The 115,343-nt window shown below is 64.8% G+C and carries 97 protein-coding genes and 1 tRNA gene (2 of these 98 only partly in view); 46 read left to right on the top strand and 52 right to left on the bottom strand.

What is annotated here, in order from left to right:
• The 3 genes from ACE103_RS05140 to ACE103_RS05130 all read left to right on the top strand — a co-directional run.
• Positions 1-277 carry the final stretch of an amidase family protein gene (locus tag ACE103_RS05140; RefSeq protein ID WP_375778557.1) on the top strand. Its footprint begins 1,187 nt before the window's first position, so the window shows 277 of its 1,464 coding nt (coding positions 1,188-1,464); its start codon lies beyond the left edge, outside the window; its stop codon occupies positions 275-277.
• Positions 278-311: 34 nt separating this feature from the next.
• Positions 312-890 (top strand): TetR/AcrR family transcriptional regulator, encoded by a 579-nt coding sequence (locus ACE103_RS05135; RefSeq protein WP_223975982.1) that lies wholly within the window; start codon positions 312-314, stop codon positions 888-890.
• Positions 891-1,173: 283 nt separating this feature from the next.
• On the top strand, positions 1,174-2,403 hold the full coding sequence (locus ACE103_RS05130) for a tetratricopeptide repeat protein (RefSeq protein WP_375781011.1): 1,230 nt from the start codon (positions 1,174-1,176) through the stop codon (positions 2,401-2,403).
• A 7-nt stretch (positions 2,404-2,410) separates the two neighbouring features.
• Here the strand turns inward: ACE103_RS05130 and ACE103_RS05125 are convergent, their stop codons facing one another.
• The 3 genes from ACE103_RS05125 to ACE103_RS05115 all read right to left on the bottom strand — a co-directional run bounded on the left by ACE103_RS05125 (position 2,411) and on the right by ACE103_RS05115 (position 8,736).
• Complete coding sequence (locus tag ACE103_RS05125; protein WP_375778556.1) at positions 2,411-3,877, bottom strand: glycerol-3-phosphate dehydrogenase; 1,467 nt, start codon at positions 3,875-3,877, stop codon at positions 2,411-2,413.
• Between the two features lie 291 nt (positions 3,878-4,168).
• Positions 4,169-5,692 carry an ABC-F family ATP-binding cassette domain-containing protein gene (locus ACE103_RS05120; protein WP_375778555.1) on the bottom strand — a complete coding sequence of 508 codons (1,524 nt, stop codon included), beginning with the start codon at positions 5,690-5,692 and terminating at the stop codon, positions 4,169-4,171.
• Positions 5,693-6,048: 356 nt separating this feature from the next.
• Complete coding sequence (locus ACE103_RS05115) at positions 6,049-8,736, bottom strand: EAL domain-containing protein (RefSeq protein WP_375778554.1); 2,688 nt, start codon at positions 8,734-8,736, stop codon at positions 6,049-6,051.
• A 267-nt stretch (positions 8,737-9,003) separates the two neighbouring features.
• Between ACE103_RS05115 and ACE103_RS05110 the strand changes: the two genes are divergently transcribed.
• Complete coding sequence (locus ACE103_RS05110; protein WP_375778553.1) at positions 9,004-10,107, top strand: NAD(P)/FAD-dependent oxidoreductase; 1,104 nt, start codon at positions 9,004-9,006, stop codon at positions 10,105-10,107.
• A gap of 94 nt (positions 10,108-10,201) precedes the next feature.
• On the opposite strand, the gene ACE103_RS05105 is transcribed toward ACE103_RS05110, so the two are convergent.
• A complete protein-coding gene (locus tag ACE103_RS05105) occupies positions 10,202-10,387 on the bottom strand; it encodes a YdcH family protein (protein WP_050422666.1) in 186 nt (61 codons plus the stop codon).
• 240 nt (positions 10,388-10,627) lie between these two features.
• On the opposite strand from ACE103_RS05105, the gene ACE103_RS05100 reads away from it, so the two are divergent.
• The 3 genes from ACE103_RS05100 (at position 10,628) to ACE103_RS05090 (ending at position 11,500) form a co-directional block, all read left to right on the top strand.
• On the top strand, positions 10,628-10,834 hold the full coding sequence (locus tag ACE103_RS05100) for a YdcH family protein (protein ID WP_024583705.1): 207 nt from the start codon (positions 10,628-10,630) through the stop codon (positions 10,832-10,834).
• Positions 10,835-11,020: 186 nt separating this feature from the next.
• The gene (locus tag ACE103_RS05095) at positions 11,021-11,230 is read left to right on the top strand and encodes a hypothetical protein (RefSeq protein WP_050401735.1); all 210 of its coding nucleotides are present in this window, start codon (positions 11,021-11,023) and stop codon (positions 11,228-11,230) included.
• An 18-nt stretch (positions 11,231-11,248) separates the two neighbouring features.
• The gene (locus ACE103_RS05090) at positions 11,249-11,500 is read left to right on the top strand and encodes a hypothetical protein (RefSeq protein ID WP_212316296.1); all 252 of its coding nucleotides are present in this window, start codon (positions 11,249-11,251) and stop codon (positions 11,498-11,500) included.
• 6 nt (positions 11,501-11,506) lie between these two features.
• Here ACE103_RS05090 and ACE103_RS05085 read toward each other — a convergent pair whose 3' ends face one another.
• Positions 11,507-12,229 carry a GGDEF domain-containing protein gene (locus ACE103_RS05085; RefSeq protein WP_375778552.1) on the bottom strand — a complete coding sequence of 241 codons (723 nt, stop codon included), beginning with the start codon at positions 12,227-12,229 and terminating at the stop codon, positions 11,507-11,509.
• Between the two features lie 146 nt (positions 12,230-12,375).
• Between ACE103_RS05085 and purE the strand changes: the two genes are divergently transcribed.
• Together purE and ACE103_RS05075 are read left to right on the top strand one after the other, a co-directional pair.
• Positions 12,376-12,864, top strand: a complete 489-nt coding sequence (purE, locus tag ACE103_RS05080; RefSeq protein ID WP_223975967.1) for a 5-(carboxyamino)imidazole ribonucleotide mutase — start codon at positions 12,376-12,378, stop codon at positions 12,862-12,864.
• Positions 12,861-13,964, top strand: coding sequence for a 5-(carboxyamino)imidazole ribonucleotide synthase (locus tag ACE103_RS05075; protein ID WP_375778551.1), 1,104 nt, complete (start codon positions 12,861-12,863; stop codon positions 13,962-13,964). The genes purE and ACE103_RS05075 overlap by 4 nt, the downstream gene beginning before the upstream one ends.
• 85 nt (positions 13,965-14,049) lie before the next feature.
• Here the strand turns inward: ACE103_RS05075 and aqpZ are convergent, their stop codons facing one another.
• Positions 14,050-14,772 carry an aquaporin Z gene (aqpZ, locus tag ACE103_RS05070; protein WP_223975961.1) on the bottom strand — a complete coding sequence of 241 codons (723 nt, stop codon included), beginning with the start codon at positions 14,770-14,772 and terminating at the stop codon, positions 14,050-14,052.
• 264 nt (positions 14,773-15,036) lie between these two features.
• On the opposite strand from aqpZ, the gene rpsU reads away from it, so the two are divergent.
• Both rpsU and ACE103_RS05060 read left to right on the top strand, forming a co-directional pair.
• Positions 15,037-15,333, top strand: coding sequence for a 30S ribosomal protein S21 (rpsU, locus tag ACE103_RS05065; RefSeq protein ID WP_021078544.1), 297 nt, complete (start codon positions 15,037-15,039; stop codon positions 15,331-15,333).
• Positions 15,334-15,521: 188 nt separating this feature from the next.
• Entirely contained in the window at positions 15,522-16,106 is a 585-nt protein-coding gene (locus ACE103_RS05060; RefSeq protein ID WP_223975959.1) for a tetratricopeptide repeat protein, read from the top strand.
• A 9-nt stretch (positions 16,107-16,115) separates the two neighbouring features.
• Here the strand turns inward: ACE103_RS05060 and ACE103_RS05055 are convergent, their stop codons facing one another.
• The 9 genes from ACE103_RS05055 to ACE103_RS05015 all read right to left on the bottom strand — a co-directional run bounded on the left by ACE103_RS05055 (position 16,116) and on the right by ACE103_RS05015 (position 25,119).
• A complete protein-coding gene (locus ACE103_RS05055; RefSeq protein WP_375778550.1) occupies positions 16,116-17,024 on the bottom strand; it encodes a hypothetical protein in 909 nt (302 codons plus the stop codon).
• Between the two features lie 250 nt (positions 17,025-17,274).
• Entirely contained in the window at positions 17,275-17,559 is a 285-nt protein-coding gene (locus ACE103_RS05050) for a cupin domain-containing protein (protein WP_028340624.1), read from the bottom strand.
• 19 nt (positions 17,560-17,578) lie between these two features.
• Entirely contained in the window at positions 17,579-18,676 is a 1,098-nt protein-coding gene (locus tag ACE103_RS05045; protein ID WP_375778549.1) for a calcium:proton antiporter, read from the bottom strand.
• Between the two features lie 54 nt (positions 18,677-18,730).
• Entirely contained in the window at positions 18,731-19,549 is an 819-nt protein-coding gene (locus ACE103_RS05040; protein ID WP_375778548.1) for an alpha/beta hydrolase, read from the bottom strand.
• Between the two features lie 197 nt (positions 19,550-19,746).
• On the bottom strand, positions 19,747-21,144 hold the full coding sequence (locus ACE103_RS05035) for an NAD(P)(+) transhydrogenase (Re/Si-specific) subunit beta (RefSeq protein WP_375776357.1): 1,398 nt from the start codon (positions 21,142-21,144) through the stop codon (positions 19,747-19,749).
• A gap of 43 nt (positions 21,145-21,187) precedes the next feature.
• Positions 21,188-21,505 (bottom strand): proton-translocating transhydrogenase family protein, encoded by a 318-nt coding sequence (locus tag ACE103_RS05030; protein ID WP_016841609.1) that lies wholly within the window; start codon positions 21,503-21,505, stop codon positions 21,188-21,190.
• Between the two features lie 11 nt (positions 21,506-21,516).
• Complete coding sequence (locus ACE103_RS05025) at positions 21,517-22,641, bottom strand: Re/Si-specific NAD(P)(+) transhydrogenase subunit alpha (RefSeq protein WP_375778547.1); 1,125 nt, start codon at positions 22,639-22,641, stop codon at positions 21,517-21,519.
• A gap of 143 nt (positions 22,642-22,784) precedes the next feature.
• The gene (locus ACE103_RS05020) at positions 22,785-22,937 is read right to left on the bottom strand and encodes an aa3-type cytochrome c oxidase subunit IV (RefSeq protein WP_163159659.1); all 153 of its coding nucleotides are present in this window, start codon (positions 22,935-22,937) and stop codon (positions 22,785-22,787) included.
• Positions 22,938-23,187: 250 nt separating this feature from the next.
• A complete protein-coding gene (locus tag ACE103_RS05015; protein WP_375778546.1) occupies positions 23,188-25,119 on the bottom strand; it encodes a M3 family oligoendopeptidase in 1,932 nt (643 codons plus the stop codon).
• 142 nt (positions 25,120-25,261) lie between these two features.
• Between ACE103_RS05015 and ACE103_RS05010 the strand changes: the two genes are divergently transcribed.
• The 3 genes from ACE103_RS05010 to ACE103_RS05000 all read left to right on the top strand — a co-directional run bounded on the left by ACE103_RS05010 (position 25,262) and on the right by ACE103_RS05000 (position 31,193).
• Positions 25,262-26,749, top strand: coding sequence for a sigma-54-dependent transcriptional regulator (locus ACE103_RS05010; RefSeq protein ID WP_375778545.1), 1,488 nt, complete (start codon positions 25,262-25,264; stop codon positions 26,747-26,749).
• A gap of 305 nt (positions 26,750-27,054) precedes the next feature.
• Positions 27,055-29,334, top strand: a complete 2,280-nt coding sequence (locus ACE103_RS05005) for a L,D-transpeptidase family protein (protein WP_375778544.1) — start codon at positions 27,055-27,057, stop codon at positions 29,332-29,334.
• 260 nt (positions 29,335-29,594) lie between these two features.
• On the top strand, positions 29,595-31,193 hold the full coding sequence (locus ACE103_RS05000) for a DUF882 domain-containing protein (RefSeq protein WP_375781010.1): 1,599 nt from the start codon (positions 29,595-29,597) through the stop codon (positions 31,191-31,193).
• A 32-nt stretch (positions 31,194-31,225) separates the two neighbouring features.
• On the opposite strand, the gene ACE103_RS04995 is transcribed toward ACE103_RS05000, so the two are convergent.
• The 3 genes from ACE103_RS04995 to ACE103_RS04985 all read right to left on the bottom strand — a co-directional run bounded on the left by ACE103_RS04995 (position 31,226) and on the right by ACE103_RS04985 (position 33,956).
• On the bottom strand, positions 31,226-32,989 hold the full coding sequence (locus tag ACE103_RS04995) for an adenylate/guanylate cyclase domain-containing protein (protein WP_223975931.1): 1,764 nt from the start codon (positions 32,987-32,989) through the stop codon (positions 31,226-31,228).
• A 131-nt stretch (positions 32,990-33,120) separates the two neighbouring features.
• Positions 33,121-33,393 carry a DUF2312 domain-containing protein gene (locus ACE103_RS04990; RefSeq protein WP_029085502.1) on the bottom strand — a complete coding sequence of 91 codons (273 nt, stop codon included), beginning with the start codon at positions 33,391-33,393 and terminating at the stop codon, positions 33,121-33,123.
• 260 nt (positions 33,394-33,653) lie between these two features.
• Positions 33,654-33,956, bottom strand: a complete 303-nt coding sequence (locus ACE103_RS04985; protein WP_176533687.1) for a DUF1244 domain-containing protein — start codon at positions 33,954-33,956, stop codon at positions 33,654-33,656.
• A 197-nt stretch (positions 33,957-34,153) separates the two neighbouring features.
• Between ACE103_RS04985 and ACE103_RS04980 the strand changes: the two genes are divergently transcribed.
• Both ACE103_RS04980 and pyk read left to right on the top strand, forming a co-directional pair.
• Entirely contained in the window at positions 34,154-34,762 is a 609-nt protein-coding gene (locus ACE103_RS04980; protein ID WP_375778543.1) for a DUF1036 domain-containing protein, read from the top strand.
• Entirely contained in the window at positions 34,759-36,195 is a 1,437-nt protein-coding gene (pyk, locus tag ACE103_RS04975; RefSeq protein ID WP_223975925.1) for a pyruvate kinase, read from the top strand. Before ACE103_RS04980 ends, pyk begins: the two co-directional genes overlap by 4 nt.
• 105 nt (positions 36,196-36,300) lie before the next feature.
• Here pyk and ACE103_RS04970 read toward each other — a convergent pair whose 3' ends face one another.
• Positions 36,301-36,729, bottom strand: coding sequence for an OsmC family protein (locus ACE103_RS04970; RefSeq protein WP_016841620.1), 429 nt, complete (start codon positions 36,727-36,729; stop codon positions 36,301-36,303).
• Between the two features lie 81 nt (positions 36,730-36,810).
• Complete coding sequence (locus tag ACE103_RS04965; RefSeq protein WP_375778542.1) at positions 36,811-37,485, bottom strand: TetR/AcrR family transcriptional regulator; 675 nt, start codon at positions 37,483-37,485, stop codon at positions 36,811-36,813.
• A 443-nt stretch (positions 37,486-37,928) separates the two neighbouring features.
• On the opposite strand from ACE103_RS04965, the gene ACE103_RS04960 reads away from it, so the two are divergent.
• Positions 37,929-39,428 carry a hypothetical protein gene (locus ACE103_RS04960; RefSeq protein WP_375778541.1) on the top strand — a complete coding sequence of 500 codons (1,500 nt, stop codon included), beginning with the start codon at positions 37,929-37,931 and terminating at the stop codon, positions 39,426-39,428.
• Between the two features lie 198 nt (positions 39,429-39,626).
• Here the strand turns inward: ACE103_RS04960 and ACE103_RS04955 are convergent, their stop codons facing one another.
• The 14 genes from ACE103_RS04955 to ACE103_RS04890 form a co-directional block, all read right to left on the bottom strand.
• On the bottom strand, positions 39,627-40,826 hold the full coding sequence (locus ACE103_RS04955) for an ABC transporter substrate-binding protein (RefSeq protein ID WP_375778540.1): 1,200 nt from the start codon (positions 40,824-40,826) through the stop codon (positions 39,627-39,629).
• 121 nt (positions 40,827-40,947) lie between these two features.
• The gene (locus ACE103_RS04950) at positions 40,948-41,361 is read right to left on the bottom strand and encodes a DUF3052 domain-containing protein (RefSeq protein WP_375778539.1); all 414 of its coding nucleotides are present in this window, start codon (positions 41,359-41,361) and stop codon (positions 40,948-40,950) included.
• Positions 41,362-41,373: 12 nt separating this feature from the next.
• Positions 41,374-43,296: an ATP-dependent zinc metalloprotease FtsH gene (ftsH, locus tag ACE103_RS04945; RefSeq protein ID WP_092123466.1), complete on the bottom strand. Its 1,923-nt coding sequence runs from the start codon at positions 43,294-43,296 to the stop codon at positions 41,374-41,376.
• Between the two features lie 259 nt (positions 43,297-43,555).
• On the bottom strand, positions 43,556-44,593 hold the full coding sequence (gene tilS / locus ACE103_RS04940) for a tRNA lysidine(34) synthetase TilS (protein WP_375778538.1): 1,038 nt from the start codon (positions 44,591-44,593) through the stop codon (positions 43,556-43,558).
• A 48-nt stretch (positions 44,594-44,641) separates the two neighbouring features.
• Positions 44,642-45,667, bottom strand: coding sequence for a tol-pal system protein YbgF (gene ybgF, locus ACE103_RS04935; protein WP_375778537.1), 1,026 nt, complete (start codon positions 45,665-45,667; stop codon positions 44,642-44,644).
• Between the two features lie 249 nt (positions 45,668-45,916).
• Positions 45,917-46,411: a peptidoglycan-associated lipoprotein Pal gene (pal, locus tag ACE103_RS04930; RefSeq protein ID WP_375778536.1), complete on the bottom strand. Its 495-nt coding sequence runs from the start codon at positions 46,409-46,411 to the stop codon at positions 45,917-45,919.
• Between the two features lie 269 nt (positions 46,412-46,680).
• A complete protein-coding gene (locus ACE103_RS04925; RefSeq protein WP_223975907.1) occupies positions 46,681-47,415 on the bottom strand; it encodes a hypothetical protein in 735 nt (244 codons plus the stop codon).
• Between the two features lie 174 nt (positions 47,416-47,589).
• Entirely contained in the window at positions 47,590-49,914 is a 2,325-nt protein-coding gene (locus ACE103_RS04920; protein ID WP_375778535.1) for a putative bifunctional diguanylate cyclase/phosphodiesterase, read from the bottom strand.
• Between the two features lie 182 nt (positions 49,915-50,096).
• Positions 50,097-51,431 (bottom strand): Tol-Pal system beta propeller repeat protein TolB, encoded by a 1,335-nt coding sequence (gene tolB, locus ACE103_RS04915; protein WP_223975900.1) that lies wholly within the window; start codon positions 51,429-51,431, stop codon positions 50,097-50,099.
• 72 nt (positions 51,432-51,503) lie between these two features.
• Positions 51,504-52,430, bottom strand: coding sequence for a protein TolA (locus tag ACE103_RS04910; protein ID WP_375781009.1), 927 nt, complete (start codon positions 52,428-52,430; stop codon positions 51,504-51,506).
• Positions 52,431-52,469: 39 nt separating this feature from the next.
• Positions 52,470-52,937 (bottom strand): biopolymer transporter ExbD, encoded by a 468-nt coding sequence (locus ACE103_RS04905; RefSeq protein ID WP_092123450.1) that lies wholly within the window; start codon positions 52,935-52,937, stop codon positions 52,470-52,472.
• Between the two features lie 43 nt (positions 52,938-52,980).
• A complete protein-coding gene (tolQ, locus tag ACE103_RS04900) occupies positions 52,981-53,694 on the bottom strand; it encodes a protein TolQ (RefSeq protein ID WP_016846954.1) in 714 nt (237 codons plus the stop codon).
• A 494-nt stretch (positions 53,695-54,188) separates the two neighbouring features.
• The gene (gene crcB / locus ACE103_RS04895) at positions 54,189-54,575 is read right to left on the bottom strand and encodes a fluoride efflux transporter CrcB (RefSeq protein ID WP_375778534.1); all 387 of its coding nucleotides are present in this window, start codon (positions 54,573-54,575) and stop codon (positions 54,189-54,191) included.
• Positions 54,576-54,820: 245 nt separating this feature from the next.
• A complete protein-coding gene (locus ACE103_RS04890; RefSeq protein ID WP_375778533.1) occupies positions 54,821-55,420 on the bottom strand; it encodes a superoxide dismutase in 600 nt (199 codons plus the stop codon).
• A 141-nt stretch (positions 55,421-55,561) separates the two neighbouring features.
• Between ACE103_RS04890 and ACE103_RS04885 the strand changes: the two genes are divergently transcribed.
• The 3 genes from ACE103_RS04885 (at position 55,562) to ACE103_RS04875 (ending at position 58,248) form a co-directional block, all read left to right on the top strand.
• Complete coding sequence (locus tag ACE103_RS04885; protein ID WP_375778532.1) at positions 55,562-56,092, top strand: GNAT family N-acetyltransferase; 531 nt, start codon at positions 55,562-55,564, stop codon at positions 56,090-56,092.
• A 134-nt stretch (positions 56,093-56,226) separates the two neighbouring features.
• Positions 56,227-57,612, top strand: a complete 1,386-nt coding sequence (locus ACE103_RS04880) for an MATE family efflux transporter (RefSeq protein WP_375778531.1) — start codon at positions 56,227-56,229, stop codon at positions 57,610-57,612.
• Between the two features lie 192 nt (positions 57,613-57,804).
• A complete protein-coding gene (locus ACE103_RS04875; RefSeq protein ID WP_173638929.1) occupies positions 57,805-58,248 on the top strand; it encodes a DUF2147 domain-containing protein in 444 nt (147 codons plus the stop codon).
• A gap of 72 nt (positions 58,249-58,320) precedes the next feature.
• Here the strand turns inward: ACE103_RS04875 and ACE103_RS04870 are convergent, their stop codons facing one another.
• Both ACE103_RS04870 and zigA read right to left on the bottom strand, forming a co-directional pair.
• On the bottom strand, positions 58,321-59,469 hold the full coding sequence (locus tag ACE103_RS04870; protein ID WP_375778530.1) for a DUF3095 domain-containing protein: 1,149 nt from the start codon (positions 59,467-59,469) through the stop codon (positions 58,321-58,323).
• A gap of 306 nt (positions 59,470-59,775) precedes the next feature.
• Positions 59,776-60,981 carry a zinc metallochaperone GTPase ZigA gene (zigA, locus tag ACE103_RS04865; protein ID WP_375778529.1) on the bottom strand — a complete coding sequence of 402 codons (1,206 nt, stop codon included), beginning with the start codon at positions 60,979-60,981 and terminating at the stop codon, positions 59,776-59,778.
• Between the two features lie 244 nt (positions 60,982-61,225).
• Here zigA and ACE103_RS04860 point away from each other — a divergent pair, with 244 nt between their 5' ends.
• On the top strand, positions 61,226-61,891 hold the full coding sequence (locus tag ACE103_RS04860) for a DUF2278 family protein (protein WP_375778528.1): 666 nt from the start codon (positions 61,226-61,228) through the stop codon (positions 61,889-61,891).
• Between the two features lie 51 nt (positions 61,892-61,942).
• On the opposite strand, the gene htpG is transcribed toward ACE103_RS04860, so the two are convergent.
• The 3 genes from htpG to ACE103_RS04845 all read right to left on the bottom strand — a co-directional run bounded on the left by htpG (position 61,943) and on the right by ACE103_RS04845 (position 65,739).
• A complete protein-coding gene (htpG, locus tag ACE103_RS04855) occupies positions 61,943-63,805 on the bottom strand; it encodes a molecular chaperone HtpG (protein WP_375778527.1) in 1,863 nt (620 codons plus the stop codon).
• A gap of 86 nt (positions 63,806-63,891) precedes the next feature.
• A complete protein-coding gene (locus ACE103_RS04850; protein ID WP_375778526.1) occupies positions 63,892-64,698 on the bottom strand; it encodes an MBL fold metallo-hydrolase in 807 nt (268 codons plus the stop codon).
• 60 nt (positions 64,699-64,758) lie between these two features.
• Positions 64,759-65,739, bottom strand: a complete 981-nt coding sequence (locus ACE103_RS04845; RefSeq protein ID WP_375778525.1) for a helix-turn-helix domain-containing protein — start codon at positions 65,737-65,739, stop codon at positions 64,759-64,761.
• Positions 65,740-65,913: 174 nt separating this feature from the next.
• Between ACE103_RS04845 and ACE103_RS04840 the strand changes: the two genes are divergently transcribed.
• Entirely contained in the window at positions 65,914-66,471 is a 558-nt protein-coding gene (locus tag ACE103_RS04840; RefSeq protein WP_375778524.1) for a sigma factor-like helix-turn-helix DNA-binding protein, read from the top strand.
• Here ACE103_RS04840 and ACE103_RS04835 read toward each other — a convergent pair.
• Positions 66,450-67,550, bottom strand: coding sequence for an asparaginase (locus tag ACE103_RS04835; protein ID WP_375778523.1), 1,101 nt, complete (start codon positions 67,548-67,550; stop codon positions 66,450-66,452). The genes ACE103_RS04840 and ACE103_RS04835 overlap by 22 nt on opposite strands.
• A 227-nt stretch (positions 67,551-67,777) precedes the next feature.
• On the opposite strand from ACE103_RS04835, the gene ACE103_RS04830 reads away from it, so the two are divergent.
• The 4 genes from ACE103_RS04830 to ACE103_RS04815 all read left to right on the top strand — a co-directional run bounded on the left by ACE103_RS04830 (position 67,778) and on the right by ACE103_RS04815 (position 71,729).
• A complete protein-coding gene (locus tag ACE103_RS04830; protein WP_375778522.1) occupies positions 67,778-68,950 on the top strand; it encodes an acyl-CoA dehydrogenase family protein in 1,173 nt (390 codons plus the stop codon).
• A gap of 85 nt (positions 68,951-69,035) precedes the next feature.
• Complete coding sequence (locus ACE103_RS04825; protein ID WP_223974029.1) at positions 69,036-69,650, top strand: TetR/AcrR family transcriptional regulator; 615 nt, start codon at positions 69,036-69,038, stop codon at positions 69,648-69,650.
• A gap of 187 nt (positions 69,651-69,837) precedes the next feature.
• On the top strand, positions 69,838-71,007 hold the full coding sequence (locus tag ACE103_RS04820; RefSeq protein WP_375778521.1) for an OpgC domain-containing protein: 1,170 nt from the start codon (positions 69,838-69,840) through the stop codon (positions 71,005-71,007).
• A gap of 11 nt (positions 71,008-71,018) precedes the next feature.
• Positions 71,019-71,729, top strand: coding sequence for an alanyl-tRNA editing protein (locus ACE103_RS04815; protein WP_375778520.1), 711 nt, complete (start codon positions 71,019-71,021; stop codon positions 71,727-71,729).
• Between the two features lie 27 nt (positions 71,730-71,756).
• Here the strand turns inward: ACE103_RS04815 and ACE103_RS04810 are convergent, their stop codons facing one another.
• From ACE103_RS04810 to ACE103_RS04800, 3 genes are all read right to left on the bottom strand, one after another.
• Entirely contained in the window at positions 71,757-73,046 is a 1,290-nt protein-coding gene (locus ACE103_RS04810) for an MFS transporter (RefSeq protein ID WP_375778519.1), read from the bottom strand.
• A 231-nt stretch (positions 73,047-73,277) separates the two neighbouring features.
• Positions 73,278-74,942, bottom strand: coding sequence for an amidohydrolase (locus tag ACE103_RS04805; protein WP_375778518.1), 1,665 nt, complete (start codon positions 74,940-74,942; stop codon positions 73,278-73,280).
• A 12-nt stretch (positions 74,943-74,954) separates the two neighbouring features.
• Positions 74,955-75,350 (bottom strand): hypothetical protein, encoded by a 396-nt coding sequence (locus tag ACE103_RS04800; protein ID WP_223974038.1) that lies wholly within the window; start codon positions 75,348-75,350, stop codon positions 74,955-74,957.
• 127 nt (positions 75,351-75,477) lie between these two features.
• Here ACE103_RS04800 and ACE103_RS04795 point away from each other — a divergent pair, with 127 nt between their 5' ends.
• Together ACE103_RS04795 and ACE103_RS04790 are read left to right on the top strand one after the other, a co-directional pair.
• On the top strand, positions 75,478-75,909 hold the full coding sequence (locus ACE103_RS04795) for a winged helix-turn-helix transcriptional regulator (protein WP_375778517.1): 432 nt from the start codon (positions 75,478-75,480) through the stop codon (positions 75,907-75,909).
• Positions 75,910-76,111: 202 nt separating this feature from the next.
• Positions 76,112-77,629 carry a helicase HerA domain-containing protein gene (locus tag ACE103_RS04790; RefSeq protein ID WP_375778516.1) on the top strand — a complete coding sequence of 506 codons (1,518 nt, stop codon included), beginning with the start codon at positions 76,112-76,114 and terminating at the stop codon, positions 77,627-77,629.
• Between the two features lie 164 nt (positions 77,630-77,793).
• Here the strand turns inward: ACE103_RS04790 and ACE103_RS04785 are convergent, their stop codons facing one another.
• Together ACE103_RS04785 and ACE103_RS04780 are read right to left on the bottom strand one after the other, a co-directional pair.
• Positions 77,794-84,798: a hypothetical protein gene (locus ACE103_RS04785; protein WP_375778515.1), complete on the bottom strand. Its 7,005-nt coding sequence runs from the start codon at positions 84,796-84,798 to the stop codon at positions 77,794-77,796.
• 43 nt (positions 84,799-84,841) lie between these two features.
• Positions 84,842-86,152: an autotransporter strand-loop-strand O-heptosyltransferase gene (locus ACE103_RS04780; RefSeq protein ID WP_223974046.1), complete on the bottom strand. Its 1,311-nt coding sequence runs from the start codon at positions 86,150-86,152 to the stop codon at positions 84,842-84,844.
• A gap of 147 nt (positions 86,153-86,299) precedes the next feature.
• Between ACE103_RS04780 and ACE103_RS04775 the strand changes: the two genes are divergently transcribed.
• Entirely contained in the window at positions 86,300-87,103 is an 804-nt protein-coding gene (locus ACE103_RS04775; protein ID WP_223974048.1) for an FkbM family methyltransferase, read from the top strand.
• Between the two features lie 21 nt (positions 87,104-87,124).
• On the opposite strand, the gene ACE103_RS04770 is transcribed toward ACE103_RS04775, so the two are convergent.
• Positions 87,125-88,537, bottom strand: a complete 1,413-nt coding sequence (locus ACE103_RS04770; protein ID WP_223974050.1) for an HlyD family type I secretion periplasmic adaptor subunit — start codon at positions 88,535-88,537, stop codon at positions 87,125-87,127.
• The gene (locus ACE103_RS04765; RefSeq protein ID WP_375778514.1) at positions 88,521-90,662 is read right to left on the bottom strand and encodes a type I secretion system permease/ATPase; all 2,142 of its coding nucleotides are present in this window, start codon (positions 90,660-90,662) and stop codon (positions 88,521-88,523) included. Before ACE103_RS04765 ends, ACE103_RS04770 begins: the two co-directional genes overlap by 17 nt.
• A 600-nt stretch (positions 90,663-91,262) precedes the next feature.
• Here ACE103_RS04765 and ACE103_RS04760 point away from each other — a divergent pair.
• Entirely contained in the window at positions 91,263-94,259 is a 2,997-nt protein-coding gene (locus ACE103_RS04760; protein WP_375778513.1) for a hypothetical protein, read from the top strand.
• Positions 94,260-94,394: 135 nt separating this feature from the next.
• Here the strand turns inward: ACE103_RS04760 and ACE103_RS04755 are convergent.
• Positions 94,395-94,471 (bottom strand) — tRNA-Met (locus tag ACE103_RS04755).
• 314 nt (positions 94,472-94,785) lie between these two features.
• Here ACE103_RS04755 and ACE103_RS04750 point away from each other — a divergent pair.
• Complete coding sequence (locus ACE103_RS04750; RefSeq protein WP_375778512.1) at positions 94,786-96,219, top strand: coniferyl aldehyde dehydrogenase; 1,434 nt, start codon at positions 94,786-94,788, stop codon at positions 96,217-96,219.
• Positions 96,220-96,353: 134 nt separating this feature from the next.
• Positions 96,354-97,955 (top strand): GMC family oxidoreductase, encoded by a 1,602-nt coding sequence (locus ACE103_RS04745; RefSeq protein ID WP_375778511.1) that lies wholly within the window; start codon positions 96,354-96,356, stop codon positions 97,953-97,955.
• A gap of 333 nt (positions 97,956-98,288) precedes the next feature.
• Here ACE103_RS04745 and ACE103_RS04740 read toward each other — a convergent pair whose 3' ends face one another.
• Positions 98,289-99,050: an SDR family NAD(P)-dependent oxidoreductase gene (locus tag ACE103_RS04740; RefSeq protein WP_223974098.1), complete on the bottom strand. Its 762-nt coding sequence runs from the start codon at positions 99,048-99,050 to the stop codon at positions 98,289-98,291.
• A gap of 110 nt (positions 99,051-99,160) precedes the next feature.
• On the opposite strand from ACE103_RS04740, the gene ACE103_RS04735 reads away from it, so the two are divergent.
• From ACE103_RS04735 to ACE103_RS04705, 7 genes are all read left to right on the top strand, one after another.
• Positions 99,161-99,676, top strand: coding sequence for a CvpA family protein (locus ACE103_RS04735; protein WP_375778510.1), 516 nt, complete (start codon positions 99,161-99,163; stop codon positions 99,674-99,676).
• A 136-nt stretch (positions 99,677-99,812) separates the two neighbouring features.
• Positions 99,813-100,595, top strand: coding sequence for an SDR family oxidoreductase (locus tag ACE103_RS04730; RefSeq protein ID WP_223974102.1), 783 nt, complete (start codon positions 99,813-99,815; stop codon positions 100,593-100,595).
• Complete coding sequence (locus tag ACE103_RS04725) at positions 100,592-101,581, top strand: NADPH:quinone reductase (protein ID WP_375778509.1); 990 nt, start codon at positions 100,592-100,594, stop codon at positions 101,579-101,581. Before ACE103_RS04730 ends, ACE103_RS04725 begins: the two co-directional genes overlap by 4 nt.
• Before the next feature lie 134 nt (positions 101,582-101,715).
• Positions 101,716-102,564, top strand: coding sequence for an MBL fold metallo-hydrolase (locus ACE103_RS04720; RefSeq protein ID WP_375778508.1), 849 nt, complete (start codon positions 101,716-101,718; stop codon positions 102,562-102,564).
• 140 nt (positions 102,565-102,704) lie between these two features.
• Positions 102,705-103,547: a fumarylacetoacetate hydrolase family protein gene (locus tag ACE103_RS04715; RefSeq protein ID WP_223974108.1), complete on the top strand. Its 843-nt coding sequence runs from the start codon at positions 102,705-102,707 to the stop codon at positions 103,545-103,547.
• 146 nt (positions 103,548-103,693) lie between these two features.
• A complete protein-coding gene (locus ACE103_RS04710) occupies positions 103,694-104,308 on the top strand; it encodes a glutathione S-transferase family protein (protein ID WP_375778507.1) in 615 nt (204 codons plus the stop codon).
• 264 nt (positions 104,309-104,572) lie between these two features.
• Positions 104,573-105,445: an MBL fold metallo-hydrolase gene (locus ACE103_RS04705; RefSeq protein ID WP_375781008.1), complete on the top strand. Its 873-nt coding sequence runs from the start codon at positions 104,573-104,575 to the stop codon at positions 105,443-105,445.
• A gap of 206 nt (positions 105,446-105,651) precedes the next feature.
• Here the strand turns inward: ACE103_RS04705 and ACE103_RS04700 are convergent, their stop codons facing one another.
• On the bottom strand, positions 105,652-106,194 hold the full coding sequence (locus tag ACE103_RS04700; RefSeq protein WP_223974113.1) for a methylated-DNA--[protein]-cysteine S-methyltransferase: 543 nt from the start codon (positions 106,192-106,194) through the stop codon (positions 105,652-105,654).
• 146 nt (positions 106,195-106,340) lie between these two features.
• Here ACE103_RS04700 and ACE103_RS04695 point away from each other — a divergent pair, with 146 nt between their 5' ends.
• The gene (locus ACE103_RS04695; RefSeq protein ID WP_375778506.1) at positions 106,341-107,150 is read left to right on the top strand and encodes an alpha/beta fold hydrolase; all 810 of its coding nucleotides are present in this window, start codon (positions 106,341-106,343) and stop codon (positions 107,148-107,150) included.
• Between the two features lie 186 nt (positions 107,151-107,336).
• Here the strand turns inward: ACE103_RS04695 and ACE103_RS04690 are convergent, their stop codons facing one another.
• Positions 107,337-107,792, bottom strand: a complete 456-nt coding sequence (locus tag ACE103_RS04690; protein WP_097677257.1) for a carboxymuconolactone decarboxylase family protein — start codon at positions 107,790-107,792, stop codon at positions 107,337-107,339.
• Between the two features lie 110 nt (positions 107,793-107,902).
• Here ACE103_RS04690 and ACE103_RS04685 point away from each other — a divergent pair, with 110 nt between their 5' ends.
• The 5 genes from ACE103_RS04685 (at position 107,903) to ACE103_RS04665 (ending at position 113,560) form a co-directional block, all read left to right on the top strand.
• Complete coding sequence (locus ACE103_RS04685) at positions 107,903-108,769, top strand: sigma-70 family RNA polymerase sigma factor (protein ID WP_375778505.1); 867 nt, start codon at positions 107,903-107,905, stop codon at positions 108,767-108,769.
• 64 nt (positions 108,770-108,833) lie between these two features.
• Positions 108,834-110,090 (top strand): M20/M25/M40 family metallo-hydrolase, encoded by a 1,257-nt coding sequence (locus tag ACE103_RS04680; protein ID WP_375778504.1) that lies wholly within the window; start codon positions 108,834-108,836, stop codon positions 110,088-110,090.
• A 432-nt stretch (positions 110,091-110,522) separates the two neighbouring features.
• On the top strand, positions 110,523-111,197 hold the full coding sequence (locus ACE103_RS04675) for a GntR family transcriptional regulator (protein WP_375778503.1): 675 nt from the start codon (positions 110,523-110,525) through the stop codon (positions 111,195-111,197).
• 123 nt (positions 111,198-111,320) lie between these two features.
• The gene (locus ACE103_RS04670; RefSeq protein WP_375778502.1) at positions 111,321-112,121 is read left to right on the top strand and encodes a phytanoyl-CoA dioxygenase family protein; all 801 of its coding nucleotides are present in this window, start codon (positions 111,321-111,323) and stop codon (positions 112,119-112,121) included.
• A gap of 131 nt (positions 112,122-112,252) precedes the next feature.
• A complete protein-coding gene (locus tag ACE103_RS04665; RefSeq protein WP_375778501.1) occupies positions 112,253-113,560 on the top strand; it encodes an NAD(P)H-dependent oxidoreductase in 1,308 nt (435 codons plus the stop codon).
• A gap of 185 nt (positions 113,561-113,745) precedes the next feature.
• Here ACE103_RS04665 and ACE103_RS04660 read toward each other — a convergent pair whose 3' ends face one another.
• Entirely contained in the window at positions 113,746-114,831 is a 1,086-nt protein-coding gene (locus ACE103_RS04660; protein WP_375778500.1) for an NAD-dependent epimerase/dehydratase family protein, read from the bottom strand.
• Between the two features lie 296 nt (positions 114,832-115,127).
• Here ACE103_RS04660 and ACE103_RS04655 point away from each other — a divergent pair, with 296 nt between their 5' ends.
• Positions 115,128-115,343, top strand: the start of a protein-coding gene (locus tag ACE103_RS04655) for a TRAP transporter substrate-binding protein (RefSeq protein WP_375778499.1). The gene runs 873 nt beyond the window's last position; only the first 216 of its 1,089 coding nucleotides appear in the window; its start codon is at positions 115,128-115,130; the stop codon falls past the right edge of the window.

Raw genomic sequence — 115,343 nt, 5'->3', positions numbered from 1 at the left:
CATTCTGCAACCGACCACGCCGTGCACGGCGCCTTTGATCGAAGAGCAGGCGACCGTCCACATCGCGGGGCAGGACATCAGCTACCTCGCTTTGGCGAACCACACCGTGTCTGCGAGCAGCGTGGGGATGCCGGGAATCAATCTTCCTGTCGGCTCGTCCCGCGCTGGCCTGCCGATTGGCCTTGAGCTTGACGCCCCGCTCGGGAGCGACCGGACGCTCTTGGTCCTTGCCCGCAGGGTCGAAGGTATCCTGGGCTACAAGTCGACTGCGATCTAACGCGACCAGGCTGCGGGCAGTTTGTGGAGCGAAGATGCGATTCGAGAAGGGTCACAAGGCGGCGACACGACGGCACATCGTTGATGTGGCATCGAAGTGCATGCGCCGGGACGGCATCTCTGCGGCCGGCATTGCGGGGATTATGGGCGAGGCCGGCCTGACCAAAGGGGCCTTTTCTCCGCACTTCGAGTCCAAGGACGAGCTTGTTCGCGAGGCGCTGGCGAGCGCGCTGGGGGGCCAGCAGCATTGCCTTGAAGATCAGCTCAAGGGCCTCGACCTTGAAGGCGCGATCCGTAAATACCTCAACCGCGCCCACCTCAAAGACCGGGCAGACGGGTGTCCCTCAGCGGCCTTACTACCGGAAATCGCCCGCCAGCCCCTGTCTACCAGGCAAGATTACGAGAAAGCGTTGCGAAGGTACGTTGCGACTTTGGCCGCGCTGCTTCCGGGTGCAGATTCCAAGGCGAACCACCGCCGTGCGACGGCGATCTTCGGGCTCATGGTCGGCACCCTGCAGTTCGCGCGGGCCGTGCCCGACGCGAGAGAGGCGCAGCAGATCCTGGATGGCGGCGTTGAAGCCGCGATGCACTTGGCGCGAGCCCCATCAGCCTAGTTCAGCAAGGACGGTGAGTCTCAAGATCGGACATGCCTGCGTGCTGAAATTGCCGATGTCCGCTGCTGGCCCAACTCGGACCTCCGGCGAGGTCCGCTCTTGCGGTGCTGTCGAGGGCTAAGCAGACGTGAGCCCCGAAGGGGCTCGTTGCCTTTATGAGTACATGCCCTAGACTTCGCAGCCAAATTCGGGAGGACAACCGATGATTCACGATCGCTACGGCCTGCCGCTGACCACCAATTCGGACCGCGCCGCCGCCTACTATGTCGACGGCGTCGATCGCATGCTGGCGGCGCTGCACGGCGCGGATGCCGCGTTCGAGGCGGCGATCGCCGAGGACCCCGATTTCGCGTTGGCCCATCTCGGGCGTGCCCGCGTCCACCAGCTCAACATGGAAGGCGCCATGGCCCGCGCCAAGGCAACCGATGCGCGGCAGCTCGCCGCGGCCGCGACCCCACGCGAGCGCCAGCACATCGAGATCATCGCGTCCGTGATCGAGGGCCAGGGCAAGAAGGCGATGACAGCGGCCGAACAGCATCTGACCGAATATCCGCGCGATGCGCAGATACTCTCGCTGTTGCTCGGTGCCTTCGGCCTCTACGCCTTCTCCGGCCGGTCCGACCATGACGCCGCCCGGCTCGCGATCTCCGAACGTTATACCAGCGACTATGGCGACGACTGGTGGTTCCTCACCTATCTCGGCTGGTCGAAGACCGAGGCCGGCGACCTCGTCTCGGGCCGCGCCGTCACCGAGCGCGGCTATGCGCTGAAGCCGGAGAACGCCGGCGCCGCACACGCGGTGGCGCATGCGCTGTTCGAGCAGGGCGACGCGGCGGAAGGCCGCAGCTTCCTCTCCGCCTGGCTGCCGGCGCATGATCGCACCAGCTTCCTGCAGGGCCATCTCGCCTGGCACCTCGCCTTGATCGCGATCGAGGAAGGCGACGCCGACAGCGCGCTCGGCATCTACGAGCAGCACATCAAGCCGGCGAACCGGCCCTATCCGCCGCTCAACATCTATACCGATACGGCCTCGCTGCTGTGGCGGCTGTCGGTCGCCGGCAAGACCGGCCTCGAATCACACTGGAGGGATGTCGCCGCCTATGGCGACGGATACTTCCCCAAGGCCGGCGCGCATTTCGCCGACGTGCATCACGCGCTGGTCGCAGCCACGACGAACAACGACGCGCTTGAGGCGCGGCTGACCGAGATGGCGGCGCGCGACGTCGACGGCAAGCTGGCGCCCGGCCCCGCCGCGATCGGGCTCGGCCGCGGCGTCGCCGCCTTCGCCGCCGGCGACCATGACAGCGCCGTGCGTATCCTGGCGCCGCTGATGCCCGAGCTGGTGCGGATCGGCGGCAGCCATGCGCAACGCGAATTGTGGGAGGACACCTTCATCGTCGCATGCTTGCGCGCGGGTCAAGGCCGGCAAGCGACGAACCTGATTTCGGAGCGGCTGCATCGCCGTCCATCCAAGCGTGATCTCGCCTGGTCGCAGGAGGCAGCGCGGCAATAGCCGAACCTCAATCCGGCTTCGCCATGAATGCCGCAAGCGCATCCTGATCGGCTTGCGGCATGGTCAGGCCGAGCTTGGAGCGCCGCCAAAGGATATCGTCGGGAAAGCGCGCCCATTCCTTGCGCATGAGGTAGCGCACCTCAGCGCCGGTCAATTCCGGGCCGAAGGCCGGACCGAGATCGGCCTTCTGCTTTGCCTCGCCCAGGATATCCTTCACGTTCAGCCCGTAGGCGGCCAGCAGCCGCCGCGCCTCGTCCTCTCCCAGGAAGCGCCAGCGATCGCGCGCGATGTCGACCTCGGTCTCGAAGCGCTGCCAGGCGAATTCGCCGCCCGGCAGCGGCACGGTTGCGGTCCAGCGCGGCGTCATCGGATAGAACCGCGTGAACTCCGACACCGCCCGCTCGGCACGACGCCGCGAGGTGGTGACGTCACCGCCGAAGATGGTGAGCAGCGGCGCCTTGCCGCGCCGGAAATCGAGCGATGCGGCGCCATCGCTGCTGCGCCGGCGCGCGGGCGCGATGACGGAATTGGCGCCGGAGATCGTGCGCAGCACGTCGGCCGGGGTGATCTGCTCGCGAAAATAGCGATTGGCTGCGTCGCAGAGATAGGCCACCTCACGCACATCCATCGCGACAATGGCCGGATCGCCCTTGAACGCATGACCGGCGCTGCCGATCAGGGTGAAGTCGCGCGCGTAGGGACTGGCGAAGATCAATTGTCCGTCGGAGTTCTGGAACGCATAGACGCTGTCGCAGTCGAACAGGCGGCGCACCACGATCTGGCTGATCTGCACGGTCGCGAGCCGTGGCGCCGGCACGCGCAACACGGTGTCGGCGACGGAGGCGGCCCATGCGCCGGTCGCATTGACCAGCGACTGCGCCGTGATCACCCGCCGATAGCCGCGGTCGATCGTGACCAGCCGCCAGGTCTCGCCGCGCTCGGCCCGGATCACGCGCGCGCCGGTGCGGATATCGGCGCCGCGTGTCGCGGCATCGACGGCGTTGAGCACGACGAGCCGGGAATCGTCGACCACGCAGTCGGAATATTCGAACGCGGTTCCGAACGGCCGCTTCAGCGCATTGCCGACCGGATGATGGGTGACATCCAGCGTCGTCGAGCGCGGCAGGCCGCTGCGCGAGGCCAACCGTTCGTAGAGCAGCAGCAACGACCGCAATTGCCACGGCGGCCGTTCCTCGGCATGCGCCGGGATCGCAAAGCGCGCCGGCCGCACCAGATGCGGCGCGATGCGCAGCAACACATCGCGTTCCCTGAGCGCCCTGCGGACGCGGAAGAACTCGCGCCGCTCCAGCCCGGCCAGATCGCCGTGGACCAGCCGCGGCGAGGCCCCCGACGCGCCGGAGCCGAGATCGCCCTGCTCCAGCAGGATCACACGCAGGCCACGGCCGGCAGCATCGCGCGCAATGCTCGTGCCGTTCAGGCCACCGCCGATGATCGCGAGATCATAATCCGCCATGGGCAACGGCTATCGCATTTCAATGCGAACGAAGTACGTGTTCGCACGAAAAATGCGCCAAGGTGCGGCGCTTGACGACATGATGCCTGGGTGAGGTGGTCTCACGGCACACTCCACCTCTCCCGCCTGCGGGGGCGAGCGTACGCTTGCATGATTTCGGAATATTGGAAGAATGCCCCTGAGTTGCCCGACGTGTCAAGTCACCTGCTCGAACGCCGGCCGCACCGGCTACTTTGCATGGGGTTGTTTTCGATATTTCGCGACGGCTATCCAATCTGACGCCATCACCCGCTAGTCCACACCGACCGAGGCAAAGAAGTGTTCAGGGCCATCGACCTCGATCAGCTTCTTGCCTTCGATCACCCAGAACCGGTTGGCCACTGTCCGCACGAACTGGCGGTCGTGCGACACCAGCAGGCAGCTGGCCTGCTGCTCCATCAGTTCCTCCTCCAGCGTCTCCTGGCCCTCGATGTCGAGGTGGTTGGTCGGCTCGTCGAGCAGATAGAAGTTCGGCTGGGTGAGCCGCAGCACCAGCATGCCGAGACGGGCCTTCTGCCCGCCCGACAGCCGCCCGATCGGACGGCCCTGCATCTCGATCGAGAGCCCGGCACCGGCGAGCAGGCCGCGCGCTCGCTGGTCGCCGACCGCAAAGCGCCGCGTCAGCATGCGCATCGGCGTATCGCTGTCGGCGAGATCGGCCAGCGCCTGATCGCAATAGCCAAGCACCAGCGACTCGGTGGCCCTGATCTCGGCGGCTGCCGCCTCCGCGTCCTCGATCGCCAGCCGCAGCGCCGCGACGAACCGGGTCTTGCCCGCGCCGTTCGGCCCGAGCAGCGCGATCCGGTCGCCTTTGCAGATGAACTGCTGGCCGGTCCTGAACAGCGGCCTGCCGTCCGGTGTGGCGATCGCGGCGTTGTTCAGCCTGATCAGCACCTTGGCATGGGTGTCGCGGTTGGCGAGCCGGATCGTGCCCGCCGAGCGTTCCACATGGGCCGGCTTCGCCGTCTCCTCGAGCTTCTCGGCGCGCTGCTTCAACTGCTTGGTCTTCGACAGCAGAAGGTCGCTGCCGGAGTTGATGCCGAGGTTGTTGAGCTTGGCGGCCTGCTGCCGCAGCTGGCGGACGGCCTTCATGTCGCGCTGAAAGCGCCGCTCGTCCGAGGCATCGAATTCGTCGAGCGCCGCGCGCGCCGCGGTGTAGGGCAACGAGAACAGCTGCGACCGTTCCGGGCGCAGGAACAGCGTCCGGTTGGTGGTCGCGTCAAGGAAGGCGCGATCGTGGCTTGCGATCACCACCGGCATTTCGCGCGGCAGCGAATTCAGCCAGGCCTCGAGCCGGCCGATCTTGGCGAGGTCGAGATGGTTGGTCGGCTCGTCCAGCAGCAGCACGTCGGGCTCGGTCACCAGCACGCGGGCGAGCAGCGCAAGCCGCAGCCAGCCGCCGCTCAATTGCTTCAGCGGTCGCGCCCACAGCTCCTCGGGCACCTCGAGCGATTGCAAGGCGACCTCGACCCGCCAGCTCTCGCCGGCGCGTTGCTCGCTGGGTAACGCCTCGAGCACGGCGGCATGGAACGGGGTGTCCAGCAGTTCTGACGGTGCATCCTGCTCGACATGGCCGACGGTCAGGCCGCGCGCGCGGGTGATGTCGCCTTCGTTGGGCTCCATCGCGCCTGCGATGCAGCGCAGCAGCGTGGATTTGCCGCGGCCGTTGGCGGCAACGAGGCCGATCCGGTCGCCGGCATTGACGACAACATTCAGTTCGGAAAACAGCGGCGCGTTCAGCGTCACGCCGAGATTACGTACATTGATGAGGGTCACGATCAATTCTCTGGTCTTGCCGGCGATCACGACATCATCCAGAGGCGTCCAGCCATCATCGGATGTGCGCGTCGGTGCGCGGCGAGGGATTCAAATGCAGGCGCGAACGCTCAAACGTTCGACGCCGCACGGCCACGAAGGGCAGACCAGGAAGAGATTTTGTCCGAGTTTCCGGTCAGCCCTGCAAACGCATTTGCAGGGCGTTGACGGGGCCACGCTTGAGGTGGGGATCGTTGAATCTCGCCACGACGCAGCCCTCCTTTCTCGGCCGAAATGATGTGGTGATTCGACGGTAACCGGACGTGCAAGGGATGGCAAGCGCAGCCGGCGGCCCCGACCTGACGGTTCAGGCCGATTTACCCGGCCCTGCGCACGGTCTCGGCCAGCCGGTCGCCGCCGACCAGCGCGGCAAATTGACCGATCGGCGCCGGCCGGCCGATCAGATAGCCCTGCACCGCGTCGCAGCCTTCCTCGGAGAGGAAACTGAGCTGCGCCTCGGTCTCGACGCCTTCGGCGACGATCGACATTTCAAGGCCGTGGCCGAGATCGATGACCGCGCGTACGATCGCGGCCGATTGCGGATTGCGGCCGAGATTGATGACGAAGGCGCGGTCGATCTTGATCTTGTCGAACGGAAACGCCTGCAGGTAGCTCAGCGAGGAATAGCCGCTGCCGAAATCATCCATCGAGATGCGCACGCCGAGCGTCTTCAGCCGACGCAGCAGCGACAGGCCGCGGTCGAAATCCTCGATCAGCACGCCCTCGGTGATTTCGAGCTCGAGCCGGTCAGGCGTCAGCCCGGTCTCGAGCAGGATCGAATGGACGAGGCCGACGAGGTCGCCATGGGTGAATTGCGCCGGCGACAGGTTCACGGCGACCTGCATCGGCATCGCCCACGAGGCGGCCTCCCGGCAGGCTTCGCGCAAGATCCATTCGCCCATCTCGACGATCAGGCCGCTTTCTTCCGCGAGCGGAATGAAGTCACTGGGTGGCACGAAGCCGCGCAGCGGATGGTGCCAGCGCGCCAGCGCCTCGAAGCCGATGATCTGGCTGCCCGCAACGCTCGCGCCGGTGGCGGCCTGCGGCTGGTAGTAAAGCGACAATTCGCCGTTCTTGATCGCGACCGACAGTTCCTGGTGCAGCACGCGGCGATCGCGGATCTGCTGATCCATCTCCGGCTCGAAGATCGAGATCGTGCCGCGCGACTTGGCTTTGGCGCGGAACAGCGCCGCGCCGGAATTGGCCAGCAGCGAGGCCGCGTCGGATCCGTTGTGCGGGAACACCGCGATCCCGGCGGTGAGGCCGGTGCGCACCGACTTGCCGTCGATCGCGAAATCCTCACCCAGCGCCTCGGCGGCCTGCTCGGCCAGCGCAATGCCGGCGGCCGGCTGCTGGCCGTCGATGATGAGGCCGAATTCGTCGCCGGATAGCCGCGCAACCACGCCGCCGCGCGCCACGTTCTGCAAGCGCTGCGCGACTTCGATCAGCACCTTGTCGCCCATCGCATGGCCGTAGACGTCGTTGATCTCCTTCAGCCCGTCGAGGTCGACGCAGAGCACGGCGAACTCCTCGTCGGTGCCGTCGCAGGCCTCGATCATCTGGGTCAGCGCCTGCAGGAACGCGGCGCGGTTCGGCAGATCGGTCAGGCCGTCGTGATAAGCCATATGCGCCATGCGCGACTCGGTCTGGCGCCGGTCGGTGACGTCCTCATGGGTCTTGATCAGATATTGCGGCTCGCCATGGTCGTCGAGCACGGTCATGCGGCGGGTCAGGAACAGCCGCAGGCCGTCCTTGGTCGAGATCGGGTGCTCCTCGGCGATCATGCTGCGCTTCCGGATCGCAGCCTCGTCGCGGGCGACGATCAGCTTGGCTTCGCGCGCATTGAAGATGTCGGACGCGGTGAGGCCGGCGGCGTCTTCGCGGCGGCGGTTGAGGATCGTCTCGGCGCTGCGGTTGGCCAGCAGATAGCGGCCGTCGCTGACGCGCTGCACGATCAGCGAGACCGGGATGTTGTCGACCACGAGCTCGAGGAATTTCTTGTTGTTCTCGAGCTCGCGCGACAGCGAACGGCGGTCGGTGACGTCCTCGAACAGCGCGATCAGGAATTCCGGATCGCCGGCCTCGTTGCGGGCGATTACGCGGTTCGATGCCAGGATGCGCTTCTCCGAGCCGCGTTCGACGAAGAATTCGCTGCGGTGATAGCCTTCGGGCGCGTCCAGCGCCGCGCGGTCGGCAGTGTCGATGCTGACGGCGGTCTCGGGACGGAAGATCTCGTCGGCGCGCTTGCCCACGATGTGATCGCGCGAGAAGCGCGAGAAGCGCTCGAACGCGCGATTGGCGAAGATGTAGCGGCCGTCCTCGATGTTCTTGGCCGCGACGCAGACCGGGACGTTGTCGAGCACCGATTCGAGGAATTGCGTGGTCGAGGCGAGCTTGCGCGACAGCTTGCGCTGGTCGGTGCAATCGAGATGGGTCGCGACCGAGCCGCCGTTCGGCAGCGGAAAATATTTCACCAGCACCGCCCTGCCGCCGGGCAGTTCGGTGACCAGCCCTTCGGGCGCTGCGGCCTTGGCGAAGAAATCCTCGGCGCTGATGTCGAGCACGCCGCGGTCGCGGCGCAGCTCCAATAGCTCGGTGCCGGTCATGTTGCGCCTAATGTCGGCGCGCGACAGGCCGTAGATGTCGAGATAGCGGTCGTTGCAGAACACGATGCGCTCGCGCGCATCGGTCATCACCACACCCTGGTTCAGATGGTTGAGGGCGGACGACACGAAGGCGTTGCGCCGCAGTTGCGCGCGCTTGGCCTTGCGCAGGGCCGAAAGGATCCACAGCCCGACCGCACCGAGGAAGGAGGCAACCACCACGCTGCCGATCAGCAGCTCCCAGACCACTCCGGGATCGAGGTCACCAAGATAGGTCGACGGTGCGAAGGCTTCCGAGGCGGCCCGGGCAACACCGACCGGCACGACGGCGGCGATCAGGCAAAGGACGGCCCTTGCCGGAATCGAATTCTTCCCGCCCGCCTGCCACTTCCTGCCAGCCATCAATCACCCGCGGATTTCCGGGGCGAGTGTCCGGCTCCGGCGGTTTGGATCGGGTAAACGCGTAGGGATGCAACTGGAAAATGCCACTTAATGTACGGCAATTGCCCTGACATGATTAATGCTCCACTAACAGGGCATGGCTCCCCAACTATTTGAGATGGCCCAAGCACTTGCCTAATAAGCACTTGCCGAAAACGATCGGATCGGCTGAACGATGTTGGCGGCAACGGCGTGGCTGCGCGGAAATGTTCGGACCTGAAGGACGAGATGGACAGGGTTGATTGCGTGATCGTCGGAGCGGGGGTGATCGGCCTCGCCGTGGCGCGGAGGCTGGCACAGGCCGGCCGCGAAGTGATTGTGATCGAGGAGGCCGAGGGGATCGGCACCGTCACCTCGTCGCGAAACAGCGAGGTGATCCACGCCGGCATCTACTACCGGGCCGGCAGCCTGATGGCGCGGATGTGCGTCAGCGGCAAGCAGGCACTTTATCGTTACTGTGCCGAGCACGGCATCCCGCACAAGAATTGCGGCAAGCTGATCGTCGCCACCACCGCCAAAGAAACCGAAAAACTGCAGTCGATCCGGGCTCATGCCGAGGCGAACGGCGTCGACGACATGCAGCTTCTGTCCGGCGAGGCGGCACGCGCGCTGGAACCGGCGCTGAACTGCGACGCGGCGCTGCTGTCGCCCTCCACCGGGATCATCGACAGCCATGCCTACATGCTGGCGCTGCGCGGCGACGCCGAGGCGGCCGGAGCGGCATTCGCCTTCCATACGCCGCTGCTCCACGCCAGGGCAACCGCCAACGGGTTCGAGATCGAGGCCGGCGGCGCGGCGCCGATGACGCTGGCCTGCGACCTTCTGGTCAATGCCGCCGGCCTCGGCGCAACGGCGGTCGCGCGCAGCGTCGAGGGCATGCCGATCGCGTTGATTCCAACGGCCTATCTGGCCAAGGGCAATTACTTCAGCTGCAGCGCCAAGGCGCCGTTCTCGCACCTGATCTATCCGGTGCCGGAGCCCGGCGGGCTCGGCGTGCACCTGACGCTCGACATGGCCGGACAGGCGAGGTTCGGCCCCGACGTCGAATGGATCGATCACATCGATTACGCCGTCGACCCCGATCGGGCCGAGCGGTTCTATCCGGCGATCCGCAAATACTGGCCGACCCTGCCGGACGGAGCGCTGATGCCGAGCTATTCCGGAATCCGGCCCAAGATCGTGCCGCCGGCGGTCGCGACCCAGGATTTCCTGATCCAGGGACCGGCCGATCACGGCGTCGCCGGCCTGATCAACCTGTTCGGAATTGAATCGCCTGGACTCACGTCATCGCTCGCGGTCGCCGACCACGTCGGCGAGCTGGCGAAGCTCTGAGCAAATGCAGCATGGCCTCCCGAGGGATGCGCGCCGCGGCGTTCATCCCTCGGTGAAAGGCCAGACTATTTGCCAAATTTGCGGAGGAACCGGCTTAGTGGACCGTGTCGTCGGCGGAAAGTCTCAACCGCTCGATTTGGTCCTTGACCATCAACTTGCGGCGCTTGAGCTCGCAAATGTGGAGATCGTCTACGGAGGGGTGAACGAGTGCTTCGTGCAGTTCGTTCTCGAGTATTTTGTGCTTACGCTCCAGCTCAACGAGATGGGCCTGTATTGCCATTGCGAACACTCCTCGGTGCGTTAAACCTCAGGTTCGATCCGGACCAATAAGTCTACACGAGTGGGCCGCGCTGTCGATAGGGGACGCGAAATGCCGCACGCACTCATTTCGGTTTATCTGTAACTAATCGTGACTATGGAACCGGTTCGGCTTGCGCGGCGCGCGCACAGGGAGGATATTCCGGCGAGCGGCTGCTTCGGCCGCAACAACCTCTTCGTGCTTACCAGTCAATACACAACCATGAACGATCAGGATGAGCGCGAACTCCTCGCCGAGCTTGCGCGTCTGCAGCAAGAGCACCGCGACCTCGATGCCGCGATCGACGCGCTGCATCAATCGCCGGCGCCGGATCTCTTGATGCTGCAACGCTTGAAGAAGCGGAAGCTGCAATTGCGCGACCGCATCGCCTTCATCGAAGATCAGATCACGCCCGACATCATCGCCTGACGCCTGTCGCTGCGGTTCGGCGGTCGGCCGGTTCAGATCCGGCGCCGGTTTTCCCCGTCATCCACAGCGCCTCACTGGCTTCACGTTCGCGGCAACGGACACGGGCGTGCTCTTCGGCGCTTGACTCCAAAAGAACAAAATAAGAACATGCTGATCCAGCCGCCAGCCATCAGAGGGAGTTTCGCCATGTCCGCACCGCCTTCCCTGCCCGACAACAGCCGCTACGAGAAGGCCTGCGATCAGGCGATCGCGATGTGCGACGGCAACCTGCGCAGCACCATCAAGGCGCTGATCATGGCCAACGAATATCTGGAAGCCGAACTCGAGGAACTGCAGGCCGCGATCGCGGCCGGCTGCGTGCCGGCGCGAACCCATGCGGCAAGCGATGCCGCCTGATCTCTGGGGAGCACAGCAATGGCTGACGTAACCTACTACGTGGCGCTGCCCTTCATGCAGGACGACGACGGCACGCCGGTCGCCGGCAGTGCAGAAGAATGCCAGAGCTCGGCGATCGCGCTACGCCGGGCGGAGACGATGTCGCGGATGCCCGGCAGCATCGGCGCCGTCGCGTTCAGCCGCACCGGCGATCCCGCGATCGGCGAATTCGGCGATGCCAAGCTGCTGCGGGCCTACGGCGATGTGCCGGAGGATCTGAGCGCGCTTTAGGCCTCACTAGCCGCTGGATTCATGGCGCCGCTGCGCCTTGCGCACATACATCGCACGATCGGCCTCATCGAGAACGCGATCGGCATCCGAGTGCGCGGTGAGGATCGCAACGCCCGCGGAGGCGCCCGCGGAGACCCGGCTGCCACGAAACACGAAGGTCAGGCGGTCGATCGCCTCCTCCAGCGCAGCGGCCTTGGCGCAGGCATCGGTCTCGCTGAGATTCCACAGCAGCACCGCAAACTCGTCGCCACCGAGACGGCCGATCACGTCGGAGGCGCGCACCTGGTCCGATATCGCGGCGACGATCGTCTTCAGCACCTCGTCACCTGCCGCGTGCCCGAAGGCATCGTTGATCGGCTTGAGGCGGTCGACGTCGAGCACGATCAGCGCGCCGGAGGCCTGATAGCGCTTGATGAAGGAGAGCGAGCGGACGAGCTCGCGCTCGAAGCCGCGGCGGTTCAGGATGTCGAGCAGGAAGTCGGTCTCGGCGGAGGCCTGCAGCTCCTCGATCCGGGCCTGGGCCCGCGCCAGCTGCGCCCGCAACCTGCGGATCGTGGATTTGTCGCCGGACGCAACCGCGCCTCGCGTGGAAGCTTTGGTTCCAGCCGCTTTGGTTCCAGTCCCCTTTGCGCCAGTCCTGCCGGGTGCGGATTTGCGCGCGGCGGGCGCGCCTTTTCGTCGTTTTGCCGCCCCGGAGGTCGCCGCCGTCGTCTTCTTCTTCATGCGCATCCTTGTTGAGGCCTGCTTATGAAGGCTTGCCGGGATTCACCAAGACAGGATAGTCCATTCTAACTCCCTTGCCACGCCTTGGATGACGCCCGGGCCGCCCCTATAATCCGGCCTATGCTTTTGGATTCCTGCACAGAATTGAAGAGATGACCGCTCCGATCGCCATCATCATGGGAAGCCAGTCCGACTGGGAGACCATGCGTCACGCCGCCGAGACCCTGGCCGCGCTGGGCGTTGCCTGCGAAACGCGCATCGTTTCGGCGCACCGCACCCCCGACCGGCTCTATGCCTTTGCCAAGGGCGCCAAGGCGGCCGGGCACAAGGTGATCATTGCCGGCGCCGGCGGTGCCGCGCATCTGCCGGGCATGACGGCGGCGTTGACGGAGCTGCCGGTGTTCGGGGTTCCCGTCGAGTCGAAGGCGCTGTCCGGCGTCGATTCGCTGTACTCGATCGTGCAGATGCCGGCAGGCATCCCGGTCGGGACGCTGGCGATCGGCAAGGCCGGTGCGATCAATGCCGCGTTGCTCGCGGCAAGCGTGCTCGCGCTCAACGATCCCGCACTGTCGGTCCGTCTTGCGGCCTGGCGCCAGCAGCAGACCGATGCGGTCAAGGACCATCCGGAGGGCGCGGCGTGACGGCTTCGAACCTCGTGAAGCTGAAGCCGGGCGACACCATTGGAATCCTCGGCGGCGGACAATTGGGCCGGATGCTGGCGATGTCCGCAGCGCGCCTCGGGCTGCGCTGCCAGGTCTTTTCGCCGGATCCGGACTCGCCGGCCTTCGACGTGGTGCAGCACGCGACCTGCGCGGAATATGCCGACGTCGAGGCGCTCGAACTGTTCGCCAACGACGTCGACGTCGTCACCTATGAATTCGAGAATGTGCCGGCCGCGACCGCGATGGTGCTCGCCGCGCGCCGTCCGGTGCTGCCTGCGTACAAGATCCTCGAGACCACGCAGGACCGGCTGATCGAGAAGGACTTCGTCAGCAAGCTCGGGATCGGCACCGCCGATTATGCGGACGTCACCTCGGTCGCAACACTCCGCGCAGCGATCGAACGGATCGGCCTGCCTGCCGTGATCAAGACCCGCCGCTTCGGCTATGACGGCAAGGGCCAGGCGATCATCCGCGCCGGCGACGACCTCGAGCAGGTCTGGCAGGACCTCGGCACCAAGTCGGCCATCCTTGAGGCCTTCGTGCCGTTCGAGCGCGAGATCTCGGTGATCGCCGCGCGCTCGGCTTCCGGCGAAGTCGAGTGCTTCGACGTTACCGAGAACGAGCACCGCGACCACATTTTGAAATTTTCCCGCGCGCCCGCCGCGATTCCCGAACAGCTTGCCGCGCAGGCGCGGGCGATCGCCGAAAAGATCGCCACGGCGCTCGACTATGTCGGCGTGCTCGCGGTGGAGCTGTTCGTGGTGCCCGGGAACGGCGCAGCGACCGTGCTGGTCAACGAGATCGCGCCGCGCGTGCATAACTCCGGCCACTGGACGCTCGACGGCGCCTCGATCTCACAATTCGAGCAGCACATCCGTGCAATCGCCGGCTGGCCGCTGGGCAAGCCGGTGCGCCACGGCGAGGTCACCATGACCAATCTGATCGGCGACGACATCCTGAGCTACGAGCAGTGGCTCACTGTTCCCGGCGCCACCGTGCATCTGTACGGCAAGGGCACGCCGCGCCCCGGCCGCAAGATGGGGCACGTCACCGAAGTGACGCCGGCCCGCAAGCCGTAACTCCACACCAGCGGCCGCGGCCGCCTTCGCGTCATCGACGGAAATGGGATCGTGGCAGCCACGATCCCATTAACGCTCTAGCCGATCATGCAGTCTTGACGCCGGCGACTATGCCGGTCGGCTCGTCGCTGAGCCAGCGATAGATCACGCCGCCGAGCGCGCCGCCGATCAGAGGCGCGACCCAGAACATCCAGAGCTGCCCCAGCGCCCAGCCGCCGACGAACAGAGCCGGCCCGGTGCTGCGCGCCGGATTCACCGAGGTGTTGGTGACGGGAATGCTGACGAGATGGATCATCACCAGCGCGAGGCCGATGGCGAGCGGTGCGAAGCCGGCGGGCGCCTTGCCGTGGGTCGATCCCATGATGATGAACAGGAACATCATGGTCATCACCACCTCGGTGATGAAGCACACCACCATGCTGTAGTGGCCCGGTGAGTGCGCGTCATAGCCGTTGGAGGCGAAGCCCTTGCTGACATCGAAGCCGGGCGCGCCGCTGGCGATCACATAGAGCAGCCAGGCCGCGATGATCGCACCGGCGACCTGCGCGATGATGTAGGGCAGCACCTGGCCGCCGGGGAAACGCCCGCCCGCGGCGAGCCCGACCGTCACGGCCGGGTTGAGGTGGCAACCCGAGATATGGCCGATCGCATAGGCCATGGTCACCACACTGAGCCCGAACGCCAACGACACCCCGACGAGGCCGATCCCGACCTGCGGAAAGCCGGCCGCGATCACCGCGCTGCCGCAGCCCGCGAATGTGAGCCAGAACGTACCGATCAGTTCGGCCGCGTATTTCTTCATGTCCATGAGGCATCTCCCCTATTTCCAATGTCCGGGTTATCGAAAACTCCGGGAGCGGCCCCGATCCTGGCGTCAAACCACCCAAATCAGGGCCGCACAAAGGCATTTTCGCCCCATTTCGTGGCTTTACTAGGCCCGAAAGTCACTCGACCGGTGGACATCTGCGCGTTTGTCTGTTACATGCGCGCGCCTAGGGTTAAGAGGCAGGCCTTTTGCCGCCCCTTCACCTTGCCAGAATTCCGAACCGATCAATTCAAAAGAGGATGCCGCGTGCAGGTTCTCGTCCGCGATAACAATGTCGACCAAGCCCTGAAGGCGCTGAAGAAGAAGATGCAGCGCGAGGGCATTTTCCGCGAGATGAAGCTCCGCGGTCACTACGAAAAGCCCTCTGAGAAGAAGGCTCGCGAAAAGGCTGAAGCCGTGCGCCGCGCACGCAAGCTGGCACGCAAGAAGCTGCAGCGCGAAGGCCTGCTGCCGATGAAGCCGAAGCCGGTGTTCGGCGCTGGTCCCGGTGGCGACCGCGGCGGCCGTCCCGGTGGTGCAGGTGCCGGTCGCGGACCGCGCTGAACCATTTTGCCGATCTGGAAGTCTAACAGCGCGGGCCACGGGCCCGCGTTGTCGTTTTGAAGCCAGCCGTGTTCCGGGGTACTCATGCAAAACGACCGGCAAGAGCATTTTGCATGATGGCCGTTCCGGCGCCCCGCTCCACGCTCCCAGAATCCGCGCACCGCCGTCGTGCTGCGCACTTCGTCATCATGGCCGTGGTTCTCGGCTTGCCGCTCGGGGGCTGCTCCTTCGACTTGGGATCATGGGGCTCGGACGACAAGCCGAAACAGGCTGCCGCTGCCGACAAGCCCGCTGCCGACATCATCACCCCACAGGACATCAACAGCGCCAAGGATCACGCCACACGCGGCCAGGCGCTGGCGCATTCCGGCAAGGTCGACGAGGCGCAGGCGGAGTTCGAGCAAGCGCTGACCGCCGACCCTTACAACATCCAGGCGCTGTACGGCCGCGGCCTGATCTATCAGGGCCGCGGAAAACATCAGCAGGCGATCGACGATTTCACGGCGGCGAGCGGGCTGTCGCCGCAGAAGGCCGAGCCGCTGATCGGCCGCGCCACCAGTTACCTCGCCCTCGACAAGGCCAAGCAGGCCGCCTCCGACCTCGACGAGGCCGTGCAGGCCGATCCCAGCAATGTTGCGGCGTGGAGCGCCCGCGGCCAGGCCTATGAGCGGCTCGGCGACAAGGCCAAGGCGGCGGCGTCCTACAATCGCGCGCTCGCGCTGCGGCCAAATGACGGAAGCGCGCGCAGCGGGCTGGCGCGCACCGGCGGCTAGAGCTTCGGGTTACTTCGGCAGGACGGCGTGAAACATCGACTTCATGCCGGAGAACATGTCGTCGGTCACCGACGTGCGCTCGTTCTTTGGCGCCGGCATGGCGGCGTCGGCGCGCAGGTCGAGCGGAGCCTGCAGCACCGGGACCGGAATGTCGGCCGGCGGCGTCAGCCGATTCGCATCCTGGGCATTGGCGGCATAGGGCGGACGCGGCTGCGCGGCTTGATCGGCATTGTCGGTGGACGGGTTCGACACCATGATCGGCGGCGGCAACGGCCGGATCGCCGGGGCTGCCGCCGGACGCTGCTGGTCAGGCAAGCGGGCGAGATCAGTGCTGCGAGCGTCCTGGGATCGCACAGCGTCCTGAGACCGCGCAGCCTCCTGCGGACGCTCCTTGCGCAGCCGCTCGATGGCGGCACGCGCAAGATCGTTGGCATCGCGGGCTTCCTCCGGCGTGACGGCGGACTCGACCGGCGCGGCGGCGGGCGCAGCCTTCGCGACCGCCTTCGGCGCCGCCGGATGATGGCGCGAGTCGGCGGGGATGCTGGCCGTCTCGGCCGGCGTATCAGCCTTTGCGTCGGCAGGCTTGGTGTCGGCGGATTTGGGATCAGCCGATTTGGGATCAGCGGGCTTCTCGGTGACGGTGGCCTTCTCCGACGCCGATCGCTCGATCAGGGTGCGCTCGGACATGCCCTTGGCCTTCACGCCGGCTTCCGGGAGGCTGCTGACCACGGTGGACTTTTCGGCGGGCTTGGCTGCGGCTTTCGGATCTGCCTTGGGATCCACAGCGGCGGTCACGGCTGCGGCATCCGGCCCTTGCGGCTTGGCCACGATGTAGTGATTGACGATGTACGCCCCGATGATGGTCGCTGCCACCGAGGGTAAGATGTCCATCACGAATTTCTTCAGGTAACTCAGCATGACCTGCCACTCCCCACCCCGTTATTTCATGCTGGAACTTTGAGGCACATTCAGGGATCAACTGCGACGGATCGGTGGCAAACCCCCGTTCCGACGTCACCTTTGGTGTCACTTTGGTTTCAGCGGAGGCGCCCCCTGCGCAGGCCGCATCCACCTCTTAATTCATCGTGCAGCCGTTAACGGGTTATGAATTTCCACAGCCGCGCCTGCTCGGAGCTGCCATTCTCCCCGCGCAGGGTTACCGCCCGCGTCAGGGCTTGAGTTCGACCTCGAGGAACACGATCTCGCTGGCCGTCTCGTTAAGCACGTCGTGCTGGACCCCGGCCTTGCGGAAATAGGACTTGCCGGCCCCGAGCTGCGCCTTCGAGCGCTCGCCGTTCGGCGCCACGATGGTCATCTCGCCTGCTGTGATCGGAACGATGACGTAGTCCATCTCATGGGTGTGGTGGCCGGTGGCGCTGCCCGGCGCGAGCCGCCATTCGGTCACGCGGACCTCCGCGGTATCCACCTGCACATCCGATTTGGCGCTGAGCATCGTCACTTCATCTCTCCAACTAAGGCACGAATACCATGAACACGAACACCGCGAACACCACCATGTGAACGAGCCCGAACAGGATGTTGGTGCGGCCGGTTCCAAAGGTGAGCATGCTGACCATGAAGGTGAGCAGCAGGATCAGCATATGCTGGTTGCTGAGCCCGAGCACCAGTTCCTTGTCGAGCACATGGGCGGCAAGGGCCACGGCGGGAACCGTGAGCCCGATGGTGGCTATCGAGGAGCCGAGCGCGAGGTTGATGCTCTTCTGCAGGTCGTTCTTGCGCGCCGCCGAGACCGCCGCAACGCTCTCCGGCAACAGGATCAGGGCCGCCACCACCAGACCGGCAAAGGCCGGCGGTGCGCCGATCTTGACGGTGACGACATCGACCACCAGCGAGAATTTCTTGGCCAGCAGCACCACCGCCAGCAGCGAAACCAGCAGCAGGGCGACGCTGATCGCCGTCTCACGGTCCGACATCACCTCCCCATGCGCCGCCGCCTCATTGGCGCCGCTGACGAAATAATCGCGGTGGCGAATGGTCTGGGTGTAGAGGAACACCGCATAGAGCAGCAGGGTCACGACGCTGATCACGGCGAGCTGGGCCGTGGAGTAGATCGGGCCCGGCGCGGTGAGCGTGAAATTCGGCATGTCGAGCGTGATGGTCGCGAGCACGAACAGCACGCTGAGATAAAGGTTGGCGCCGGTGATCTGAAAGTCCTGCTCACGGTAGCGGATGCCGCCGATGAAGATGCAGAGCCCGACCAGGCCGTTGCAGACGATCATCACCACCGCAAACACGGTGTCACGCGCCAGCGTCGGGGCCGGCGTGTCGCCCAGCATGATGGTCGAGATCAGCGCCACCTCGATGATCGTCACCGCCAGCGTCAGCAGCAGCGTGCCGAACGGCTCGCCGATCCGCTCGGCAATCATCTCGGCATGGTGGACGGCCGCAAACACGGTGCCGAACAGAATCACCAGCAGCACGGCCGCGAACACCCAGCCCCCGGCCGATGGCGCGAAGCTGTAGCCGGAGGCCGAGACCGCGGCAAACAACAGCACCGCCAGAACGGGATACAGCCAGGCCGATCGTGGCATCGGTCCGTGTGCGCTCATCGTGGGGTCCCCTCACGTCATTGGCCCCGATTATGCGACAGACAATCGCCGCCGTCAGCCTCTCGCGGCGTCGATAAACCGTCTCGCGAGATCCATCGCACCGAAATTATCGAGATCGTCGTGCCCGCCGCCGGGCAGACGCACGAACTGCTTGGGTTCATGGGCGAGGCCGAACAGTTGCTCGCCTAAGCGGATCGGGATCGCCGGATCGTCGCTGCCTTGGACGATCAGGAGCGGCGCCGTGACGCCAGCGATTCGCTGGTCCGAATGGAATTGATCCCGCATCAGCAGGCTGACTGGCACAAACCAGAAGTGCTCAGCGGCGACGTCGGCCGTCGAGGTATAGGGTGCCTCCAGGATCAGCTTGCCGATGGGGTGTTCGGCGGCGAGCGCGACCGCAACGCCGGTGCCGAGGGAGAATCCCCAGGCCACGATCTGCTCGGCACGGTAGCGCGCGGTGGTGAACGCGTAAGCGGCCGCAGCGTCCAGCAGCAGGCCCTGCTCGCTCGGAGACCCGCTCGAGCCGGCGTAGCCTCGATAGGACAGCGCCACCAACCCGGTACCGTCGGCCGTGATGCCCTCGAAGTGCGCCACGCGGCCGGCCAGGAAATCGCCATTGCCGGGAAAGAACAGCACGACCGGCCGGCCCGGCTTCGCCGGCACATGCCAGACGATGACCTTCTCGCCGTCGGCCGTGGTGAGGACATGCTCTTCCGCGTCGGGAAGGCCGGCGGCTGCGGGCGCCGTCCGCCCGACCGGCGGGATCGGAAACAGCAACTCGCGCTGCTTGACGTACAGCACCGCGAGCCCGCCGAGATAGATGACGACCGCGGCGATCACGAGCCATTTCAGGATTGCGAGTGCCAGCCCCATGATCGGTACCGCAGCTATGTCTTGCCGCGGAGCTTCCGCTGCTTCTCGACCTCAACCTTGATGCTGTCGGGGACCGGCCGGCACGCGCACGCCGACGCGTGCGCGACATGCCATTTGATGCGCTGCTCGCGCGCGGCCCGAGGCGGCATGCGATGGTCTCGATGCCACTCCCGGTTCAGCGCCATTCGCCGCCAGCCCTACATCGCCTTGACGATGTTCTCGGTGACCTTCTTGGCGTCGCCGAGCAGCATCATGGTGTTGTCGCGGTAGAACAGCGGGTTGTCGATGCCGGCATAGCCCGAGGCCAGCGAGCGCTTGATGAACATCACGGTGCCGGCCTTCCAGACCTGCAGCACCGGCATGCCGTAGATCGGCGAGGTCTTGTCCTCCTCCGCCGCCGGGTTGGTGACGTCGTTGGCGCCGATCACAAACGCGATGTCGGCCTGGGCAAACTCCGAGTTGATGTCCTCGAGCTCGAACACCTCGTCGTAGGGTACGTTGGCCTCGGCCAGCAGCACGTTCATGTGGCCGGGCATGCGGCCCGCCACTGGGTGAATGGCGTATTTCACCTCGACGCCTTCCTTCTTCAGGATGTCGCCCATCTCGCGCAGCGCGTGCTGGGCCTGCGCCACCGCCATGCCGTAGCCGGGCACGATGATGACCTTGGAGGCGTTCTTCATGATGAACGCCGCATCATCCGCCGAGCCGAGTTTTGCCGGCTTCTGCTCGCCCGAGCCGCCGCCGGCCGCCGCGGTCTCGCCGCCGAAGCCGCCGAGGATCACCGAGATGAACGAGCGGTTCATCGCATGGCACATGATGTAGGACAGGATCGCACCCGACGAGCCGACCAGTGCGCCGGTGATGATCAGCGCCGAGTTGCCGAGCGTGAAGCCGATGCCGGCCGCGGCCCAGCCGGAGTACGAGTTCAGCATCGAGATCACGACCGGCATGTCGGCGCCGCCGATCGGGATGATCATCAGGACGCCGAGCGCCAGCGCCAGGATGACGATCAGCCAGAAGTCGAGCGCGCTGCCCGACATCACCAGGCCGACGATGAAGAACACCAACGCCAGCGCCAGCGCGATGTTGATGACGTGACGGAACGGCAGGATGATCGGCGCGCCGCTCATCCGCGCCGACAGCTTCAGGAACGCGATCACCGAGCCGGTGAAGGTCAGGGCGCCGATCGCAACGCCGAGCGACATCTCGACCAGGCTCTGCGGATGGATGTTGCCGGGCGTGCCGATGTCGAAGGCTTCCGGCGCATAGAACGCGCCGGCGGCGACCAGCACCGCGGCCATGCCGACCAGCGAGTGGAACGCGGCGACGAGCTCCGGCATCGAGGTCATCGGCACCCGACGCGCGATCACGGCACCGACGCCGCCGCCGATCGCGACCGCGAGGATCACCAGCAGCCAGGCCACGCCGTCGGCCGGCGGATGGCTCGCCAGCGTGGTGGCGACCGCGATCGCCATGCCGATCATGCCGAACATGTTGCCCTGGCGCGACGATGCCGGGCTCGACAGGCCGCGCAGCGACAGGATGAACAGCACCCCCGCCACGAGGTACAGAACAGCAGCCAGATTGGCGTTCATCTCAGGTCCCCCTTTGTCTTCGTCACCCCGAGGTGCACGCCGCTCACTTGGCTTTCTTCTTGTACATCGCCAGCATGCGCTGGGTGACCAGGAAGCCGCCGAAGATGTTCACGCAGGCGAAGATCAGCGCCACGAAGCCGAAGCCGCGGGCCCAGCCCGAGCCGCTCGACACCATGCCGACCCCGACCGCGAGCAGCGCGCCGACCACGATCACCGAGGAGATCGCGTTGGTCACGCTCATCAGCGGGGTATGCAGCGCGGGGGTCACCGACCACACCACGAAATAGCCGACGAACACCGCAAGAACGAAGATCGACAGCCGGAACACGAACGGATCGACGGCCTGCGCGAGATGCTCCATGGCTTCTCTCCTTACTTCGGCTGGAAGTTGGGATGGATGACGGCGCCGTCTTTGGTCAGCGCGGTGGCCTTCACCAGCTCGTCGTCCCAATTGACCGCGAGCGCCTTGCTGGCCTTGTCGACCATCGTCTCGATGAACGAGAACAGGTTGCGCGCGTAGAGGCTGGAGGCCGAGGCGGCGACGCGGCCGGCGACGTTGGTGTAGCCGACGATCTTGATGCCGTCGGTCTCGACCACCTCGCCGGGCCTCGCGCCCTCGACATTGCCGCCGCGCTCGACCGCAAGGTCGACCAGCACGGAGCCGGGCTTCATCGACTTCACCATCTCGCCGCTGACGAGCTTCGGCGCCGGACGGCCCGGGATCAGCGCGGTGGTGATCACGATGTCCTGCTTCTTGATGTGCTCGACGGTCAGCGCGGCCTGCTTGGCCTGATACTCCTTGGACATCTCCTTGGCGTAGCCGCCGGCGGTCTGCGCGTTCTTGAACTCCTCGTCCTCGACGGCGAGGAACTTGGCGCCGAGGCTCTCCACCTGCTCCTTGGTGGCGGGCCGCACGTCGGTCGCGGTGACCACGGCGCCCAACCGCCGCGCGGTCGCGATCGCCTGCAGGCCGGCGACGCCGACGCCCATCACAAACACCTTGGCGGCCGGAATGGTGCCGGCGGCGGTCATCATCATCGGAAAGGCGCGGCCGAAGGCCTCGGCGCCCTCGATCACCGCCCGGTAGCCGGCCAGATTGGCCTGCGAGGACAACACGTCCATCACCTGGGCGCGGGTGATGCGCGGCATCAGCTCCATCGCGAACGCCGACACGCCGGCATCGGCCATCGTCTTCAACGCGGCCTCGTTGCCGTAGGGGTCCATGATCGCGATCACCAGCGCGCCGCGCTTGTACTTCGCAAGCTCCGAGGCCTCGGGCCGCTTCACCTTGATGATGATGTCGGCATCCCTGAGCGCATCGGCGCTGACGGTGGCGCCGGCGGCCGTGAGCTCCGAATCGGGCAGCCCCGACTTGATGCCCGCGCCCGGCTCGACCGCGACCTCGGCGCCCAGCGCCTTGAACTTCTTGATGGTATCGGGCGAGACCGCAACCCGCGGCTCGGACGCATCGATTTCCTTGGCAACGGCGATCTTCATGGGCCCTCCGGCGGCGCGAGCGGCGCACGCGTCATCAAACTAGCGTTATTTTCGCCAGATTGGATACCCGGTTTTTCCATCCGGGTTTCGACAGGAATTCCGGCATCGCCGCGGGACGGCGATGCCGCTAGCCGATCAGAGGATCAGACCAGGAAATAGGCCATCAAGGCGAGGAGGATGGCGACGCTGATGGTGCCGTATTTGACCAGTATGAGAAACCCTTCATAGGTCTGCTCATGCGCCACGTAATCGTTGCCGTCGGCGGTCGTATAGGCCACTTCGCTATGGTCTGCCATCGCTGTCCCCAGTCAGAAATTCGCGTTCTGCGAGCCATTACCGCAAACAGGTTGGCAGGGCAACGGCGTGGTCCCGATCGAGCGATTTGAACCGCAAATCGTCCCCGATTCACCCGATCGAGCGGCGGCCTGCTGCCGCCCCTCGAGCAGGATTGATCTCCCAAACCCGGGCGTCATGGGACAATCATGCCGTGAGGCGCAAAAAACGCCGAACGAATCTGATGCTGGGCCAGCCGGAGGGCCGATGTCGTCAGCCCATCGTCTCCAGCTCGTCGATCATGCCGGCGATGACGGACAGGCCGCCGTCCCAGAATTTCGGGTCCTTGGCGTCGAGCCCGAACGGCCGCAGCAGCTCGGAGTAATGCTTGGTGCCGCCGGCCGCGAGCATGTCGAGATAGCGCTCCGCAAACCCCTCGGATGCGTGCTCGTAGACCGCATAGAGCGAGTTCACCAGGCAATCGCCAAACGCATAGGCGTAGACGTAGAACGGCGAGTGGATGAAATGCGGGATGTACATCCAGAACGTCTCGTAGCCCGGCTTGATCTCGATCGCGGGCCCGAGGCTCTCGCCCTGCACGCTGAGCCACAGCTCGCCGATCCGCTCGGCGGTGAGTTCGCCGTTCTTGCGCTCGGTATGAACCGCGCGCTCGAACGAATAGAACGCGATCTGCCGCACCACGGTGTTGATCATGTCCTCGACCTTGCCCGCGAGCAGCGCCTGGCGCTGCTTGGCGTTTTTGGTCTGCGACAGCAGCCGCTTGAAGGTCAGCATCTCGCCGAACACGCTCGCGGTCTCCGCCAGCGTCAGCGGCGTCGGCGCCATCAACGCGCCGTTCTTCGCTGCCAGCACCTGATGGACGCCGTGGCCGAGCTCATGCGCCAGGGTCATCACATCGCGCGGCTTGCCCTGATAGTTCATCAGCACATAGGGGTGCGCCGACGGCGTGGTCGGATGCGAGAACGCACCGGGCGCCTTGCCGGGACGCACCGGCGCATCAATCCAGCGATCGCTGAAGAAGCGCTCCGCGATCTCGGCCATTTTCGGCGAGAAGCCGTTATAGGCCGACAGCACCATGTTGCGCGCCTCGGGCCAGGCGATGGTGCCGGTCGCCGCGAACGGCAGCGGCGCGTTGCGGTCCCAATGCGGCAGCTTCTTCTTTTTGAACCAGCCGGCCTTCAACGCGTAGTAGCGGTGCGACAGCTTCGGATAGGCCGCGCGCACCGAGGCGACCAGCGCGTCGACCACCTCGCGCTCGACGCGGTTGTTGAGGTGGCGGGAATCCGCGACGTCCTGGAAGCCCCGCCAGCGGTCGGAGATTTCCTTGTCCTTGGCCAGCGTATTGGTGATCAGCGCGAAGGTGCGCTCATTGTCCTTGAAGGTTTTGGCGAGCGCCTGCGCGGCCGCCTTGCGCTTGTCGCCGGCCTTGTCCTGCAACAGGTTCAGCGTCGGCTCGATCGCGAGCTCCTTGCCGCTGATCTTGAAGCGCAGGCCGGAGATGGTCTGGTCGAACAGCCGGTTCCAGGCCGCGTAGCCGCTCTGCGCCTTCTCGTGGAAGAGCTGCTCGACGCGATCCTCGAGCTGGTACGGCTTGTCCTTGCGCAGATCCTCGATCCACGGCCGGTAGTGCCCCAGCGTGGGTTCGGCCATCGCGCGCTCGATCACGTCATCGTCAACCCGATTGAGCTCGAGCGCGAAGAACAGGAGATGCACCGAGGCGGCCGTCAGCCGTTCGGAGACGTCGCCGTAGAATTTCGAGATCGCGGGATCGACGCTGTCGCCGGCGTGGACCAGGCCGGCATAAGAGCCGAGACGGCCAGCCAGATCGTCGATCGCCTCGTAGCGGCGGATCGCCCCGGCCAGCCACTTTCCGCCGCCCTCCTTGCCGGTATTTTCGGCAAGCTTGCCCTTGTAGTCGGTCTCAAACGCGACGCAATCTGCATCCATTTTCTGCAAATCGCGTGCGACTTCCGGCGCGTCGATACCGGAGTAGAGATCTGCCAGATTCCATTCCGGAAGCTTGCCGGTCTTGCCGGCTGCCGGTTTCGCCGCCGGGCCGGCTGCGGCCGGTTTGCGTTGCGCGGCCGTCTTGCGCAGCGCGGCTTCCTTGCGGAGAGCGGCCTTGCTGAGAGCAGACTTGCCGGGAGCAGACTTCGAGGAGGCAGTTTTGGAGCGCGAGGTCATCTTGTTCGTAACCTTACTTCAGTCGGAAAGATGTCGGCGGCGGCGGAATGAAGGCGGGTTTGCAAGGTTTAAGAGTGCGTTAATCGGCATCGGCGACATTGCCCCGATTCGAGACAGATAAACGTAGCGTGCGGGGAAAACCATGGCTGCCACCATTTTGATCGCCGATGATGACGCCGTACAGCGTCGTTTGGTTGAAAACATGGTGCAGAAGTGCGGCTATGAGCCCCTCGTCGTGGACAGTGGCGACGCGGCGATAGCGGCCCTGACCGCATCCGAGACGCAGGCGATCGATGCCGTCGTGCTCGACCTCGTGATGCCAGGCCTCGACGGTCTCGGAGTCCTCGCAAAAATTCGTGAAGCTGGTTTGAACATCCCGGTCATCGTGCAGACCGCGCATGGCGGCATCGACAATGTGGTGTCGGCGATGCGCGCCGGTGCCCAGGATTTCGTCGTCAAGCCGGTCGGCTTCGAGCGACTGCAGGTCTGCCTGCGCAATGCCCTCAACGCGTCGGCGCTGAAGGGCGAATTGCAGCGCATCCGCCACAGCCGCGAGGGCCGGCTGACCTTCACCGACATCATCACCCGCAGCGAGGCGATGGCAGGGGTGCTGCGCACGGCGCAGAAAGCCGCATCCTCGACCATCCCGGTGCTGATCGAGGGCGAGTCCGGCGTCGGCAAGGAACTGTTCGCGCGCGCCATCCACGGCAGCAGCGAGCGCAAGGCCAAGCCGTTTGTTGCGGTGAACTGCGGCGCGATCCCGGACAATCTTGTTGAATCGATCCTGTTCGGCCACGAGAAGGGCGCCTTCACCGGCGCCACCGAGCGCCACCAGGGCAAGTTTGTCGAGGCCCATGGCGGCACGCTGTTCCTCGACGAGGTCGGCGAATTGCCGCTGGCCACGCAGGTGAAGCTGCTGCGCGCGCTCCAGGAAGGCACCGTCGAGGCGGTCGGCGGCCGCAAGCCGGTCAAGGTCGATGTCCGCATCATCTCGGCGACCAACCGCAAGCTGCTCGATCTCGTGAAGGGCGGCCAGTTCCGCGAGGACCTGTTCTATCGCCTGCATGTGCTGCCGCTGACCATTCCGGCGCTGCGGCAGCGGCGCGAAGACATCCCGCATCTGCTGCGGCATTTCCTGGCGCGATTCTGCGCCGAGGAGAACCGCAACATCACCGGCATCAGCGGCGATGCGATGGCGCATCTGGCGCAGCTCGATTGGCCCGGCAACATCCGCCAGCTCGAGAATACGGTGTATCGCGCCGTGGTGATGAGCGACGGCGACCAGCTCGGGCTCGCCGACTTCCCGCAGGGAACGACGCCGGTGCCGGAGGGCAAATCGTTGCAGGGCGAGCCGCTGGTGGTGTCGCCGTCCACGGCACCTGCCATGATTTCCGGTAATGACATACCGGCAACCTCTGCCCTGCCCACGGCGGGGGGCCTCTCGATGCTCAATGCCGCGGGCGAGATGCGCCCGCTAGAAGATCTCGAGAACGAGATCATCCGGTTCGCGATTTCGCACTATCGCGGCCAGATGTCGGAGGTCGCGCGCCGCCTCAAGATCGGCCGCTCGACCCTCTACCGCAAGCTCGACGAAGCCGCGGCCGGCACGCGCACAAGCGACGCCAGCTAAACTTGAGGCTGACAGGACAATACCAGGGAACCTTTTGAACCGTGTCCCGTCGGTGACAGACAAAGGCTGTGCCGCGTGGCAAAAACGCACGGCCCGAGCGAAATCAGCTGCTTCGAGGTCAGTTTGTCGTGAGTTGCCCCGCAAGGCGCTGGCTGCATAAGAGGGGCAAATGTATCGTCTGCGTTGATTGCGTGCAGGCATACGAGTCGCTTGAGAGGCCGGCGCTTCCGCGCAAGCTATGAAACCGAATACCGATTTGAACTGCTCCAGACTCTGAGGGGCAGTTCCACCCAGGGGGTGCGAAAATGCGTGACTGTTCGAACAACCGTCGAGGATTTGACCGCGTCTTGATGACCGTCGCGGCGACCTTCCTCACGGTGTCCGCGAGCTCGGCCTTCGCGCAGGACACGCCTCGCTCCAGCGCCTCGGAACTGGCGATCGACGCCGCGATCCCGCGCCCCGAACCGGCCAATGTGCCGCCGCCCACCGCAAGCGATTTCAAGGCCGACACCACCGCCGCGCTGCCCGACGCCGCCAAGCCGGCGGACGCGAAGCCCGCCGAGGTGCAGGCCACCGAAGCTAAGCCCGTCGATGCAAAGCCTGTCGATGCAAAGCCGGCAGAGCCGAGCGCAACCGCAAAGGCCGTCGAGCCGAAGCCTGCCGATGTCGCCACCGCGCCGGCGACCAAGCCCGCCGATGCGCCCAAGATCGATACACCGAAGACCGATACCGCGGTCGCGCCGGCTGCGGCCACACCCGCCCCTGCAACGGCCACAGCCCCCGCCGCAACTCCGGCTCCCGCGACTGCCGCAGCTCCGGCTGCTGAGCCTGCGAAGGCTGCGAGCAACCTTGCCGCCGAGGATCAGCCGGTCGCCGACAAGCTGCGTGAGCAGCTCGCCAGCAAGTCGCTGCGCACCTTCGATCGCAAGAACGAGCGCGCCGCGGCCGAGAAGTTCTACTCGACGCGCGAATATGCGCCCGTCTTCACCAAGGCCGGCAAGTTGACCGACGCCGGCAAGGGCGTCGTCGCCCGCCTGAAGGATGCGGCCGCCGACGGCCTCGATGCATCAGACTATCCGGTGCCGGATTTCACTGCGGCAACGACGCCCGATGCGCTGGCCGACGCCGAGCTGAAGCTCGCGGCCAGCATGCTGGACTATGCCCGCCAGGCCCAGAGCGGGCGGATGCACTGGTCGCAGGTGTCGGCGGATATCCTCTATCCCGAGCATCCGATCGATCCGGCCGAAGTGTTCACGAATGTGACCTCAGCCAAGGACGCCTCCGCCGCGCTCGACGGCTACAACCCGCCGCAGAAGCTCTACAAGGAGCTGAAGAAGAAACTCGCCGAGCTGCGCGGCCAGGGCGACGGCCCGGTGATCACGATCGCCGACGGCCCGGCGTTGAAATACGCCCCCGCGCGCAAGAAGCAGGCCGCAGTCGAGATGGACGATCCGCGCGTGCCGGAGCTGCGCAACAAGCTCGGCATCACCGAGGATGCCGACAGCACCAAGTATGACGCGACGGTGGCGCGGGCGGTGGAGAAATTCCAGAGCAGCGTCGACCTCAAGGCGACCGGCGTGCTCGACGAGCGCACGGTCAAGGCGCTGAACAATCCGAAGCGCGACCGCCAGATCGACACCGTGCTCGTCAACATGGAGCGCTGGCGCTGGCTGCCCCGCCAGCTCGGCGCCGCCAATGTCGGCAATGCCTATGTGATCCTCAACATCCCCGACTATACGCTGAAGGTGATGCAGAACGGCGCACAGGTCTGGACCACGCGCGTCGTCACCGGCAAGCCCGGCCAGCACGCCACGCCGCTTCTGACCGAGACGATGAAATACATCACGGTCAACCCGACCTGGAACGTGCCGCCGTCGATCATCTACAACGAGTATCTGCCGGCCCTGCAGCAGGATCCGACGGTGCTGCAACGCATGGGCCTCAAGCTCGAGCGCAACCGCGACGGCTCGATCCACGTCTCGCAGCCGCCCGGTGAAGCCAACGCGCTCGGCCGCATCCGCTTCAATTTCCCGAACAAGTTCCTGGTCTATCAGCACGACACGCCGGACAAGTATCTGTTCGCGAAGGATGAGCGCGCCTTCAGCCACGGCTGCATGCGCGTGCAGAATCCGGATCAGTACGCGTCCGTGCTGCTCAACATCACCGAGCCGAACCAGCACTACACGCCGGAGCGAATCCGCAGCATGTACGGCTCGAGCGAAGTCGATCTGAAATTCCCGACGCCGATCCCGGTCAACATCACCTACCAGACCGCGTTCGTGGACGACGGCGGCAAGCTGCAAATCCGCAGGGACATATACGGCCGCGACGCCGCCATGCTGTCGCTGCTCAAGAACAGCCGCGGCAAGGATCTCGAAACGGTGGTTGCGCACGCCCAGCCGAGCTACGCGCGGCCGCCGAGCAGCAGCCTGCCTCCGGGCGTCAACGTCGCCGGCGACAACAGCGGCTTTGGCTCCTCCGGACCGAACTTCTTCGAGCGCCTGTTCGGTGGATTCGGCCAGCCGGAGCCGCAGCCGGTCCGCCGTGGCCAGGCCCAGCAGCAGCGCCGGGTGATTACCCGCTGATCTGCCTCTTGGCCCGATTACGATAAATTTTGAAGCAAAATCAACGATCTCGCTCAAAAAGCGAGATCGTTTACGTTAACCATTTACCGTGGGTCCGGGGAACAGGGCTATCTTTTGCCACACTCCCCCAGTTAGTTAAGCCCAACTTGGGGGCGGGTCGGTAAACCTCGGTTAACCCTCCCGCTTTAAGAAAGCGTTCACCGTCTTCCGCAGGGGGTCTGCGAAGATGCCGACCGAACGCTCGTCGACTGGGTGGGCTCATAGTGCTGGCTTTCGCACGCCGCTACAAACCGCTGTCGCTGCCTAAGGCCGGATACCACGTCGGCCTGAGCGCGCTATTGCTGTTGGCGGGCGCCGGCTCGGTGCACGATGCGACTGCGCTGAACCAGACCCGCACCCTCTCCTTCCATCACACCCATTCCGGCGAAGACCTCACAGTCACCTTCAAGCGCGATGGCCGCTACGATGAAGCCGCGCTGAAGCAGCTCAATCACTTCCTGCGCGACTGGCGCTCCCAGGATGAGACGGTGATGGACCGTCACCTCTTCGACATCCTCTGGGAAGTGTACGGCGACGTCGGCGGCAAGCAGCCGATCCAGATCATCTCCGCCTATCGCGCCCCTGCCACCAACGCCATGCTCCGCCGCCGCTCCTCGGGCGTTGCGCGCCACAGCCAGCACATGCTGGGGCATGCGATGGACTTCTTCATTCCGGGCGTGCCGCTGGAGCAGATCCGCTTCGCCGGCCTGCGCTTGCAGCGCGGCGGCGTCGGCTTCTATCCGACCTCGGGCTCGCCCTTCGTCCATCTCGACACCGGCGGCATTCGCCACTGGCCGCGGATGACCCGCGAGCAGCTGGTCCGGGTGTTCCCGGACGGCCGCACCGTCCATGTCCCGACCGACGGCACGCCGCTGAAGGGCTATGAACTCGCCAAGGCCGACATCGAGCGCCGCGGCAATGGCGACGATGCTGCTGTTATCAGCAAGCCGACCCTGTTCGCGAAGCTGTTCGGTGGCGGCAAGTCGGGCGACGATGAAGACGAAGGCGCGGCCGCCGTGAACGACAAGCCCGCCGCCCCGACCGTGGTTGCGGCCGCAGCGCCCGCCAAATCCGCCGACCCCGTTCCGCTGCCGCGCGCCAAGCCGCAGCAATTCGCCGCCGCCATCCAACTCGCCGCCGCCGACGCGCAGTTCGTCCCGATGCCGAAGGCGAAGCCGGCGGTGCAGGTGGTGCAGACCGCCGAGAACACAGCACCGCAATCGCCCGCCGACATCATCAATGCCCGCGGTTTCTGGGGTGACGACTCCGCGGCGCCGAAGCAGGCATCGGCGGCGCAGATCGCCGCGCTGAAGGCGCGTGAGGCGGTCGGCGGCTCCGATCCGCAGACCACCGCCAGCACGACGGACAACTTCAACAAAGCGCTCGCTTATGCGCCGGCTGCATCCTCACCGGTCGATCGCGCCAATATCGTCGCGGCGACCGCGCCGATCCCGCGCAATGTGCGCCCGGCGCGCAATACGGCAGCGCCGGCCACCGAAATCAACACCGTCGTTGCGAAGGGCACCGCTAGCCAGGGCGTGATCACGACGTCGGCGCGGATCTCGGCCGCCAAGGGCAACGACATCTGGATGCGCGTCGTGATGCTGGCGCCGAGCGCGAGCAGCGGCATGCTGACCACGGTGCTTGGCGACACCGACATGAACATGATGCGGGCGCACTTCGTGAAGCCGCAGGCCGCCGTCGCCATGACCTTCTCAGAAGATCCGATGATGGGCATGACCTGCGATCGCTTCTCCGGCTCGGCGACCGCCCTCCTGACCACCCAATCCTTCGTGCTGCGCACCGCCTCGCTGCGCTAGGCTTCTGCCGACAACATCACTTCATCAGCGGTTCAAGCCGGCAGCCCCGCCTTGAGCAGGCCGGTCTCGTAACGCGCCCGGTCGGGCTCGCGCTTGTAGTGCTGGGTTGCCAAATGCCCGGCGACCGAGAAGGCCGGCTCGCGCTTCAGCACCTCGGCTGCATGGGCTGAGGCCGCCACCGAATTGCCCATCTGCGCCAATGTCGCGGCAAGGAAGGCGTGATGGGTATGATCGGGCCGCGTGATCCGCGAGAACGCCTCGGCGGCGTCGGCGTATTTCTCGGCGCAATAGCAGGCGCGGCCGAGATGACTCCAGAACCGCTCCGGATGGAACGGATTGAGGCGCATCGCCCGCTTGATCCAGTCGATGCCCTCCTCCGGCCGCCCGAGCCAGGTCAGGAGCTCGCCCTGCTGCACGACGACGAGATCGTAGTTGGGGTTGAGCGCGAGCGCGCGCTCCTGGTGGAAGGCCGCCTTGTCGTGGTCGTCGCGGTTGAGGTTCAGCGCCGCGAGGATCCGGTGTACGTCGCTGTCATTGTCGTCGAGCTTGAGCGCGATCTCGAGCTCGGCCGCCACCTGCGCGAAGGTCGCATCGCGGTCGTCGCACCAACTGTAGACCCAGGTCTGGCCCAGCACGCAGGCCCGCCAGGCGTGCGCATGAGCGTAGTTGGGATCGAGCACGATGGCCCGCTCGAGCAAACGCTGCGCTTCCGCATTGTCGTCGCGCGCCGAGCGATGATGCAGCACCTTGGCGGCGAGCACGCACTCATAGGCCGCCATGTTGTCGGTCGGCTTGCGCTTGACGCGGTCATGGGCGGCCGCCTCGACGCGCCCCGGCAAGGTCGACACGATCGCGCGCGTCATCTCGTCCTGGATCGCGAAGATGTCGGCAAGCTCGCGGTCGTAGCGTTCGGCCCAGACGTGCCGGTCGGCCTCGGCATCGATCAGCTGCACGGTGACGCGGATCCGGCCGCCTGCCTTGCGCACGCTGCCTTCCAGCACATAGTCGACCGCGAATTCCTTCGCGACGTCCTGCACCTTCACGGCCTTGCCCTTGTACACGAAGGTCGAGTTGCGTGAGATCACGAGCAGATCGTGGAACCGCGACAGCTCGGTGATGATATCCTCGGTAAGACCGTCGGCGAAGAATTCCTGCTCGGGATCGCCGCTCATATTGACGAGCGGCAACACGGCGATCGAAGGCTTTTTGGCGACGACAGGCGCGGCCGCCGCACTCGGATGGTCGGTTGCTGATCTGGCGCTCGATTCGAGATGGATGCGGAAGACCCGGATCGGGCGCGCGATGTTCTTGACGGTCTGGTCGCCGAGATCCTCGAAGCTCAGATCTTCCAGGCGATCGCCGACCTGATCGCGGACCGCGCCGGAAATGCAGATGCCGCCGGGTTCGGCCAGCACCTCGAGCCGGGACGCGACATTGACGCCGTCGCCGAAGATGTCGGCGCCGTCGACGATCACATCGCCGAGATTGATGCCGATGCGAAACTGCATCCACCGCGCCGGCGCGACGTCGGTGTTGCGCTTGGCCATCCGGCGCTGCACCTCGGCCGCGCACAGCACCGCATCGACGACGCTGTGGAATTCGACCAGCAGGCCGTCGCCGGTGGTCTTGATGATGCGGCCGCGATTCTTGGTGATGGCCGGATCGATCAGTTCGATCCGATGGGTCTTGAGGCGCGCAAGGGTGCCCGTCTCGTCAGCCTCCATCAGGCGGCTAAAGCCGACCATGTCGGCGGCGAGGACCGCAGCGAGCCGACGCTCTGGTCCTGGCACGTCCATCTGAACGCTCTGCCCGGTTACCTCACCGGCAGTCTAGCAAATCCCGGGATATCACCCAAGCCTCGCCGAGAGGATTGGGCGAGTTACCTCGGGCGGGCCCTTGACGACGCCAGAGCGGCCCGCCTGCCGCCTCAGAGCATCCCGAGCGCCTGCATATAGGTCTCCAGGATGGTTTCCTGCTCCTGGCGCTCGTTGGCATCCTGCTTGCGCAGACGCACGATGGTGCGCAGCGCCTTGACGTCGAAGCCGTTGCCTTTGGCCTCGGCATAGACGTCGCGGATATCGTCCGAGATGGTCTTCTTTTCCTCTTCCAGTCGCTCGATGCGCTCGATGATGGATTTGAGCTGGTCCTTGGCAAATCGCGTTGCGGGTTCATCCTGAACGGCGGCAGACGTGGTGGCCATCGCGTACTCCTGAAATGGCAATGAAATGTCGCGCGAATACGCGCCACGCGCACCGCTTGCTGCGGGCGACCCTCGATTTTGGAGCACGTCCCGTCAAGGAAACATCGCGCTCATCCACAGCGCGCCCACAGGAGATGCAAACGAGGATGGAACAACGTCATTCCGGGGCGTCCGAACGACGAACCTCAGGTGCGCAATTGCGCACCGGGGAATCCCGAGATTCCGGGTTCGATGCTGTCGCATCGCCCCGGAATGACGTTTTAGTGCCCGCTTTGGGCCTTCTTCATCGCCGCGAGCTGCTCCGGCGTCGCGCCGCCCTGATACTTCGCCTTCCACTCCTCATAGGGCATGCCGTAGACCGCCTCGCGGCTCTCGTCCTTGCTCACCGCAAGGCCCTTGGCGTCGGCCTCTTCCTTCATCCAGTTGGACAGGCAATTGCGGCAGAAGCCGGCAAGGTTCATCAGATCGATGTTCTGCACATCGGTCCGGTTGCGCAGATGATCGACGAGGCGCCGGAACACCGCGGCCTCAAGTTCTGTTCTGGTTTTGTCGTCAATACTCATGATCGTGATCCCGGTGTGATGCGCTCACCATATTGATATCAGGTGGGAATTGTCACAGATTTTGCCATATCGACGCGCAATACGGACCTAGCCGGCCACACTGGCCACGGTCCGGCGGCGTGGGGGACGGGCGCCCGCCCGTTGACAGTGCCAGCCGGGCACGCGAAATCGACAATGATTTGATATAGCTTCGCCGCATGAGCCCAATAGATTCTCTCGCCTCAGCTCCCCGCACCATCCGCCTGATCCTGGCCTGCATCCTGCCGGTGCTGGCGCTTGTGGCGGCATGCCTGTGGACGAGCCCGGCGGCCGCCGATTTCCGGCTCTGCAACAACACCTCGAGCCGGGTCGGGATCGCGCTCGGCTACAAGGATGCCGAGGGCTGGACCACGGAGGGCTGGTGGAATGTGTCGTCGCGGACCTGCGAGACCCTGCTGCGCGGCAATCTTGTGGCGCGCTACTACTACATCTACGCTCTCGACTACGATCGCGGCGGCGAATGGTCCGGTCAGGCCTTCATGTGCTCGCGCGACAAGGAATTCACCATCAAGGGCACCGAGAATTGCCTGGCGCGGGGCTTCGACCGCACCGGCTTCTTCGAGGTCGACACCGGCGAGCAGCGTGCATGGACCGTCCAGCTGACCGAAACCAACGAACAACAGCCGCAGAAAGTACCGGGAATGCCGGGCGGCGTGGCCCCGGGAAGCCCCGGGGCGATGCCGGGCCTGCCCAACCCGCCGCCGGGCGCAGCGCCTCCGGGCGCGTCGGGTCTGCCGCCAGCCGCACCACCCGGAAACAAACAATGAGACGACTGCGCCGAATCAAGATCCTCGCAACGCTTGGCCCGGCCTCCTCAGACAGCGCGATGATCCGCAAGCTGTTCGAGGCGGGTGCCGACGTATTCCGCATCAACATGAGCCATACCCCGCATGACAAGATGCGGGAGTTGGTCAAGACCATCCGCAATGTCGAATCGGGCTACGGTCGGCCGATCGGCATCCTGGTTGACCTGCAAGGGCCGAAGCTGCGGGTCGGCGCCTTCGCGGAAGGGTCGACCCAGCTCAAGAACGGCCAGAGCTTCATTCTGGATTCCGACAAGACGCCGGGCGACAACAGCCGCGTCCAGCTTCCGCATCCGGAAATCCTCGCCGCGCTCCGGCCCGGCCACGCGCTGTTGCTCGACGACGGCAAGGTGCGGCTGATCGCCGAGGAAACCTCGCCCGACCGCGCGGTCACGCGCGTCGTGATCGGCGGCAAGATGTCGGACCGCAAGGGCGTCAGCCTGCCCGACACCGATCTGCCGGTCTCCGCGATGACCCCAAAGGACCGCGCCGATCTCGAAGCCGCGCTGCCGGAGGGTATCGACTGGGTCGCGCTGTCCTTCGTGCAGCGTGCCGAGGACGTGATCGAGGCCAAGAAGATGATCCGCGGCCGCGCCGCCGTGATGGCCAAGATCGAGAAACCGCAGGCGATCGACCGCCTCGCCGACATCATCGAGGTGGCGGACGCACTGATGGTGGCGCGCGGCGATCTCGGCGTCGAGCTGCCGCTGGAGCGGGTGCCTAGCCTGCAGAAGCAGATGATCCGGATGGCGCGCCGCGCCGGCCGGCCGGTGGTGGTCGCGACCCAGATGCTGGAATCGATGATCCAGTCACCGGTACCGACGCGCGCCGAGGTCTCCGACGTCGCCACCGCCGTCTACGAGGGCGCCGACGCTATCATGCTGTCGGCGGAATCCGCCGCCGGCAAATTCCCGGTCGAAGCGGTCTCGACCATGAACCGGATCGGCGAGGAGGTGGAGCGCGACCCGACCTATCGCAGCGTGATCAACGCACAGCGCGTCGATCCCGAGGCGACGGTGGGCGATGCCATTGCCGACGCCGCGCGGCAGATCGCCGAGACGCTCGATCTGTCGGCGATCATCTGCTGGACGTCGTCAGGCTCGACCGCAATCCGGGTGGCGCGCGAGCGCCCCAAGGTGCCGGTGGTCGCGATCACGCCGAACCTCGTGACCGGCCGCAAGCTGTCGGTGGTGTGGGGCGTGCATTGCGTGGTTGCCGAGGACGCCCACGATCTCGACGACATGGTCGAACGCGCCGGCTCGATTGCATTCCGGGACGGTTTTGCCAAGGCCGGTCAGCGCGTCATCATCGTCGCCGGCGTGCCGCTCCGCGCGCCCGGCACCACCAACATGCTGCGCATCGCCTCGGTCGGACCGAACGGCGACGCGCAGCTGTAGATTCTTGTTTGACGCGTTTTCTTCACGCGAGCCGTTGCCCACCCCACATCAAGTGCGGGGCAGGCTTCACTCGAAAACGCTCTAGCCCGCGGCGCTAGGCTACCGTCAGCCCTGCAACGACGCGTCGAGCGTGATCTTGGTGTTGAGCAGCTTCGACACCGGACATCCGGCTTTGGCCTTGCCCGCCAATTCCTGGAACGTTGCGTTATCGGCGCCGGGGATCTTCGCCGACAGCGTCAGGTGCACGGCGGTGATGGCAAAGCCGTCGGCGACCTTCTCCAGCGTCACGTCGGCCTTGGTCTCCATGTGCTCGGCCGTCAGCTTGGCTTCGCCCAGGATCAACGACAGCGCCATCGTGAAGCAGGCGGCATGCGCCGCGCCGATCAGCTCTTCGGGGTTCGAGCCGGGCTTGCCCTCGAAGCGGCTGGCGAAGCCATAGGGGTAATCCGAGAGCGCGCCGCTCTTGGTCGAGATCGCGCCCTTGCCGTCCTTGATGCCGCCCTGCCATTTGGCCGAACCATGGGTCGTCGTCATGCGTTGCTCCGTGAGGTTGTTGAACCCAGCCTCAACCTACAACGCCAATGCGACGGAAGTGTTCGCCGCGCAGCCGCGATCTCAGGCCCCGACCAGGGCCTTCGCCGGGGTCGTCGCCTGCACGACGAGTCCACGAGCACGCGCGTCCATCACGCCGACCGCGCGCAGCGCGAGCAGCGTCACGGTCTGCACCGTATCGCGCAGCTTGATCGGATCGTCGAGATTTGACGGCGCCAGCGGACCGACCAGCGCTTCATGCAGCGCGCCGAGCAGGGCAGTGGCGGCCAGCGCCGTATCCTGCGCCGGCAGATGTCCGGCGCGCACGGCAGCGTCGATGCGCATGGCAAGCTCGCCGGAAATATCGCGGCGGCTGGCGAGGCGCGAGGCGGTGACGTCGACATCGACCGGCTCGGCCAGGATGCCCCACGCCAGCTTGCGCTGCGACAGCACGTGGACCGCAATCGTCGTCACCGCGGCGGCCAGCGCCGATGAGGGTCCGGGCGCGGCCTCTGCGGCGCGCCGGATCGCGGACAGTTCGTCGCGCGAGACCTCCGTGATCAATTCCGAGATCAGCTCGGCCTTCGACGGGAAATAGCGGTAGACGGTGCCTGCCGCGACATTGGCCCGCACCGCGACCGGTGCGATCTGGACCGCCGCCATGCCGCCCGCCGCCGCCGCATCCCGCGCAGCCGACAGGATGGCGCTGCGCCGGGCAGCCAGCCGCTTCACGACCTGATGAGTTCGCCGGTAGACCATGGCGTTCCGCCCCCCACCGCATGCCCTGACCGGCGCCCACCGGCAGAACACACGCGTCTTCAATGTTTTGAACGGTTGATCCCGCAACCGTCTGAAGAAGTGAACACCTATTCAGACTGAATGACAAGCTGGAATTGTAAGGATTTTGCGACGGCCGCAGGTGCCACCTCTGATTGAATCGGCAGCGTTACGGGTGCCGGCAAGCGCCGACCACAGGGTTCGGTGGCCCACTGCCCGCGCGCGGCAGCTTGCGATCGGATCCGAGCATGATCGAGATGGTAAATCGCGCGCTAAGATGATTGCTCGAAATCGAGACATCCGATCTCGCGCAGACCCGCGACATCGCGATCGCATTTACCCGAATTTATCGGAAGCCATGGTCGAGTGCGCCCGACGTCACGCGTGGCGTTGTCTCGATATCCCAGGCCGAACCAAGAAAGCGCATGTCACTCTCCATCACCAGCAGCGTGAGCAGCCGTAGCGCGGTGCGAGGATTGCTGCCGCTGTGCGCCGCCGTGGGCGCCTATCTGTTCTATCTCTCCGCTGGTGAGATCCTGCTGCGCGATTCCGACACCGAGTGGCAGATCAGGGTCGGACAGTGGATCCTCGAACACGGCGCGATGCCGACATCAGACGTGTTCTCGTTCACCCGTTTCGGCGAGCCCTGGATCTCGAGCTCGTGGCTGTCGCAGGTGGCGTACGCCCTGGTGTACGGCGGCGATTGGGCCGGGCCGGTGATCCTGACGTCGGTCGCGATCGGCGCGACGGTCGCGATCTTCCTGCATCTGTTGAGCCCGTATTTCGATCCGGCGCGTGCACTCCTGATCGCGGCGCTGGCGCTGCTGCTGTCGACGATCCACTTCTTCGCGCGGCCGCATGTGCTGGCGCTGCCGGTGTTGCTGGCGTTCATCGGCGGCCTGATGGCGGCCGCGGATCGCCGCACTTATCCATCATGGTGGCTGCTGCCGCTGATGGCGCTGTGGGCCAATCTGCATGGCGGCTTCGTGCTCGGCCTGGCGCTGATCGGGCCGATCGGACTGGAGGCGGTGTGGAGCGCGGAGCCCGGCCGCCGCCGTCAGCTCATCGTGCGCTGGGGATTGTTCGGCGTCGCTGCGCTGGCCGCGAGCTGCGTGACGCCCTATGGCTGGAATAGCCTGCTGGGCGCGACCAAGATCCTGAGCCTCGGCAAGCTTCTGTCAATGATCGGCGAATGGCTGCCCGCGGATTTCAGCAAGCCTAGCTTCTTCGAAGCCACGCTGCTCGGCCTGATCGGCCTTATCTGCTATCGCGGGCTGACGCTATCGGTGCCGCGCATCCTGCTGCTGCTCGGGCTGATCTGGATGGCGCTGAGTCATATCCGCAACATCGAGGTGTTCGCGTTCATCGCGCCGCTGGTACTCGCCAAGCCGATCGCCGAACAATGGGGAATGGCAGGCGTCCGCGCCGCCCGCTTCGAGCAAGGACGCTCCATCCCCGTCGTCACGATCGCGGCTCTCATCGCGATGGTGATCGGAGCGTGGGTGACGACGACGATGTTCGTCGCGCGGCACGAGTTCAAATTCCTGCCGGAATTCTCGCCCGTTGCCGCGGTCGACGTCCTTCAGCAGCACAAGGCGCAGCGCATGTTCAGCACCGCGCCGTTCGGCGGCTACATGGTCATCCGCGACATGAAGGTGTTCATCGACGGCCGCGCCGAGCTCTATGGCGAGCAATTCGTGCTCGACTATTACGCCGCGCTCGATGCCCGCGACGTCGGCCAGCTGCTGGACCTGCTCGACAAATACCGGATCGACGCCACGCTGCTGAGCTCGGACTCCCCGGCCGGAAACGCGCTGGACCATCTCAAGGGCTGGAAGCGGCTCTACAAGGACGACATCGCCGTCATCCACGTGCGGTCGGACGAGAGGGCCGGCGCGGTGCCGGCCGCCCCAAGTTCGAACTAGCCTGCTGCGCTGCTTCGTTGTCCAGAGCGGCAACGCCGCCTATCCTGTCATCCTGAGGTGCGAGCGGAGCGAGCCTCGAAGGATGCACGGCCCTGATCTCGCAGCCGGGCCGTCGATCCTTCGCGACGGCGCTGCGCGCCTCCTCAGGATGACGGGTCTAGTGCGGAGCGCGAGTACAGACGTGCATTCGATCTCAACCTAATTCCCCGTCTGGAGCTCGCCGAAGCGATCCCAGGTCTTGCCGTTGAAGCGCATCAGCTGCATCTGGTCGACCGGCACATGGTCGGCCGGCGACGTGTTGACCTTGATGCCGGGCAGTAGCATCGGCAATTCCAGCTGCTTGATCGCGAACGCCTGCCGCAGGATGTTCTCGGTCGAGAGATCGTCGCCGCAGGCCTTCAGCACTGCCTCGAGCGCCATCGCGCTGTTGTAGGCGTTGACGTAGTTGGTGTCGTGCTGATCGCCTTCAGGCACGTATCTCGTCATGAAGTCGCGCCAGCCCTTCATGCCGGGATCGTCCTTCCAGGCCGGATCGTCCGGATCCTTCACATAGGCCGTGGAGATGATGCCGGTGCCGGCTTCGACGCCGGCCGGCTGCATCACGGTCGAAATCCACACCGCGGTGTTGGACAGGAACGTCATCGGCCGCCAACCGATCTCGAAGGCCTTGCGGATCGACTGCGCCGCGAATTTCGGCGTCGCAGCGATCACGAAGACGTCGGCATTGGTCGCCTTCAGCTTGACGATCTGCGAGTCGATGGTCGGGTCCGTGATCTCATAGGTCGCGACGGTCACGAGCGAATCAAACTTCTCGCCGAGCACGTCCTTGAGGCCCGCGAGATAGTCGCGGCCGTAATCGTCGTTCTGCGAGATCACAGCGAATCTCGCGTTCGGATTCTTCGCCAGTGCATAGCGCGCGTAGAGCCGGGCCTCGTAGCGGAATGGTGCCTGCACGCCCATCGTCGCTTGCGGGAATTGCGCGATGTCGCCGAACTTCGAGGCGCCGGAGGCCAGGAACAGCTGCGGGATGTTCTTACCCTGCAGGTATTTCGCGATCGCCGTGTTGTGCGCGGTGCCGATCGAGGAGAAGATCAGCGCGACCTCGTCGCTCTCGATGAGCCGGCGCGTCTGCTCCACCGTCTTCGGCGGCGCGTAGGAATCGTCCAGCGAGATGAAGTTGATCTTGCGGCCGTTGATGCCGCCGCGCGCGTTCAGCATCCTGAAATAGCCCGCCTCGCCCTTGCCCAGCGCGCCGAACGCCGACACCGGCCCGCTATAGGGCATGGTCTGGCCGATTCTGATTTCAGTTGCTGTGACGCCGCGCATCTCGGCGGCAAATGAAGCGGTGGGCAGCAGCAGGAATGAAATGGCGCCGAGCGCGCCGAATGCCTTGCGCATCGGCCTCCCCTCCCCTTTTTCTTGCCGCGTCCTCAGAGAGCGCGGCCGTGCCGTTTGTCGGCTTGGCCTTAAGGATGCCACGGCCCCCCAACGGAGGCCAAGCCCATTCGCCGCGGCGATCTCAGCGCTTGCCGCGCTCCTTGACCGGGATCACGAATTTCAGCCCCGACCACACCGCATCGACGGCGCAGACCTTGATGTCGACCAGGCCGGACGCGAGCCCGATCTCGCGCACCGCCCTGTCGTCAAGATCGGTCGCGACGCCTGAGCTCTTCTTCGGCCACGACACCCAGATCATGCCGTCGGGCGCGATCGCCTCCCGGTAGCGCTGCAGCTTGGCGGCGAGCCCCTTGGCCTCGGCGGCGAACAGATGCACGGCATCGAGCGGCGCCCGCGCGGTCTTCGCGATCCGCAGATCGGCAGGCAGCTCGCCGACGATGTCGGCATAGGGAACGGACAACCCGTCGACAAAAATACAAAAGCCCGGCTTGAGGCCGAGCTTTTGCACAATCGGTTTGCCGGAAATGCCGGCCATGGCGGGCGAGGCTTACGCCTGCGGTTGCGGCTCCATGCCGGTGTCCGGATCGGGACGCGGGCGCGGCTTGCCGGCCGGCGGCACGGCGGAGGCGCGCGGCGTCGACGGCTCCAGCACCGACTCGCGGTTGGGCTTCTTGCCCTTCAGCAGGTCGATGATCTCGTCGCCGGTCAGCGTCTCGAACTCGAGCAGGCCCTTGGCCAGCGCCTCGAGGTCTTGGCGCTTCTCGGTGAGGATCTTGGTCGCCTCGTTGTAGCCTTCCTCGACCAGACGCCGGATCTCGGAGTCGATCTTCTGGACCGTCGCCTCGGACGCATTCTGGGTGCGCGAGACCGACATGCCCAGGAACACCTCGTCCTGGTTCTCGCCATAAGAGACGGTGCCGAGTTCTTCCGAGAGGCCCCAGCGCGTCACCATCATCCGGGCCAGGCGGGTCGCCTGCTCGATGTCGGAGGCGGCGCCCGAGGTCACCTTCTCGCGGCCGAAGATCAGCTCTTCCGCGACACGGCCACCCATCATGATGGCGAGGCGTGAAGTCATCTGCTCGAGCGACATCGACAGCTTGTCGCGCTCCGGCAGCTGCATCACCATGCCCAGCGCACGGCCGCGCGGAATGATGGTCGCCTTGTGGATCGGATCGGTCGCGACGACGTTGAGGCCGACGATGGCGTGGCCGCCTTCGTGATAGGCCGTCAGCAACTTCTCTTCCTCGGTCATGACGAGCGACTTGCGCTCGGCGCCCATCATCACCTTGTCCTTGGCCTCTTCGAACTCGGCCTGCGTCACCATCCGCTTGTTGCGGCGGGCGGCGGTCAGTGCGGCCTCGTTGACGAGGTTCATCAGGTCGGCGCCCGAGAAGCCCGGGGTGCCGCGCGCGATGGTCTTGAGGTTGATATCCGGCGCCAACGGCACCTTGCGGACGTGGACCTTGAGGATCTGCTCGCGGCCGACGACGTCCGGATTCGGCACCACGACCTGACGGTCGAAGCGGCCCGGACGCAGCAGCGCGGGATCAAGCACGTCGGGACGGTTGGTCGCCGCGATCAGGATCACGCCTTCATTGGCCTCGAAGCCGTCCATCTCGACCAGCAACTGGTTCAGCGTCTGCTCGCGCTCGTCATTGCCGCCGCCGAGGCCGGCGCCGCGATGACGACCGACCGCGTCGATTTCGTCGATGAAGATGATGCAGGGCGCGTTCTTCTTGGCCTGCTCGAACATGTCGCGGACACGGCTCGCACCGACGCCGACGAACATTTCGACGAAGTCAGAACCGGAGATCGTGAAGAACGGCACGTTGGCTTCGCCCGCCACCGCGCGCGCGATCAGCGTCTTGCCGGTGCCGGGAGGGCCGACCAGCAGCACGCCGCGCGGAATGCGTCCGCCAAGCCGCTGGAACTTGCCGGGGTCGCGGAGGAATTCGACGATCTCCTGCAGATCCTGCTTGGCTTCGTCGACGCCAGCGACGTCCTCGAAGGTGACGCGACCATGCGCCTCGGTCAGCATCTTGGCGCGCGACTTGCCAAAGCCCATCGCCTTGCCGGCGCCGCCCTGCATCTGCCGCGACAAGAAGATCCAGACGCCGATCAGCGCGATGAACGGCAACCAGGAGACGAGCAGCGAGACGAACCACGGCACGTTGTCGCCGGGCGCCTTCGCGGTGATCTGCACCTTGGCGTCATAGAGGCGCTTCACGAGCGACGGGTCGCTCGGCGCGTAGGTCTGGAAGCTGGTGCCGTTGTTGAAGGTGCCGTGAATCTCGGGCCCCTGAATCACGACGTCGCGGACATGGCCCTGATCGACCTCAGTGAGAAGCTGCGAGAACGAGATGTCCGAGGACGACGAGCGCTGGCCAGGATTCTGGAAAAGCGTGAACAACGCCAGCAACAGCAGGACAATGATGACCCAGAGGGCGAAATTCCGCAGATTGGCGTTCATGGTCTTCCTTCGTGGTCGCGCGGATCGCGGCCTCTCTCTAATCCTTGGGCAGGCTCTGTGGGAATCCCCAGGGAATCCATCCCGTCGATGCCCTACAATCTAGGTGCCGCTGGGGTCGATGCCAAGGGAACCACGCACGACTATTTACCGCATCCTAGCCCGATTCCCGGTCAAAAAATGACGCGGAATCCGGTGTTTTTCCGGGGTGGTTAAGCCTCCTTGGCGGATTATGGCAGCGCTTGAAACAATCGAACCCGGCTCAGCGGGAACGGGCCCGGCGAGGCGGCGCCGGGCTGATCCTGATGCGGCCGGAGGCGACGCTGATGACCGCTCCGGCAAGCGTCTGTTTCAGCTTGGATTCGCGCTTTCCCAAGGGCTGATTGACGACCTCATCGACCGCGGCGAGCAGGGTTTCGACCTTGCCGAGTTCGGCCGGCCCCTCATGTCCGGTGCGGTCGATGGCGCGCTTGAGCAGACGGAGGCGGATCTCCTCCGGCATCATCGCGAACAGCGCCGCGTCGAAGCCCGCATCGAGGTTATCCTCGCTTTTCAACGCAAGATCGCGCTCGGCGCCGTCGACCAGCACCTCGAGCGCGGCGTTGGCGCGCGCGATCCGCGCGGCGAGCCGTGCCAGATTCCGCGCATTGCCGCCCTCCTCGGCGAGCAGCGGCATCAGCGCGCGCAGCCGCGGCCGCGTGAAGGACGGATCGCGGTTGGTCGGATCGTCGGCAAAGCTGATGCGCGCCTTCTTCAGCGTCGCGATCAACCGCGCCTTCGAGATATCGAGCAACGGTCGCGTCAGCATGATGCCGTCGCGCTCGGTCTCGCGCGCCATCGCCGAGAGCCCCGCGACGCCGCTGCCGCGCAGCATCCGCATCAACAGCGTCTCGGCCTGGTCGTCACGGGTGTGCGCGGTCAGGATATGCGTCGCGCCGTGCTTGCGCGCGGCTTGCGCGAGCAGGCCATAGCGCGCCGTACGCGCGGCTGCCGGCAGGCCAGCGTTGGGCTTGGTCCCGCTCCAGCGCAGCGTGTGATGTGGCAGCTCGAGGCTGCGCGCCAGCCGCTTGACGTCGCGCGCCTCGCGGGCCGCTTCAGGACGCAGGCCATGATCGACCGTGACCGCCACCAGCCGCGGTCCCTGCGCGAGCGCGCGGCGCCAGCGCGCGACCAGCCACATCAGCGCGACTGAATCGGGACCGCCCGACACCGCGAGCACGATCGCCGGCGCGCGCGCCAGGCCTGCGAACAGGCGCTTGGCGTCGCTTGCCGGGATGGCGGATTGGTCGTCGGGCATCATAGAACCAGCAGGTCGCGGCAAGGCCGGAAGCGGCCTCCCCTTGCTGGTTTAGCACTTCACGCGCTTCTGCTCGCGGTCAACCGCAGCCTTGACGCCGCCGGACGCGCGCGGGTACTTCCGCGAAATCTCGCCGAACGCGGCGCAGGCGGCTTCCTTTTCCTTCAGCGCCGCCAGCGACTGGCCGAGCCGCAGCAGCGCGTCGGGCGCCTTCGCGGCCTTGTCGAACTTGGTGGTCACACCGAGGAAGGTTTCCGCAGCATCGCGATATTGCTGGCGCTGGAAATAGCTTTCGCCGAGCCAGTACTGCGAATCCGCCACCAACGGATCGCTCGGATACTTGGTGGCGAAGTTCTTCATGGTCTCTTCGGCGAGCGCATAGTCCTTGCGCTGCATGTAGCCGATGCCGAGGTCGAACTCGTCCTTTGGCGTCGCCGACGGCGGCAACGTGGTCAGGGCCGCGCTCGCTCCGGGCGGGCGCTGCGGGCTGGTGTTGCCGAGCTCGAGCGGCTCGCCCGCTCCGCGGCCGCCGGGCGCTCCGACCGCCGCATCGCTCTGCATCGGCATCTGGCCGCCGCCACCGAGCACGCGTGGAGCGCCGGGGGCATTCGGATTCTGGGTCGGATCGAAGGCGTCGCCGCGGCCGCGGCGGCCCGGAGCTGCAGCCGGCGCCGGCTCCTGCACGATCGGTGCGGGCGCGGCGATCTGCTGCTGGTCATAGCCGCCCTGCGGCTGCCGGCCATATCCCTGCTGCGGCTGGGCGTAGCCCGGCTGAGCCTGCGGGTAGCCCTGCGGTTGCTGCGCCGGCGGCATCGCCGCGACACCGGGCTGGGCCGCCGGCGGCTGGCCATTGGGGCCGGGCGGCTGGCCGCCGAGCTGGCGCAGGCGCTCCTCGAGCTGGCGGTTGCGGTACTGCAGCTCCTCGTTCTGCCCGGTCAGCTGCCGCAGCTGGTTCTCCAGCCGCTCGATCCGCATCTCGGCATCGGAATCGTCGGATTGGGCAAACGCTGGTGCGGAAACGGCGAACAGCGCCGCGATCGCCGCGGCGGAGGAAAGAAAATGAAGCCTGGATGACATTTTGCCCTGACGACGAGATCGACGTGAAAAGCGAGCGACATTGAAAGACGGAGTACGCCAGAATTGTGACTTGCAGTTCAAATCCGGGACAGCGTCGCGGATACCGGTTTAGTACGGACGGTGGAACAAGCAAGCGGCCAATTGCACGCAGCTTCGTTCATCTTGATGAAGCCGGGGTCGGGCTCTCACACGGCCAAAACAAAACCGGCGCCCGAAGGCGCCGGCTTGGAAAACGAATCCAGGATCGCGTCAGGAGCTGGCGTTCAGCACGGTGACGGCGCGGCGGTTCTGCGACCAGCACGAAATGTCGTTACAGACCGCGACCGGGCGCTCCTTGCCGTAGGAGATGGTGCGCATGCGGCTCGGGTCGATGCCGCGCGAAGCGAGATAGGAGCGAACCGACTGGGCACGGCGAGCACCGAGCGCGATGTTGTATTCGCGCGTGCCGCGCTCGTCGGCATGACCTTCGATGGTGAAGGAATAACGGTTGTAGGTCTGCAGCCACTGCGCCTGCTTGTCGAGGGTCGCCGTCGCCTGCGGGCTGAGATCAGTTTGATCGCTCTCAAAAAACACGCGGTCGCCGACATTGACCACGAAATCCTGCTGGCTGCCCGGGGTCGCGCCGCCTCCGATGGCGCCATTCGCGTCCAGCGGGTTCTTGTTGGCGCAGGCACCCATCGACAACGCCACCGCCAGAACCGCAGCCAGCTTCATACCCTGGAGGATACGCATCTGATGTTTCATTCCGGAGCCTCCACGCTCACGCTCTTCGTACTGTCCATTGGGTCTACAGGGCGATGGTTAAGCGAACGTTCCGTCAACCTTGACGAGACCTTGCTCGACCCGATCAAATGCCAGGCAATGGCGAAAAGCGCCCCCGATGGTTAATGGGTGGCAAATGTGGCGCGATGGTGAAGGGAAGGCAAGGTTCGCGGGAACCGGCGGCCTTTGCAGGACAATTTGGCTCGCACGCAACAGTCGATCGATGTCGGATTGATCAGAACGCCGGTTGCTTAGGGATTCGGCACGATCGAGGCGCGCTCGAACGGCCGGACGATACCGTCGGGCTGCAACAGGCCTTCCCGCTCAAACAGCATCCGCCGTTCGAAGGCGCTCGAGCGCAGGAACGGATAGCGGGCGAGCACGCGTTCCCGCACGGTCGGCAGATGCGACGCCATTAACCCGACCGGCTTCACTAGCCCCGGGTAGAGCCGCGGCTCCGACCAGGTCTCATGCAGGAACACACGCCGGTAGAACGCCATGTGCTCGGGCCGGACCGGCGCCAGGCCGTAATCGGCGTTGAAATGCACGCCCGCGGTCGAGCCGAGGCGCACCGTGACATAGGGCAGTTCCGGATTGTTCCGCGCCTTGTCGGGGTCCGCAACGAAGCGTGTCGAATCGATGAAGACCAAACCCTGATCGAGTTTCGGCAGCAGCACATCGCCGAATACGTCGAGCGTCGGCGAGGAGCGCCACTCCGGTGTCGCCACGGTGATGCGGATCGAGCTGCAGAGCTCGCCTTGCAGATAGACGCCGAACACCCAGGCGTTCGGCGCATCGTCGAACTGATCGACGACGCGCTCGTCCGCCGAGGGCCGGATCGCGCCTTCGCGCAGATAGGCACGGTAACGCAACCGGTAGATTTCGTCTTTCTGTTCGGGGGTCTGAGCGAGACGGTAGTCGACTTGATCGAGAGGGTCCGCAAGCCTTCCTGTCGCGGGCTTGATGGCTTCGGCCGCGGACCTCATGTGGTAATCCCCTCAACAACCCAACAACTTCAACGCGCGAGCCAAAAGATTAACAGCTTCTTAATTTTCGTCAAAGCAATCGAGGCAATACGGTTAACCTCCGACCGCAAGCGTGCAATTCGAATCGCGCAGTCGAAAGGTTCCACAACTATCGGTTGAGGATATTGCGCTGGATCAAGCGATCGAGCGCGAGGGAACCACGTGCAATTGCTCGTCGGCCCGACGGCCGTGCGAGGCATTGAGCAATTGGCGGATGCGGACGGAGGGAACCGGCCGGCTGAACAGGTATCCCTGGGCTTCGGTGACAGCGCCGTCGGCGCTGATCAGTTCGAGCTGCTCGTTGGTCTCGATCCCCTCGACCACGACCGACATGCCGAGATCCGCGGACAGCCGCGCCACGCCGCGCAGCAAGGTCAGCGGACGATCGCTGTCGATGCCTTCGAGGAAGGAGCGGTCGATCTTGACCTTCTGCAGCGGGAAATTGTGCAGATAGCTGAGCGACGAGTAGCCGGTGCCGAAATCATCCAGCGAGATCCGCACGCCGAGCGAACGCAGCTGCGACAGCACGTCGTGGGTCAGTTCGGTGTTGTGCAGCAGCGAGGATTCGGTGATCTCGATCTCGAGGCGGTGCGCCGGCAGACCGGAGACCTCGAGCGCGTAGCGGACCTCGCTCAGGACGTCGCGCTGGTGGAACTGCTGCGGCGAGAAATTGACCGCGACGCTGACCGCCTCGGGCCACTTCATGCATTCCATGCAGGCCTTGCGCAGGATCCAGCGGCCGAGATCGACGATCAGGCCCATGTCCTCGGCGACCGGAATGATGTCGACCGGTGAGACCGTGCCGCGCGCCGGATGGTTCCAGCGCAGCAGCGCCTCGCAGGTCGAGACCTTGCCGGACTTCAGGTTAATCAGCGGCTGGTAGAACAGCTCGAATTCCTCGTTGGCGAGCGCCTTGCGCAGATCGAGCTCGAGAATGCGGCGGGCCTCGACGGTCTGCGCCATCTCGTCGCGGAAGAAGCAGAAGGTGCCGCGGCCGTCGGCCTTGGCGCGGTAGAGCGCCATATCGGCGTTCTTCAGCAGCGTGTCGGCGCCGACCCCCGGCGCGGTCATCGCGATGCCGACGCTGGCACCGATCTCGACCAGATGGTTGTCGATCTTGTAGCGCTCGCTGAGGCGGTCGACGATGCGCCGCGCCAGGGCGGCGGCGTCCTCATGCGAATGGATGTTCTGCTGGAACACAACGAACTCGTCGCCGCCGAATCGGGCCACGAAATCCTCCGGGCGCAGCATCTCGCGCAGCCGTTCGGCGACCGCGCAAAGCAGCTGGTCTCCGCAGGGATGGCCGAGCGTATCGTTGACCTGCTTGAACTGGTCGAGGTCGACGAACAGCAACGCGGAGCGATGGTCGCCGTGCTGCATGGCGAGCAGCCGGCCGATCTCGTCGCGGAAATTGACGCGGTTGGGCAGCGCGGTCAGCTCGTCGTAGCGCGCGAGATGGCTGATCCTGGCCTCGGCGTCCTTGCGCTCGGTGATGTCCTCGACCAGCAAGACCGTGCCGCCGCCTGCCATCGGCTGGAACGTCCAGTCCAGCGAACGGTTCTGGGCCGGATCGGGGTCGCTGGTGACGATGTCGCCGCGCTGCGAGCTTTCGATCTCGTAGAGAATCTGTTGTGCAGCCGCGGCCGAGATCGCGCCGGACAGCACGCAGGCATTGCAGATGTCGGTCGCGCTGGCGCCGCGCTGCACGAAATCGTCGGACAGCTCCATCATCTCGATGAAGCGGTGGTTCATCACCGCAAGGCGTCCGTCGCCGCGGAACATGCACAGGCCGTGCGGCATGTTGTTCAGAGCGGTATCGAACTGGCCTGCCAGCGCCGCCTCGCGCTCCTTGGCGATCCAGGCGTTGACGTAGATGCGCTGCAGGCTGGAGGTGAGGTGCCGGATGGCGCTGAAGAACACCAGGCTGAGCAGCGCAAGGGCGATGTGATAGGGACCGCCGACATACATCAGCGCCGCGATCAGGGGACCGATCGACATCAACAGATGCTGGTGGAAGATTTGCGGCCGGCCGAAGGTCCGCCCTACCCCCGCTGAGGTGTAGGCGACCACCGTGGTCACGCAAAGCATGTGCGCGGCGGCATCGCTGGTCGTGAGCAGCACGGCTGCGCCCCATAGGCCGAGCGCGATGCCGTAGGCGAGACTGCCGATCCGGTAGCGCTTTTCCCACGTCACGGACTCTTCGACGGTGAGACCGGAACTGCGCTGCTGATACCGGTACATCTGCAGCGCGCGCGCCAGACCCACCACGATGAACAGCGGCACGCACAGCCAGGACAGCAGATTGCCAGTGACGAACGCAATCACGGCGCCCGCAATGGCGGGGCCGAAGGCGCCGAAGATCATGGGCGCGGGGTTCATGAACAGGGAATCGACCAGCGCCGCCGAAATCGTCGGCGACATCGACCGGTCCGGTTCTCCCGTCTGACTTGCAAACTGCATTGAGAGCGCGCGTCCTTTTCAGCTCGCACTCTTACTGATCTCAGGTGAAGTCTTTCTGAGGGAACATCGTTAGCGAGTCGTTGCCGCGATCCATTGATAGCCGAAATTCGGCATAAGTTTCAGTGCGCTAGGTAAGAAGTGCCGGCCGCCCCAGGGTTCCCTGGAGCAGCTCTGCGCGAGCCTCACGACAACAGCGGGGACCAGGCGGGGTCGGAGGCAAAACCAGGGGTCGGCACCCGCAGTTCGTTGCGCCCGGAAACGTCGATGGTGAACAGCGACGGACCGCTGTTGCCGCCGGGATCGCGGAAGAACATCACGACGCGCCCGTTCGGCGCAAAGGTCGGGCCTTCATTGTGGAAGCCCGAGGTCAGAATGCGCTCGCCGGAGCCGTCCGGCTTCATGATGCCGATCGCGAACTGCCCGCCGCCCTGCTTGGTGAAGGCGATGTAGTCGCCGCGCGGCGACCATACCGGTGTCGAGTAGGTGCCGTCGCCGAACGAGATGCGCTGGGCCGCGCCGCCGGTTGCCGGCATCACATAGATCTGCGGCTTGCCGCCGCGATCGGATTCGAAGCAGAGCCGCGTGCCATCCGGCGCGTAGGACGGCGAGGTGTCGATCGCCGGCGTGTCGGTCAGCCGCGTCATCGACTTCGAGCGCAGATCCATCACGAACAGGTTCGAGTTGCCGCCCTGCTGCAGGCTCATGATGACGCGCTGGCCGTCGGGCGAGAAGCGCGGCGAGAACGACATGCCCGGGAAGTTGCCGACGATCTCGCGCTGGCCGGTCTCGATGTTGAGCAGATAGACGCGCGGGTCGCCCTGCCCGAACTCCATGTAGGTGATTTCCTGGGTCGACGGCGAGAAGCGCGGCGTCAGCACAAGATCCGAGCCGCGGGTCAGATAGCGCACATTGGCGCCGTCCTGGTCCATCAGCGCGAGGCGCTTGACGCGACGATCCGCAGCGCCGCTCTCGTCGACGAACACGACGCGGGTATCGAAATAACCCTTCTCGCCGGTCATGCGCTCGTAGATCTGGTCGGAAATGATGTGTGCGATCCGCCGCCAGTATTCGGCCGAGGTGTCGTACTGCTGGCCCGCGAGCTGCTGGCCGGTGTTGACGTCCCAGAGCCGGAATTCCGCCTTCACGCGGCCGTTGCCCTGGCGCGTCATGCGGCCGGTCACCAGCGCCTGCGCGTTGATGCTCTTCCAGTTGTTGAAGTTCGGCGCCGCGTCGATGTTGATCTGCTTCTCGAGATAGGCGGCCTGATCGATCGGCGCGAACAAGCCGCTGCGCTTCAGGTTGTTGGTGATCACCTGCGTGACGCCGACGCCGACTTCGGCGTCGCCGGGCGTGCCGGCGGCGAAGTTCGGGATCGCGATCGGCACCGGCGCGAACTCGCCTTCCGGAATCGGAATTCGCTTCGGGCCAGCCTGCCCGAACGCGCTCCGGCTTCCGGCAAGGGCGCCGAGGGCGGCGATTCCGGAGATCATCTGTCGACGGTCGAGGCGAAATTTCATGGTCCGCAAATCATTCGTGTTGGTCATTGTCGGTGACTTTTGCTTGCCGTTGGCCAGGCGACGCGGCTGTCCTCAGGTCTTCCGTTCTGTGAACACCGGCGCGAAATACTTCCATTCCTCGAAGAATGCCGCCGGCAGTCTGTACGGCTGGCATTCGATAATCGCCCGCAGCGCGCTCTCCTGATAGACGCGCAAATAGGGCGTTCCCGGCGTGCCTTCCGGCACCGGCGGCGCTTCGAGCTTGCCCTCACGGTTCAGCTTGATCTCGAAAACGGCCTCGGTCTGCTGCGCCTCGATGCCGCCATAGGGCTTCTTCCAGCAGCGCTCGACCTGCTGCTTGAACATCGCGCCCCAGGTCGCGGAGTTGTCGGCGGCCTTGCCCTTTGCCGTGCCGAGCGAGGCATTGGCGTTGAGCGTATCGCCGGTCGCCGAGGCACGAGTCGGATCGCGCTTGTCGAGCAGCGCTGCGATCTTGCTCTGGTCGAAGGTGCGCTCTTTCGGCTTCTGCTCCGGCGGCGGCTTGGCGGCCTGCTGGACCGGCTTCGGCGGCGGCTTCTTCTCTTCCTTCTTGATCGCTTCCGCGATCGGGTCGGGCTTCTCCGGATCGGGCTTCTTCTCGACCGGCTTCGGCTCTTCCTTCGGCTTGTTCTCGACCTTCTTCGGCGGATCCGGCTTCTTGTCTTCCGGCTTCTCGACCTTCGGCGTCGGTGCCGGCGCGGTTTCGGTCACCACCGGCGGCTTCTTTTCCTCAACCTTGCCGACCATGTCGTCGACCGGCTTGGCTTCGGCGACCTTGTCGACCAGCGGCTTGGGATTTTCCTTCTTGCCGTCCTTCTGGCCGGTCATGACATGGGAGAGCTGATCGGCGGAGACCACATCAACCGCGACGGACTCTTCTTCCGGCATCACGTAGGCCCTTGTCGAAAACGACACGAGGCCCCACCCGATCACGAGGACGTGCAGGACAATCGACGCCGCCAGAGTCTTGTCGACCTTGATCTTCAAATCAGGCTCCCCGTGCCTTGCCGCACATTGGCCCTATCCACCTTCCGGAATGATGACGATGTTCGCCTTGAATCCCGCGGCCCGGACCTCCCCGAGCAATTTCATCATATCCGTGTAACAGACATCCTTGTCGCCACGCAGATAGACCACCTTTTCGGCATCCGACCGGGCGTCCCCGATCGCCTTGATCTTGGCCGGAAAATCGGCGGCCGTGATCGGCGCGTCGCCGAGATAGAGCTCGACATTCGAGTTGCAGCCACCGCCGGTGCGCTTGACCGACAGCGTCAGTGGCGGCTGGTTCGACGAGATCGACTTGCCGCCACTCGCGACCGGCAGGTCGATGTCGATGTTCGACGTCATCAGCGGCGCCGCGACCATGAAGATGATCAGCAACACCAGCATCACGTCGACCATCGGCGTGACGTTGATCTCGGCCATGACCGGCTTGCGCCCGCGGCGGCGTCTGCCGCTACCGCCGGACCCTGCCATGCTCATCGCCATGATCGTGCGCTCACAAGGGTGACCATCGTGACCATCATAAGTCTCAGCCCCGCTCGTCGATCTGACGCGACAGGATGGCGGAGAACTCGTCGGCGAACCCCTCCAGGCGCGCGGCCTGCCGGTTCACCTCCGAGGTGAACTTATTGTAGAAAATAGTCGCCGGAATTGCGGCAATCAGGCCGATTGCGGTGGCAAACAGCGCTTCCGCGATACCGGGCGCCACCACCGCCAGGGAGGTGTTTTTGGAGGCCGCGATCGACTGGAAGCTCGACATGATGCCCCAGACGGTGCCGAACAGGCCGACAAAGGGGCCGGCCGAGCCGACGGTGGCCAGCACCAGCAGCCGCCGTTCCAGCCGTTCCACCTCCCGGGCGATCGAGACGTTCATGACCTTCTCGATTCTAGCCTGCAGGCCGGCAAAGGACCGCGACTGGCTCTCGAAGGAGCGCTTCCACTCCCGCATCGCCGCCACGAAACAGGCCGCCATCGACTGGGTCGGCTTGGCCGAAAGCGCCCGGTAGAGTTCCTCGATCGACTGGCCGGACCAGAACGCCTGCTCGAACTTGTCCATCGCCCGCTTGGTGCGGGCGTAGAGCAGGATCTTGTCGATCGCGATCGCCCAGACCCACACCGAGCAGGACAAAAGTCCCAACATCACGCATTTGACGACCCAATGGGCCTGCCAAAACAGCGCGATCAGCGACACATCGCTCGATGCCAGTGGCAGCGTGGACTGAGCCACGTCGGCGGGGTTCATCGGCAATATCCTCTCAACGCAAGTGTCCTTAATCAGGCGGGCCGCCAATCGGCACCGATTCCACGGCCGCATCAGGCGCGGCGAAACTGCGCGAAAGCCTCTTGCATCTGTCGCATGGGGGGCCCGTCCAAAGCCGGGCCCTGCTTCCCCTGCCAACATGTCAAAACGAGGGCTTTTCACGCTTCATTCCGCCCCTAACCAAACGCTAATCATGGTTAAGGCGAGGTTACCAAAGGGAAATTTGGAGGCGGGAAATGCCGGCGCGGGAGGCGGTTGGCGGGTTCCGGAGATGAATTGGCTGCGCCGGATGGAGGGGTGCGGGTGCCCCCTCTCGTTGCGTCGTCCTGGCGAAAGCCAGGACCCCTAACCACCACGCTCGGTGATGAACGCGATCGCGCCCCAGCCGTGCACATTGAGACCTGGGGTATTGAGACTTGGGGTAATGGGTCCTGGCTTTCGTCAGGACGACGATAGGGATAGGGCGCGCTTCAAGCTCAGGCCAGATGCCGCACGACCGCAAGCCCGGCGAACAGACCTGCGATCGACAACGCCACCGAGCCCGCGACATACAGCGCGGCAAGGCCGAGCTCGCCGCGCTCATAGAGCAGCGCGGTGTCGAGCGAGAAGGCGGAGAAAGTGGTGTAGCCGCCGAGGATGCCGGTCATCAGGAACAGCCGCCAGGGCTGCGAGGCCTCGCCCTTGAAGGCGAGATAGCCGGCGATCAGGCCCATCACGGTCGAGCCCGTGATGTTGATGATGAAGGTGCCGTATGGAAACGCGGTGCCGATGCAGCGCGCGCAGGTGACGTTGATCAGGTGCCGCAACGTTGCGCCGAGACCGCCGCCGAAAAAGACGATGAGATAGCTTGCCGCGTTACCCACCAATGCCCCCGCTGGCGTGTGGAGAAGCTCAGTCCGCGCCCTTCAAAAGCTCACCCTCCCCTGGAGGGGGAGGGTCGGTTCGCATGAAGCGAAGCGGAATGCGAAACGGGGTGGGGTGATCTCTCAACACGGACAGTGTCGCGCGTGGATAGACCGTCACCCCACCCCGCCGCTCATTTCACTCGCGTCGACCCTCCCCGTCCAGGGGAGGGATAAGAGGGTCGACGCCGAATTGCGATATGCGCTTAGCCGGCCTTGCCGAACAGCTCGTCGACGTAATCCCAGTTGACGAGGCTGTCGACGAACGCCTTCAGATAGTCCGGACGGCGGTTGCGGTAGTCGATGTAGTAGGAGTGCTCCCACACGTCGACGCCGAGGATCGGCACCGCGCCATGGACCAGCGGGTTCTCGCCGTTCGGGGTCTTCGCGATCTCGAGCTTGCCGCCCTTGACCTGAAGCCAGGCCCAGCCGGAGCCGAACTGGCCGACGCCGGCGGCGGCGAAGTCGGTCTTGAACTTCTCGGCGCCGCCGAGGTCCTCGTTGATCTTCTTCTCCAGCCGACCGGGCAGCTTGCTGCCGCCGCCATTCGGCTTCATCCACTTCCAGAAGTGGATGTGGTTGTAGTGCTGACCGGCATTGTTGAAGACGGCCGCGTTCTTGCCGAACGAGCCCTTCACGATCTCCTCGAGGGACTTGCCTTCGAATTCGGTCCCCTTGATCGCGTTGTTGCCGTTGGTGACGTAGGCCTGGTGATGCTTGTCGTGGTGAAACTCCAGCGTTTCCTTGGACATGTAGGGCGCAAGGGCGTCGTGGGCGTAGGGCAGATCGGGTAGCGTGAAGGTCATGGGGTAATGTCCAACAGAGGGTGGGAGACTACACTTAACGGGTCCCCCTTATAGAAGGTTCCACGGCGGAGAAACACCGCATTTTCGGATCGTGTATGACAGATCGGCGCAGCCGAGGACCAAGACCCAGGACCTGAGACGATGAGCATCGAAATCGACATTCTCAACGGAGATGCGTCGTGGCGGCGCGCCGAGCCACTGCTCCGGGCGGTCTGGAGCCCGGATATCATGGAGAACAAGCAGTGGGCGGACATCAAATGGGCTCACGCGGATTTGCGCGTGTTTCTCGATGCGCCTGACGACGGCGGGCTCGCCTGCCACGTCGGTATCTACTTCCGGACCATCACCTGGAATGGCCACAAGGTGCATGTCGGCGGCATTGGCGGGGTTGCGACCCGCGAGGACTGCCGGCACCGCGGCTATGCGTCGCTCGCGTTGGATGCAGCCGTGCACACCATTCGTGCCAATGACGCGGTGAAGTTTGCAATCTTATTCTGCGAGCCGCACAATTTCGCATTCTACCAGGCCCGCGGCTGGCATCCCTTCGCCGGCGAAGTCACCTGTGAACAGCCTTCCGGGCAGATTCGCTTCGAGGCGATGGCGCCGTTCGTCAACGACATCGTTCGCGCGCCGCGCCAGGGCAAGATCGACCTATGCGGCCTGCCGTGGTGACCCCTGCGCGGGCGCGGGTGGCGAGCATTAGCTTGAACACGTAACATGTCGATCATCATTTATTGATTGCGAGCCTGGTTCACTGGCGTCGAATTGCAGTGCGCCCTCCCGCCTCCGAAGTGAGCCGCCGACGCATGACCATCGATGCCTCGATCGACGACATCAACTCCGCCGCGGCCACGCCTGCGGTACCGGTCGATCATCTGCTGACGGCGCCGATCCTGCCGACGCTGCTCAAGCTCGCCGTCCCCAACACGATCGCGATGTTCGGTTCGACGCTGGTCGCGGTCGCCGAGACGTCCTATATCGGCCGGCTCGGCACCGAGCCGCTGGCGGGCATCGCGCTGGTGTTTCCGTTCGCGATGCTGACGCAGATGATGTCGGCCGGCGCGATGGGCGGTGGCGTATCGTCGGCGATCAGCCGCGCGCTCGGCGCCGGCGACCGCGACCGCGCTGCCGACCTGGCGTTGCATGCAGCGATCATCGGTGGGTGTGCCGGATTGTTCTTCACCGTGATGATGCTCGGCTTCGGCCGCGACTTCTATGCGCTGCTCGGCGGACGCGGCGGCGTGCTCGAGCAGTCGATGCATTACTCACAGGTGCTGTTCTCCGGCGCGATCTCGATCTGGCTGGTCAACACGCTCGCCTCCGTCGTGCGCGGCACCGGCGACATGCGCGTCCCATCGATGACGCTGATCACCGTGTCGATGATCCAGATCGCGGTCGGCGGCGTGTTCGGTCTCGGGCTGTTCGGCATGCCGAGCCTCGGCATGCGCGGCGTCGCCGCAGGCCAGCTCACCGCCTTCACGTGTGGTGCGATCTTCCTCGCCTGGTATCTCGCCTCTGGCCGCAGCCGGCTGAAGCTCGACTTCGCCGCCTTCAGCTTTCAGCGCGCGATGTTCCTCGACATCCTGAAAGTGGGTGCGATCTCCTGCCTGTCGCCGCTGCAGAGCGTGCTGACCATCCTGATCTTCACCAAGATTTTGGCGGGCTTCGGCACCGAAACCCTGGCCGGATACGGCATGGGCTCGCGGCTGGAATTCCTGCTGATCCCGATCGCATTCGCGGTCGGCGTCGCCTCGGTGCCGATGGTCGGCATGGCAATCGGCGCCGGCCTCGTCACGCGGGCCCGCAAGGTGGCGTGGACCGCCGGCACGGTCGCCGGGCTTGTCGTCGGATTGGTCGGATTCGTGGTCGCACTGAAGCCAACGCTGTGGATTGCGCTGTTCACCACCGATCCCGGCGTGACTGCCGCGGCCTCGTCCTATTTCGCACTGGCCGGTCCGGGCTTCGGCTTCTTCGGCGTCGGCGTCTGCCTGTATTTTTCCTCGCAAGGCGCGGCCAAGGTCGGCGGGCCGGTGCTGGCCGGCACCATCCGCCTGCTGCTGGTCGGCATCGGCGGCTGGTGGCTCGCCGCCGCGAGCGCCCCGGCATGGACGCTGTTTGCGCTGGTCGGCAGTGCGATGGTGGCATTCGGCCTCGCGACCATCGTGTCGATCAAGCTGACCCGTTGGGGATAGACCCGGAGGGCCGGGGCTACGTTGCGCTTTCGGTCGCGACAAGGCAGCGCCACCCTTCCGAGCCTTGCCGCAGCATGGCGGCCTCGGAAAAAGGCTAGAAAATTTTTCGGATCGCGCCCGCCTGATCGCGCGATTATTACATTGCAGAAATCTTTCGACTTGTTATGCAGGCGACCTCTTGGGGAATACGTCATGGCCTGCAAATTCGGATTCGTGATCGCAATCATTGCGACGGCACTTGCCGTGCCTGCCGCGCATGCGCAGGGCGCGCCTGAGCCCTTCGGCGTCTGGCAGACCCAGGCCGGCGATGCCCGCGTCAAGGTCAGCAAATGCGGCGGCGGCATCTGCGGCGTGGTGGTGAGCCTGCGCGACCCGATCGATCCGATGACCGGCAAGCCGCAGGTCGACAACAAGAATCCCAATCCGTCGCTGGCCAACCGGCCGATCATCGGGCTGCCGCTGTTCTCCGGCATGCAGCCGGTTGCCGCGGGCAAATGGTCGGGCCAGATCTACAATGCCGATGATGGCGGCACCTATGCCAGCAGCATCTCGGTCACCGGCGAGAGCACGCTGCGCGTCGAAGGCTGCGTCGGCGCGCTATGCGGCGGCGAGACCTGGACGCGGGTCGGGCGGTAAACGCGAGGCGGGATTTTTCCTTCACCTCTCCCGCTTGCGGGGGAGAGAGCAGAATCCCGATATTGCAACAACTCACCCCGCGCGCGTCTTCAGCACGGTGGCGGCGGAGGCGTAGCCGCCGCGGGCGCCGTCGATGAAGTGGACGTGGTCGGCGCGCATCACCGACGGCGTGAAGCAGGTCATCATCGCGGCATCCTGCGCGTGCAGGCCGTAGCGCACGATGCCCTGTGCGGCGGCGGCGACCAGGCGCTGATCGAGCTCGGCGGCGAGCTCCGGCGTGCAATCCAGGATCATGCGCAGGCCGTCATCGAACTTGCGGAAGTCGGAATTCTCCACGAGCTGCCGCACATAGTTCTTCGGCACGAACTTGCCGACCGGGATATTGAACCGCATCAACGTATAGGCCCATAGCGTGAACGCGAGCACCGTGGCACGGCGCAGCGCGAGCGAGCCGCCACGCCGCGCACGCGCCTCGTATTCCATCCCCTGCGGCGGCCAGCGCAGCGGCGGCCCGCCTGGCGGCACCGGCCTCCCGGCGTCGGGGCTTTTCTCGATCCGCACCACGAGGTCTTCGATCACCTTGCGGAAGGACGCGGGATCGGCGTCCTTCGCCGGGAGCACCAAGACCGAGAGGATGACGCCACGCACTGAGGGCATCACCTCGAAACGGCAGGACAGGCCGGACAGATCGGGCTGCGTGCCCTCAGGCGCCGGATCGACCGCAAACTCGCCGCGCTTCATCGCGGCATCGGCGAATGCAAGACCTCCACCGGAGAACATCGCATAGGACAGATTGGCCGACGGCCCGAAGCGCGCGACGCGCACGTCGGCGCCCGCCGCGCGGATCGCGGACATCGGCACCAGCGCCACCCGCAGCACCAGATCGAGATCATCGCGCACCCAGCGCGCGGTCGCAGCCAGCGCCTCGCGCGCTCTGTCGAGATCGGCGGGCGCGACCGCGAAGCTCGCGCCGTCACCGCCGAACACGAACGGGAATTCGCGGCCGTCAAGCGCGTTGGTGACGGAAGCGACCACGGCGGCGCCAGCCATGTTGACCGCCTTGTAGCGCTGCGCCGCGATCGCCTTGGTGGACTCCACGATATCGGCGACGCCGACCGTCCAGTCATCAGGCAGCGGCGCATACAGCGCCGGATCCATCAGGCGCGCGAAGCCGCGAAACACCGGAATGCCGCCGTAGAAGATCTCGCTGCCGCCAGCCATTGCAACGCCGTGTTGTTTCTGCCTGTTACGAAACTCTCTAGCAGATACGCAGCGGATTGGGATCGGGTTTTCCCTCGGAGCCCGCGCCCTCTGTCACCGTCACCCTGAGGAGCGCGCCTTGGCGCGCGTCTCGAAGGGTCGACGGCCACCAGCCGGGCCGTGCATCCTTCGAGACGCGCTTCGCGCTCCTCAGGATGAGGGAGCAGCGTATCCTGGATGGAGCGCAGCGAAATCCGGGGACCTCGCGCGCGGTAGAAGACCCGGATTGCGCTGCGCTCCATCCGGGCTACAACATTCCGCCAGTGATTACGCCGCCTCGTCCGTTCTCCTCCACGGCGGAAACGGATCGCGAAGTTTTGCCCAGGCCTGCGGGTCCATGCCCGGCTTGCCCGCGACGAGGCAGGCATCGAGACGGCGGCGGATGTCGTCCTCGTTCATGCCGGAGCCGATGAAGACCAGCTCCTGCCGGCGATCGCCGTAGAGATCGTTCCAGCTTCGCTGCATCATCAGCCGCCAGTCCGGATGATCCGGCCAGCGCTCGCGCGGGATCGCGGCCCACCACGAGCCGAGGCCTTCGGTCCGCACGATCGCGCCGGCCTGGCTCATCTCACCGCACCAGTCCGGCCGCGTCGCGATCCAGAAATGGCCCTTGGCGCGGATCACACCTTGCCAGCTCTCGCGCAGGAAGCCGTGAAACCGCACCGGATCGAACGGCCGCCGCGCGCGATAGACGAAGCTTGTGATGCCGTATTCCTCGGTCTCCGGCACGTGCTCGGCAAAGCCGTAGAGCTCCTTGTGCCAGAGCGGATGCTGCTGCGCGCGTTCATGGTCGAAGCGGCCGGTGTCGAGCACGCGGTCGAACGGCACATTTGCAAAGTTCGCCTCGACGAGGTCAGCGTCGGGATTGAGCGCACGCACGATGGTGCGGGCAGCTTCGCACTGTGCCAGCGTCGCGGCATCGACCTTGTTCAACACGACGACGTCGGCGAACTCGATCTGCTCGACCAACAAATCGACCAGCGTGCGCTTGTCGCCGTCGAGCGCCTCGCCGCGCTGGCTGAGGAAATCGGTCGAGGCATAGTCCTTCAGGAGATTGGCGGCGTCGACCACCGTGACCATGGTGTCGAGGCGCGCAACATCGGAGAGGCTGTTGCCGTCCTCGTCGCGAAACTCGAAGGTCGCGGCGACCGGCCGCGGTTCGGAGATGCCGGTCGATTCGATCAGCAGATAATCGAAGCGGCCACTCTCGGCGAGCGCGCGCACCTCTTTCAGCAGATCGTCGCGCAGGGTGCAGCAGATGCAGCCATTGCTCATCTCGACCAGTTTTTCGTCAGTCCGGGATAGGTTCGCACCGCCATCGCGGACGAGGTCGGCGTCGATGTTCACCTCGCTCATGTCGTTCACAATCACCGCAACCTTCAGGCCGTGGCGGTTCTTCAGGACGTGGTTCAGCAAAGTGGTCTTTCCAGCCCCGAGGAAGCCGGACAAGATGGTGACGGGGAGTTTTTGCATCGAGATCAAACAGTTGCTTGAGGGATGGGCGGCGGGGCATGCGGCATTCGGTTTTTTGTAATGTTATAACATAACATCAAGAGCCATGGTGCTTGTCAAGCCGTCACGTGCGCCGAACGCAACCAGCGCCTGCCGTTCGGCGGTGATGCCAAACAAGCCGGCGATTGTGTCCTGCTTCACGCGCCTGTCTCATCCAGGGTTGTAGTTTGGACGAGACACCCGCCCGAACCGAAAGGACCGCGCCTTGACCCTCGTCTACGGATTCGTGAAGACCAAGATCACCTCCGAACCCAAAATGAAGGCGTCCCACCACGGGCACGAGACGCAGTACCACCTGCACTGCAATCTCGATGTCGATGGCGGCCAATGGGACGTCGCGATCAATGTCGGCACCAACGACGCGGACGACCTGCTGAAATACAAGCTGGTGTTCGATTTCCGCCATCCGGTGATCCAGACTCTGGCGGCGGCCGACAACGGCTCGCGCGAGCTGACCGGACAGAAGGCGCTGCCCGCGCTGGACTTCATGCGCAGCGATCTGCTCGCCAACACCGGCAAGTGGCGTGACAGCGACGTGATGGACGGCTCCGAGGATGTCGAGCCGGCGGCGTCACTGGCGCGGCTGTTGTCGCGCGCGCATCAGCAGGGTCGTGATGTCTACATCTTCGGCCGCTTCTACGAGCAGGGCAACGGCCTGCACGACGTCCATCTCAACCAGGGCTCGACCAAGGGCTTCATCCATCGCCCGGGTGACGATTCCAACGACCACAACGATATCTGGCAGGACGGCGCCGTGATGGTCGATCTCGGCGAGCCGGAATGGGCCGCATATTTCGCGGCCTTCAATCAGCAGCTGGTGCCGACCGATGAGCTCGGCAATCCAAAACCCGACGCCGCCACGATCGGCTGAGCAGCGTTCGAAGCCAGGCGGCATGGCCGGCGCTGACGCCGGCCATCACGGCTATCTTGCGAGGCCGCGCAGCACGAGCTGGTTCATCCGGCTGGCAAACGCGGCGGGATCGTCGGGCATCTCGCCGTCGAGGATCTGCGCCTGCTCGAACAGCAACAGCGACAGATCCTTCGCCTGCGCGGTGTCGGTCGCAAGCGCTGCGACCAGCGGATGACGCAAATTGATCTCGAGGATCGGCTTGGTGATCTCGCCGCGGTTCTGCTGAGCGAGCAGCCGCTCCAGCGCGCGGTCGCGCGCGTCGCCGCCGGCGACCAGGCACGACGCGCTCGCGGTCAGCCGCTGCGAGGCGCGGACATCCGAGACGCGCTCGCCGAGCGCATCCTTGATCACGGCGATCGTGGTCGCGGCATCGGCAGCAGGCTCGTCCTTCTTGTCCTGCTTGTCGTCGACGAGCGGGATCAGGCCGAAATCGACGTCGCCCTGGCTCAGCGACTTCAGCGGCTTGCCGCCGAACTCGAGCGGCGCCGAGGTCCAGAACGCGTCGACCGGATCGGTGAGCAGCAACACCTCGATGCCGCGGGCGCGCGCCGATTCCAGCTTCGGGTTCGACTTCAGCCGCTCGACGCTGTCGCCGACCAGATAATAAATCTCGGTCTGGTTCGGCTTGAAGTCGTCGACAATTTGCTTCAGCGAGCGCTTCTCGCCCGATGTCGTGGTGAAGCGCGCCAGCGCCAGCAGCTTCTCGCGGCGCTCGAAGTCCTCCCACAAGCCTTCCTTGATGACCGGGCCGAACGCGTCCCAGATCTTTGTGAAGGTCTCCGGCTCCTTCTCGCCGAGCGTTTCCAGCTCGCCGATGACGCGGCTGGTAACCGCCTTGCGGATCTGTGCGAGTTGCGGATTGTTCTGCAACATCTCGCGCGAGATGTTGAGCGGCAGGTCCTCGCTGTCGATCACGCCGCGGATGAAGCGGAGGTACGCGGGCAGCAGCTCGGCGTCGTCAGCAATGAAGACGCGGCGGACATAGAGCTTCACCCTGCCCTTGCGCTCGACCTGGAACAGGTCGAACGGCTTCTCGGACGGCGCGAACAGCAGCACGGCGTAGGACTGCCGGCCCTCGGCGCGGTAGTGCAGCGTCATCGCCGGCTCGTCGAACGCACCCGCGATCTGCTTGTAGGCCTGCGCGTAGTCTTCCGGTGTCAGTTCGGATTTGGAGCGCTGCCACAGCGCGCTCGCCGAATTGATCTGGCGCGGCTCACCCTCCTCCGGCACCAGCAAGATCGGAAACTGGATGTTGTCGGAATACTCGCGGACGATGCGCTCGATCTCGTAAGCCTCGAGATATTTGGCGGCCTCCGGTTTCAGATGCAGCACGATCTCGGTGCCGCGCGCGACGCGGCTTGCGGCCTCCTCGCTTGCCGGCGCGATCTCGAAGCCGCTGCCGCCTTCCGACGACCACACCCAGACCTCGTCCGACCCGGCGCGGCGGCTGGTCACGACGATCTTCTCGGCGACCATGAAGGCGGCATAGAAGCCGACACCGAACTGGCCGATCAGGTTGGCGCCGTCCTTGGCCTCGGTCAGCTTCGAGAGGAACGATTTGGTGCCGGAGCGCGCGATGGTGCCGAGATTGTCGATCAGCTCGGCCCGCTCCATGCCGATGCCGGTATCGACCACGGACAGCGTGTTGGCCGCCTTGTTCGGGACGATCCTGATCTCCGGCGGCATGCCCTCGGTGATCAGGCCGGGGTTGGCGATCGCCTCATAGCGCAACTTGTCGCAGGCATCGGATGCGTTCGAGATCAGCTCGCGCAGGAAGATATCGGTCTCGGAATAGACCGAATGCACCATCAGGTGCAGCAATTCGGCAACCTCGGCCTGAAATGGCTGGGATTCGGCGGCAGCAGTTGTGGTCATGCAGAAACTCGGACAAACGGTAAGGGGCGGGAAAGCCCTGATATAGCGTGATCGCGCCGCCTGGCAAGACGAGCGGGGGGAACCCGTCAGTCCGAGATCGCCGCGAGATAGCGCTCGACCGAACGGTCGAACGCCGCCCTGGCATCGGTTGCGATGTTCTTGCCCCACCAAGCGCCGTAGATCCGATCATAGGCCAGCGGCGCGACCGTGCGCGCGATGCGGCGGACCGCGGATGCATTGAGCGGGATGTAGTTCGGGTAGGAGTACATGAAGCTGACCGAGCGGCGGTCCATCGCGACCATCGCGATGTCGCCGGTCAGCAGCGCACCGCGCCCGTCGGCCCCCTTGCGCCAATGCAGCATGGTGGCGCCCGCGAAATGCCCGCCGCCGCGCACCAGGAGGATGTCGTCGGAGATGCGATGGCTGTCGCCTTGCCACGGCACGATCGACGCGTAAGGCCGGGTCACCCATTGCGCGTCGTCGCCGTGCAGATAGACCGGCGCGTCGTCGAACGCCGCGCTCCAGTCGGCGACCGCGCCATAATAATGCGGATGCGAGATCGCGATCGCCTTCAATCCGCCGAGCGACCTGACATGCGCGATCGCCTCGGGCGTAGCCAGCGGCACACAGTCCCACATCACGCAGCCGCCGCGATCCGGCACAAGCAGCGCGCGCTGCCCGATCGCAAAGGACGGCTCGAGCGCCAATCCAACCAGGCCGAGATCGTCGCGCCAGACCAGCCGATGCCGCTCGGCGAGTTCCTCGCGCGTCAGCCAGACCTGTCCCTTCCGGTTCACATATTGCCGCTCGTCCTCGCAGATCGGACAGGACGACGGCGGTGCGGCGGTTTCAGGAAATTGCGCGCCGCATTGTTCGCAGGTCCAGAGAGGCATTGAGACCACAGGTGTAGGGGTGAAGCTGATCCCCTGATCTACGTCAGCGGCGCAATGCGTTCAATGCCGGCGCCCCAGTTCCATCTGCATCTCCGCTGGAGCTGCGCCGAACTTGCGGCGGAACGCGCGGTGAAAATAGGACAGGTCGTTGAAGCCGACCGTATAGGCGATGTCGCTGACCTTGCGGCCGGCGCTCTGCGCGTGCAGCAGCAGCCGGCGCGCCAGCAGCAGGCGCTGCTCAAGGACATATTCCGAGAACGTGGTCCCTTCGGAGGCGAACAGGCGTTGCGCCTGGCGTGTGCTCAGCGCATTCGCCCTTGCTATGGCCTCGATCGTGAGCTTGCCGTTGTCGAGGTTCTTCAGGACATCGGCCTTCATCAGATCGAGCCGCGCCTTCGCCACGCCATCGCGCGCGGCGAGCTCCTTCTGCTCGGCACTGCTGCCGAGCACGAGGCCGACCAGATCGGCCAGATGATGCGCCGCCGCCTGCTGGCCCGGCACATCGAGATCGCCGGCAAGCTCGGTGCAGAGCGTTGAATAGCGCTCGATCATCGAACTCAAGGCCAGATCGCGGCCGAGCGCCCGCGCCAGCTGCGTTTCCGCCATGGGGGCGACCTGGAGCAAAAGGCGCCGCGGAAACCGCGTCGTCGTGAAGCTGCCGGACTGGGTGAGATCTGCCGTGCCGACGACGTTCATTTCGGTGAGGCACATCTGGCCGCGCTTGAGCTCGATCGCCGCGCTGCCTTGTGTGACCTGCACCGTACCGCGTGTCGCTGATATCAGCACCAAATCGTCGCAGCCGTCGCTCAGAAGCGCGCGGGTGCGGGCGAAGCGGGCCGAGCCGCCGCGGGGTGTCGCGATCGCGACCGTATGCAGCAGCGTGAATTCGTTATGGCAATCGATGCTGACGTCGTCGGTCGGTCCGACGTCGAGCCGGCAGAAGCCGCGGCAAATGCCCTCGCGCCACGCCTCATAGGCCGGCCCCTTCGCCAGCCCGCGATGGGAGATCGAGAACCGGTTGGGCACCTGTGTCTCGGACATGATCCGTGCTCCGAAAGCGCGATCGATCGAAACGAGGCGACGAACGATCGCGTTCTTCCCGGCGTGCGCATGTCGTTCCTGTCCCTACGCTTGGCGCGACGGTCCACGACTCCGGCGGGGAGCCTGATACCACTCCGCCGATTGACGGTAAAGCTATTCACGAGATGCAACCCTATGATGCGTAGTGCGAAGGCCGGGAATAAAACGGCGCAGCAGTTTCGTGACGCCGCCCTGCCATGGCTCGATGATGCCTATGCATTCGCCCAGGTGCTGATGCGAACCGAGGCGGACGCCGAACAGGCCGTGCAGGACTGCTATCTGCGCGCACAGCGCCAGTTCGACGGCTTTCGTGGCACCGCGATCAGGCCGTGGCTGCTCGCGATCCTCAAAACCGTCTGCCAGGAGAAGCCGTCCCGCCGCGGCTCAGCCCCGGATGCCGGCGCGAGCGGGACGCTTGAGCGGCGCGGCCCCCCGACCATCCGGCAACTCGTCGACGAGCTGCCCGCACCACTCGGCGAGGTTATCGCACTGCGCGAATATCTCGATCTCACCTACAAGGAGATCGCCGAGGTCACCGGCGTTCCCGTCGCCACCGTGATGTCGCGTATCGCGGAAGCCCGCGGCCTGCTGCTCGCGGCGCGGCGAGCAGCGCAAGCGCACCAGGAACCAGCCGCTGCGAGGCCCGCGGGCGGCACGATAAAACCTACGATCTACCGCGCGAACGCCTGTTGAACCGCCGAGGACTCGGTGACGCCGTTGGCGATCAGGAGCTGAAGCAGCAAGCGTGCCTTCTGCGGATTGAGATCGAGCGAGACTGCAAAGCCGAGCTTATCGTCCTCGACCTCGACGTTGCGGTTGACATAGCCCGAGCCGACCCGAGTGGAACGCACCACGATGACACCCTGCTTCGCCGCAGCCGCCAGCGCGTCGATCGCGCCCTTCGATGAATTGCCGTCACCGACGCCGGCCAGCACGATGCCCTTGGCGCCGCGCTTGACCGCATCCTCGACCTCCGCGGCGTCCATGTTGGCGTGCGAATAGACGATGTCGACCCGCGGCAAGGGCGGCGCATCCGGCAGCTTCAGCCCGGCACGTTTGGGCGGTGCGGCCGGCTGCAGGTAGCGGAGCGAGCCGGTGTCGACATAACCGACCGGACCGGCATCGGGCGAGCGGAACGTCTCCACGCTGGTGGTATTGGTCTTCTGCACCCAGCGCGCGGCATGGATGGTGTCGTCAAGCACCACCAGCACGCCGCGGCCACGGGATTCCGGCGCCGATGCGACCCGCATCGCCTCGTAGAGATTGGCCGGGCCATCGGCGCCGATCGCGGTCGAGGGCCGCATCGATCCGACCAGCACGACCGGCATGTCGGTGTCCAGCACGCTTTGCAGGAAGAACGCCGTCTCCTCCATCGTGTCGGTGCCGTGCGTGATGACGATGCCGTCGACCTCCTTGTTGTCGATCGCGGTACGGATGCGCTTGACGAGGTCGAACCAGACCTTGTCGTTCATGTCCTGCAAGACGATCGACGAGATCTGCTCGGCCGAGATCTGGGCGAGCTTGTCGATCCCCGGAATGGCCGCGATCAGGTTCGCTGCGCTGACCTTGCCCGAATCATAGGCATTGCCGGCGCGTGCATTGGCCTGGCCCGCGATGGTGCCGCCGGTGCCGAGCACGAGCACACGGGCCAGCGCGGTCCCGGCGGGGGACTGCTGAGCGATGGCCGGCGACGCAAGCCCGATGACGAGGGCTGCGGCAAGGCCGACGATGGTGCGTGCAGAACGAGCCGATCGGAACAAGTGCAGCGTCATTTCTTCCCCCAGCGACAGATTTCCTGCTTACAACTCGTGGTTTTATCGCGCAAGAAATGGACAAACTTGCGGCGGAAACCATCGGGGACAGAATTCCGACCTTCCCGGCCGCTCTCACCCGGTACCCTGCTCACACCGCCTTGCTCGCCGGCGAGCCTGCAAAATGTTGACACCGCAGGAATGGCGTCGCACATTTTTCGAAGATTATTCGAAATATGGGGCGCGCCATGCACTTCGAGCTTCCCGACGATCTCCGCACGCTGCAAGGCCGGATCCGCGAATTCGTGCGCAGCGAGCTCAAGCCCCACGATGCCGCGATCGAGGCAACGGGCGAGGTGCCGGAGAGCGCGATGGCCGGCCTGCGCAGGATGGGATTGTTCGGCACCAACACGCCCAAGCAATTCGGCGGTCTCGGCCTCTCGATGCTCGGCAGCTGCCTCGCGATCGAGGAACTCGCGAAGGCGCACACGGCGTTCTACTATCTGAGCGGGGTGAACGTTCACATCGGATCGAAGGCGATCGAGTTCTTCGCGCAGCCTTCGGTTCGCGACCGGTATCTGCTCGAGCTCGCCAGCGGACGCATGATCGGCGCGTTCGCGCTGACCGAGCCGAACGCCGGATCGGATGCCGCCGGCATCCAGACCACGGCGCGGCGTGACGGCGATCATTACGTGCTCGACGGCCGCAAGACCTACATCACCAATGCGCCGGTCGCCGGCGTCTTCACGGTGTTCGCGACGCTCGATCCGTCCGCGGGCGCGAAGGGCATCGCGGCGTTTGTCGTGGACGCGAAGACGCCGGGCCTCGCCATCGGCCGCCTGGTCGAGATGGCCGCCGGTCGCGGCTCTGATCATGCCGAGGTGATCTTCGAAGACTGCCGCATTCCCTGCGAGAACCTGCTCGGCCAGGAGGGCGACGGATTTGCCATCGCGATGCGGTGCCTGGATGCCGGACGCACGCATTGGGGCGCCTATTGCGTCGGCGCAGCGAGCCAGCTGCTGGACTACGCGCTCGAGCATGTCTCGGAGCGCGAGACGTTCGGACGCAAGCTGCGCGACCATCAGGGCATCGAGTGGCAGATCGCCGACATGGCGAGCGCGCTGCATGCCGCACGCCTGGTCGCCTATGAGGCGGCCTGGCGCTACGACCAAAGCGACGCCGCCGCCCGCACCGCCGCGGCGGCACTGTCCAAATATACCGGCGCCGACATGGTGCAGCGGGTGGCCGACATGACCATGCAGCTGTTCGGTGGTGCCGGTTATTCCAGGGACCTGCCGATCGAACGCATCTGGCGGGAAACGCGGGTGGTCCGCATTCTGGATGGCACATCCGAGATCATGCGGCAGATCATCGCCCGCAACGCGTTCCGCAACCATCAACGACGGAACGCGCCAATCTGACAACGGCCTCTTCCACTTTATGTTGCAATAGTTCTTGGTGATCCACTTCCGCTGTCTTACTGTTTTTGCGGGATGGGAGAAGGAAGTGGCTTCGGGGACGACGCTCAAGCTCAAGCAACAACGCAGCCGCGATCGGCGCGAACAGATCCTCTCGGCGGCGACCAAGCTGTTCGGCCAGAGGGGCATCGACGGCACCTCGCTCACCGAGGTCGCTGCGGTGGCGAAAGTACCGCTCTCCAGCATCTACGATTATTTCGAGGACAAGCGCGCGCTGGTGCTGGATGTGCCCGAGGGCAATTTCGAGGCGCTGTATCAGCAGACCGAGCCGCTGCTGGTGAAGGGCGGCGACCCCGTCGAGCAGCTTCGCATCATCTTCCTGACCAACTTCCAGTACATCAAGGACAACCCGAGCTGGGGCCGCGTGTTCTTCCTGGAGATATGGCCGAGCGTCCTTGCCGCCGAGCCGCGGGTCAAGAAGGCGGTCGACAAATACGCGCTGCGCTACGTGCAGCTGATCAAGCAGGCGATTCGCGCCGGCACCTATCGCCGCAATCTCGATCCTTACACCGCGATGTCGCTGATGATGGGCGGCATGTGCCACTTGACCGCGGTCTGGCTGCTCTATGGCCGCAAATACGATCTGGTGAAGAAGGGCAAGACGCTGTTCACCACACTGCACAACGGGTTCGTTCAGCGTTAGCTGCGCCTGTGCGCAGCCCCGGCTTCGGCGGCGCGAATGATTTGATCCAAAATCAGCGCTGTTTGGCCTGCCGTTGAGACGATCCTTTCCCAGAAAGCCAATACACAACCGTCGAAATCCTGTTCTAGTATGATGCCATGGGCGACCCGCAGATGGACGCGCGGGCACTGGGGATGGGAGCGAACCGATGGACGTCAAGGCTGTTCTGCCGCCGCGTGGCCGCGACTATCGCCTCGACCTGCTGCGCGGCTTCGCCAACTGGGCGATCTATCTCGATCACATCCCGAACAACGCGGTGAACTGGATCACGCAGAAGAATTTCGGCTTCAGCGATGCGGCCGATCTGTTCGTCTTCATCTCCGGCTACACCGCGTCCTTTGTCTATGCGCGGATGATGCTGGAGCGCGGCACCGTGATCGGCGCCACCCGGCTGATCAAGCGGGCCTGGCAGATCTATGTCGCGCATGTCCTGCTGTTCGTGATCTACATCGCCGAGATCGGCTATCTCTCCCAGCGCTATCACGACCCCAATCTGCAGAATGAATTCAACGTCGCAGGCTTCATGCAGAACCCGGCTGAGACGCTCTATCAGGGCCTGATCCTGGCGTTCAAGCCGGTCAACATGGACGTGCTGCCGCTCTACATCGCGCTGATGCTGGTCTATCCGCTGGTGCTGTGGGCGATGCTGCGCAAGCTCAATTTGACGCTGCTGGCCTCGTTCCTGCTCTATCTCGCCGCACGGCATTTCGACTGGAATCTGCCGGCCTATCCGGGGGGCTCATGGTATTTCAACCCGTTCTGCTGGCAGTTCCTGTTCGTGTTCGGCGGCTGGTTCGCGCTCGGCGGCGCCAGCGAATCGATCACGTTCATCCGCTCGCGCGCCTTTCTCTGGCTCGGCGGCGCCTACCTTTTGTTCGCGCTGGTCATGACGCTGGCGGGCCGCTTTCCGGAACTGGGTCAGGCGATGCCGCCCTGGCTCTATGACGCCTTCAACCCGAACGACAAGACCAACCTCGCGCCCTATCGCGTGCTGCACTTTGTGGTGCTGGCCTTCTTCGTCACGCGCTTCCTGCCGCGCGAGTGGGCCGGATATGAATGGCCGATATTCCAGCCGATCATCAAATGCGGCCAGCAGTCGCTCGAGGTGTTCTGCTCGGGCGTCTTCCTTGCCGTGGTCGCGCATGTGGTGCTGGTCGAGGTCTCCGGCAGCCTCTGGATGCAGATCGTTGTCAGCGCGATCGGCATCGTGCTGATGACCGTGCTCGCCTATTATCGCTCCTGGTCGAAGAAGGTCGACAAGGCGCCGAAGCCGCCTGTGGCTGCGCAAGCGCCGGCGGCCGCGAAGCCGGCGGAATAGGCGCGTCATCGATGTCACGTGCCTTCTATCACGATCATCCCGAAATCCTGCAGCTCGAAGCCGAGGTGCGCGACGCCAGGCCCGGCGCCGTCCTCGTCGAGCGCTCGCCATTCTTTCCCGGAGGAGGCGGGCAGCTTCCGGACCAGGGTGTCCTGAGATGGTCCGGCGGCGTGCTGCCCATCACCGGACTTGAGCGCGACGAACGCGGCCTGTGGCATCTGTTTGCCGGCGAAGCTTTGCCCTCCGGCAACGTGACGCTCGAAGTCGAGCCGGCATTTCGCGCGTCGATGTGCGAGCTGCACACGCTCGCCCACGTCGTCAACGCGCTGGTCTATACCCAGTTCGGCGGCGCGCTTCTGACCGGGGCGCAACTCAATGCCGACGGCACCTTCCGGGTCGACTTCGATCTGCCCGGCGCCGACAATGACACGCTGCGGGCGCTCGAGGCGCCGCTGAACGAGATCATCCGGCGGGATCTTCCGGTGAGCAGCGTCTTCATGCCACACCACGAAGCGCAGGCCGTGCCCGGCCTGTTTCGCAGCAAGGCCGTCGCTCCGCCGGTCGGGGAGGATGGCCTTGTCCGGATCGTCGAGATCCTCGGTCTCGACCGGCAAGCCTGCGGCGGCACCCATCTGGCGTCGACGGGGCGCGCGCGACCCGCACGGATCGTCAAGATCGACAACAAGGGCCGCCAGAACCGCAGGATCAAGGTTGCGGTCTGACCGGCTCTCGCAAACCGCCTGCGCTTGCTATTTCGCAAGCGGCTTGCCGGCCGTCTCCGGCGCCAGGGCGATCAGCGGCAGGCCGATCAGATAGATCAGCGACAGCATCGAAATCGCCAGCGGAAAACTTCCGGTGCGCGCGGCGAGCGCGCCGATCAGCGTCGGGCCGGCAGCGCCGAGCACGCGGCCCATGCTGAAGGCGAAGCCGGAGCCCGAGCCGCGCAGCGCGGATGGAAACATCTCCGGCAGCCAGATCGTGAACAAGCCAAACACGCCATTGGTGAAGAAGCCGAGCACCGGCAGCAGAGCCATGAACAGCACCAGGCTGTCGAGCCATTCGATCGCGACTTCATAGCAGACCACAACGGAAATCAGTCCGCCGATGAAGAACAGCACCGCGGTGCGCCGCCGGCTGCCGAGCCAGGTGGTGAGCGATGGCACGAGGAAGCAACCAATCAGCGTGCCGACATTGGTGATCAGCCCAGCCACCGCGCCCATCTCCTGCGCATGCGCCGGCGTCGCCCCCGCCGCGACCAGCTTGGTCGAAATCACGGTCGGCGCCCAGAAGTTCGACGACCACAGGCCGAAGATGATGCAGGCCATCATCAGCGCCGCCGCCCAGGTGGTGCGCGCCTGATCCCCGGTGAACAACGCCGCGACAGACGGCCGCTCGCGCGACGCGCTGCCCTCGGGTTCGGGAATGTTGCTGCGCAGATACGCAATCAGCAGCGCCGGCAGGATGCCGAGCAGGAACATGCCGCGCCAGCCGAGCGTGCTGCCGATCAGGAGTGTCACGGCGGCGGCGAGGAACAATCCGGTCGGCGTGGCCGTATGCAGCCAGCCAGCGAGTCGGACCCGCGTATTCTCCGGCACGGATTCCTGCAGCAGCGGCGTGCCCGCGGCCCATTCGCCGCCGATGCCGAAGCCGGCAACGAAGCGAAACAATGCGAACATCACGATACCGGTCGCAAGCCCGCATAGCGCCGTGAACAGCGAGTAGACCAGCACCGTCCAGCACATGATCCTGACGCGCCCGTAACGGTCCGCGGCCCAGCCCCAGACCATCGAGCAGGCCCAGCCCAGCATGAAGATCGAGAACAGCAGGCCGCCATAGATGCCGATATTGGCCTTGCTCGGCTCGATGCCGCTGGCGGGCAACAGTTCGCTCAGCGCGCTGACCAGGATGTAGCCGTACATCGAGGAATCGAAGCCATCCAACATCCAGCCGAACCAGGTCGCCCAAAACACTTTTCGCGGCGACGCCGCGCCAGTCGCCGCGACCGACGGTGCAACGGCATCAACGATGCTCTCAGTCATGTTTCCTCGCACGTTTCTTTTGTGCTGCGGACTATGACGAGGTTTGCGCGACGAGACACCTCCGCCAAACGGGACGGAGGTATCCGGCATCAGAATGGCGGCGCCGCTCGGGGACAGTGCCTTCTCGCCAAATTCGAACGGCGGCTGGAATTTCTCAAGCGGTAATCCCGAAAGTCGGGAAGGGCATGTCATCTTGCAAGAGGCACTTTCGAGCCAGCTGCGCGCGAGTTTTCATCCGGCCTCGTGAACCTGACGGCCCTCGAACCATGTCGAAAGCACCCTGGTCTGCGATAGAAGCTCCGGCGCGGTCGCGAACAGGTCGCGATCGACCAGGATGAAATCTGCCGACTTTCCGGCTTCGATCGATCCGGTGAGATCGGACAAGCCCATCGCCTGCGCCGCGTTGACGGTGTAGATACGCAGCACCGTCTCGAGATCGAGGGCCTGCTCCGGCCAAAGCGCGCCATCATATCCGCCCCGCGGATTGCGGCGCGTGATCATCCCTTCGATCCCGAGCCAAGGGTCCGGATTGGCCACAACCGGCCAGTCCGATCCGGCCGCCATCAACGCGCCGGCGGCGTGGAGATCGCGAAGCGGCCAATAGCAATCGGCGCGATCCTCGGGCATCGCCGCGCGGATGGCTTCCTGGATCGGGCCGGGATACCAGATGATCGGCGACAGGTCGGCCGCAACATCGAGCGCGCGGAAGCGCGGGATATCGGCGGGGGCAACGAAGCCCGCATGCGCGATCTGGTGCGTAGCACCAGCGCCGTTTCCGGGTCCGTTGAAGCTACGCACGGCGTCGATGGCATCGAGCGTATCGCGAACCGCGGCATCGCCGGTGCAATGCACCTTGACCCGCATCCGATGTTTCTCGGCCTTTGCGATCCACCGCACCAGATCGGGAATCGAGATCAAGGGATCGCCGCAAAAGCAGCAGCCTTGCAAGCGCGTGGCGCGGTATGGCGTGAGCATGGCGGCGGTACGCGTCGTCGGCACTCCGTCCATGAACAGCTTGATGAAATCGGGGCGGACGTGGCGGGTGCGATAGGCCTCGCGGCGCACGATCAGCGCGTCGCCGACGAGATCGGCACCCGACAGCGTCCGCTGCGCGGGCAGCGAGGCGACGCACCAGCCATTGAGCTCATTCGCACGATCGAGCGCGGCCAACGCTTCCAGGAACGGGAGCGTCGTGGTCGCATCCTGAAATGCGGTGACGCCGAAGCCATTGAGAATCTCAACCGCGCGGCGGCACGAAGCCTTGTTGCGCTCCGCAAGATCCGGGATGCTTCGCTCGACCGCCTGCTCGGCAAGCCCCGAGGCTCGCTCCAGCAGCAGCCCGGTCGCAGCCCCGGTCTCCGCATCGCGCAGGATTTGACCGTCTTGCGGATCGGGCGTGCCGGCGTCGATCCCGATCAGCTCCAACGCACGAGAATTGACCCACCGGTTGTGCTGGCTGTCGTCGCGCAGCATCACCGGATGCGCCTCGGAAACCGCATCGAGTGCCGCCAGCGAACTTGCACGGCCGATCACCTCGACCAGTTGACTTCCCCAGATGCCGCCAAAGACCCACTCGCCCGGTTTCGTCGTCGCGCATCGCGCGCGCACGGCTTCAAGCACCGCATCGAACGACATCGTCGGCAAGAGTTTCAATTCATAGAGGTCGGCTTGCCCGCCACGGAGATGGTGGTTGTGCACGTCGACGATACCGGGCAACAGCATGCTGCCGCCAAGGTCCACCATCCTGGTTCCGGGACCGGCCAGACTTTTGATGTCGAGATCGTGACCGACGGCAACGATGGTGCCGCCGGCCACCGCAATCGCCTCGGCGCGGCTCGCAGCGGCATCCGCCGTGAACACGTTTCCATTATGGAAGATCAATTCCGGCCGCATCATCGTGCTTGGCCCTCAGTGCGCCGACAAGGCTCGCGGCTGCCGCGAGAAAATAGTGAGGCACAGAGCGTAAGCCGCGATTGCGGCGGTCTGCAGCCAGTAAGGTAGTGTGGACCTGCCGTCGAGAACGACGTGCAGCGCGTCGGAAAGATTGACGGCGCAAAGACCGAGAACCGTGACCCAGATCGCGACCAAGGCGAAGACGACCTCACCCGAATGCGCGGCGGAGACAAACAGGCAGATATAGGCCACCACTGCGAACGAGATGATCTTGTCCTGATAGGCGTAGTAGGGTGTATCGTAGTAGACAAAGAGGATCGGCACCTTGATCCCGAAGAAGTGCGCCACCGCCATGCAGCAGAAATAGGCTACGCCGGCCCAAAGAAGCAGACTGAGAATTCGACCGCTCATCGAGTCACCCCATAAAGGACCCTGCGAGATATTCCTGTCGGCGAGCTGGTTACATCGCTCGCGTCGTTTCACGGTCCCACATCAATCATGGACAAGCCAGACACATTAATTTCTGACCGAGGAAACCATGGCCTACCATCGCAAGCGCCCCGCCCAGGATCCCTGCCCCGTCGAGACGGTCCTCAAGATCGTCTCGGGCAAGTGGAAGGTTCGGGTGCTTCATCTCCTTTCGCTAGGCGAACTCAGCTTCGGCGAACTGCGCAACTCGATCGTGGGCGTTCGCCAGCAAGTCTTGTCCAGCCTGCTGCGGGACCTGATCGCCGACGGCGCGGTCCGGCAGCGCAAGATTTCATCCGAACGATCGATCTACGCACTGACGGAGCGTGGATTCGATCTTGTTGCGCTGCTGACCCCGCTGGCCGAGTGGGGAAACAATCTGCTCGCCGAACAGGGCGTTACGTGGCGACCGCCCGAGCCGCGGCGAAGTGCTCAGCACGGCGGCGGTGACGAGACCTACCGGACATCGGGGCACCCGTCCGCGCAGAGCGTGCAACGATAACTACGTTCGACCGGTTTGCTTACCGATTGCCGCGCCGGCTGGCGTAGAACACGTTGTAGTGGCTCGATCAATCATCATCTCGTCAGACGAGCATCGCGCTTGTCCAGGTCCCGGTCGCGCCTGGGGATCATGCCGCGGTTCGCTCGACGGGGAGCGATCGGCTTGTTAAGCCGCGTCCCGCAAGGACAATTTGAGTCGGGACATGACCGTAGCGATCGAGATGGGACAAACGACGGCCGGCCCTTCGGCGGCCATCGACCTCGAGGAGCTATTGGCCACGCGCCTCCTGGTGCAGGGCAATTCGGGTTCCGGCAAATCCCATCTGCTGCGCCGGCTGCTGGAACAGAGCGCGCCATGGGTGCAGCAGACCATCATCGATCCCGAGGGTGACTTCGTGACCCTGGCCGAGCGATTCGGCCACCTCGTCATCGATGCCGAGGACCATACCGAGCGCAGCCTGCAGGTCGCCGGCGAGCGCGTGCGCATCCATCGCGTCTCGACCGTGCTCAATCTCGAGGGGCTCGACGCCGAGAACCAGATGCGGCGCGCCGCGGCCTTCCTCGGCGGCATGTTCGAGGTTGCCCGCGACCACTGGTATCCGATGCTGGTGGTGGTGGACGAGGCGCAGCTGTTCGCGCCGGCGAGCGCGGGCGAAGTTTCCGACGAGGCGCGCAAGCTCTCGCTCGGCGCGATGACCAACCTGATGTGCCGCGGCCGCAAGCGCGGGCTGGCCGGGATCATCGCGACCCAGCGGCTCGCCAAGCTCGCCAAGAATGTCGCGGCCGAGGCGTCCAACTTCCTGATGGGCCGGACCTTCCTCGATATCGACATGGCGCGCGCCGCCGACCTGCTCGGCATGGAGCGGCGGCAGGCGGAAGCGTTCCGCGACCTGGAGCGCGGACAATTCATGGCGCTCGGACCCGCACTCTCCCGCCGTCCGCTGGGCTTGCGCATCGGTCCGACCGACACCCAACCGCGCAACGCGGCACCGCGGCTGATGCCGCTGCCTGAAGCGGCGCTTGAGGATGCACGCGCCATCATCCTCGCGGCCCCGCCGCCCGAAATATCAGCCAGACCGCCGCGCCGCGCGCCGTCACCCGACCTGGTCAGCCAGTTGATGGCCGCCAAGCCAACTGTACCGGAGCAAGATCCCGAAACCGCGGAACCGCCGCTCAGCGCCGAGCAGCTGGCCGAGCGGCGTGAGCGGCTGGATCGCATCCTGCGCGCGATCCTCGCCGAGCCCGACGCCGGCTTCCGCGCCATCGGCGTGCTCTATCAGGAGTTCGTGGTCCGCTGCCGGATCGAGGGTCTCGGTGCCGTCGTGCCCGAGCTGACCGATTTCCGCCGCATGCTGACACGCGCCCGCGCCGGGCTCGGCGCCGAGATGGCGGAGGACGACGCGTGGCAGGATGTCTCGCTGCGTGCCGCGATCCTGCCCGAGGACATGCAGGGCGTCTTCATGATGATCGCCCGCGCCGCGAAGGAAGGCTGGCCCTGCCCGAGCGATGCCGCGATCGCCCGCGCCTATGGCACGCACTCGCTGCGCCGCGCCCGGCATTTGCTGACCTACATCGAGGAGCAGGGCCTGATCGTCTGCCAGCTTGACGGTGCCGGCCGGCGGATCGTGACACTCGTCGAGCTCGCCTGGGCCACGGCCGCAGCCGACCCGAATGCCGACGAAGTGCCGGCGGAAGCAGCCTGCAACAGCTCGACTCCGTAATCAGTCGCTGGGCGACGAAGCGTTCGATCTTGCATGGAATCCCAGAAGCGTCGCAAGACACCAAAAAGGCCCGCCGGGAGGCGGGCCTTTTTGTTTCTGCTGGTTGAGGGATCTGGTTCCGGTGGGCCCGCGACAGGCCCCCCACAGCCCCTCATCTTCAGGCCTCACGCATGCTGTGGCTGCGCCAGCTGGCTGACCTGCGTCGCCGGCGGATCGACAACGAGGGTCCCGCCATGGCCATCACTCGAGGTCGTGAAGGTCGAGGCCATGTAGTTGCCGAGAAGCGCAATACTCGCCGTAACAGTGCCGTCCGTCACCGTGAGCGTTCCGTTCGTACTGGTTCCGCTGAAGGTCGGCGTGTGAACGCTCGCGAAATTGATGTTCGCGAAATCGATCGCATCCGAACCGGTCATCCCGGCGACGGTCCCGCTAAAGCTCGCGGAATTGTCGAGCTTCAGCGTCCCCGTCGAACCCTGGAACGTCACGGTGGCGTTCGAGGCCCCCGGCAATTCCAGGGTCGCGCCCGCCGCGATGGTGGCACTGGCGGAACTCTCGCCGGTCGCGTTGAAAGACTGCCAAGCCCCCCACGCGGTGCCGTCATTGGCCCGGATCCAGAGTTGGTCTGTGCCCAAGCCGGCCTGATAGGTGGTCTGGGAAAGTTGCGCCGCCGTGATGTCGATCTCGGTATTTGCCTTCTGCGTGACGTTGTTGACGATCCAGGCCCCGTTCGTGTTGGAATCCCACAACGCATATTTCGTGATGGTATCGCCATCTGCGTCCGTCGCGCTGAACAGGCTCGATGCGGCGAAGGTCTGCCCGGAGACCGTCGCCACGTTCGAGGCCGACACCGTCGGCGCCTGGTTGGTTGCGGTCGCCGTGAACGCCGTCCAGTTCCCCCACAACTTGCCGTCATTGGCCCGCACATAGAGCGTATCCGACGGCGAACCACCGGGGCCGAATACGTAGCTCACCTGCGTCAGGTTCGCCGCCGAGACGTCGATCTCGGTGTTGGCTAGCTGGGCGACGCCATTGATCGCCCAGTGGCCGTTGCCGCCGGTGTCCCAGAACGCGTACTGGGTGATCGTGTCGCTGTCGGCATCCGTCGCCGAGAACAGGCTCGTGGCTACGACCGAATGGTCGTGGGTCCCGGTCGCGTTCGATGCCGTCACAACGGGCGCGTGGTCGGGCCCCGGCGTTGCCGTGAATCCCGTCCAGGTTCCCCACAACAGGCCATCGTTGGCCCTGACGTACAATGTGTCGGGCGTGGTGCCGGTCGGCCCGAACACGTAACTCACCTGTGACAGGTTCGCCGCCGACACATCGATCTCGGTGTTGGCTGCCTGCGCGACGCCATTGATCGCCCAGTGGCCATTGCCGCCGGTGTCCCAGAATGCGTACTGGGTGATGGTGTTGCTGTCGGCATCCGTGGCCGAGAACAGGCTCGTGGCGAGCGCCGACGTCTCGCCATGGGTTGCTGCGACGTTCGGCGCCGTCACCACCGGCGCATGATCGGACCCTGACGGGGCCGTGAAGCCCGTCCAGCCGCCCCACATGAAGCCATCGTTGGCCCTGATGTACAGCGTATCGGGCGGCGAGCCGGTCGGCCCGAACACGTAGCTCACCTGCGACAAGTTCGCCGCCGACACATCGATCTCGGTGTTGGCCGCCTGCGCGACACCATTCACCACCCAGTGGCCGTTGCCGCCGGTGTCCCAGAACGCGTACTGGGCGATGGTGTCGCCATCGGCATCCGTCACCGAGAACAGGCTCGTGGCGAGCGTCGACGTCTCTCCTGGGGTTACTGTCACGGTCGGCGCCGTCACCACCGGCGCGTGGTCAGGCCCCGGTGTTGCCGTGAACGCCGTCCATGTGCCCCACAACATGCCGTCATTGGCCCGCACGTAGAGCGTATCCGACGGCGAACCACCGGGGCCGAACACGTAGCTCACCTGCGACAGGTTCGCCGCCGACACATCGATCTCGGTGTTGGCTGCCTGCGCGACGCCATTGATCGCCCAGTGGCCGTTGCCGCCGGTGTCCCAGAATGCGTACTGGGTGATGGTATTGTTGTCGGCGTCCGTGGCCGAGAACAGGCTCGTGGCGAGCGCCGATGTCTCGCCATGGACTGCTGTGACGTTCTGCGCCATCACGACCGGCGGATTGTCGGCTCCCGGCGGGGCCGTGAACGCCGTCCAGGCGCCCCACAAATAGCCGTCGTTGGCCCTGACATACAACGTATCGGGCATCGAGCCGGGCGAACCGAACACGTAGCTGACCTGCGAGAGGTTCGCCGCCGACACATCGATCTCGGTGTTGGCCAACTGGGCGACGCCATTCACCACCCAGTGGCCGTTGCCGCCGGTGTCCCAGAACGCGTACTGGGTCATCGTGTCGTTGTCGGCGTCCGAGGTCGAGAACAGGGTCGTGGCGAGTGTCGACGTCTCTCCTACGGTTACCGTCACGTTCGGCGCCGTCACCACCGGCGCGTGGTCAGGCCCCGGCGTTGCCGTGAAGGCCGTCCAGGTCCCCCACAGGTAGCCGTCGTTGGCCCTGACGTACAGCGTATCGGGTGTCGACCCTGTCGGCCCGAACACGTAGCTGACCTGCGACAGGTTCCCCGCCGACACGTCGATCTCGGTGTTGGCCAACTGGGCGACGCCATTGATCGCCCAGTGGCCGTTGCCGCCGGTGTCCCAGAACGCGTACTGGGTCATCGTGTCGTTGTCGGCGTCCGAGGTCGAGAACAGGCTTGTGGCGATCGCCGAGGTCTCTCCATGGGTTGCGGTCACGTTCGGCGCCGTCACCACCGGAGCGTGGTCAGGCCCCGGCGTTGCCGTGAACGCCGTCCAGGCGCCCCACAGGTAGCTGTCGTTGGCCCTGACGTACAGCGTATCGGACGTCGACCCTGTTGGTCCGAACACGTAGCTCACCTGCGACAGGTTGGCCGCCGACACATCGATCTCGGTGTCGGCTAACTGGGCGACGCCATTGATCGCCCAGTGGCCGCTGCCGCCGGTGTCCCAGAATGCGTACTGGGTCATCGTGTCGTTGTCGGCGTCCGAGGTCGAGAACAGGCTCGTGGCGAGCGCCGAGGTCTCTCCATGGGTTGCCGTCACGTTGGGCGCCGTCACCACCGGCGCCGCATCCGGCCCCGGTGTTGCGGTGAACGCCGTCCAGGCGCCCCACAGAATTCCGTCGTTCGCTCTTATGTAAAGCGTGTCGGGCGTCGATCCTGTCGGCCCGAACACATAGCTCACCTGCGACAGGTTGGCCGCCGACACATCGATCTCGGTGTTGGCCAGCTCGGTAATACCATTCACCACCCAGTGGCCGTTGCCGCCGGTGTCCCAGAACGCGTACTGGGTCATCGTCTGGTGATCCGGATCGGCCACCGTGAAGAGACTTGACGATGCGGCAACCGACGTTTGGCCGTGCACCGCTGCGACATTGGCGGCATGCACGGTCGGTGGAGTGTCCACAAAAGCGGTTGCGGTAAATTGAGTCCAGCCGCCCCAAGCCGTACCGTCATTGGCCTTTACGAAGAGGGTATCAGCCGTGCCACTCGGACCGAATACGTAGCTCACCTGCGACAGGTTCGCTGCCGCAACATCGATCTCGGCGTTGGTGGCCTGCGCGACGCCGTTGATGGCCCAGTGTCCGTTGCCTTGCGTGTCCCAGAACGCATATTGGGTGATGGCATCGCCATCTGCGTCCGAGACGGAGAACAGGCTGGAAGCCAGCGCAGAACTCTCGCCAAGGATTGCCGTTACATTGGGCGCTGACGTGACCGGTGCGACATCGGCACGCGTCGTGACCAGCGTGCCGGTCCCGGAATCCGTGCTGACGCTGAACCGGACGCCAGGGGTTTGATCAAGCTGCAGATCAAAGGAGGAAGCCCCCTCGGTGACATGCAGGATGTTGCCCGCGAGCAAGGACGCCGATCCGCCGGATACGAAATTGAGGCCAGCCAAATCGATGCTGTCGCCCAGCACCAGACCGCTGATGGTGGTGCCGGCCAAAGATGTGCCATCGACCTTGAGCTGCCCGCCGGAACCGCTGAATGCGATGCCGCTCGCGAGGCTTCCCGCCTGCAATTCGACCACGCCGCCGGAGATCGTCACCACCCCTGCGGAGCCGCCGGAAGATACAATCTCACTACCACCAGCGAACACGAAGACGTTGCTCGTCGTCGTGCCTGCTAGATTGAACGCGCCACCACTCGACACCGCAATGTCGTGCGCCGTGCCTCCGGCGGCAACGTTGAACACGCCGCCACTGGAAACGGTCAGGTGATCCAGCGCGCCGCCCGAAAGGACGTTGACCGTGCCGCCGGAGACGGCCGTCCCGGAGCCCACAGCGCCGTTGACAACACCACCTGAGACGACGTTCTCAACACCACCGGCATAAACGCCCACGCGGCTGAGCACGGTGCCCGACACATTGAATATGCCGCCGCTGGAGACACCGACGAAAGCCGCCGTGCCGCCGGCCAGCACGTTCAATACGCCGCCTGCGCTGACTCCGGTGCCTGAACTGACGGCTCCGGTGATCAGTCCACCGGACAGCACGTTCTCGACACCGCCGCTAGTGACGCTGGCATTGCTCAGCACGGTGCCGGCAACATTGAAGATGCCGCCGCTCGACACGCCGACAAAGGCCGCCGTGCCGCCGGCCGACAGGTTCAACGTACCGCCCGAAATTCCAGTCCCGGATCCGCTCGCGCCGGAGATCGATCCTCCGGACAAGACGTTCTCTACGCCGCCGGCGTACACACCAGTATTGCTCAGCACCTTGCCTGCGACATTGAAGATGCCGCCGCTCGACACACCCACGTGCACAGCCGAACCACCGGCCAGGACGTTCACGACGCCGCCGGCGAAAATGACGGTCGCCGCACTCGATGCCCCGGAGATGAACCCGCCGGACAGCACGTTCTCCACGCCGCCGCTCGAGACCAGCGTGTTGCTTGTGATCGTACCCGCAACATTCAGGGTGCCGCTCGACACCGTAAGGTCGTGGGCCGTACCACCGGCCGAGACATTCAGAGTACCGCTCGAAACTGTCAGATGATCCAGCGCACCGCCCGCAAGAACGTTGACGGTGCCGCCGGATATGCCCGTCCCGAGGCCGGGGGCGCCGGTGACCACACCACCCGAGAGAACATTCTCAACGCCGCCGTCAAAGACGCCGACATTGCCGAGTACGGTGCCAGCCACGTTGAACGTGCCGCCACTCGACACACCGACGAAAGTAGCCGAGCCACCGGCAAGAAGATTCAAAGTGCCGATAACTCCGTTCCCCGCGGAGAAGGATCCCGAGATCAGTCCACCGGACAGCACGTTCTCGACACCGCCGCTCGACACCGTCGTGTTGCTCGTCGTCGTGCCGGCAAGATTGAACGTGCCGCCGCTCGACACCGCTATGTTGTGCACCATGCCGCCGGCGGAAACATTCAGCGTTCCGCTCGACACCGTCAGGTGATCCAGCGCGCCGCCGCCAAACACGTTGACCGTGCCGCCGGATACGCCGGTCCCGGAACCGGTAACGCCGGTGACAACACCACCCGAGAGGACGTTTTCAACGCCGCCATCATAGACAGCGACATTGCTGAGCACGGTGCCCGACACGTTGAACGTGCCGCCGCTCGAAACACCGACATAGGCCGCCGAGCCACCGGCCAGAACGTTGAGGGTACCGATAACACCGGTCCCCGAGCTGATGGCGCCGGTGATCAGACCGCCGGACTGCACGTTCTCGACGCCGCCGGCAAACACCATGCCGTTGCTGAGCACGGTGCCCGCGACATTGAACGTGCCGCCGCTCGACACGCCGACAAAAACCGCTGAGCCCCCGGCCAGAAGGTTTACCGTACCGCCGGCAATGCCCGTCCCCGAGCCGCTGGCCCCGCTGATCAGACCACCGGATAGCACCGTCTCGACGCCGCCCGCCAGGACGCCCGTATTGCTGGTCATGGTGCCGCCGACGCTGAGCACGCCGCCGCTCGAAACAGTAACGTGGTCGGCGGTGGCGCCGGCTTCGACGATGACCCGCCCGGAATCGCCAACACTCGTCGCCGAGCCGCCGGCGAGAATGTCGAGCAGGCCGCCGCCCGAAACTTGCACGCCCGACGCGAGGCCCCCCGACGAAACGGTCTCAACGCCGCCGCTGAGCACGAATTGATTGGTGACGATACCGCTGTCGTTCAGCGCACCGCTGGCATAGACGAACATCGCCGTCGCGGTAGCGCCCGACTGCACGTTCACCGTGCCGCCGGAGATCGCGGTGCCGAAGCCTCCGGACACACCCTGCACCACACCGCCCGACAGCACGTTCTCGACGCCGCCGCTATACACACTGACAGAGCTCAGCACCGTACCGGCGACGTTGAAGACGCCACCGGCCGAGACGCCGACATAGGCCGCCGTGCCGCCGGCCGAAAGGTTCAGCGTGCCGCCCGAGACGCCGGTCCCGGATCCGCTCGCTCCGGAGATCGACCCGCCCGACAGGATATTCTCGACGCCACCGGCGTAGACGGCCGCGTTGCTCAGCACACTGCCGGCAACGTTGAACGTGCCGCCGCTGGAAACGCCAACGTGGACGGCGGACCCGCCGGCAGAAAGGTTCAATATGCCGCCGGCGGAAACGCCGGTCCCGGAGTTTGTTGCCCCCGAAATGAATCCGCCCGACAGTACGTTTTCGACACCGCCGCTACGGACCCCGATCATGCTGAGCGTCGTGCCGGCTACGTTGAAGACGCCGCCGCTCGAAACCGACAGGTATGAAGCAGAGCCGCCGGCGAGAACATTGACGGTGCCGCCGGAAATGCCGGTGCCCGAGCCGACGGCTCCGGAGATGAATCCGCCGGCCTCGATGTTCTCGACGCCCCCGGTGAACACCGCAGTGAAGCTGTTGACGGTCCCCGCCACGTTGAGCGTGCCGCCACTCGAGACGGCGAAGCGATCGCCCGCGCCGCCGGCGCCGACGACGGCACTGCCGCCGCTGGAAATCGTGGTCCCAACTGCGTACCCGCCGGCATCGACCAGGAGCTGACCGCCGCCACTGAGCGTCGTCTGGGTTGCCGAGCCTCCGCTGAGGACCTCGAGCGTGTTGGCTCCCGTTTCGGTCAGTCCTGAGCTGGTAACACCTGAGCTTACAAAAGTGGTGCTCATGGCAGCGCGCCCCCCAAAAAAAATGGTCAGTTCTTGAAATAGGCTAGAGCTTGAATCCAGGAATCGTCCTGATCACCGACTTCACATGGTCCACGGTGATCAGCTTTGTGCACTCGAACTGACGCGGCGTTCCCTTGTGGCGGGGACACCAGAAAAAATCTTTGTGGTCGAATCGAACCGCCGGATCGTTCCAGCAGCTATTGCAGGCGTGATAGTTGATCACGCGATACGGCGTAGCAAATTCATTTGTCGGATGCGTGAAGCCCGCGATCATCACGACCGGGGTGCCGACCGCCCAGGCCAGCCAGGCAAGTCCGCTGGAAAGGCCGATGAAGAAGTCCGCGTGATCGAGCAGATTCGCTCGCTCCTGAATCGGGCGGTCACCGGTCCAGTCCTCCGCGCCGTTCGGAATGTGATTCCATACCAGCTCGTGGCCGTGCGTCGGCTTCTGATCGATGCAGATCACGCGATAGCCGGCCTGCTTGAGAAAGCTGATCAGCTCGCGCCAGCCGTTCGGGTTATTCCAGTACTTGCACTGTGTCGTGCTCTGAACCGCGATGCAAACATAAGGCTCGGGAATGGGCCTTTGCTCATCGGCCAGCGAGATGCGCGGCGCCACCTCGGTCGGATCGACGCCGAGGATGTATCCGGCGGTCCGGTGCAGCCCCACAAAGCGGAAGTCACACGGCTGGTAGACGAAATTCTTGTCGTCGAAAAACAATCCGACGCTGTAGGTGGCGTAGTATCGGTCGGTTTGAATTTCCTCATGCGTAACGAAGTTGATCTCCGGATACGCATCGCGAAACAGCGGAATCAGCTTCTCCGCCATCGCACAGGTCAGCCTGCAATTGTGAGCTTGCCTGAACTTTTCCACATAGGGAAACCAGCCGATCGTGTCGCCCAGGGTGCCGACCGGAAGCTGTATCAGGACGTGACGATCCGTCGCGTTGTACTCATGCGAGAAAATGACATCCTCGCCCTGCAAGACCTCGATACGGAAACGAATGTAGTAGCGCTTTGAGCTGTTGACGCGTCCGCCCGCGAACTGCGTCTCGAAAAGAACATTGCCGGTCTCGGCGTCCCAAAGACGCACGCGCCAAGGACCTTCGGCTTCGGGACAGACGACCCGGGCGCCGTCGTTGAAGTCGAAGCGCAGGCCCTTCGGACCGACTTGAGTGGGAAGTTCTGCCGCTGCCGGATAGGCCCGCTTGGGCGTTTCGGCATCCGGCGCAACGGCTTCCGACTTGGCGGGTACCGCGCTGGTCGACCGATCAACGATGACTTTGGGTTGGTCGGCCACTTGGTCAATCGGACGCTTCAGCCCGATCGCCGGCGCGACGGCAATCGCATTCACGAATATCCCCTGCCCTGAAAATATAAAGAAAGCTAAAAATACCGGCAGACGGTAGGCGAGATTGACAATCGCGTCAACGGACGAAAACCTTAGCGCACACTTCTCTCGCGGCCGCTCCGGAGCCGCAGAAACAAAGAAACACAAGCGATGAGTCGCAATCCCAGCAAGGTCCCGTTTGTGATCGCAGCGTCGGCTCATGGCCCGCTGATCGTCAACCGGCTAGACTACCACACCGCCGGCGAACACACCTTTGGAGTCGGGATTCAGATCCTCGAGCACGGCGCGTTCGACGTCACAGAAATCGAGCTCACGAAGGGTCTTCTTGCACTGCGAAGAACCTACCGGGGGGACGGCGTGGTCGCCATCGACTGCGGGGCGAACATCGGCGTTCACACCATCGAATGGTCCAAGCACATGAACGGCTGGGGCTCGGTCGTTGCCATCGAGGCGCAGGAACGAGTCTACTACGCCCTTGCCGGCAACATCGCCATCAACAACTGCTTCAACGCGCGGGCGATGCACGCGGTCATTTCGTCGGAAACCGGCAAGACCTGGGTGCCGACCTTAAGCCATCAGGAGCCCGCCAGCTTCGGAAGTCTGGAGGTGACGCAACGCCCCGGCACGGAGCAGATCGGTCAGAAGATCGACTATACCCAGGCCAACGGCACTGAAACGACGATGATCACCCTGGACTCCCTGAATCTGAGCCGTTGCGATCTGATCAAGATCGACGTCGAAGGGATGGAGCTGAAGGTGCTGGAGGGGGCCAGCGCCACGATCCGGCAGCATCACCCTGTGATTCATGCGGAATTCATCAAGACCGACAAGGCCGCACTCGTTCGCGCGCTTGCCGATCATGGATACCGGACCTACGACGCAGGGCAAAACTGCCTCGCGATCCATGAATCCGACCCGAGCCTGAGCCACGTGGAATCGCGAACGACGTCATGACGGCCTGACCGCCGAATTCCTTCACCGCTCCCGGAGAGCATCCTGCCGGTAGCGCACGATCGGCGACAACAAATAGCTCATGATGCTGCGGGCGCCCGTCCTGATTTGGACGGTTACGGTCATTCCCGGCGAAAGATTGATCTCCTTGTCATCGACGACCATCTTGGTCCGGTCGATCGAGACATGCGCGACATAGACGGGTCCCGTCCCCTTGGGCTCACTGCTTTCTTCCGGCGCGCCGCCATTGGGCTCGCGGGCTGAATCCCGTGACCGGTCGCGGGAGACGGAATCGGGCGAGACGCTGACGATCTTGCCGTGCAGCAGGCCGTAGCGCGTGAAGTTGAAGGTATCGACCTTGATTTCGGCGTCCTGGCCGGGGTGCACGAAGCCGATATCGCGATTTGAAACCATCGCTTCGATTTCAAACAGATTGTCGCTGGGTACGACGACCGCGAGCGTCTGGGCGGCGGTTGCGACGCCGCCGACCGTGTGCACGGCCAGTTGCTGCACCACGCCATCGATGGGGGCGGCAAGTTTTTGAAGGCTGGTCCGGTGCTCGGCTTTGGACACTTCGTCCTTGAGGCTGCCGGCCTTCTGCGTCGCCTTGGCGAGATCATCGTACAGGCGGTGCCGGTATTCCGAGACTAGCTTGGCGCGCGTCTCTGCGAGCGCGGCGACGGCCGCGTTGGCCTCCTCGAGCTTGCTCCGTTGCACCAGGACGTCCTGCTGCATCCCGACGAGTTCCTGGAGTTCCTGCAAGTATTGCAGCTTTGAACCGTACTCCCTATCCGCCAGGTACTTGCGAACGCCGACCCGCTCCTGCAGGACCGGCAGTAGAGCTTCAATCTTGGCGATGCTGGCGTCGATCGTTTTGGTCTCCGCGACCTTCTGCACCCGCTGCCGATCCAGTTCCGACAATTTGGCGCGCTGCTCGGAATCCTGACTGCGCAGGTACTCCAGATGCATCTGGATCAACGCGGGCGGCGTGTCGGCCGGTGCGCCGTCAAGCGCGTCGGTGTTTCCGTCGAGCGCCGAACGGGCGCGTGAAATATCCAGCTGTGACGCGAGAAGATCGTTCTTCAGGTGCTGAAACTCCGCCTGATTGCTGGTCGGATCCAGCTCGATCAGAATCTCACCTGCCTTGACCCTTTGACCGTCGCGGACGTGAATGGCCCGCACCACTCCGATCTCCAGCGGCTGAACCAGCTTGACACGGTCGCCAGGTACGATCTTTCCAGGTGCTGAGGCAACGATGTCGATCTTGCCGAGAGCCGCCCACGCCACGGCGCAGCAGAACAGGGCAGCAAGCAGGACGGCGGTCAGCCTGGCGGTGGGAGATGGCGGCGTCTCGACAATTTCGAGGGCGGCCGGCAGGAAGGCCAGCTCGTCCCGGGTTTTGCCCCCGACCGCAACCACTTCACGAGCCGACTTCATGGATCCCCGCCTGTATCCGGTACAGCGACGCGTATCTTCCGCCTGTGCTCAACAACTCCTCATGGGATCCCTGTTCGACGAGCCGGCCGCGATCAATGGTGATGATCCGATCGGTGCGCCTGACAGCGGATAGACGATGTGCAATGACAAAAACCGTTCGTCCCTTCACGATCCGGTTCATATTGTCCTGAATGACCCTTTCGCTTTCGTAGTCCAGCGAACTGGTCGCTTCGTCGAAGATCAGGATGCGGGGATCGGTGATAAGGGCCCGCGCGATCGCGATGCGTTGCCGCTGCCCGCCCGACAGACTGGAGCCGCGCTCGCCGACGACGGTGTCGTAGCCTTCCGGCAGTTCCAGAATGAATTCGTGAGCTCCCGCAAGCTGAGCCGCGGCGACCACTTTCTCCATCGGTGCGGCAGGATCGGCGAGCGCGATGTTTTCCCGTACGCTGCGATTGAACAACACGTTTTCCTGCAGGACGACGCCGACCTGGCGACGCAGCCACGCCGGATCGACCATCGCAAGGTCAATCCCGTCGACAAGGACCCTGCCCTTCTCCGGAACGTAAAGGCGCTGAACGAGCTTCGTGAAAGTGCTCTTGCCCGAACCGGACGGGCCGACGATGCCGACGACCTGGCCGGCCGGAATGCTGATGTTGATGTCATGCAGCACTTCGGGTCCATCGACCCGATAGCGGAACGCCACGTGTTCAAGGGTGACCTGCCCCTTGATGGGCGGCGGCACGGCGCGACCGGGGCTGAACGTCTGTTCGGCCGGCGTATTCAGGATGTCACCGAGCCGCGCGATCGAGAGCCTGGCCTGATGAAAGTCCTGCCAGAGCTGCGCCAGTCGCAGAACCGGCGCACTTACGCGTGACGAGAACATGTTGAAGGCGATCAGCTCGCCGACCGTGAGGCTGCCGTCGATCACCAGCTTGGCGCCGGCGTAAAGGATCACCGCGGTGACGAGCTTGCTGACGAACTGGACCGATTGGCTCGCTACATTGGCGAGGCTGAGCACGCGGAAGCTGGCCGCAACGTATCCGGCAAGCTGCTCCTCCCAGCGGCGCTGCATCTGCGGTTCGAGCGCCATGGCCTTGATCGTCTCGACCCCGGTCACGCTCTCGACGAGAAAGGACTGGTTTTCGGCCCCGCGCTCGAATTTGGTATCCAGCCGCTGCCGGAACATCGGCGTCGCGCCAGCCGAGATGCCGACATAAAGCGGGAATGACCCAAGCACGATCCAGGTCAGGATCGGCGAGTAGACAAACATCACCGCGATGAACACGATGGTGAAGAACAGATCTATCACGACCGTCAGCGCGGAGCCGGTCAGGAAGTTGCGAATGTTCTCCAACTCGCGGACCCGCGCAACCGAGTCGCCGACCCGGCGCGCCTGGAAGTAGGCAATGGGCAGCCCGATGAGATGCCTAAACAAGCGGGCTCCCAGCTCGACATCGATCCGGTTGGTCACATGCGAGAACAGGTAGGTCCTCAATATCGCGAGGGCCGTTTCGAAAGCCGCGATGCCGATCAACCCCACGACGAGCACATCGAGTGTGCTGAGCGTGTGATTAACCAGGACCTTGTCGATCACCACCTGAAAGAACAGCGGCGACACCAGTGCGAACAGCTGCAAGAAGAACGAGGCGATCAACACCTCGACGAAATGATACCGATATTTGTGGATCGCCCCCAAGAACCACGACAGGTCAAAGCGGCGCGCAAGATTGACCAGTCCCGCCCGCCGGCTCACCAGGATCAGCTTGCCGGTCCACACCGCTTCCAGGTCGGCCCTCGTGATCAACTCCGGGCGCTCTGCCAGAGGCGATTGAACGAGGATCTTGTCCGGGCCCACCTTGGCGAGGATCAAATGGCCACCGTCGCGCAACGGCGCGATGGCAGGAAGCGGGACCTTCTCGAGCCTCAGCCAGTTGGTGCTCAGCTCGCGCGCCTTGACGCCGGTCGAGCGCGCGTACCGCAGCATCTCCGGCGTTCCGAACGGGCCATTGCCGACTTGATGACGAATCTGGTCGACATCGGCCGGGAGGCCGTGAAAACGCAGCAGCATCGCGAGCGCAACTATCCCGCTGTCTGCTGTCGTACCGCTCCGCGTTTCAATCATCTCGCGACTTAATCTGCTCAGTAGCTGAAAATAACTGCAGTCGAAGGTGGGCCGAGATTGCCGTGAGCGGGCCCCGCCCCTGCTCGTCGGCCTCGCCGTCAGTGCAAACTGACTATTCGTAACGAAACGACAGAGCAGCAAATGAATATGACAGGCAGAGTACTATGGCTCTTCGGCGAGATGCAATTGGCGTTATCAACGCCCAAGCCGAATTCGCGAGCAACATCATGCCGATCCTGGAGTCCATCGCGGAACCGCTCGGAAAGCCGAACCAGGCTCCGTAGTCTTACGGATCGCGGCACCCGGCATGGCCGTCACCGGGGTCACGGGGATGATCGCGTCGGCCTTATCGCTTATAAGAGGGTCATGCCCTTCCGATCTTGCCGCATGCAAAGAATGGCCGGACTCTGTGTGATGCCCCAAGGTGACGCCCCAACGTGACGCCCCAAGCCAATTGCGCCAGAGGCCCTGGACATGAACAGCCTCACGCACCGCCTTGTCCGGGGCCGGCCATTTGGCGTCTATTAACTACCCAGTGACTGGTCCGCATGAATATTGTCAATTATTGCTACGCTACCATAGATTGAAAGCTCGACCAAGATGACTTGGAATTATTCCGTAACATTGAACGATTCATCGAACGTAGGCGGATCTGCCGACACGTCTCTTGTTTACGATCTCGAGCAGGCCCTCAACATTTGGCAGCGATATATCCTGGGCGTTGGCACCATGGTGGTGTCACTCAACATCCTGCCCACCTCCGTTGGCCGTGCCGACGGCGGGCCCACCTCCAGCTACTTGGTGGGCACGAATGGCGGGCTCGCGGTGTATGAGCCGTCAAGCCAGTACGAGCTGACCACGGGACAGCACGTCCCCGGAACGACAAGCGACATCACCATCAACATCGATCCCGGCTACTTCCAGTACATCGACCTCGACTATGGCCTGAGCTGGTCCAGTCAGGTGCCTGGGAACGTGATCAATCCGATCAACGTTTTTCTGCACGAGCTCATGCACGGCTTCGGCATGACGGGCTGGTACAGCCAGAGCGGACAGTTGGCCGGCGCCTACGAATCCACGTTCGACAACCTGATTCAAAAGACCGCAACCGGCGCCTACTTTGTCGGCGCCAATGCCGAGGCCGCCTACGGCGGCCCGGTGCCCCTGACCACAGACAGCACGACCCAGAACTATTACCATTTCGGCAACCAGCAATCCGACCTCTACGCCACCCCGTCGACCGTCAAGGACCCGCTCACGCTGGACCTGATGAACGGGATCGTTTTCTACCCCAATTACCAGTACGCGATCTCCAACCTCGACATCGGAGTTCTGAAGGACCTCGGATACAGCATCCGGACGACACCGGTCATTACCGCCAGCGATCAGTCCGCCGCCCGAAATCAGGTCTATGCGGCCTCATCGTTGTTCTCGGTGAACATGGCCGCGGGCGATTCCATCACCGAATATTCCTTCTGGGACACCAACGGCAACGGTCACTGGACGGTGGGAGGAACAATCCAGGGCACCAACACCGAGATCGACATCAGCGCGTCGCAACTGGCCCAAGCGAGTTACCAGGCTGGACCTGGTTCGGACACGCTGTGGGTGAGAGCCTTCGACGGCTATTTTTGGAGCGACTGGAAATCCTTCGTGATTTCGCCGGCTGATCATGCACCCGTGGTCACGGCAGCCAACGTGACCGGTTCGCGTGGGCAGCTCTCGGTGGCTGAATCCTCGCTGTTCTCCGCGAGTGACGCGGATGGCGACACCATCACCCAATATGCTTTCTGGGACACCGAGGGCCATGGGCACTGGGCGATCAACGGTGTCGCCCAAGCTACCAACGCCGAGATCGACGTCTCGGCCGCCAACCTTCCGCAAGTGAGCTATCTATTCGGTGCGGCGCCGGACACGCTTTGGGTCCGGGCCTATGATGGATATCTCTGGGGAGCATGGGTCCCGTTCACGGCCACGCCAGGTCTGGATCACGCTCCCGTTGCTTCTGCTTCCAGCTTCACGGCAGCCCACGGGCAAACGTCGGTCGCGGCTTCGAGCCTGTTCACGGTCAGCGATGCCGACAACGATACGATCACCCAATACGCACTCTGGGACAGCAACGGCAACGGCGCATGGGTGGTGAATGGTGCCGTTCAGGCCACCAATGCGGAAATCGACCTCACTCCTGCGCAGCTTGCCCACACGAGCTACCAATTTGGCTCGGCTCCGGACCAGCTCTGGGTCAGGGCTTACGATGGCACGCTGTGGGGAGCATGGGTGCCGTTCACGGCCACCCCGGGTCCGGATCATGCGCCGGTTGTCAGCGCGACCGACGTGTCGGCAACCCACGGCCAGGATATCGCCGCATCCAGCCTCTTCAGCGTGAGCGACGCCGATGGCGACACGATCACCGCCTACCAGGTTTGGGATTCAACGAGCGATCCAGCCAGCGGTCACTGGGTTGTCGGCGGAGCGGCGCAGGCCACCAACATCGCCATCGATGTTACGCCTGCTCAATTGACGAGCACCTCGTTTCAGTCGGGCTCCGGCTCGGATGATCTGTGGGTGCGAGCCAATGACGGCACGACATGGGGAGCCTGGAAGGAATTCCACGTCAACGCGCCGATCGACCATGCGCCCGTGGTGAGCGCGTCGGACGTGACCGCAACGCACGGTCAGGACATCGCCGCCTCGAGCCTGTTCACGGTCAGCGACGCCGACAACGATACGATCGCCAACTATCAGTTCTGGGACTCGACCGCCGATCCTGCCAGCGGGCATTTCGTCGTGGCCGGCGTGACACAGCCCGCGGGCCAGAGCATCGATGTGAGCGCGGCCCAATTAGCCAGCACATCGTTCCAGAGCGGTTCGGGCTCCGACGATCTCTGGGTGCGCGCCTTCGATGGCTTGATGTGGAGCAGCTGGAAGGAGTTTCACGTCAACGCGCCGGCCGACAATCTTCCGATCGTGTCGGCCGCCGACTTTTCAGCGAACCACGGCCAGGATATCGTGGCCTCTGCGCTGTTCTCGACCGCCGACGCGGATGGAGACACCATCACGAACTATCAGCTGTGGGATTCAACGTCTGATCCCAGCAGCGGGCACTGGGTGGTCGCCGGAGTAGCTCAGGGCACCAATGTCGCAATCGATGTGACTGCTGCCCAGCTCTCGAACACGAGCTTTCAGAGCGGCTCCGGTTCAGACGATCTCTGGGCGAGGGCTTACGACGGCTTCGCCTGGGGGCCGTGGAAGGAATTTCACGTCAACGCACCGATCGACCATGCTCCGGTCGTCTCGGCATCCGACTTCCACGCGACCGCCAACCAGAGCGTGGCCGCATCCAGCCTGTTCTCGGTCACGGATGCCGACGGGGACAGCATCCCCCAATATCAAGTCTGGGATTCGACGCCGTCGGCAAGCAGCGGCCACTGGAGCATCGGCGGGACGGCGCAGCCGGTCAACACCGCAATCAACGTCAGTGCGGCGCAACTCGCCAGCACGACTTTCGATGGCGGCACCGTATCTGACGACCTCTGGGTTCGCGCCAACGACGGTATGATCTGGAGCGCCTGGCAGGAATTTCATTTCATCGTCTAGGAAGCGGCCCGGGTTGCAGGAAGGCCACGATCCGCCGGCATGCGTTCGAGGGCGTGAGGCGAGAATCTTTCTCAGAACAAAAATGGCTCGCGAGATGCGGGCCATTTTCTCATCGGGACCGGTAAAGTCCGAACTTGGTTGCGGGGATAGGATTTGAACCTATGACCTTCAGGTTATGAGCCTGACGAGCTACCGGGCTGCTCCACCCCGCGTTAAACCGTTGCGTGCCTTGCAGAAAGAGTGCCCGAGCCGGTCGGCCAACGTAGATGGCGCCGATCGATCCGTCCGGAGGGCTTCCTGAGAAGGCGACCCGGGCCGAAGCCGTTCGGGTGCGAGGGGTATGTATCAACGTGAGTACGGTTTGGAAAGCCCCGGATGCGGGTTTTTGAGGATTTTGTGACGCCGAAATCGGCGGTTTTCCTGGCAAATTTACCGCCGGGAACCGGCTCTTGCCAGATCGCGCGCAAAAGCGGAGCTTGGCGCCCAACAAAATCCGTCAAGGACACGTCATTCGAGGGGAAACGCCATGGACCGGCCATTGAAGAGCCCGGGGCTGCACGCGCTTGAGGACACCTTTCACCGCCAGTTCGAGCTGTCACGCAGCGAGCCAGCGCCGACATTGCAGGCGCGGCTCGACCGGCTGCGCCGCCTGCGCGCCGCGCTGACCGAGAACGAGGCGCGATTCGAGGCGGCGATCTCGGCCGATTTCGGCCACCGTTCCACCGTCGAGACCGCGATCGCCGAGACCATGCTGGTGCTCGGCGAGATCAAGCATGCGGCCAAACACCTCAAGGGCTGGATGGCGCCCGAGAGAATCCCGACCACGGTGCAGTTCGCGCCGGCCAGGAACCGGCTGATCCCGCAGCCGCTCGGCGTGGTCGGGATCATTGCGCCCTGGAATTATCCGCTGCAGCTGACCTTGGCGCCTGCGGTCGCCGCGATCGCGGCCGGCAACCGCGCCATCATCAAGCCGAGCGAGCTGGTGCCGCGCTTCGCCGAGCTGCTGGCCGAGGTGATCGAGAAGAAATTCGACACCACCGAGCTCGCGGTCACCGATATCGACGACGACATCGCAACGGCCTTTGCCGCGCTGCCGTTCGATCATCTGATCTTTACCGGCTCGACCCGCGTTGGCCGGCTGGTCGCGGAGGCGGCCGGCCGCAACCTGACGCCGGTGACGCTCGAGCTCGGCGGCAAATCGCCCGCGATCGTCGACGGCTCCGCCGACATCGACGAGGCCGCGCAGCGCATCGCCTATGGCAAGCTGCTCAATGCCGGCCAGACCTGCATCGCGCCCGATTACGTGCTGGTGCCGCAAGCCTCTGTGCAGCCGTTCGCGATGCGGCTGCAGGGCCACATGCAGCACATGTTCGGCACCGATCCGAAAAATCCCGACTACACCTCGATCGTCTCGGACCGGCACTATGCAAGGCTCGAGAGCCTCGTCGCCGACGCCGCCGCCAAGGGCGCGACCATCATGCAGCCGGCCGCGCCGAACGATCCCGAGTGGAAGGCGAGGCGCAAATTCCCGCCGACCGTCATCGTCGATGCGACGCCCGAGATGACCGTGATGCAGGAGGAGATCTTCGGACCGCTGCTGCCGGTGATGGGCACCCGCGACGCAACGGAAGCGATCTCCTTCATCAACCGGCGCGACCGCCCGCTGGCGTTGTACTGGTTCGGCACCGACCACGCCGCCCGCGATGCGGTGCTGGCGCGCACGGTGTCGGGCGGCGTCACCGTCAACGATTGCCTGTTCCATTTCGCGCAGGCCTACCAGCCGATGGGCGGCGTCGGCGCGTCCGGCACCGGCGCCTATCACGGCGAATGGGGATTCAAGACGCTGACCAAGCTGAAGCCGGTGTTCTACCGCTCGCGCTTCAACCGGCTCGCCGATCTCTATCCGCCCTATGGCGCGAAGATCGCGCGGCTGGAGAAGCTGATGCGGCTGTTGTCGTAAAACTTAGAACGTCATTCCGGGGCGATGCGTCAGCATCGAACTATGGTGCGCAATTGCGCACCTGAGAATCTCGAGATTCCGGGTCTGGTCCTTCGGACCATCCCGGAATGACGAAGAGACAGGGGGAAACATACGTGACTGACACATTCGATTTCGTGGTGGTGGGCGCAGGCTCCGGCGGCTGCGCGGTGGCGGGGCGGTTGTCGGCGGATCCGGCGACCTCGGTGGCGATGCTCGATGCCGGCGGCAAGAACGACAATTGGGTGGTGACCACGCCCGGCGCCATCATTCTGATGCTCTCGAGCAAGCTCAACAACTGGGCGTTCGACACGGTGCCGCAAAAGGGCCTCAACGGCCGCATCGGCTACCAGCCGCGCGGCAAGGGGCTCGGCGGCTCCAGCGCCATCAACGCCATGGTCTATATCCGCGGCCATCGCGCCGACTACGATCACTGGGCTTCGCTCGGCAATACCGGCTGGGGCTATGCCGACGTGCTGCCCTATTTCAAGCGTTCGGAGAACAACACCGAGCTCGACGGCGAATATCACGGCAAGGGCGGCCCGCTCAACGTCACGGGCCTGCAGTCCGACAACCCGGTCAAGGAGACGTTCCTGCAAGGCGCGCGCGAGGCGCAGTTCCGGATCCGCGACGATTTCAACGGCGCCGAACAAGAAGGGCTCGGCATCTACCAGGTGACCCAGAGGAATGGAGAACGCTGGAGCGCCGCGCGCGGCTACATCCATCCTCACATGGGCCGCCGGCCCAATTTGCGCATCGAGACGCAGGCGCAAGCCACCCGCATCCTCTTCGAGGGCAAGCGTGCCGTCGGCGTCGAATACATGCAGGGCAAGGAAAAGAAGGTGCTGCGCGCGCGGCGCGAAGTGATCCTTTCCGCCGGCGCGTTCCAGTCGCCGCAATTGCTGATGCTGTCGGGCGTCGGCGACGCCGCAGCGCTCGGCAAGCACGGCATCGCCGGCGTGCATGATCTGCCGGGTGTCGGACAGAACCTGCAGGATCACCCTGATTTCGTGTTCGGCTTCGCCTCCGACGCACCTTATTTCTCGGGACTGTCGTGGAGCGGCATCGGGCGGATCCTCAAGGGCATCGGGCAATACCGGCGCGAGCGGCGCGGCCCGATGACCTCGAACGTCGCCGAATGCGGCGGCTTCCTGAAGACGCGACCTGAGCTCGACGTCCCCGACATCCAGCTGCATTTCTGCATGGCGATGGTGGAAGACCACGGCCGCAAGCCGCGCTGGGGCACCGGCTTCTCCTGCCATGTCTGCCTGCTGCGCCCGGCCAGCCGTGGCAGCGTGTGGCTGAACAGCGCCGACCCGCTCGCGGCCCCCGCGATCGATCCGAATTTCTTCGGCGAGGACAGCGACGTTGAGACCATGGTCGCGGGCTTCAAGATGACGAAGCGACTGCTCGACACGCCGGCGCTGCGCGCGCTGCAGCAGAAGGACATGTTCACAGCGGATGTCCGCACCGACGACGACATCCGCAGCATCCTCCGGGCACGCTCCGACACCGTCTATCACCCGGTCGGTACCTGCAGGATGGGCACGGATGATCCACTCGCGGTGGTCGATCCGAATCTGCGCGTGCACGGGCTCGAGGCCTTGCGCGTGGTCGACGCCTCGATCATGCCGACATTGATCGGCGGCAACACCAATGCGCCGACCATCATGATCGGCGAGAAGGCCGCCGACATGATCAAGGCGGAGATGCGGTAACCAAATGGGCAGGGCGCGAGAGCGCCCTTGCCCACCCTGTGAGACTGCCGTCGCAGGGCGCACTGCCAAAATATCGAAAACAACCCCATGCAAAGTAGCCGGCGGACAGGGCAACTTGACTCGTCGGGCAACTCAGCGGTACTGTTCTATTATTCAGAAATCGTGCAGACGGCCTCAGCTTGCGCAGTGTCATCACCCGCGCAGGCGGGTGATCCAGTATTCCAGAGACGGCCGTGCTTGAGCCGAAAGGCCTCGGCCAACTGGATCGCCCGGTCCATGTGCGCAATTGCGCACAGGCCGGGCGATGACAGCGGCTTCATCCGGGCTACGAAGTCAGTTCAGCAAGAACCCGCCATCGACTGTCACCACCGTGCCGGTCATGTAGCGCGAGGCGTTGGAGGCGAGCAGCATGATCGCGCCGTCGAGATCGGTCTCGGCACCGACGCGGCGCTGCGGAATCCGTTTTGCCAGCCGCTCGCCTGACGGCGTCGACCAGAATTCATGGTTCATCTCGGTGTCGATGTAACCCGGCGCCAGCGCGTTGACGCGGATGTTGTTGCCGGCCAGCTCCAGCGCCATCGCCTTGGTGCCCTGGATCATGCCGGCCTTGGAGATCGCATAGGGCGAGACCGCCTTGAGCACGCCCTGCCCGAGCACGGACGCGACATTGATGATGTTGCCCGGCTGCTTGCGCAGGATCATGCGCCGCGAAAGCTCGGTTGCGAGGAAATAGGCCCCCTTCAGATTGGCGTTGATCACGGCGTCCCAATCGGCTTCGGTCTGCTCGGTCGAGAGCTTCTCGATCGCGATACCGGCATTGTTGATCAGCACCGAGACCGGACCGAGTGCGGATTCCGCCGTGTCGAGCGCTTTCGCAATCCCGGAAATATCCGCAACATCCATCTGCACCGCGGCAGCGCGGCCACCTTTGGCCTTGATCTCCTCCGCGAGGCTTTTCAGCTTAGCGGTCTGGCGTGCCGCCAGCACCACCGCGGCGCCATGCGCTGCGAGCACGCGGGCGAACTGCCGCCCGAGCCCCTGCGAGGCGCCGGTGATGAGGATGATTTCTTTACTGACATCGAATAGGTCGGACATCGGCAGGTTCCCGGATTGAAGCGGACGAGTGATAGCGACAATTGTCCCTGATGTAAGCAGGTTTGATCAACCAGGGGACCGTAGGAGATTGGGGCAGGAATTCCTTATCCATGAACCTCTTCGACATCGTCGTGACGCTCGGTCTGTTGTTCGCGGTCGTCACCGGCTTCACGACCGGCCTGTTGCGGAGCGCGGTCACCATCCTGGCCTATCTCGTTGCCATGCCGCTTGCGGTCGCGCTGCTGGCGATGGTCGGGCCCCACATCGCAGCGCTGCCGTCGTCGCCGTTTCCGCCCAACGGCGTACTGCTGTTCGGTCTCTTCCTTCTGATCGGCGTCATTCTCGGAAAGGTGGCGCGGACGATGCTCGACGACACCATGGGCTCGGAGATCGGGATCGGCGACCGTCTCGGCGGCGCGCTGCTCGGCGCAATCAGGGTTGGCCTCGTCGTGACCACGCTGGTGCTGGTGTTCGATCAACTGGTGCCGATGGCGAAGCAGCCGCAATTCCTCAACGGATCGCAGTTGCGGCCGTGGTTCTCCGCCGCCGGACAGGCCGGCTTCCGGTCGCTACCGCCCGAAGCCACCATGGCGATCGAGCGGCTGCGGCGCGAGCAGCGTATCTAACCAACGGGCTCACCCGGGCTGCTCCTGTCCGGCATGCACTTATGCATTGCACCTCCCTTACCGGCGCCGCCGGGCTTGGCTAGACTGGCGCCAGCGAAACTCTACAAACCAATCCGACATCACAGGGAGTGAACTCGTGGATCTTGGAATCAAAGGCCGCCGCGCCATCGTCTGCGCATCGAGCAAGGGACTGGGCCGCGCCTGCGCGATTGCGCTCGCCGATGCGGGCGTGCACGTCACGCTGACGGCGCGCGGCGCCGAGGCGCTGAAGCAGACCGCCGACGATATCCGGAAGGCGCATCCCGGCATCACCGTCACCGAGATCGTCGGCGACATCACGACGCCGGCCGGACGCGAGGCCGTGCTCAAGGCCTGTCCCGAACCGGACATCCTGATCAACAATGCCGGCGGCCCGCCGCCCGGCGATTTCCGCAACTGGACCCGCGACGACTGGATCAAGGCGATCGACGCCAACATGCTGACGCCGATCGAGCTGATCAAGGCGACCGTCGACGGCATGATGGCGCGCAAGTTCGGCCGTATCGTCAACATCACCTCGGCGGCGGTGAAGGCGCCGATCGAGATTCTCGGCCTGTCCAACGGCGCCCGCGCCGGCCTCACCGGCTTCGTCGCCGGCCTGTCGCGCAAGACCGTGATCAACAACGTCACCATCAACGGTCTGCTGCCGGGCCCGTTCGAGACCGATCGTCTGCGCGGCACTGCAAAGCCCGAGGCCGAAAAGCGCGGCATCTCGGCCGAGCAGGTGCTGGCCGAGCGCGCCAAGCTGAACCCGGCCGGCCGCTTCGGCCATCCCGACGAATTCGGCTACGCCTGCGCCTTCCTGTGCGGCGCCAAGGCCGGCTTCATCACCGGGCAGAACCTGCTGCTCGATGGCGGCGCCTTCCCCGGCACGTTATGAGAGCCGTCTGGTACGAACGAACCGGCGCGGCGCCGACGGTACTCACCGTCGGCGAGATGCCGACGCCGGACGCGGGCCCGGGCGAAGTCCGGGTTCGCCTCGAGGCGTCGGGCGTCAATCCAGCCGATGTCGGCCGCCGCAGCGGCAACTATCGCGCGATGGACTTTCCGCGGGTGATCCCGAACAGCGACGGCGCCGGGATCATCGACCAGATCGGTGAAGGCGTGACGCGCTTTGCCGTCGGCGACCGCGTCTGGCTGTTCAACGGCCAGCGCAACGGCCGCGCCTTCGGCACCGCCGCCGAGTACATCACGCTCGCCGATTATCTGGTGACGCCGCTGCCGCCGGACGTGTCGTTCGCGGCCGGCGCAACGCTCGGCATCCCCTGCATGACGGCGTGGTGCGCGCTGTTCGCCGACGGTCCGATCGCCGGTCAAACGGTGCTGGTCACCGGCGGCGCCGGCGCCGTCGGCCACTATGCCGTGCAACTCGCCAAATGGGGCGGCGCGCGCGTGATCGCGACGGTGAGCTCAGAGGTCAAGGACGTCGAGGCGCGGCTTGCCGGCGCCGACACGGTCGTCAACTACCGCACCGAGGACGTCGTCTCCAAGGTGATGGCCTTCACCGAGAACCGCGGCGTCGACCGCGTGATCGACGTCGATTTCGGCGGTAACCTCGCGACCACGCTGAAGATCATGGCGCTGAACTCGACGATCGCGGTCTACGCCACCAACGGCAACCGCACGCCGGTGCTGCCGGTGCGCGAATTGATGGAGAAGTGCATCACGGTGCGCTCGCTGGTGCTGTTCGCACTGCCGCCGCCGCTGCTCGCGGCCGCGCAGGCCGACATCACCAAATGGCTGGAGTCGGGCACCCGCGTGCACAATATCGCCGGCCAATTTGCGCTGGCCGAGACCGCCGATGCCCATCTCGCCGTCGAGAAGGGTGACAAGATCGGCACCGTGATCGTCGACTGCGCGCGGTGACAGGCACGCGCTCTCTTCCACCTCTCCCCGCAGGCGGGCTGAGGTGAAGTGCAGCGCGGCCTTGATCCATTGCACCAGCGCGCGGGAACCCGCATTGTCAGGTGATAGACCAATAAAAAAGGAGGACACGCCGCATGCAATGGACGATCGGCAAGGTCAAGATCACAAAAGTCGTCGAGCTCGAGACCGTCGGCAGCACACGCTTCATCCTGCCGCTGGCCGGCCGGGAAGAGATCCAGAGCCTGCCCTGGCTGATCCCGCATTTCGCCAATGAGGATGGCCGGCTGAAAATGTCGATCCATTCGCTGGTGGTCGAGACGCCGGAGCACCGCATCATCGTCGACACCGGGCTCGGCAACGACAAGCAGGGCCGCAACGTGCCGACCTGGAACAACCGCAACGATCCGTTCCTGGAGAAGCTGACCGCGGCCGGCTTTGCGCCTGACAGCATCGACACCGTGCTGTGCACGCATCTGCATGTCGATCACGTCGGCTGGAACACGAAACTTGTCGGCGGCAAATGGGTGCCGACCTTCGCCAATGCGCGTTACGTGTTCGGCAGGACCGAATTCGAGCACTGGCGCGACCACAGCGACGATGCCGCGCATGCTGCCGTGTTCGCCGACTCGGTGAAGCCGATCGCGGATGCCGGCAAGGCCGAGCTGGTGCCGAGCGATCATCGCTTGACCGAGGAGATCACGCTGATCCCAACGCCGGGACACAGCCCCGGCCATACGAGCATCCACATCAAGTCCGGCGGCGCGGAAGGACTGCTGACCGGCGACGTCGCCCATCATCCCTGCCAGATGTATCACCTCGACTGGTCGTCGACCGCGGACTCCGACCAGAAGCAATCAGCCGCGACACGGCGCGAATTGTTCTCGCGCTTTGCCGATACGCCGACGCTGGTGATCGGTGGGCATTTCAATGCCGGCCATATCAAGCGCGACGGCGACGCGTTCAGGTTCGTCGCGCTGGGGTGATCGGCCCGAAATGGCCTTGAAATAAGGCTTGGCAGCAATGCAGCGCGCTCATGGCGGTTGAATTTCCCCGCGCGCTGTTCCATGAAGCGTGTCGAGGTATACCAGTAACAATCCTCAAGACATCGTAGGGAGTGATCAACATGAAGCTTGTTCGTTATGGCGAAAAGGGTGCGGAAAAGCCCGGTCTGATCGATAAATCCGGCCAGCTCCGCGATCTCTCGGCCCATCTGAAGGACCTGACCGGCGAAGCGTACACGCCGGACTCGCTGAAGAAGCTTTCCGCACTCGATCCCGCCTCCCTCCCGGCCGTCTCCGGCAAGCCGCGCTTCGGCGCCCCGGTCACCGGCATCTCCAAGTTCGTCGCGATCGGCTTGAACTACTCCGACCACGCCAAGGAGACCGGCGCTCAGATCCCGACCGAACCGATCATCTTCATGAAGGCGAATACCTCGCTGTCCGGCCCGAACGATGCGGTCGAGAAGCCGCGCGGCTCGACCAAGCTGGATTGGGAAGTCGAGATCGCCGCGATCATCGGCACCCGCGCCAAGTACGTCTCGGAAGCCGACGCGCTGAACCACGTCGCCGGCTATTGCGTCTGCAACGACGTCTCCGAGCGCAACTTCCAGACCGAGCGCCTCGGACAGTGGACCAAGGGCAAGTCGCACGACACCTTCGGTCCGGTCGGGCCGTGGCTCGCGACCAAGGACGAAATCGCCGACGTGCAGAACCTGTCGATGTGGCTCGATGTCAACGGTCAGCGCCGCCAGACCGGCTCGACCAAGACCATGATCTTCACGATGGCGAAATGCATCTCCTACGTCTCGCAGTTCATGACGCTGCTGCCCGGCGATATCATCACGACGGGCACGCCGCCCGGCGTCGGTCTCGGTATGAAGCCGCCGACCTTCCTCAATGTCGGCGACGTCGTCACGCTCGGCATCGAAGGCCTCGGCGAGCAGCGCCAGGAAATCGTCGCGGCGTAAGGCTCGGTCAGCGTCACCGCCGTCATTGCGAGGAGCGATAGCGACGAAGCAATCCATCTTTCCGCGTGTTCGGAAGCAATGGATTGCTTCGCTTCGCTCGCAATGACGGAAGAGAGATACCCAGCGTATATTTCCAGGGGCCTCCCATGAAACTCACCTTCTCTCCCGCCTCCCCGTTCGCCCGCAAGGTGCGGATCGCTGCGATCGAACTCGGCCTGATCGACAGGATCGAGTTCGTGCCGGCCAGCGTCGCGCCGGGCACCGCCAATGACGAATATTCCAAGATCTCGCCGCTGAAGAAATTGCCGGTGCTGATCCTCGACCATGGCGACGTCATTTTGGATTCCTACGTCATCGTCGAATATCTCAACGAGATCGGCGGCGGCCGGCTGATCCCGGGCTACGGTCCGCGGCGCTGGCAGCTGAAGACCGATCATTCGCTGCTCAACGGCATGCTCGATTCCATGCTGCTGTGCCGCTACGAGAAGATGGTGCGGCCGCAGGGTTCGCTGTGGCAGGCCTGGTATGACGATCACTGGAACAGGGCCTGGGCGGGCATGGCGCGGTTCGAGAACCGGCCGGACGTGCTGAACGGCGCGTCGTTCGACATCGCGCAGATCGGCCTGGTCTGCGTGCTCGGCTACGCCGATTTCCGCTTTGCCGATTGCGGTTGGCGCAAGGTCTATCCGAAGCTCGACGCCTTCTACCAGAAGATGCTGGAGCGGCCGTCGGTGAAGGTTTCGGCGCCGCCAGCGGCGTAGCGGAGCAAGGCGCGGGGAGACGCGAATGCGTCCCCGCCTCTCGATTTCAGCGCGAGCCTGGTGCTCGCGCTGACCGTCTCCGATCTCGACTTTGTGATGATGATGACGGCAGCCCGGTACGGCCCGCCGGAGCAAGACCTTGCGGCGATGGATATCCTCGCCAACATCAGCATTCCCGCCGTGCGCGACGCGCACCAGCTTTTCTACGCGTTCTCTTCACGCCAACCAGACTTCGCTCGCAAACGCCAACGCCAAGGAATCACCATGAGCCTGAAATTTGCCGCCGGCGATCTCACCATTCATCGCATTGTCGAGGACGAAGGGGTGTTCCTGCCCGCGCTCGACATGCTGCCCGGATTGACGCCGGAGCTGCTCGCGGAGAACCGCGCCTGGATGAAAGCGGCCGGCGCACTCGACGACAGCGACACGCTGATCCTGGCGTTCCAGTCCTACATCGTGAAGACGCCGCATCACACCATCCTGATCGACAGCTGCATCGGCAACGACAAGCCGCGGCCGGGACGGCCGAGCTGGAACATGAAGACCGACGACAATTATCTGCGCGGCCTCGCGGCGGCGGGCTTTTCGGTCGGCGACATCGACTATGTGATGTGCACGCATCTGCATGTCGACCATGTCGGCTGGAACACGCGGCTCGAGAACGGCCGCTGGGTGCCGACCTTCCCGAACGCACGCTACGTGTTCGACAAGAGCGAGTTCGACTACTGGACCGAGACCAACGCCAAGGCAGAGGTCCCGCCCTTCATCGACAGCGTGCTGCCGGTGGTCGAAGCCAAGCGGGCCGAACTCGTCGGCAATGATTTTGCGATCGGCGATCACGTCCGCATCCTGCCGACGCCCGGCCACACCCCGGGCCACGTCGCCTTCACCTTCGGCCGCGGCAAGGATGATGCGGTGTTTGCCGGCGACCTGATGCACTCGCCGATCCAGACGCATTATCCGGAGCTGTCGGCGAAGTTCGATGTCGACCAGGCGCAGGCCGCAAGGACACGGCGCGGCTTCCTCGAGCGCTATTGCGATACCGATACGCTGTGCTGCCCCGCGCACTTCCCCTCGCCGACAGTCGGCAAGATCAGGCGGAAGGGCAACGGATTTGTATGTGAGACGGTGAAGTAGGCTGAATTCGCGACAGTCCCTCTCTACCACCCTCCCCTGGAGGGGGAGGGTCGGCTCACAACGAGCGCAGCGAGATGTGAGACGGGGTGGGGTGATCTCTCAACACGGGCAGCACCCGATACGAGAGACCGTCACCCCACCCCGCCGCTCATTTCATTCGCGTCGACCCTCCCCCTCCAGGGGAGGATAAGAAGAGCGCGCCCCGCTCAATCAAACAAACTCGGCGTGTGGTTCACCACCGCGCCTTCGATCTGCAGCATCTTCAGCTTGGTCACCACGCCGCCATTGGCCGAGAAGCCGCCCGGCTTGTTGCCGGCCGCCAGCACGCGGTGGCAGGGCACCACGATCGGGCACGGGTTGCGGCCCAATGCCTGGCCGACGTCACGTGACAGCTCGACGCCGCCGAGCTGTTTGGCGATGTCGCCATAGGTGACCGTCTTGCCCGGCGGAATCTTCCGCGCGATGTCGTAGACGCCGCGGTTGAATTCAGGCACGCCGTCGAGATCGAGCACGATGTCGGCGAGGTCGTTCGGCTTGCCGGCGAGCAGCTCGATCATGCCGTCGATTGCGTGCTGCACCTCGGCCGGCGGCGCGGCCTCGGTGACGTCGCCATTGCGCTGGAAGATGCGCTTGCGGGTCTTCTCCTCCGTGCCCATCGGCAGCTGCACGGCGGTGACGCCGTGCTCGCCCCAGACAATGCCGCAGGCGCCGATCATGGTCTCGAAGATTGCAAAATGCTGGCCGGTCATGGCTCGCTCCAGATATTCCTTCAGCTCACACGTTTGAGCCTGCTGTCGATCTGAAATCTAGGCTTGGAGAATGTTGCTATCCACCCGAATTCCGTGGGAACTTGGGCTAAATCAACAACATCTCCTGCCCTTTCGCGAGCCCCGAAATGCACAGCCTCCACGTCAACGGTTTCGACATGCCCTATCTCGATATCGGAGAGGGCCCGCCGCTGGTCTGCGTGCATGGCTCGCTGTGCGATTTCCGGATCTGGTCGGCGGTGCTCGGCCCGCTGACGCGGCGGCATCGCGTGATCGCGGTCAGCCTGCGGCATTTCTTCCCGGCGCATTGGGACGGCGTCGGCGACACCTATTCGATCGCGCAGCATGTCGACGATGTGATCGCCTTCATCGAGGCATTCGACACCAAGCCGCTCGACTTGATGGGGCATTCCCGCGGCGGCCATATCTGCTTCCGTGTCGCGCAGCGGCGGCCGGACCTGCTGCGCAAACTGATCCTGGCCGAGCCCGGCGGCGAGCTCGACGCGAGCCTTGATCCCGATTTCAAGCCGGGCCCCTCGCCGCTGGCGGCGCGCTTCGCGGCATGTGCCGCTGAGATCGCCAAGGGCGATATCGACGGCGGCTTGCAGATCTTCATGGACGCGCTCGAAGGCCCCGGCGCCTGGAAACGGATTCCGGCGACATCCAAACAGCTCTTGCGCGACAACGCGACCACGCTGCTCGGCCAGACCCGTGACCAGCGCCCGCCGTTCTCGAAGGCCGACGCGGAGGCGATCAGGACGCCGACGCTGTTCATCGGCGGCGCCAACACCAAGGGCATTCTGCCCAAGGTGCTGCACGCGCTTGCCGCCAATGTGAACGGCGCGCGCACCGAGATGATCCCCGGCACCACGCATCCAATGTTCGAGCAGGCCCCGCAGCGCTATTGCGAGATCGTGCTGGAGTTTCTTTCGGCGTAGGCGGTACACGCTCCCCCCTTGTGGGAGAGGGTGGCGCGATGGCGCGCAGCGGCATCGTGCCGGGTGAGGGGTTTCTCTCCGTGGAGACAGACCCCTCACCCGGATCGCATCTATCGATGCGATCCGACCTCTCCCACAAGGGGAGAGGTGCAGTGAGCAAGCGGCATGAGCAGCGCGCCTCGACTATCACACCTTCCAGACACCGACCGGCTGGCGCACGGCGACATTCAGCCGGTTCCAGACATTGATGGCAGCGATGCCGAGCACCAGCGACGCGAGCTGCTGCTCGTTGAAATGCTTCGCCGCCTCGTCCCACACCGCGTCCGTCACCGGATCCTCGCGGTCGCTGAGCCGGGTCACCGCTTCCGTCAGCGCCAGCGCGGCGCGCTCGGCTTCGGTGAAATACGGCGTGTCGCGCCAGGCGCCGACCGCGAACAGCCGCTCGTCGGTCTCGCCGGCCCGGCGGGCGAGCTTCGGATGCATATCGACGCAGACGCTGCAGCCATTGATCTGGCTGGCGCGCAGATGCACCAGTTCGAGCAGCTTTTCCGGCAGCGCCGGTTTGGTGCTCTCGCTGAGCGCCTGCAGCGCCTTCATGGCATCGGGGACAACCATTACCGGGTGGTTCATGCGGGCCTTCATCATGTCACTCTCCTGATTTGCCTTTTGACGAAGCCGTGCCGATCTGTTGTCACATCGGCCCACTTTCGTTCGTCAAGGCCATGACGGAGCGGACAAAGGGAATGTGACCGATGGACGAGAAAAAGTTTGTGGCCGAACAGTTCGAGGCCAACCGGCCGCGCCTGCGCGCGGTGGCCTACCGCATGCTGGGCTCGACCGCCGAGGTCGACGACGCCGTGCAGGAGGCTTGGCTGCGGCTCGGCCGCACCGATACGGCCGCGGTCGACAATCTCGGGGGCTGGCTGACCACCGTGGTCGCGCGGATCTGCCTCGACATGCTGCGCTCGCGCAAATCGCGCCGCGAGGAGCCGATCGGCCCGCATGTGCCGGAGCCGATCGCGGACAATCCGTCCGAACGCGAGACCGAGATGGCTGACTCGGTCGGCGCGGCGCTGCTCGTGGTGCTGGAGACGCTGGCGCCGGCCGAGCGGCTGGCTTTCGTGCTGCACGACATGTTCGCGGTACCGTTCGAGGAGATCGCGCCGATCGTCGGACGCACGCCGGCCGCCGCGCGGCAACTTGCGAGCCGTGCCAGACGCCGCGTGCAGGGCGCGCCGCCCGCGCCGGATGCCGACCTCAGCCGGCAGCGCGGCATCGTCGAAGCTTTTCTCGCGGCGTCCCGCAACGGCGATTTCGAAGGGCTGCTTGCCGTGCTGGCGCCTGATGTCGTGGTGCGCGCCGATCAGGCTGCGCAACGGCTCGGCTCGCTGCCGGTGATCCGCGGTGCAGTTGCGGTGGCCGAAAGCTTCAAGGGACGCGCGCAGGCCGCGAAAGCGGCGCTGGTCGACGGCGAAATCGGCGTTGCCGTCGTTCTTGGTGGCGCGCTGCGTGTCGTGCTGCGGGTCACGATATCAGGCGACAGGATCGCTGCGATCGATGCCACCGCCGACGCCGCCGAGATCGAGACCTTCGATGTCGAGGTGCTCGACCGGGCCTGACGCGGCTGGAGACAGATGGTTTGCGATGTTAGTGTCCTCCCTGCGCCATACAGGGAGGACAATCATGAAACGATCCATCAAATTGCTCGCGTCGGCCGGCCTGCTTTCACTCGCCCTCGCCTCGTCCCCCGCCTTTGCCGCCGCGGATGAAAAGCTGCGCGCGGCCGCCGAGCAGGCGCAGCCGGCGGTGATCGAAAGCCTGCACGACATGGTGCTGATCGAGTCAGGCTCGAGCGATGTCGAGGGCCTGAAGAAGATGGCCGACTACACCGAAGCGCGGCTGAAGGCGCTCGGCGCCAAGACCGAGCGGCGCAAGACCACGAAGGGCGCCGGCGCCGACATGGTGATCGGCACCTTCGAGGGCACCGGCAGCAGGAAGCTGATGCTGATCGCGCATATGGATACGGTCTATGAGCACGGCATCCTCGACACCCAGCCCTACAAGGTCGACGGCAACAGGATTTACGGGCCCGGCATTGCCGACGACAAGGGCGGCATCGCCGTCATCCTGCATTCGCTGAAAATCCTGCAAGATGCCGGCTGGCGTGACTACGCAAAGCTCACGGTGTCGTTCAATCCGGATGAGGAGGTCGGCTCGATCGGCTCCGGCGAGATCATCTCCGAGCTCGCCGACCAGCACGATGTGGTGCTGTCCTGCGAGCCGACGGTCGCGCCGCCGGTGGCCAAGAACGAAAGCCTGCTGCTCGGCGCCAGCGGCACCGCGACCGGCACGCTGGATGTGAAGGGCAAGGCCTCGCATGCCGGCGCCGCGCCGCAGCTCGGTCGCAACGCGCTGCTCGAGCTTGCGCATCAGTTGCTGCAGACCCAGGACGTCGCGAAATCCATCCCGGGCACGCAACTGAACTGGACCACCGCGAAGGCCGGCACCGTGCGCAACCAGATCCCCGATCACGCCAGCGCCGGCGCCGACATCCGTCTCACCATTCCGGACGGCGTGCAGAAGCTGCAGGCCGCGCTCGACGAGAAGGTGAAGAACAGACTGATCCCCGACACCGAGGTGACGGTGAAGGTCGCCGCAGGCCGCCCACCCTTCGTGGCAAACGATCGCGGCCGCGCGCTCGCGAAGCAGGGACAGGCGATCTACGCCGAGCTCGACCGCACACTGGATATCGCTGAGATGACTGGCGGCGCGACCGACGCCGGCTACGCCGCGCGCAGCGGCAAGGCCACCGTGGTCGAAAGTTTCGGCCTCGCCGGCTGGGGCTATCACGCCCGCGACGAATATATCGACACCAACTCGATCGTGCCGCGGCTCTATCTGATGACGCGAATCCTGATCGAGCTGGGCAAGGCGAAGTAGCTGGGGCGCGCAGCGGCATCCGTTGAAACAGCCGCGCCAATCTTTAGCGCCGGCACCCGGGGCCACCCCTCTCCCCAACCCTCCCCCACAAGGGGGGAGGGAGCCTGACCGATGTGCTCACCTCACCGGTTGATCTCCGGCGCTCCGTCTCACGGATACCGCAGCCCCACTTCGGCGACACGCGCGGCTCTCTCCGTTCCCTCCCCCCCTTGTGAGGGAGGGTCGGGGAGGGGGTGCCGCTTGCTCCGCTCACCGATTGGGACTGGCTGGCCACTGCAACCTTCAGGATCGTCCACGTCAGAACTTCGGCGACAATCTCCACATTTTCAGCCACTTAATGCCACCGCAAACTGAAACCTTGACCGCTCCCGCAACTCGCAGTACCCTTCATTTCCGAACACGGAATTCCGTATTCCAATTTGGACTGATCGCATGATCCCGTTGGACCCGCTTCCGAACCTGATCGACCAGGTCTTCGGGCGATTGCTCGAGGCGATCATCGACCGCACGCTGCTGCCAGGCCAGCGCATCACCCAGAACGAGCTTGCCGATCGGCTCGGCGTCTCACGCCAGCCGATCTCGCACGCGCTGCATTTGTTGCATCGCCAGGGCCTGGTCGCCGAGAGCGGCAAGCGCGGCTTCGAGGTGACGCAGCTCGATCCGCAGCGTATCCGCGAGCTCTATGAAGTGCGCGGCGCCATCGATGCGCTGGCGGCGCGGCTTGCCGCGACGCGCGTAAAGGAAGATGCCGCGGCACGCGCGCGACTCGAGAGCGCGCTCGAAGCCGGGCGTGCGATCGGCGACGACGCGCCGCTGGCGTGCCTGATCGCACTCGATGTCGACTTCCACAGCGCGATCTATCGGCTGGCCGGCAATACCGCGATCGAGGAAATGATCGCGCCGCAATGGCCGCATATGCGCCGCTCGATGGCGACCGTGCTCGCCGAGCTCGATTACCGCGACAGCGCCTGGACCGAGCACGAGACCATCGCCGCACATATTTTCTCCGGCAACGCCTCAGCCGCTGAGGCTGCGGCGCTGGCGCATGCACAGACGGCGGGGCGGATGACCGAAGAGAAGCTGAGGGCAATCGACGTGGCGGCGTAGGTACGCCGTCGTTCCGGCGCGCGCAGCGAACCGCAGATGCGCAATCGCGCATCGGGGAACCTCGAGATTCCGGGTTCGCTGCGCGCACCGGAATGACAAAGATAACAACAGGAGGAAAGCACCATGAAACTGACCCCGGAGCAGATCGAATTTTTCCATCGCGAAGGCTGGCTGTTCCTGCCCGAGCTGTTCAGCCAGGAAGAGGTCGATTTCCTCGCCCGCGAGGCGGTCTCGATCTATGACGCCAACCGCCCCGAGGTGTGGCGCGAGAAGAGCGGCGCGCCGCGCACGGCATTCGCCGCGCATCTCTACAACGAGGCGTTCCGCCTCCTCGGCGCGCATCCGCGCATGATCGACCCCATCGAGCAGCTGTTCGGCGAGAAGGTCTACATGCATCAGTTCAAGATCAACGCGAAGGCGGCGTTCACCGGCGACGTCTGGCAGTGGCACCAGGACTACGGCACCTGGAAGCGCGACGACGGCATGCCGGAGCCGCGCGCGATGAACATCGCGATCTTCCTCGACGAGGTGATGCCGATTAACGGCCCGCTGATGCTGGTGCCGCAGAGCCAGAGCGCCGGCGACCTCAAAGCCTCGCACGACCTCGAAACCACGTCCTACCCGCTGTGGACGCTGGATGAAGAGACGGTGACCCGGCTGGTGAAGCAGGGCGGCATCGTCGCGCCGACCGGAAAGCCCGGCGGCATGCTGATGTTCCACGGCAATCTGGTGCACGGATCGAGCGGCAATATCACGCCCTACCCGCGCAAGATCGTCTATCTGACGCTGAACGCGGTCTCCAACTACATCCGCACCCCGACGCGACCCGACTACATCGCGCACCGCGACTTCGCACCGATCCAGACCGTTGCCGACGACGCGCTGCTGCGGCTGGCGCGTGCGCCGCGGCAGGCGGCGGAGTAATATCCCTGATGTCGTTCCGGGGCGCGCGAAGCGCGAACCACAGATGCGCGATTGCGCATCGGGGAACCTCGAGATTCCGGGTTCGACGCTAGCGCGTCGCCCCGGAATGACCCTTTTGTTTGGAAAGCAAAATGAACCTGCATCATCTCCTCCAAACCCGCGCTGCCGCCGGCAAGCCGGTTCGCGTGGTCCTGATCGGCGCCGGAAAATTCGGCTCGATGTTCCTGTCGCAGGTGCCGCACACGCCGGGGCTCGAGGTGCCGGTGATCGTCGATCTCGACCGCGACCGCGCGCGCGAGGCGTGCCGCACGGTCGGCTGGGATGACGCGCGGATCAATGCAACCACCTTCACCGATGACGGCGCCCGCGCGATTGCCGGCGGCGCGTTCGACGTGGTGGTCGAAGCGACCGGCAATCCCGCGGTCGGCATCCGCCATGCCCGCGCGGCGATATCAGCCGGCAAGCATGTCGTGATGGTCAATGTCGAGGCCGATGTGCTGGCGGGCCCGCTGCTCGCCGAGGAGGCGCGCAAGGCCGGCGTGGTCTATTCGCTCGCCTATGGCGACCAGCCGGCGCTGACCGCGGAGATGGTCGACTGGGCGCGCGCCACCGGCTTTCGCGTCGTCGCCGCCGGCAAGGGCACGAAATATTTGCCCGCCTATCACGACGTGACGCCGGAGGGCGTGTGGCAGCATTACGGGCTCACATCAGGCGAGGCGCAATCCGCCGGCATGAACCCGCAGATGTTCAACTCCTTCCTCGACGGCACCAAATCCGCGATCGAGATGGCGGCGATCGCCAATGCCTGCACGCTCGACGTCCCGTCGGAGGGCTTGCTGTTTCCACCCTGCGGCGTCGACGACCTGCCGCATGTGATGCGGCCGCGTGAGGCTGGCGGCGTGCTGGAGAAATCCGGCATCGTCGAGGTGGTGTCGTCGCTGGAGCGCGACGGCCGTCCGGTGTTTCGCGATCTGCGCTGGGGCGTCTATGTGGTGCTGGAAGCGCCGAACGATTATGCCGCCGATTGCTTCAAGCAATACGGCCTCAAGACCGACTCATCCGGCCGTTATGCGGCGATGTACAAGCCGTATCATCTGATCGGGCTCGAGCTGAACATTTCCGTGCTGTCGGCAGCGCTGCGCAACGAGCCGACCGGACAGCCGCGCGGCTTCCGCGGCGACGTCGCAGCGGTGGCAAAGCGCAATCTGCGCGCTGGCGAGATGCTCGACGGCGAAGGCGGCTACACGGTGTGGGGCAAGCTGATGCCGGCCTCAGCCAGCCTCGCCGCCGGTGCGCTGCCGATCGGGCTTGCGCATCGGGTCAAGCTGAAGAACGACATCGCTCATGGCGCTGTGGTGCGCTGGAGCGACGTCGAAGTCGACGAGCGCAACGACACCATCAAGACGCGCAAGGCGATGGAAGCCGCGTTCTCGCGGTAGCGACGTCCTTCACCTCTCCCCGCCCTTTTGCGGGGAGGGGTCGGATCGCATCGCGAGATGCGATCCGGGTGAGGGGCGAGGCACAGTGCTCAACGAGTACGAGGCTGCTCACCGGATGGAAGCCCCTCACCCCGCCCTCTCCCCGCAAGAGCGGGGCGAGGGAGACGAGGGAGCGCGGGCTGAGCTCACGGCAACAACCGCCTCGCCTTCGCCTGCTTGAACCACTTCCGGAACATCGCTTCGGTATCCATCATCTCGGTGAATCCGGCCTGGTTGATCTTCACCGTCGACACGATCGAGGGCGGACCGGATTCAGTCTGCCCGTAGCGCATGCTGTAATCGGCATATTGAAACGACAGGCCGACGAACTTTTCCAAGCTAGGTGCGATCAGATCGTGCTTCCTGCGCAGCTCGTCCCACGGCGCGATCCATTTCGGATACTCCTGCGCCAGCGACAGCGGCACAGGCCGGCCCGGCGCCATCTCGAGCGCATCCGATACCGCGGGCCAGATATTTTCCCAGGTGAAGACGTCGCCATTGGTGACGTTGAAGGCTTCATTGCGCGCGGTCTCCGCATCGCCCGACCAGGCGATCGCGCGCGCCAGGAGATCGACGTCGACCGCCTGCGCGACACGCGGCGCGCCGCCGGGATAGTTGAGCGGCCTGCCTTGTTCGCGCAGCACCGCCGCATAGACACCGAGCGGCGGGATCAAATCCATCGCACCGCCCATGGCTTCGCCGATGATCAGCACCGGGCGCAGGATGCTCCAGCGCCAACTCTTGCCCTGTTGCAGCTCACGCAGGTAATTCTCCTGCGCCCAATAGAAATTCGGCTGCTCGTACATCTCCGAGCGACCTTCGCGCGCCGGCACCGTGAGCGGTCGGACATGCACGCCGTAGGCCTTGGTGCCCTGCAGCAGCGCGACATGCCTGAGATCCGGCGCGACGGGCTCGAGCACGCCCATCAGGTTGCGCAGCATCCGGTCGTTGGTTGCGATCTGCCCGGCATCGCGCCAGCCATCGACCAGGCTCGGCGCTTCATAGAGTGCGGCATAGATCAGGTGCGTAGCACCGGCGAGCTCCGCCGCGGCGCGGCGGCAATCCTCGGCGCTGGTGAGGTCGATTCGCAGATGCTGCGCACCGTAGAGATCGCGCGGCTTGCGGCGCGACAGCGCGACGCGCTCGCAATCGCCGGATGCGCCGAAGTGTCGCAAGGCGGCGTTGCCCACGAGGCCGGTCGCGCCCGCGACCACGACTTTCTTGTTGGCCATGTCCTTGAACTCCCATCAACTCACCTGCCCTCGTAGCAGATCGCAGCACAGTCGACAGGTATCGAATGAGACCAGCAGCGCCGATTTCCCTTCGCAGCTGCAACCAAGGCTGGCGCTTGATTTCCTCAGGCAAACCATCATCCTGACCGGTGGAACCGAAGGCTCGGATTTCCACACACAAGAGCCCGTCGAGGGCCACCGGACACATCACCACAGCAACGTCGATCGATCGGCGAAGAAAGACGGCATCAAGATCGTTCCCCTTGTCGAGGCATCGGCACACAGGAGGGCTACGCATGAAGCGTCGTGATTTCTTGAGGGCAGGCGGCGTCGGGCTGGCTGCGACGGCGGTGGCTGCGCCCGCGGTCGCACAATCGATGCCGGAGGTCAGGTGGCGGCTCGCGGCAAGCTGGCCGAAGGCGCTCGATACGCTCTATGGCGGCTGTGAATTCTTCTGCAAGCGCGTCGCCGAAATCACCGACAACCGTTTCCAGATCCAGTCCTTTGCTGCC

The organism is Bradyrhizobium sp. ma5 (assembly GCF_042258955.1).
Classification (GTDB): domain Bacteria; phylum Pseudomonadota; class Alphaproteobacteria; order Rhizobiales; family Xanthobacteraceae; genus Bradyrhizobium.
Note: the sequence above shows the minus strand (reverse complement) of the source record. Positions and strands in the feature narration are given on the sequence as shown.

Coding starts and splice junctions, on each gene's coding strand:
- ACE103_RS04680 (WP_375778504.1), top strand. CDS start 108,834: ATGAAACGATCCATCAAATTGCTCGCGTCGGCCGGCCTGCTTTCACTC.
- ACE103_RS04970 (WP_016841620.1), bottom strand. CDS start 36,729: ATGACGACGACCCATGGTTCGGCCAAATGGCAGGGCGGCATCAAGGAC.
- ACE103_RS04995 (WP_223975931.1), bottom strand. CDS start 32,989: ATGGACGTGCCAGGACCAGAGCGTCGGCTCGCTGCGGTCCTCGCCGCC.
- ACE103_RS04815 (WP_375778520.1), top strand. CDS start 71,019: ATGTCACGTGCCTTCTATCACGATCATCCCGAAATCCTGCAGCTCGAA.
- ACE103_RS05010 (WP_375778545.1), top strand. CDS start 25,262: ATGGCTGCCACCATTTTGATCGCCGATGATGACGCCGTACAGCGTCGT.
- ACE103_RS04670 (WP_375778502.1), top strand. CDS start 111,321: ATGAAACTGACCCCGGAGCAGATCGAATTTTTCCATCGCGAAGGCTGG.
- ACE103_RS04715 (WP_223974108.1), top strand. CDS start 102,705: ATGAAGCTTGTTCGTTATGGCGAAAAGGGTGCGGAAAAGCCCGGTCTG.
- ACE103_RS05005 (WP_375778544.1), top strand. CDS start 27,055: ATGCGTGACTGTTCGAACAACCGTCGAGGATTTGACCGCGTCTTGATG.
- ACE103_RS04920 (WP_375778535.1), bottom strand. CDS start 49,914: ATGCAGTTTGCAAGTCAGACGGGAGAACCGGACCGGTCGATGTCGCCG.
- ACE103_RS04850 (WP_375778526.1), bottom strand. CDS start 64,698: ATGCCTCTCTGGACCTGCGAACAATGCGGCGCGCAATTTCCTGAAACC.
- ACE103_RS04770 (WP_223974050.1), bottom strand. CDS start 88,537: ATGAAGTCGGCTCGTGAAGTGGTTGCGGTCGGGGGCAAAACCCGGGAC.
- ACE103_RS04980 (WP_375778543.1), top strand. CDS start 34,154: ATGAGCCCAATAGATTCTCTCGCCTCAGCTCCCCGCACCATCCGCCTG.
- ACE103_RS04795 (WP_375778517.1), top strand. CDS start 75,478: ATGGCCTACCATCGCAAGCGCCCCGCCCAGGATCCCTGCCCCGTCGAG.
- ACE103_RS04735 (WP_375778510.1), top strand. CDS start 99,161: ATGAACCTCTTCGACATCGTCGTGACGCTCGGTCTGTTGTTCGCGGTC.
- ACE103_RS05030 (WP_016841609.1), bottom strand. CDS start 21,505: ATGGAGCATCTCGCGCAGGCCGTCGATCCGTTCGTGTTCCGGCTGTCG.
- tilS (WP_375778538.1), bottom strand. CDS start 44,593: ATGATGCCCGACGACCAATCCGCCATCCCGGCAAGCGACGCCAAGCGC.
- ybgF (WP_375778537.1), bottom strand. CDS start 45,667: ATGTCATCCAGGCTTCATTTTCTTTCCTCCGCCGCGGCGATCGCGGCG.
- pyk (WP_223975925.1), top strand. CDS start 34,759: ATGAGACGACTGCGCCGAATCAAGATCCTCGCAACGCTTGGCCCGGCC.
- ACE103_RS05045 (WP_375778549.1), bottom strand. CDS start 18,676: ATGAGCGCACACGGACCGATGCCACGATCGGCCTGGCTGTATCCCGTT.
- ACE103_RS04885 (WP_375778532.1), top strand. CDS start 55,562: ATGAGCATCGAAATCGACATTCTCAACGGAGATGCGTCGTGGCGGCGC.
- ACE103_RS05125 (WP_375778556.1), bottom strand. CDS start 3,877: ATGGCGGATTATGATCTCGCGATCATCGGCGGTGGCCTGAACGGCACG.
- ACE103_RS04725 (WP_375778509.1), top strand. CDS start 100,592: ATGAGAGCCGTCTGGTACGAACGAACCGGCGCGGCGCCGACGGTACTC.
- ACE103_RS04990 (WP_029085502.1), bottom strand. CDS start 33,393: ATGGCCACCACGTCTGCCGCCGTTCAGGATGAACCCGCAACGCGATTT.
- ACE103_RS05110 (WP_375778553.1), top strand. CDS start 9,004: ATGGACAGGGTTGATTGCGTGATCGTCGGAGCGGGGGTGATCGGCCTC.
- ACE103_RS04985 (WP_176533687.1), bottom strand. CDS start 33,956: ATGAGTATTGACGACAAAACCAGAACAGAACTTGAGGCCGCGGTGTTC.
- ACE103_RS04925 (WP_223975907.1), bottom strand. CDS start 47,415: ATGAGGTCCGCGGCCGAAGCCATCAAGCCCGCGACAGGAAGGCTTGCG.
- ACE103_RS05115 (WP_375778554.1), bottom strand. CDS start 8,736: ATGGCTGGCAGGAAGTGGCAGGCGGGCGGGAAGAATTCGATTCCGGCA.
- ACE103_RS04830 (WP_375778522.1), top strand. CDS start 67,778: ATGCACTTCGAGCTTCCCGACGATCTCCGCACGCTGCAAGGCCGGATC.
- ACE103_RS04700 (WP_223974113.1), bottom strand. CDS start 106,194: ATGACCGGCCAGCATTTTGCAATCTTCGAGACCATGATCGGCGCCTGC.
- ACE103_RS05025 (WP_375778547.1), bottom strand. CDS start 22,641: ATGAAGATCGCCGTTGCCAAGGAAATCGATGCGTCCGAGCCGCGGGTT.
- ACE103_RS04705 (WP_375781008.1), top strand. CDS start 104,573: ATGAGCCTGAAATTTGCCGCCGGCGATCTCACCATTCATCGCATTGTC.
- ftsH (WP_092123466.1), bottom strand. CDS start 43,296: ATGAACGCCAATCTGCGGAATTTCGCCCTCTGGGTCATCATTGTCCTG.
- ACE103_RS04690 (WP_097677257.1), bottom strand. CDS start 107,792: ATGAAGGCCCGCATGAACCACCCGGTAATGGTTGTCCCCGATGCCATG.
- tolQ (WP_016846954.1), bottom strand. CDS start 53,694: ATGAACCCCGCCGACGTGGCTCAGTCCACGCTGCCACTGGCATCGAGC.
- ACE103_RS04710 (WP_375778507.1), top strand. CDS start 103,694: ATGAAACTCACCTTCTCTCCCGCCTCCCCGTTCGCCCGCAAGGTGCGG.
- ACE103_RS04660 (WP_375778500.1), bottom strand. CDS start 114,831: ATGGCCAACAAGAAAGTCGTGGTCGCGGGCGCGACCGGCCTCGTGGGC.
- ACE103_RS04765 (WP_375778514.1), bottom strand. CDS start 90,662: ATGATTGAAACGCGGAGCGGTACGACAGCAGACAGCGGGATAGTTGCG.
- ACE103_RS05035 (WP_375776357.1), bottom strand. CDS start 21,144: ATGAACGCCAATCTGGCTGCTGTTCTGTACCTCGTGGCGGGGGTGCTG.
- ACE103_RS05135 (WP_223975982.1), top strand. CDS start 312: ATGCGATTCGAGAAGGGTCACAAGGCGGCGACACGACGGCACATCGTT.
- aqpZ (WP_223975961.1), bottom strand. CDS start 14,772: ATGGACATGAAGAAATACGCGGCCGAACTGATCGGTACGTTCTGGCTC.
- ACE103_RS04875 (WP_173638929.1), top strand. CDS start 57,805: ATGGCCTGCAAATTCGGATTCGTGATCGCAATCATTGCGACGGCACTT.
- ACE103_RS05060 (WP_223975959.1), top strand. CDS start 15,522: ATGGCCGTGGTTCTCGGCTTGCCGCTCGGGGGCTGCTCCTTCGACTTG.
- ACE103_RS04775 (WP_223974048.1), top strand. CDS start 86,300: ATGAGTCGCAATCCCAGCAAGGTCCCGTTTGTGATCGCAGCGTCGGCT.
- ACE103_RS04675 (WP_375778503.1), top strand. CDS start 110,523: ATGATCCCGTTGGACCCGCTTCCGAACCTGATCGACCAGGTCTTCGGG.
- zigA (WP_375778529.1), bottom strand. CDS start 60,981: ATGCAAAAACTCCCCGTCACCATCTTGTCCGGCTTCCTCGGGGCTGGA.
- ACE103_RS04665 (WP_375778501.1), top strand. CDS start 112,253: ATGAACCTGCATCATCTCCTCCAAACCCGCGCTGCCGCCGGCAAGCCG.
- ACE103_RS04955 (WP_375778540.1), bottom strand. CDS start 40,826: ATGCGCAAGGCATTCGGCGCGCTCGGCGCCATTTCATTCCTGCTGCTG.
- ACE103_RS04740 (WP_223974098.1), bottom strand. CDS start 99,050: ATGTCCGACCTATTCGATGTCAGTAAAGAAATCATCCTCATCACCGGC.
- ACE103_RS05105 (WP_050422666.1), bottom strand. CDS start 10,387: ATGGCAATACAGGCCCATCTCGTTGAGCTGGAGCGTAAGCACAAAATA.
- ACE103_RS04840 (WP_375778524.1), top strand. CDS start 65,914: ATGATGCGTAGTGCGAAGGCCGGGAATAAAACGGCGCAGCAGTTTCGT.
- purE (WP_223975967.1), top strand. CDS start 12,376: ATGACCGCTCCGATCGCCATCATCATGGGAAGCCAGTCCGACTGGGAG.
- ACE103_RS04810 (WP_375778519.1), bottom strand. CDS start 73,046: ATGACTGAGAGCATCGTTGATGCCGTTGCACCGTCGGTCGCGGCGACT.
- ACE103_RS05015 (WP_375778546.1), bottom strand. CDS start 25,119: ATGACCTCGCGCTCCAAAACTGCCTCCTCGAAGTCTGCTCCCGGCAAG.
- ACE103_RS04760 (WP_375778513.1), top strand. CDS start 91,263: ATGACTTGGAATTATTCCGTAACATTGAACGATTCATCGAACGTAGGC.
- ACE103_RS05050 (WP_028340624.1), bottom strand. CDS start 17,559: ATGCTCAGCGCCAAATCGGATGTGCAGGTGGATACCGCGGAGGTCCGC.
- ACE103_RS05040 (WP_375778548.1), bottom strand. CDS start 19,549: ATGGGGCTGGCACTCGCAATCCTGAAATGGCTCGTGATCGCCGCGGTC.
- ACE103_RS05055 (WP_375778550.1), bottom strand. CDS start 17,024: ATGCTGAGTTACCTGAAGAAATTCGTGATGGACATCTTACCCTCGGTG.
- ACE103_RS04880 (WP_375778531.1), top strand. CDS start 56,227: ATGACCATCGATGCCTCGATCGACGACATCAACTCCGCCGCGGCCACG.
- pal (WP_375778536.1), bottom strand. CDS start 46,411: ATGAAACATCAGATGCGTATCCTCCAGGGTATGAAGCTGGCTGCGGTT.
- ACE103_RS05130 (WP_375781011.1), top strand. CDS start 1,174: ATGCTGGCGGCGCTGCACGGCGCGGATGCCGCGTTCGAGGCGGCGATC.
- ACE103_RS05020 (WP_163159659.1), bottom strand. CDS start 22,937: ATGGCAGACCATAGCGAAGTGGCCTATACGACCGCCGACGGCAACGAT.
- ACE103_RS04845 (WP_375778525.1), bottom strand. CDS start 65,739: ATGTCCGAGACACAGGTGCCCAACCGGTTCTCGATCTCCCATCGCGGG.
- ACE103_RS04960 (WP_375778541.1), top strand. CDS start 37,929: ATGTCACTCTCCATCACCAGCAGCGTGAGCAGCCGTAGCGCGGTGCGA.
- ACE103_RS05090 (WP_212316296.1), top strand. CDS start 11,249: ATGGCTGACGTAACCTACTACGTGGCGCTGCCCTTCATGCAGGACGAC.
- ACE103_RS04720 (WP_375778508.1), top strand. CDS start 101,716: ATGCAATGGACGATCGGCAAGGTCAAGATCACAAAAGTCGTCGAGCTC.
- ACE103_RS05100 (WP_024583705.1), top strand. CDS start 10,628: ATGAACGATCAGGATGAGCGCGAACTCCTCGCCGAGCTTGCGCGTCTG.
- ACE103_RS04965 (WP_375778542.1), bottom strand. CDS start 37,485: ATGGTCTACCGGCGAACTCATCAGGTCGTGAAGCGGCTGGCTGCCCGG.
- ACE103_RS04800 (WP_223974038.1), bottom strand. CDS start 75,350: ATGAGCGGTCGAATTCTCAGTCTGCTTCTTTGGGCCGGCGTAGCCTAT.
- ACE103_RS05095 (WP_050401735.1), top strand. CDS start 11,021: ATGTCCGCACCGCCTTCCCTGCCCGACAACAGCCGCTACGAGAAGGCC.
- ACE103_RS04890 (WP_375778533.1), bottom strand. CDS start 55,420: ATGACCTTCACGCTACCCGATCTGCCCTACGCCCACGACGCCCTTGCG.
- ACE103_RS04790 (WP_375778516.1), top strand. CDS start 76,112: ATGACCGTAGCGATCGAGATGGGACAAACGACGGCCGGCCCTTCGGCG.
- ACE103_RS05085 (WP_375778552.1), bottom strand. CDS start 12,229: ATGCGCATGAAGAAGAAGACGACGGCGGCGACCTCCGGGGCGGCAAAA.
- ACE103_RS04950 (WP_375778539.1), bottom strand. CDS start 41,361: ATGGCCGGCATTTCCGGCAAACCGATTGTGCAAAAGCTCGGCCTCAAG.
- ACE103_RS04750 (WP_375778512.1), top strand. CDS start 94,786: ATGGACCGGCCATTGAAGAGCCCGGGGCTGCACGCGCTTGAGGACACC.
- ACE103_RS04835 (WP_375778523.1), bottom strand. CDS start 67,550: ATGACGCTGCACTTGTTCCGATCGGCTCGTTCTGCACGCACCATCGTC.
- ACE103_RS04805 (WP_375778518.1), bottom strand. CDS start 74,942: ATGATGCGGCCGGAATTGATCTTCCATAATGGAAACGTGTTCACGGCG.
- tolB (WP_223975900.1), bottom strand. CDS start 51,431: ATGAAATTTCGCCTCGACCGTCGACAGATGATCTCCGGAATCGCCGCC.
- ACE103_RS04905 (WP_092123450.1), bottom strand. CDS start 52,937: ATGGCGATGAGCATGGCAGGGTCCGGCGGTAGCGGCAGACGCCGCCGC.
- ACE103_RS04685 (WP_375778505.1), top strand. CDS start 107,903: ATGGACGAGAAAAAGTTTGTGGCCGAACAGTTCGAGGCCAACCGGCCG.
- ACE103_RS04870 (WP_375778530.1), bottom strand. CDS start 59,469: ATGGCTGGCGGCAGCGAGATCTTCTACGGCGGCATTCCGGTGTTTCGC.
- htpG (WP_375778527.1), bottom strand. CDS start 63,805: ATGACCACAACTGCTGCCGCCGAATCCCAGCCATTTCAGGCCGAGGTT.
- ACE103_RS04695 (WP_375778506.1), top strand. CDS start 106,341: ATGCACAGCCTCCACGTCAACGGTTTCGACATGCCCTATCTCGATATC.
- ACE103_RS04820 (WP_375778521.1), top strand. CDS start 69,838: ATGGACGTCAAGGCTGTTCTGCCGCCGCGTGGCCGCGACTATCGCCTC.
- ACE103_RS04785 (WP_375778515.1), bottom strand. CDS start 84,798: ATGAGCACCACTTTTGTAAGCTCAGGTGTTACCAGCTCAGGACTGACC.